General features: G+C 65.0%; 105 protein-coding genes, 6 tRNA genes, 1 other RNA gene and 1 riboswitch (1 of these 113 only partly in view). Of the genes, 39 read left to right on the forward strand and 73 right to left on the reverse strand.

The window, feature by feature from the left end; genetic code table 11:
• From CXR02_RS03775 to CXR02_RS03790, 4 genes are all read left to right on the forward strand, one after another.
• Window positions 1-44 carry the 3' end of an SPFH domain-containing protein gene (locus tag CXR02_RS03775; protein ID WP_104060789.1) on the forward strand. It extends 1018 nt beyond the left edge of the window, so 44 of the gene's 1062 nt are visible here — the last part of the coding sequence; its start codon lies beyond the left edge, outside the window; its stop codon occupies window positions 42-44.
• A 9-nt stretch (window positions 45-53) separates the two neighbouring features.
• Window positions 54-950: an NAD(+)/NADH kinase gene (locus tag CXR02_RS03780; protein ID WP_104060790.1), complete on the forward strand. Its 897-nt coding sequence runs from the start codon at window positions 54-56 to the stop codon at window positions 948-950.
• A 131-nt stretch (window positions 951-1081) separates the two neighbouring features.
• Window positions 1082-1939, forward strand: a complete 858-nt coding sequence (locus tag CXR02_RS03785; RefSeq protein WP_258060741.1) for an SDR family NAD(P)-dependent oxidoreductase — start codon at window positions 1082-1084, stop codon at window positions 1937-1939.
• Window positions 1912-2568, forward strand: a complete 657-nt coding sequence (locus CXR02_RS03790) for a GyrI-like domain-containing protein (protein ID WP_104060791.1) — start codon at window positions 1912-1914, stop codon at window positions 2566-2568. The genes CXR02_RS03785 and CXR02_RS03790 overlap by 28 nt, the downstream gene beginning before the upstream one ends.
• A gap of 32 nt (window positions 2569-2600) precedes the next feature.
• Here CXR02_RS03790 and CXR02_RS03795 read toward each other — a convergent pair whose 3' ends face one another.
• Window positions 2601-3419 carry a CPBP family intramembrane glutamic endopeptidase gene (locus tag CXR02_RS03795; protein WP_104060792.1) on the reverse strand — a complete coding sequence of 273 codons (819 nt, stop codon included), beginning with the start codon at window positions 3417-3419 and terminating at the stop codon, window positions 2601-2603.
• 205 nt (window positions 3420-3624) lie between these two features.
• On the opposite strand from CXR02_RS03795, the gene CXR02_RS03800 reads away from it, so the two are divergent.
• Entirely contained in the window at window positions 3625-4095 is a 471-nt protein-coding gene (locus tag CXR02_RS03800; RefSeq protein ID WP_104060793.1) for a DUF4383 domain-containing protein, read from the forward strand.
• A 147-nt stretch (window positions 4096-4242) separates the two neighbouring features.
• Window positions 4243-5772: an FAD-dependent oxidoreductase gene (locus CXR02_RS03805; RefSeq protein ID WP_104060794.1), complete on the forward strand. Its 1530-nt coding sequence runs from the start codon at window positions 4243-4245 to the stop codon at window positions 5770-5772.
• 7 nt (window positions 5773-5779) lie between these two features.
• On the opposite strand, the gene CXR02_RS03810 is transcribed toward CXR02_RS03805, so the two are convergent.
• Window positions 5780-6175 carry a hypothetical protein gene (locus CXR02_RS03810; RefSeq protein WP_258060743.1) on the reverse strand — a complete coding sequence of 132 codons (396 nt, stop codon included), beginning with the start codon at window positions 6173-6175 and terminating at the stop codon, window positions 5780-5782.
• 2 nt (window positions 6176-6177) lie between these two features.
• The gene (locus CXR02_RS03815) at window positions 6178-6561 is read right to left on the reverse strand and encodes a cupredoxin domain-containing protein (RefSeq protein ID WP_104060796.1); all 384 of its coding nucleotides are present in this window, start codon (window positions 6559-6561) and stop codon (window positions 6178-6180) included.
• Between the two features lie 116 nt (window positions 6562-6677).
• On the opposite strand from CXR02_RS03815, the gene CXR02_RS03820 reads away from it, so the two are divergent.
• Entirely contained in the window at window positions 6678-7241 is a 564-nt protein-coding gene (locus CXR02_RS03820; RefSeq protein ID WP_258060745.1) for a DUF1016 N-terminal domain-containing protein, read from the forward strand.
• On the opposite strand, the gene CXR02_RS03825 is transcribed toward CXR02_RS03820, so the two are convergent.
• The gene (locus CXR02_RS03825) at window positions 7228-7965 is read right to left on the reverse strand and encodes a VOC family protein (protein WP_104060798.1); all 738 of its coding nucleotides are present in this window, start codon (window positions 7963-7965) and stop codon (window positions 7228-7230) included. The two genes, CXR02_RS03820 and CXR02_RS03825, sit on opposite strands and share 14 nt — an antisense overlap.
• Window positions 7966-8156: 191 nt before the next feature.
• Here CXR02_RS03825 and CXR02_RS03830 point away from each other — a divergent pair, with 191 nt between their 5' ends.
• Complete coding sequence (locus tag CXR02_RS03830) at window positions 8157-9371, forward strand: aminotransferase class I/II-fold pyridoxal phosphate-dependent enzyme (RefSeq protein WP_104060799.1); 1215 nt, start codon at window positions 8157-8159, stop codon at window positions 9369-9371.
• A gap of 33 nt (window positions 9372-9404) precedes the next feature.
• Here the strand turns inward: CXR02_RS03830 and CXR02_RS03835 are convergent, their stop codons facing one another.
• Window positions 9405-9692: a hypothetical protein gene (locus tag CXR02_RS03835; protein ID WP_104060800.1), complete on the reverse strand. Its 288-nt coding sequence runs from the start codon at window positions 9690-9692 to the stop codon at window positions 9405-9407.
• 137 nt (window positions 9693-9829) lie between these two features.
• Between CXR02_RS03835 and CXR02_RS22060 the strand changes: the two genes are divergently transcribed.
• The 6 genes from CXR02_RS22060 to CXR02_RS03865 all read left to right on the forward strand — a co-directional run bounded on the left by CXR02_RS22060 (window position 9830) and on the right by CXR02_RS03865 (window position 16929).
• A complete protein-coding gene (locus CXR02_RS22060; protein ID WP_146072467.1) occupies window positions 9830-10024 on the forward strand; it encodes a hypothetical protein in 195 nt (64 codons plus the stop codon).
• A gap of 655 nt (window positions 10025-10679) precedes the next feature.
• Complete coding sequence (locus CXR02_RS03845; RefSeq protein WP_104060802.1) at window positions 10680-11690, forward strand: LacI family DNA-binding transcriptional regulator; 1011 nt, start codon at window positions 10680-10682, stop codon at window positions 11688-11690.
• Window positions 11687-12661 carry a sugar ABC transporter permease gene (locus CXR02_RS03850; protein WP_104060803.1) on the forward strand — a complete coding sequence of 325 codons (975 nt, stop codon included), beginning with the start codon at window positions 11687-11689 and terminating at the stop codon, window positions 12659-12661. Before CXR02_RS03845 ends, CXR02_RS03850 begins: the two co-directional genes overlap by 4 nt.
• A 7-nt stretch (window positions 12662-12668) precedes the next feature.
• Entirely contained in the window at window positions 12669-13628 is a 960-nt protein-coding gene (locus tag CXR02_RS03855; RefSeq protein ID WP_104060804.1) for a carbohydrate ABC transporter permease, read from the forward strand.
• A gap of 61 nt (window positions 13629-13689) precedes the next feature.
• On the forward strand, window positions 13690-15297 hold the full coding sequence (locus CXR02_RS03860) for an ABC transporter substrate-binding protein (RefSeq protein ID WP_104060885.1): 1608 nt from the start codon (window positions 13690-13692) through the stop codon (window positions 15295-15297).
• Between the two features lie 120 nt (window positions 15298-15417).
• On the forward strand, window positions 15418-16929 hold the full coding sequence (locus CXR02_RS03865) for a glycoside hydrolase family 32 protein (RefSeq protein ID WP_104060886.1): 1512 nt from the start codon (window positions 15418-15420) through the stop codon (window positions 16927-16929).
• Window positions 16930-17158: 229 nt separating this feature from the next.
• Here CXR02_RS03865 and nrdF read toward each other — a convergent pair whose 3' ends face one another.
• The 7 genes from nrdF to CXR02_RS03900 form a co-directional block, all read right to left on the reverse strand.
• Window positions 17159-18133, reverse strand: a complete 975-nt coding sequence (gene nrdF / locus CXR02_RS03870; RefSeq protein WP_024368367.1) for a class 1b ribonucleoside-diphosphate reductase subunit beta — start codon at window positions 18131-18133, stop codon at window positions 17159-17161.
• Between the two features lie 96 nt (window positions 18134-18229).
• A complete protein-coding gene (nrdE, locus tag CXR02_RS03875) occupies window positions 18230-20350 on the reverse strand; it encodes a class 1b ribonucleoside-diphosphate reductase subunit alpha (RefSeq protein WP_104060887.1) in 2121 nt (706 codons plus the stop codon).
• Between the two features lie 65 nt (window positions 20351-20415).
• Entirely contained in the window at window positions 20416-20889 is a 474-nt protein-coding gene (gene nrdI / locus CXR02_RS03880; RefSeq protein ID WP_181037114.1) for a class Ib ribonucleoside-diphosphate reductase assembly flavoprotein NrdI, read from the reverse strand.
• 56 nt (window positions 20890-20945) lie between these two features.
• Window positions 20946-21191: a glutaredoxin-like protein NrdH gene (gene nrdH / locus CXR02_RS03885; protein WP_013601222.1), complete on the reverse strand. Its 246-nt coding sequence runs from the start codon at window positions 21189-21191 to the stop codon at window positions 20946-20948.
• Window positions 21192-21544: 353 nt separating this feature from the next.
• Window positions 21545-22918 carry a class I SAM-dependent methyltransferase gene (locus tag CXR02_RS03890; protein ID WP_104060805.1) on the reverse strand — a complete coding sequence of 458 codons (1374 nt, stop codon included), beginning with the start codon at window positions 22916-22918 and terminating at the stop codon, window positions 21545-21547.
• The gene (locus CXR02_RS03895; RefSeq protein ID WP_104060806.1) at window positions 22915-23646 is read right to left on the reverse strand and encodes a DUF1365 domain-containing protein; all 732 of its coding nucleotides are present in this window, start codon (window positions 23644-23646) and stop codon (window positions 22915-22917) included. The genes CXR02_RS03890 and CXR02_RS03895 overlap by 4 nt, the downstream gene beginning before the upstream one ends.
• Window positions 23643-25022 carry an NAD(P)/FAD-dependent oxidoreductase gene (locus tag CXR02_RS03900; RefSeq protein ID WP_258060752.1) on the reverse strand — a complete coding sequence of 460 codons (1380 nt, stop codon included), beginning with the start codon at window positions 25020-25022 and terminating at the stop codon, window positions 23643-23645. Before CXR02_RS03900 ends, CXR02_RS03895 begins: the two co-directional genes overlap by 4 nt.
• Window positions 25023-25202: 180 nt before the next feature.
• Here CXR02_RS03900 and CXR02_RS03905 point away from each other — a divergent pair, with 180 nt between their 5' ends.
• Window positions 25203-26120, forward strand: a complete 918-nt coding sequence (locus CXR02_RS03905) for a LysR family transcriptional regulator (RefSeq protein WP_104060808.1) — start codon at window positions 25203-25205, stop codon at window positions 26118-26120.
• Between the two features lie 45 nt (window positions 26121-26165).
• On the forward strand, window positions 26166-26672 hold the full coding sequence (locus tag CXR02_RS03910; RefSeq protein ID WP_104060889.1) for a DUF2004 domain-containing protein: 507 nt from the start codon (window positions 26166-26168) through the stop codon (window positions 26670-26672).
• A 113-nt stretch (window positions 26673-26785) separates the two neighbouring features.
• Here CXR02_RS03910 and metE read toward each other — a convergent pair whose 3' ends face one another.
• From metE to CXR02_RS03950, 8 genes are all read right to left on the reverse strand, one after another.
• On the reverse strand, window positions 26786-29119 hold the full coding sequence (gene metE / locus CXR02_RS03915; RefSeq protein ID WP_104060809.1) for a 5-methyltetrahydropteroyltriglutamate--homocysteine S-methyltransferase: 2334 nt from the start codon (window positions 29117-29119) through the stop codon (window positions 26786-26788).
• Between the two features lie 56 nt (window positions 29120-29175).
• On the reverse strand, window positions 29176-30141 hold the full coding sequence (locus CXR02_RS03920; protein ID WP_104060810.1) for a methylenetetrahydrofolate reductase: 966 nt from the start codon (window positions 30139-30141) through the stop codon (window positions 29176-29178).
• A 376-nt stretch (window positions 30142-30517) separates the two neighbouring features.
• The gene (locus tag CXR02_RS03925; protein ID WP_258060753.1) at window positions 30518-31360 is read right to left on the reverse strand and encodes a hypothetical protein; all 843 of its coding nucleotides are present in this window, start codon (window positions 31358-31360) and stop codon (window positions 30518-30520) included.
• Window positions 31357-32382, reverse strand: coding sequence for a VWA domain-containing protein (locus CXR02_RS03930; protein ID WP_104060812.1), 1026 nt, complete (start codon window positions 32380-32382; stop codon window positions 31357-31359). The genes CXR02_RS03925 and CXR02_RS03930 overlap by 4 nt, the downstream gene beginning before the upstream one ends.
• Window positions 32379-33407, reverse strand: a complete 1029-nt coding sequence (locus CXR02_RS03935) for a VWA domain-containing protein (RefSeq protein ID WP_104060813.1) — start codon at window positions 33405-33407, stop codon at window positions 32379-32381. The genes CXR02_RS03930 and CXR02_RS03935 overlap by 4 nt, the downstream gene beginning before the upstream one ends.
• A complete protein-coding gene (locus tag CXR02_RS03940; RefSeq protein WP_104060814.1) occupies window positions 33398-33868 on the reverse strand; it encodes a hypothetical protein in 471 nt (156 codons plus the stop codon). Before CXR02_RS03940 ends, CXR02_RS03935 begins: the two co-directional genes overlap by 10 nt.
• Window positions 33858-34742, reverse strand: a complete 885-nt coding sequence (locus CXR02_RS03945; protein WP_104060815.1) for a DUF58 domain-containing protein — start codon at window positions 34740-34742, stop codon at window positions 33858-33860. Before CXR02_RS03945 ends, CXR02_RS03940 begins: the two co-directional genes overlap by 11 nt.
• A gap of 7 nt (window positions 34743-34749) precedes the next feature.
• On the reverse strand, window positions 34750-35757 hold the full coding sequence (locus CXR02_RS03950) for a MoxR family ATPase (RefSeq protein ID WP_104060816.1): 1008 nt from the start codon (window positions 35755-35757) through the stop codon (window positions 34750-34752).
• A 155-nt stretch (window positions 35758-35912) separates the two neighbouring features.
• Here CXR02_RS03950 and CXR02_RS03955 point away from each other — a divergent pair, with 155 nt between their 5' ends.
• On the forward strand, window positions 35913-36116 hold the full coding sequence (locus CXR02_RS03955; protein ID WP_056341538.1) for a hypothetical protein: 204 nt from the start codon (window positions 35913-35915) through the stop codon (window positions 36114-36116).
• Between the two features lie 31 nt (window positions 36117-36147).
• On the opposite strand, the gene CXR02_RS03960 is transcribed toward CXR02_RS03955, so the two are convergent.
• The 7 genes from CXR02_RS03960 to CXR02_RS03990 all read right to left on the reverse strand — a co-directional run bounded on the left by CXR02_RS03960 (window position 36148) and on the right by CXR02_RS03990 (window position 43435).
• Complete coding sequence (locus CXR02_RS03960; protein ID WP_104060817.1) at window positions 36148-37032, reverse strand: carbohydrate ABC transporter permease; 885 nt, start codon at window positions 37030-37032, stop codon at window positions 36148-36150.
• Entirely contained in the window at window positions 37029-37946 is a 918-nt protein-coding gene (locus CXR02_RS03965) for a carbohydrate ABC transporter permease (RefSeq protein WP_104060818.1), read from the reverse strand. The genes CXR02_RS03960 and CXR02_RS03965 overlap by 4 nt, the downstream gene beginning before the upstream one ends.
• A 3-nt stretch (window positions 37947-37949) precedes the next feature.
• Window positions 37950-39299 carry an extracellular solute-binding protein gene (locus CXR02_RS03970; protein ID WP_104060819.1) on the reverse strand — a complete coding sequence of 450 codons (1350 nt, stop codon included), beginning with the start codon at window positions 39297-39299 and terminating at the stop codon, window positions 37950-37952.
• Between the two features lie 120 nt (window positions 39300-39419).
• Complete coding sequence (locus CXR02_RS03975; protein WP_104060820.1) at window positions 39420-40622, reverse strand: ROK family transcriptional regulator; 1203 nt, start codon at window positions 40620-40622, stop codon at window positions 39420-39422.
• A gap of 183 nt (window positions 40623-40805) precedes the next feature.
• On the reverse strand, window positions 40806-41966 hold the full coding sequence (locus CXR02_RS03980; RefSeq protein WP_258060756.1) for a methyltransferase: 1161 nt from the start codon (window positions 41964-41966) through the stop codon (window positions 40806-40808).
• A gap of 17 nt (window positions 41967-41983) precedes the next feature.
• On the reverse strand, window positions 41984-43063 hold the full coding sequence (locus CXR02_RS03985) for an FAD-dependent oxidoreductase (protein WP_104060822.1): 1080 nt from the start codon (window positions 43061-43063) through the stop codon (window positions 41984-41986).
• A gap of 18 nt (window positions 43064-43081) precedes the next feature.
• Window positions 43082-43435 (reverse strand): zinc ribbon domain-containing protein YjdM, encoded by a 354-nt coding sequence (locus tag CXR02_RS03990; RefSeq protein ID WP_082575780.1) that lies wholly within the window; start codon window positions 43433-43435, stop codon window positions 43082-43084.
• 84 nt (window positions 43436-43519) lie between these two features.
• Between CXR02_RS03990 and CXR02_RS03995 the strand changes: the two genes are divergently transcribed.
• Window positions 43520-44839, forward strand: a complete 1320-nt coding sequence (locus CXR02_RS03995) for a cyclopropane-fatty-acyl-phospholipid synthase family protein (protein WP_104060823.1) — start codon at window positions 43520-43522, stop codon at window positions 44837-44839.
• Window positions 44840-44940: 101 nt separating this feature from the next.
• Here CXR02_RS03995 and CXR02_RS04000 read toward each other — a convergent pair.
• The 13 genes from CXR02_RS04000 to CXR02_RS04060 form a co-directional block, all read right to left on the reverse strand.
• A tRNA-Ala gene (locus tag CXR02_RS04000) sits at window positions 44941-45016 on the reverse strand.
• Window positions 45017-45159: 143 nt separating this feature from the next.
• Window positions 45160-45232 (reverse strand) — tRNA-Ala (locus tag CXR02_RS04005).
• Between the two features lie 100 nt (window positions 45233-45332).
• Window positions 45333-45734 carry a ribosome silencing factor gene (gene rsfS, locus CXR02_RS04010; protein WP_058932218.1) on the reverse strand — a complete coding sequence of 134 codons (402 nt, stop codon included), beginning with the start codon at window positions 45732-45734 and terminating at the stop codon, window positions 45333-45335.
• 47 nt (window positions 45735-45781) lie between these two features.
• Window positions 45782-47080, reverse strand: coding sequence for a hypothetical protein (locus tag CXR02_RS04015; protein WP_104060824.1), 1299 nt, complete (start codon window positions 47078-47080; stop codon window positions 45782-45784).
• A gap of 7 nt (window positions 47081-47087) precedes the next feature.
• Window positions 47088-47819, reverse strand: a complete 732-nt coding sequence (gene nadD / locus CXR02_RS04020; RefSeq protein WP_256468649.1) for a nicotinate-nucleotide adenylyltransferase — start codon at window positions 47817-47819, stop codon at window positions 47088-47090.
• Window positions 47758-47988 carry a hypothetical protein gene (locus CXR02_RS04025; RefSeq protein WP_056340536.1) on the reverse strand — a complete coding sequence of 77 codons (231 nt, stop codon included), beginning with the start codon at window positions 47986-47988 and terminating at the stop codon, window positions 47758-47760. The genes nadD and CXR02_RS04025 overlap by 62 nt, the downstream gene beginning before the upstream one ends.
• Before the next feature lie 75 nt (window positions 47989-48063).
• A complete protein-coding gene (locus tag CXR02_RS04030) occupies window positions 48064-49416 on the reverse strand; it encodes a glutamate-5-semialdehyde dehydrogenase (RefSeq protein ID WP_104060825.1) in 1353 nt (450 codons plus the stop codon).
• Between the two features lie 26 nt (window positions 49417-49442).
• Window positions 49443-50591, reverse strand: a complete 1149-nt coding sequence (gene proB / locus CXR02_RS04035) for a glutamate 5-kinase (RefSeq protein ID WP_104060826.1) — start codon at window positions 50589-50591, stop codon at window positions 49443-49445.
• 10 nt (window positions 50592-50601) lie between these two features.
• Window positions 50602-52191, reverse strand: coding sequence for a GTPase ObgE (gene obgE, locus CXR02_RS04040; RefSeq protein ID WP_104060827.1), 1590 nt, complete (start codon window positions 52189-52191; stop codon window positions 50602-50604).
• A 116-nt stretch (window positions 52192-52307) separates the two neighbouring features.
• The gene (gene rpmA, locus CXR02_RS04045; RefSeq protein WP_056340543.1) at window positions 52308-52571 is read right to left on the reverse strand and encodes a 50S ribosomal protein L27; all 264 of its coding nucleotides are present in this window, start codon (window positions 52569-52571) and stop codon (window positions 52308-52310) included.
• A gap of 61 nt (window positions 52572-52632) precedes the next feature.
• Window positions 52633-52941: a 50S ribosomal protein L21 gene (gene rplU / locus CXR02_RS04050; RefSeq protein WP_018773353.1), complete on the reverse strand. Its 309-nt coding sequence runs from the start codon at window positions 52939-52941 to the stop codon at window positions 52633-52635.
• Window positions 52942-53213: 272 nt separating this feature from the next.
• Window positions 53214-54812: a bifunctional hydroxymethylpyrimidine kinase/phosphomethylpyrimidine kinase gene (thiD, locus tag CXR02_RS04055; protein ID WP_181037115.1), complete on the reverse strand. Its 1599-nt coding sequence runs from the start codon at window positions 54810-54812 to the stop codon at window positions 53214-53216.
• Window positions 54795-54892: riboswitch (TPP riboswitch) on the reverse strand. It overlaps the preceding gene by 18 nt.
• Before the next feature lie 101 nt (window positions 54893-54993).
• Window positions 54994-58278 (reverse strand): Rne/Rng family ribonuclease, encoded by a 3285-nt coding sequence (locus tag CXR02_RS04060; RefSeq protein WP_104060829.1) that lies wholly within the window; start codon window positions 58276-58278, stop codon window positions 54994-54996.
• A 454-nt stretch (window positions 58279-58732) separates the two neighbouring features.
• On the opposite strand from CXR02_RS04060, the gene CXR02_RS04065 reads away from it, so the two are divergent.
• On the forward strand, window positions 58733-59407 hold the full coding sequence (locus CXR02_RS04065) for a vitamin K epoxide reductase family protein (protein WP_104060830.1): 675 nt from the start codon (window positions 58733-58735) through the stop codon (window positions 59405-59407).
• A 113-nt stretch (window positions 59408-59520) separates the two neighbouring features.
• Here the strand turns inward: CXR02_RS04065 and ndk are convergent, their stop codons facing one another.
• The 5 genes from ndk to CXR02_RS04090 form a co-directional block, all read right to left on the reverse strand.
• On the reverse strand, window positions 59521-59940 hold the full coding sequence (gene ndk / locus CXR02_RS04070; protein WP_104060831.1) for a nucleoside-diphosphate kinase: 420 nt from the start codon (window positions 59938-59940) through the stop codon (window positions 59521-59523).
• A 38-nt stretch (window positions 59941-59978) separates the two neighbouring features.
• Window positions 59979-60425, reverse strand: a complete 447-nt coding sequence (locus tag CXR02_RS04075; protein ID WP_104060832.1) for a DUF4233 domain-containing protein — start codon at window positions 60423-60425, stop codon at window positions 59979-59981.
• A gap of 2 nt (window positions 60426-60427) precedes the next feature.
• On the reverse strand, window positions 60428-61786 hold the full coding sequence (locus tag CXR02_RS04080) for a folylpolyglutamate synthase/dihydrofolate synthase family protein (protein ID WP_104060833.1): 1359 nt from the start codon (window positions 61784-61786) through the stop codon (window positions 60428-60430).
• A 3-nt stretch (window positions 61787-61789) separates the two neighbouring features.
• Complete coding sequence (gene ileS, locus CXR02_RS04085; RefSeq protein ID WP_104060834.1) at window positions 61790-65128, reverse strand: isoleucine--tRNA ligase; 3339 nt, start codon at window positions 65126-65128, stop codon at window positions 61790-61792.
• Between the two features lie 419 nt (window positions 65129-65547).
• Window positions 65548-66579, reverse strand: a complete 1032-nt coding sequence (locus CXR02_RS04090; protein WP_308470660.1) for a glycerophosphodiester phosphodiesterase family protein — start codon at window positions 66577-66579, stop codon at window positions 65548-65550.
• 215 nt (window positions 66580-66794) lie between these two features.
• Between CXR02_RS04090 and CXR02_RS04095 the strand changes: the two genes are divergently transcribed.
• Complete coding sequence (locus CXR02_RS04095; RefSeq protein ID WP_104060835.1) at window positions 66795-67805, forward strand: endonuclease/exonuclease/phosphatase family protein; 1011 nt, start codon at window positions 66795-66797, stop codon at window positions 67803-67805.
• Here the strand turns inward: CXR02_RS04095 and CXR02_RS04100 are convergent.
• Complete coding sequence (locus CXR02_RS04100; protein WP_104060836.1) at window positions 67802-68560, reverse strand: SDR family oxidoreductase; 759 nt, start codon at window positions 68558-68560, stop codon at window positions 67802-67804. The two genes, CXR02_RS04095 and CXR02_RS04100, sit on opposite strands and share 4 nt — an antisense overlap.
• 82 nt (window positions 68561-68642) lie before the next feature.
• On the opposite strand from CXR02_RS04100, the gene valS reads away from it, so the two are divergent.
• Entirely contained in the window at window positions 68643-71261 is a 2619-nt protein-coding gene (valS, locus tag CXR02_RS04105; protein WP_104060837.1) for a valine--tRNA ligase, read from the forward strand.
• A gap of 313 nt (window positions 71262-71574) precedes the next feature.
• On the opposite strand, the gene CXR02_RS04110 is transcribed toward valS, so the two are convergent.
• The 6 genes from CXR02_RS04110 to CXR02_RS04135 all read right to left on the reverse strand — a co-directional run bounded on the left by CXR02_RS04110 (window position 71575) and on the right by CXR02_RS04135 (window position 76816).
• On the reverse strand, window positions 71575-72189 hold the full coding sequence (locus CXR02_RS04110) for a DsbA family protein (RefSeq protein ID WP_104060838.1): 615 nt from the start codon (window positions 72187-72189) through the stop codon (window positions 71575-71577).
• A gap of 68 nt (window positions 72190-72257) precedes the next feature.
• Window positions 72258-73538: an ATP-dependent Clp protease ATP-binding subunit ClpX gene (gene clpX / locus CXR02_RS04115; RefSeq protein WP_104060839.1), complete on the reverse strand. Its 1281-nt coding sequence runs from the start codon at window positions 73536-73538 to the stop codon at window positions 72258-72260.
• 180 nt (window positions 73539-73718) lie between these two features.
• On the reverse strand, window positions 73719-74378 hold the full coding sequence (locus CXR02_RS04120; protein ID WP_104060840.1) for an ATP-dependent Clp protease proteolytic subunit: 660 nt from the start codon (window positions 74376-74378) through the stop codon (window positions 73719-73721).
• Between the two features lie 38 nt (window positions 74379-74416).
• Window positions 74417-75040: an ATP-dependent Clp protease proteolytic subunit gene (locus tag CXR02_RS04125; RefSeq protein ID WP_104060890.1), complete on the reverse strand. Its 624-nt coding sequence runs from the start codon at window positions 75038-75040 to the stop codon at window positions 74417-74419.
• Between the two features lie 224 nt (window positions 75041-75264).
• Complete coding sequence (gene tig / locus CXR02_RS04130; RefSeq protein WP_104060841.1) at window positions 75265-76656, reverse strand: trigger factor; 1392 nt, start codon at window positions 76654-76656, stop codon at window positions 75265-75267.
• 85 nt (window positions 76657-76741) lie between these two features.
• Window positions 76742-76816, reverse strand: a tRNA-Pro gene (locus tag CXR02_RS04135).
• 148 nt (window positions 76817-76964) lie between these two features.
• On the opposite strand from CXR02_RS04135, the gene CXR02_RS04140 reads away from it, so the two are divergent.
• Window positions 76965-77038: transfer RNA gene (locus CXR02_RS04140), tRNA-Gly, on the forward strand.
• 59 nt (window positions 77039-77097) lie between these two features.
• On the opposite strand, the gene CXR02_RS04145 is transcribed toward CXR02_RS04140, so the two are convergent.
• From CXR02_RS04145 to CXR02_RS04155, 3 genes are all read right to left on the reverse strand, one after another.
• On the reverse strand, window positions 77098-78018 hold the full coding sequence (locus CXR02_RS04145; protein WP_104060842.1) for an Fpg/Nei family DNA glycosylase: 921 nt from the start codon (window positions 78016-78018) through the stop codon (window positions 77098-77100).
• On the reverse strand, window positions 78018-78512 hold the full coding sequence (locus CXR02_RS04150) for a ribose-5-phosphate isomerase (RefSeq protein ID WP_104060843.1): 495 nt from the start codon (window positions 78510-78512) through the stop codon (window positions 78018-78020). Before CXR02_RS04150 ends, CXR02_RS04145 begins: the two co-directional genes overlap by 1 nt.
• Window positions 78513-78591: 79 nt before the next feature.
• Complete coding sequence (locus CXR02_RS04155) at window positions 78592-79608, reverse strand: hypothetical protein (RefSeq protein ID WP_104060844.1); 1017 nt, start codon at window positions 79606-79608, stop codon at window positions 78592-78594.
• A gap of 110 nt (window positions 79609-79718) precedes the next feature.
• Between CXR02_RS04155 and pepN the strand changes: the two genes are divergently transcribed.
• Complete coding sequence (gene pepN, locus CXR02_RS04160) at window positions 79719-82286, forward strand: aminopeptidase N (RefSeq protein ID WP_104060845.1); 2568 nt, start codon at window positions 79719-79721, stop codon at window positions 82284-82286.
• Window positions 82287-82295: 9 nt separating this feature from the next.
• A complete protein-coding gene (locus CXR02_RS04165; protein WP_104060846.1) occupies window positions 82296-82769 on the forward strand; it encodes an OsmC family protein in 474 nt (157 codons plus the stop codon).
• A gap of 103 nt (window positions 82770-82872) precedes the next feature.
• Here the strand turns inward: CXR02_RS04165 and CXR02_RS04170 are convergent, their stop codons facing one another.
• On the reverse strand, window positions 82873-83865 hold the full coding sequence (locus tag CXR02_RS04170) for an NAD-dependent epimerase/dehydratase family protein (protein WP_104060847.1): 993 nt from the start codon (window positions 83863-83865) through the stop codon (window positions 82873-82875).
• Window positions 83866-83987: 122 nt separating this feature from the next.
• Here CXR02_RS04170 and CXR02_RS04175 point away from each other — a divergent pair, with 122 nt between their 5' ends.
• A complete protein-coding gene (locus CXR02_RS04175; RefSeq protein WP_104060848.1) occupies window positions 83988-84695 on the forward strand; it encodes a mechanosensitive ion channel family protein in 708 nt (235 codons plus the stop codon).
• Window positions 84696-84699: 4 nt separating this feature from the next.
• Complete coding sequence (locus tag CXR02_RS04180; protein WP_104060849.1) at window positions 84700-85152, forward strand: globin; 453 nt, start codon at window positions 84700-84702, stop codon at window positions 85150-85152.
• A 52-nt stretch (window positions 85153-85204) separates the two neighbouring features.
• On the opposite strand, the gene CXR02_RS04185 is transcribed toward CXR02_RS04180, so the two are convergent.
• Complete coding sequence (locus CXR02_RS04185) at window positions 85205-85861, reverse strand: hypothetical protein (RefSeq protein WP_104060850.1); 657 nt, start codon at window positions 85859-85861, stop codon at window positions 85205-85207.
• 63 nt (window positions 85862-85924) lie between these two features.
• Here CXR02_RS04185 and CXR02_RS04190 point away from each other — a divergent pair, with 63 nt between their 5' ends.
• Window positions 85925-86863, forward strand: coding sequence for an acyl-CoA thioesterase II (locus tag CXR02_RS04190; RefSeq protein WP_104060851.1), 939 nt, complete (start codon window positions 85925-85927; stop codon window positions 86861-86863).
• Window positions 86864-86982: 119 nt separating this feature from the next.
• Here the strand turns inward: CXR02_RS04190 and ettA are convergent, their stop codons facing one another.
• The 3 genes from ettA to CXR02_RS04205 form a co-directional block, all read right to left on the reverse strand.
• Window positions 86983-88665, reverse strand: a complete 1683-nt coding sequence (ettA, locus tag CXR02_RS04195) for an energy-dependent translational throttle protein EttA (protein WP_056340620.1) — start codon at window positions 88663-88665, stop codon at window positions 86983-86985.
• Window positions 88666-88711: 46 nt separating this feature from the next.
• Window positions 88712-89269 carry a hypothetical protein gene (locus CXR02_RS22775; protein ID WP_258060759.1) on the reverse strand — a complete coding sequence of 186 codons (558 nt, stop codon included), beginning with the start codon at window positions 89267-89269 and terminating at the stop codon, window positions 88712-88714.
• Window positions 89270-89377: 108 nt separating this feature from the next.
• A complete protein-coding gene (locus CXR02_RS04205) occupies window positions 89378-89959 on the reverse strand; it encodes a single-stranded DNA-binding protein (RefSeq protein ID WP_181037116.1) in 582 nt (193 codons plus the stop codon).
• Between the two features lie 213 nt (window positions 89960-90172).
• Here CXR02_RS04205 and CXR02_RS04210 point away from each other — a divergent pair.
• Window positions 90173-90245: transfer RNA gene (locus CXR02_RS04210), tRNA-Arg, on the forward strand.
• A gap of 114 nt (window positions 90246-90359) precedes the next feature.
• Here the strand turns inward: CXR02_RS04210 and CXR02_RS04215 are convergent.
• From CXR02_RS04215 to CXR02_RS04225, 3 genes are read right to left on the reverse strand one after another with little or no spacing between them, the layout of a single operon-like run.
• Window positions 90360-91217, reverse strand: coding sequence for a sugar phosphate isomerase/epimerase (locus CXR02_RS04215; protein WP_104060853.1), 858 nt, complete (start codon window positions 91215-91217; stop codon window positions 90360-90362).
• Window positions 91214-92428: a dihydrodipicolinate synthase family protein gene (locus tag CXR02_RS04220; RefSeq protein WP_104060854.1), complete on the reverse strand. Its 1215-nt coding sequence runs from the start codon at window positions 92426-92428 to the stop codon at window positions 91214-91216. Before CXR02_RS04220 ends, CXR02_RS04215 begins: the two co-directional genes overlap by 4 nt.
• Window positions 92428-93597 carry a Gfo/Idh/MocA family protein gene (locus tag CXR02_RS04225; RefSeq protein ID WP_104060855.1) on the reverse strand — a complete coding sequence of 390 codons (1170 nt, stop codon included), beginning with the start codon at window positions 93595-93597 and terminating at the stop codon, window positions 92428-92430. Before CXR02_RS04225 ends, CXR02_RS04220 begins: the two co-directional genes overlap by 1 nt.
• 178 nt (window positions 93598-93775) lie before the next feature.
• Between CXR02_RS04225 and CXR02_RS04230 the strand changes: the two genes are divergently transcribed.
• Both CXR02_RS04230 and CXR02_RS04235 read left to right on the forward strand, forming a co-directional pair.
• Window positions 93776-94864 (forward strand): LacI family DNA-binding transcriptional regulator, encoded by a 1089-nt coding sequence (locus tag CXR02_RS04230; protein WP_104060856.1) that lies wholly within the window; start codon window positions 93776-93778, stop codon window positions 94862-94864.
• Between the two features lie 5 nt (window positions 94865-94869).
• Window positions 94870-95505 (forward strand): GNAT family N-acetyltransferase, encoded by a 636-nt coding sequence (locus CXR02_RS04235; RefSeq protein ID WP_104060857.1) that lies wholly within the window; start codon window positions 94870-94872, stop codon window positions 95503-95505.
• On the opposite strand, the gene map is transcribed toward CXR02_RS04235, so the two are convergent.
• Entirely contained in the window at window positions 95492-96259 is a 768-nt protein-coding gene (map, locus tag CXR02_RS04240; RefSeq protein WP_104060858.1) for a type I methionyl aminopeptidase, read from the reverse strand. The two genes, CXR02_RS04235 and map, sit on opposite strands and share 14 nt — an antisense overlap.
• A gap of 150 nt (window positions 96260-96409) precedes the next feature.
• On the opposite strand from map, the gene CXR02_RS04245 reads away from it, so the two are divergent.
• Window positions 96410-97186, forward strand: a complete 777-nt coding sequence (locus CXR02_RS04245) for a DNA alkylation repair protein (protein WP_104060859.1) — start codon at window positions 96410-96412, stop codon at window positions 97184-97186.
• 15 nt (window positions 97187-97201) lie between these two features.
• Here the strand turns inward: CXR02_RS04245 and mptB are convergent, their stop codons facing one another.
• The gene (gene mptB / locus CXR02_RS04250; RefSeq protein WP_181037117.1) at window positions 97202-98758 is read right to left on the reverse strand and encodes a polyprenol phosphomannose-dependent alpha 1,6 mannosyltransferase MptB; all 1557 of its coding nucleotides are present in this window, start codon (window positions 98756-98758) and stop codon (window positions 97202-97204) included.
• Between the two features lie 161 nt (window positions 98759-98919).
• On the opposite strand from mptB, the gene orn reads away from it, so the two are divergent.
• From orn to def, 3 genes are all read left to right on the forward strand, one after another.
• Complete coding sequence (orn, locus tag CXR02_RS04255) at window positions 98920-99552, forward strand: oligoribonuclease (RefSeq protein WP_104060860.1); 633 nt, start codon at window positions 98920-98922, stop codon at window positions 99550-99552.
• A 129-nt stretch (window positions 99553-99681) separates the two neighbouring features.
• Window positions 99682-99754 (forward strand) — tRNA-His (locus CXR02_RS04260).
• Between the two features lie 116 nt (window positions 99755-99870).
• The gene (gene def / locus CXR02_RS04265) at window positions 99871-100443 is read left to right on the forward strand and encodes a peptide deformylase (protein WP_056340647.1); all 573 of its coding nucleotides are present in this window, start codon (window positions 99871-99873) and stop codon (window positions 100441-100443) included.
• Between the two features lie 9 nt (window positions 100444-100452).
• Here the strand turns inward: def and CXR02_RS04270 are convergent, their stop codons facing one another.
• The 4 genes from CXR02_RS04270 to rnpB form a co-directional block, all read right to left on the reverse strand.
• On the reverse strand, window positions 100453-101250 hold the full coding sequence (locus CXR02_RS04270) for an HNH endonuclease family protein (RefSeq protein WP_104060861.1): 798 nt from the start codon (window positions 101248-101250) through the stop codon (window positions 100453-100455).
• A gap of 125 nt (window positions 101251-101375) precedes the next feature.
• Complete coding sequence (locus CXR02_RS04275) at window positions 101376-101579, reverse strand: hypothetical protein (RefSeq protein WP_104060862.1); 204 nt, start codon at window positions 101577-101579, stop codon at window positions 101376-101378.
• A gap of 77 nt (window positions 101580-101656) precedes the next feature.
• Window positions 101657-103135 carry a glyceraldehyde-3-phosphate dehydrogenase gene (locus tag CXR02_RS04280; protein ID WP_104060863.1) on the reverse strand — a complete coding sequence of 493 codons (1479 nt, stop codon included), beginning with the start codon at window positions 103133-103135 and terminating at the stop codon, window positions 101657-101659.
• A gap of 269 nt (window positions 103136-103404) precedes the next feature.
• Window positions 103405-103791: RNase P RNA component class A (rnpB, locus tag CXR02_RS04285), an RNA gene on the reverse strand.
• Between the two features lie 57 nt (window positions 103792-103848).
• Between rnpB and CXR02_RS04290 the strand changes: the two genes are divergently transcribed.
• Entirely contained in the window at window positions 103849-104613 is a 765-nt protein-coding gene (locus CXR02_RS04290; RefSeq protein ID WP_104060864.1) for a YaaA family protein, read from the forward strand.
• Between the two features lie 44 nt (window positions 104614-104657).
• On the opposite strand, the gene CXR02_RS04295 is transcribed toward CXR02_RS04290, so the two are convergent.
• Both CXR02_RS04295 and CXR02_RS04300 read right to left on the reverse strand, forming a co-directional pair.
• A complete protein-coding gene (locus tag CXR02_RS04295) occupies window positions 104658-105413 on the reverse strand; it encodes a zinc ribbon domain-containing protein (protein ID WP_104060865.1) in 756 nt (251 codons plus the stop codon).
• 123 nt (window positions 105414-105536) lie between these two features.
• Complete coding sequence (locus CXR02_RS04300; protein WP_104060866.1) at window positions 105537-106460, reverse strand: Nif3-like dinuclear metal center hexameric protein; 924 nt, start codon at window positions 106458-106460, stop codon at window positions 105537-105539.
• Window positions 106461-106559: 99 nt separating this feature from the next.
• Between CXR02_RS04300 and msrA the strand changes: the two genes are divergently transcribed.
• The 3 genes from msrA to epsC all read left to right on the forward strand — a co-directional run bounded on the left by msrA (window position 106560) and on the right by epsC (window position 108709).
• Window positions 106560-107084 (forward strand): peptide-methionine (S)-S-oxide reductase MsrA, encoded by a 525-nt coding sequence (gene msrA, locus CXR02_RS04305; RefSeq protein ID WP_104060867.1) that lies wholly within the window; start codon window positions 106560-106562, stop codon window positions 107082-107084.
• A 65-nt stretch (window positions 107085-107149) separates the two neighbouring features.
• On the forward strand, window positions 107150-108085 hold the full coding sequence (cysK, locus tag CXR02_RS04310; RefSeq protein WP_058932137.1) for a cysteine synthase A: 936 nt from the start codon (window positions 107150-107152) through the stop codon (window positions 108083-108085).
• A 39-nt stretch (window positions 108086-108124) separates the two neighbouring features.
• Window positions 108125-108709, forward strand: coding sequence for a serine O-acetyltransferase EpsC (epsC, locus tag CXR02_RS04315; protein WP_104060868.1), 585 nt, complete (start codon window positions 108125-108127; stop codon window positions 108707-108709).
• Between the two features lie 16 nt (window positions 108710-108725).
• Here epsC and CXR02_RS04320 read toward each other — a convergent pair whose 3' ends face one another.
• Together CXR02_RS04320 and gndA are read right to left on the reverse strand one after the other, a co-directional pair.
• Window positions 108726-109559 carry an oxidoreductase gene (locus CXR02_RS04320; protein WP_104060869.1) on the reverse strand — a complete coding sequence of 278 codons (834 nt, stop codon included), beginning with the start codon at window positions 109557-109559 and terminating at the stop codon, window positions 108726-108728.
• 124 nt (window positions 109560-109683) lie between these two features.
• Entirely contained in the window at window positions 109684-111120 is a 1437-nt protein-coding gene (gene gndA / locus CXR02_RS04325; RefSeq protein WP_104060870.1) for an NADP-dependent phosphogluconate dehydrogenase, read from the reverse strand.
• Window positions 111121-111292: 172 nt separating this feature from the next.
• Here gndA and CXR02_RS04330 point away from each other — a divergent pair, with 172 nt between their 5' ends.
• Window positions 111293-112021: a FadR/GntR family transcriptional regulator gene (locus CXR02_RS04330; RefSeq protein WP_104060871.1), complete on the forward strand. Its 729-nt coding sequence runs from the start codon at window positions 111293-111295 to the stop codon at window positions 112019-112021.
• Window positions 112022-112144 lie beyond the last annotated feature (123 nt).

Genomic DNA, 112144 nt, shown 5'->3' on the forward strand with positions numbered 1-112144 from the left:
CAGGCCGCATAGCTGCAGGCACCACCGGCAACGCCGGGAAGTAGGATCCCGGCATGGCAAATCCACGCCTTGTCATCGTCCACCGACGGACCGAGCTCCAGGAACTGCTGGACCGGCACGCCACGCGCGGCCAAGCCGAATTCTTCCTCCGCACGCGGGGACGCAACATCCAGGATGTCCAGGGGCGACATGACAGGATCACAGTCGCGCTGGAGACGGTCCGGGCCGCAGTCCCGGCCGAATGGCGTCACACCGAGGTGGAGCGCACGGACCTCAGCCGCTTCCTGCTCACAGCGGAGGACATCGTCGCCGTGGTGGGCCAGGACGGGCTGGTGGCCAACGCGGCCAAGTACCTCAACGGCCAGCCGGTCATTGGGGTCGATCCGGAGCCCGGAGCGAATCCCGGCGTCCTGGTCCGGCACACGCCCAACGGGGCAGCAAAGCTGCTCCGGGATGCTGCCCTGGCCGGGCCGGAACGGCTGAACAGCCAGGAGCTCGCCACTGTCACAGCACGCCTCGACGACGGGCAGGAACTCTCGGCGCTCAACGAAATCTTCATCGGGCATGCCTCGCACCAGTCGGCCCGTTACCAGCTCACCACCCCGGACGGCCGGACCGAACGGCAGTCCTCGTCCGGGCTGATCATCTCCACCGGCACCGGGGCCACGGGCTGGTGCGCTTCCATCGCCCTCGAGCGCGGAGGACGCGCCCTGCCGGCGCCAGCCGACCCCCAGCTCGCGTGGTTCGTCCGCGAGGCCTGGCCCTCCCCCATCACCGGAGCCTCCCTGACGGAGGGGGTGCTCGAGGCTGTCGAGACACTCCGGATCACCGTGGCATCCGACCAGCTGGTGGTGTTCGGCGACGGCATGGAATCAGACCGCCTGACGGCATCCTGGGGCCAGGAAATCACGGTGCGCTTGGGCGAAAGGCCGCTGCGGCTGGTGGTGTAAGCAAGTTGTCTGGTCAATCCGGTTCGCGTGTGTTGTGATTTTGACTAGTCGAGGAATAGCGCCGGAAATCCCCGGCTCCGCGGCGGCCTCATCGTTACGACAAGATAGCAACGCGTCAGGAGGCGGGGGCGATGGCATCCATGGACGGAACCGTGGCACTGGTGACAGGCGCGGCTGGCGGCTTGGGAGGCGCTGTCGCATCCGGCCTAGCACGAGAGGGTGCCCTGGTGGTCGTGGCGGGGCGCTCAACAACCCGGGCGAGCGAGGCGATGGCGGGCATCCGCCGGCTGGTTCCCGGCGCCAAACTTGAACCACTGCTCGGTGACCTCTCAGACCAGTCCTCGATCCATGCGGCGGCGGCTGAGTTCCTGTCCCGCCACGACCGGCTCGACGTGCTGGTCAACGCAGCGGGCGTGTTCCGCAAGGAGCGTCAGGTAACCCGCGATGGGCTCGAAGTGACCTTTGCCACCAATGTGATGGCCTACTTCCTGCTGACGAACCTGCTGCTGGACGCGCTCACGCACCACGCAGCCGCACCACCCAGCAATTCCCGTATCGTCAACATCGCGTCCCGGTATGGCAATGCAAGGCTGAACTTCGACGACCTCCAGACTGCAAGCGGCAAGTACAGCTACCTTCGCTCGACGCCGCCCACAATGCTGGCCAGGGTTCTGCTCACGCAGGAGTTCGCTGAGCGTCTGCGCGGCTCAGGCGTGGTCGCCAATGCCGCCCATCCGGGACTGGTCAAGAACACGACGCTGCTGCAGGACGTCGGGGGCCCATTCCGCTGGATCACGAACACGTTCGGAGCACCGGCAGAAAAGGCGGCGGATACACCGCTCTGGCTCGCCACCTCACGCGAAACAGCGGGAGTCTCAGGAAAGCTATGGGCCAAGCGCAAGGAGCTCCCGACACCCGGAATGGGATCGGACCCCGAAGCCCGGAAGCGCTTGTGGGACGCATGCGCGCGCCTGGCCGGGATGCCGTGAACGGTGGCAATGTGAAAGATGAAGACCTGCGGGCCAGGCTGAAGGAGTTGTACCTGCCACCCGTCACCGATTTCGTCCTGGTGGACGTGCCAGAAATGCGATTCGTTATGGTCGACGGGCGAGGCGGGCCAGACAGTCCTGCGTTCGCAGACGCCATCAAGTGGTTATATGCAGTCATCGACCCCATGAAGCCTTTCGCCAGAGAACAAATGGGCAAGCACTTCGTAGAACCACCGCTGGAAGGCCTTTGGTGGGCGGACGATATCCAGGACTTCATGCACGGAAACCGAGACAAGCTGAACTGGCGGATGATGATCGTCTTTGAACCGGGCTGGCTGACGGCGGCGATGTTTGAGGATGCCGTGGATAAGGCGAAAGCAAGCATGGGTGAGCCGCCGTCCAGCCTGCGGCTCGAAAGCCTTCACGAAGGCCTGTGCGCCCAGATCATGCACGTGGGGCCGAACAGCGGGGAGGTGCCGACCCTTGCCAGGCTGCACAGTAAGTTCCTGCCTGCCCATGACCTGGCTCCAAACGGGAACCACCATGAGATCTACCTGGACGACCCCAAGCGAGTGGCTCCGGGGAAGCTAAGGACTGTGCTGCGGCAGCCAGTACGTCCATCGGGATAGGCCAAGGTACGACCGCTCCACGCAAGCAGGCGTCAATACAAGAAGATCGGCAGCCAGTCGCGGTTGTGCGCGTGCACGAGTGCGAGGAACAGCACAAAGTCGAAGACTAAGTGCACCGTCACAACATAGGTGAACGACTTGGTCAGCTTGAAGGTGTATCCCTGCAGCAGCGCGAACGGGAAAGTTAGGAGCGGTCCCCAGGCCATGTAGCCGATCTCCCACAGAAAGGACGAGAAGACCACGGCCTGCAGGATGTTGGCGAGCCAGTCCGGGAAGTGCCGCCGGAGCAGCGTGAACGTGGTGCAGATGAAGAACAGTTCGTCCCAAATTCCAACCGCGTTGACGCCGAGAAAGAGGCGCCAGAAGATGGTGGGATCGGACGCGTCCGGCCAGTTCTGATACACCCCCGTGCGGATCAGGTAGACCGGCAGGATGAGGTAGCCGAGGGCCACAACAGCGATCAGGTACAGCTTTGCGCTCAACGGCCATTTGCGGCCCGTGTTCACCGGAAACTTGATGATCCTCTCGCGGTAGGCGAAACGGGACACCAGCCACGGCACCAGCACGGCCAACGCGAGGGCACCACCCATGAGCGTAATGTGCGGGATGCTCAAATCAGCGTTCAGCGGAACCAGGCTGATGATCACCATTCCCGCCGCAATCAGCGCGAGGTGCCGTAGGAATTCGCGGTCGATGACTGCGGCCGTGACGAGGCTCAACGCAAGCACGCCGTAGCCCATGAGGTCATTCTCGACACCGAATAGCAGCACTCCGGACACGGAGAGCAGGACCGCTGGCACCAGTTTCCAGGTGAGCGCGGTACGGGGTGGTTCGGTCAAGATCGAAGTCACCCTACCAGCATGTCAGCGACGGCGACGTCTGGGAAAGATGGCCGCTGCGGTCAACCCCTGGGCGAGGCCCCCAAAGCACTGTTACCCCTGCCCACTGGCAGTTTTCCGGAGTACGATGTGGGCGTCGGCAGGATTCCTGCGACTCCTTGCCGCAAGGCCGGCTCTCCATCTGAAGAGCCGGCAACCAGCGCGAAAGGGAGACAAAATGACTACCGCGTCACACCCTGCCCAACACCACATGATGGGGTTGACACTTCACAACACCGCCATCGGTATCGGTGCAGTTTTCCTGCTGGTTGGAGTCCTCGGGTTCATCCCGGGAATCACGACCAATTACGGCGCCATGACCTTCGCGGGACATGAGTCCGGGGCCATGCTTCTTGGCGTCTTCCAAGTGTCAGTGCTGCACAACATCGTGCATTTGCTGTTCGGTGTGGCCGGGATCGTTATGGCCCGGACAAACCCGATGGCCCGCTGGTTCCTGCTCGGCGGCGGCATCGTGTACCTGGTCCTGTGGATCTACGGCCTGGTCATCGACCTGAACGCGGCGGCCAACTTCGTCCCGTTCAACACCGCTGACAACTGGCTGCACCTGGTTCTGGGCCTCGGCATGATCGGCCTGGGCCTCTGGCTGGGCAGGGATGCCATGGAGAAGACGAAGGGAAGCACCTCATAACTCCACGGTTCGTGGGAAACCGACGACGGCGGCCGTCCCCCGGGGTGCACAATCCTCGGGACGGTCGCCGTCAGTCCCTCGGCGTCGGCTGCTGCTGACGCAGCCTTAACACAGCCGAGCAGTACCGGGTGATCCTGAGGTGACGCAGTGAATGACGCATCGAACAGTGGACGGCCGGAAGGTGAACCCCGCTCCCTCTGGGTCGCTACCGCCGGAACCACCGATTATCCGGTCCTACCGGGGGATCTGGAGGTGGACGTCGCGGTCATCGGGGCCGGCATCGCCGGGCTGACCGCAGCGTTGGCGCTCAAACGCACCGGCCGGACCGTCGCGGTCATTGAGACCGCCCGCGTCGGAACCGGCGTCACCGGCCACACCACCGGCAAGGTCACCTCCCTTCACCGCCTTGCCTACACGGAACTTGCGCGCCGACACGGCAACGACACCGCGCGTATCTACGGGGAGGCCAACCAGGCCGCAGTCGAACACGTCGCGCAACTCGTGGCCGCCGAAGCCATCGACTGTGACTTCCGCCGCGTCGCCAACTACACCTACGCCGAATCCGACGACGCGCTCAGCCTTGTGCGCGCCGAAGCCAGCCTTGCCGCCCGCCTCGGCCTGCCCGCCGCTTTCACCACCGACGTGCCGCTGCCCTTCCCGGTCGAGGGTGCGGTCCGATTCGACGGGCAGGCGCAAATCCATGCCGTGAAATACCTCCAGGGTCTCGCCCGCGCGGTCAACGGTGAGGGCAGCTTCGTCTATGAGCAGACCCGGGCGCAGCAGGTCCACGATGGTTCCCCGGCCGTCGTCGATACCGAACACGGCACCGTCCGGGCCCGCGGCATCATCGTCGCTACGAATGTGCCCTGGGGCGGCCAGGGCCTGTTCTACCTGCGGTCTCATCCGCACCGCTCCTACCTCGTCGCCGGCCGCGTGGACACGCCACCGCTGGACGCCACGTTCATCAGCGCCGACGAACCGATGCGATCCATTCTGACCACCAGCGTCAACGGCACAAGCTACGTGCTCACCGGCGGCGAGGGCCACCGCGTGTCCGAGCCCGGCGACACAGCCGCGCGTTACCGCAGACTCGCCACCTTCGCCCACGACCGCCTCGGTGTGGACAAAATCGCCTACCGATGGTCAACACAGGACGGCATCCCGCTCGACGGGCTGCCCTACGCCGGACTCATGTCCCCCACCGCCAAACACGTGTACGCGATCACCGGCCTGCGCAAATGGGGCCTAACCAACGGAACCGCGGCCGCGCTCATTCTCGTTGACACCCTCAGCGGCCGGGAGAACCCTTGGGCCTCGGTGTTCAACAGCAACCGGATTACGCTGGCAACCAGCGCGAGACGGTTCGTGCAGGAGAACACCAAGACCGTGGCAGCTGTCCTGGCCGGCAAACTCCGCAGCCGGCCCCGCCACTCGGACCTGTCGCCGGGAGAGGGGACAGTCATCACAGTCAACGGCGAGAGGACCGCCGTCTACAAAGACGCCGACGGGCAGGTCCACGCCGTCTCCGCCACCTGTACACACCTGGGCTGCACCGTCAGCTTCAACACCGCTGACGCCACCTGGGACTGCCCCTGCCACGGCTCTCGATTCTCCACCGACGGCACCGTCATCCAAGGACCCGCCGCCAAGAGCCTCCCACCCGCGCAGATGCCCTGATCCCCTGCTACTTGGCGGACCGGCGCTTGGGGGCGGTACGCACCAGGCCCACAGCGGCCAAGAGCGCTCCGGCTCCCTCAGCCACGGCGCTGAGGGACTTCTCAAAAAACCACACGGGCTCATACATGGCAGGGAAGGGTCCGAAGGCCGGGATATCCACATACCGGTACAACACCACGGCCACGAATGCGCTCAGGGCCACCACCAGGGCCAGGGCAAAGGAGGCTCTGCCGCCGCGGAACATAACCCACAGCGCCGCCAGCACCGCCGCCGCCGATTCGAGATAGAACAAGTTGCCTTGTCCGATTCCGCCAGGCGAGGCCGCCTGGTAACCGGGGGCCAGATATATATGTACCCCGGCATCGATGAACAATGCCAGTGCGGTCAGTACCCTCAGCGCCATGTTCATTTGATTATCAGCGTCCCGCGCATATTGGGGTGATAAGTGCAGAAGTAGGGGTAGGAGCCGGGTGCCGAGGGCGCCGTGAACGTGGCCGTCCCGCCGCTTCCGCGGACATCCACGTCAAATGCCTGGCCCTGGTCCGCGGTGACGGTATGGCCCGCTGAATCCATGTTGGTGACCGTGACAATTGTGCCCGGCGCAACGGTCAGCGGCGCGCCATACTCGAAGTCCTTGATGGTGATAACAGGCGCTCCAGGAGTGACCGCTCCCGTCGTCGCTGTCCCCGGCCCGGGGGACGCCGCGGGACTTCCGGTGCCGGAGCCGCAACCACCCAAAAGGAGCGCCGCCATCAGCAGCACCGTGGCCTTGGCCTGAATCGCTCTCACTGTGACCGTCCTCGACTCCGGAAAACCAGGGCCGGCCAGGCCCCGCCTGTCCCTATTATTGTGCGCGCATCAGACGGAAATGGCGCCTGCGGTTCGGTGAAAGGCGGCCGACGGCGGTGCGGCAGCAGGCGGCGCCTGGCGGCCGCCAGTGTGGCGGCTGCAGCCGTGGCTCACCGACATTACGACCTGGCCACCTGAACGACGCAGGTCAAGAAGGCTGGGGAACCCGAATCGTCGACCGGCTCTCAGCTGATCTCAAGCGGCAGTTTCCCGAAGCAATCGGATTCTCGCCGCGAAACCTGAAGTACATGCGGGCCTTCGCTGAAACATGGCCTCCCAAGGCAATTGTGCAAGCGCCGCTTGCACTATTGCCTTGGTACCACCACCTCGCGCTGATCCAAAAGCTCAACGACCCCGAAACACGGCTCTGGTACCCTGCTGCCGCCGTCGAGAATGGCTGGTCTCGCAACGTAATGGCACACCATATCGAGGCAAAACTCCACGAACGCTCCGGCAAGGAGATCACGAACTTCAAAGCGACATTGCCGCCGTCGGACTCGGATCTTGCCCAGCAATCATTCAAGGACCCATACGCCTTCGACTTCGTGTCCATGACAGGCAAGCGGAATGAGCGTGAGCGCCGGAATCACGATGCAAGGCTCTGCGTCAGCCCGGGGTGAGGACGCAGAACTCGTTGCCCTCCGGGTCGGCGAGGCACACCCATGACACATCGTCCTGGCCGACGTCGGCGTCGGTGGCGCCCAGAGCCCGCAGCCTGGCCACTTCTGCCGCTTGATCATCACCCGGGTACGGCATCACGTCGAGATGGACACGGTTCCACACCGTCTCCACTCCGGACGTGCGAAGTAGTTCCAGATACGGCCCGACGCCCTTGGCCGAACGCAGCCTCGCATGATCGTCGTTCACCTCGTGCACGGTCCAGTCCGTGGCCTCGCCCCAGAACCGGGCCAGGGCCCGCGGATCCGCGCAGTTGACCACCACCGTGGCGATCGGCCCGGTGTCCCGGTAGATCGGTCGCGGCTCCAGCACACAGAACACATTGCCCTCCGGGTCTGCCAGGACCGTCCACGGCACATCACCCTGGCCCACATCCGCGGGCGTCGCACCGAGCTCCACCAGGCGCGCCACCAGCTCCGCCTGATGGGCCAAGGACGTGGTGGCCAGATCGAGGTGCGCGCGGTACTTCACTGTCTCGGGGTCCGGGACGGTCACGACATCGACGCACACGGCGGTGGGGTCCGGCCATGCGAAGCCCACGGGTTCAACATTGGTCACTCCGGGTCCCTCGCTGGAAACACCCCAGCCGAGCGCCTCCGCCCAAAACCGGCCGAGCGCCGAGTCATCCCGAGCCTTGAAATTCACCTGAACAAGTCGCAGCGCCATAGCACCAGACCCTATACCCACGTAAATACCCGATACCGGAGGCACGCCCTGGTCCGGGTCATTATCGCGGAGTCTTTACTCCAATGCGTCGTCGAGCCAACAATGGCTCTTACTACGGCCTCCGCTGGCTTGGCAGGGCGCCGCCCATCCGACTGCCGCCCCACCGGGCTGCCCTACACAGGAGCGCTGACATGAACGATCCGACAGCCACATCCCAGACAACCTCGGCGGTATCTGATCGCGCTGCACGGCTGGCGTCGATCCCCTCCTTTCAGCGGGTTAACGCCTACATCCGGGAGTACAGTGCCCGCGGGCATGGGCAGGTGCCGGGCTGCGACTTCACCTTCGGCAATCCACACCAGATGCCGGCCGACCGCTATGTGAATACCCTGCGGGACGCTCTGGCTCCTCAGAATGATCAGTGGTTCGCCTACCAGACCAACGGCGAGGCCGGCCGGGCAGCGGCCGCTCAATCCCTTCACCGGCTGCTGGATGTGCCCTTCCGGACGGAGGATATTTACCTCACCACCGGTGGCTTCGCCGCCATCGCCCTTGCGCTGAAGACCGTCGCCGATCCCGGCGACGAGATCATTTACAGCCTGCCGCCCTGGTTCCTCTACGAGCCGCTGATCCTTGAAGCCGGGCTCGTACCGGTGAAGGTGAAAATCAACACAACCACGTTCGACCTGGACCTCGACGCGATCGAGGCCGCCATCACGGAACGCACCCGCGTAGTGATCGTCAACTCGCCTAACAATCCCACCGGGCGGATTTATCCCACCGAATTGCTGGTCCGGCTGGCCGAATTGATGGAGGCGGCCTCGGCGAGGATTGGACGGCGGATTTACCTCATCTCGGACGAAGCCTACAACCGGATCGTTTTCGACGGCTTGCGATTCCACAGCCCTCTGGAGTTCTACCCGCACACGCTCCTGGCCTACTCCTACGGCAAGACCCATCTCTCCCCAGGCGAGCGCGTCGGCTACCTGGCGTTGCCGCCCACCATGCCGCAGCGGGACGAGATGGAGCCGGCTATCACCGGCCTGCAGGTGGCGATGGGCTGGGTGTATCCGAACGCCCTGCTGCAGCACGCGCTTCCCGAACTGGAGAAGTTCACCATTGACGTCGGCCAGTTGCAGCGCCGCCGGGACCGTCTCGTCGATGTGCTCGGCGGCATGGGGTACCTCGTCCGGCGGCCGGAGGGCACGTTCTACCTGTATGTCACGTCCCCCATTTCGGACGACGAGGCGTTCGCCACCTCACTTGCCCGCCGGGATGTCTTCGTGTTGCCGGGCGTGCTGTTCGAGACGCCTGGCTTCTTCCGGATCTCCCTGACAGCCAACGAGGACATGATCGAACGCAGCTTGCCGGCATTCGAAGCGGCGATGAAGGAAAGCCGCCCGTGATTCACTCACAGTCGCCGCGCCGGGCGCAGGACGTCACCGGAGCCAAGCTGGGCGAGCTCGAGTCCCTTCTACGATGTTGCCGATGTCTGCCAGTGGCGATGTCCGGGCAACTTCGACTATGCCCCCGAGGACTGCCTGCATGGCTGACACGTGGCCGGCCGCAACCGCCACGTCAAGACTCTCGAAGAGTCGTTTATGCGTCTCGTGGCGCTCCTCGTAAGTCCGGTCCAGGTAGTACCGAAGGGTGTTCTCGGATGTCTTGATCCTTGCGACCCCGGTCTCCCGATATGTCTTGAGCTTCTCGCGTTTCTGATCAGTCATCCGTGGCCTCCGTGGTTGTATCGCGGTACCTAAACGTGAGTTGTTCAGTAGTCCCATCGAGGCTGTCGTGACGGCTGGCACGCTGATGATTTGTCCCACCGCCGTGACGAGGTAAAGGCGACAAGGAGCCGCATGGCGTGAAGCTTCCTGGTGGAGTCGAACGGCTCGGACTCGAGAACGTCAATCGCCTTCGTCGCCTGGGATACCAGATGGCTGAGGACCCCGTCCTGATCCCGCGCCCACTCCTGCACCCCGCGGTGGAGCTCGTCCTGCACATCGAGCGGCGCTATCGCGACGTCGACATTTCTTCGGTGCTCATCAGCCTGACTTAGTGCTTTGGTTCCATGGATCTTCACCGTGACACCGGCGCCGAGGAGACCCACACCCGCCCCTGCGACATTGAGCATGAGCCCGCCAAATTCCATGCCGCCACCGCCCGAAAACGTAGCTTCCGCCGCCGAAGAATGCCAGTATGGCCCGCTCCGCCGCGGCCCCGTTGAGGGTTTGATTCGGGTCCCGGTAGGTGGACGAAGCAAACGTGGGTGACTGCAGCGCGGATAAGTTGGACGCCAGCGGGTTCTTCATGGCTTACTGTGCCCCGGACGAAGGCGATACCGGTCCGCACGTCGCTTTACGACGATGCGACCGTAGTTAGGAGTCTGGGACTGAATGCGAGACCTAGTTTCGCAAGGACGCCGGGCACTGCCAGCACGCCCGAAGTACCCAATGACCTAGCTTCTCCCCTTACCAAGCCCACAGAGCCTCTTGTTGGCGCGACGTCGCCTTGCGGGAAACCCTGACCCCCGGAGGTTTTCAATGACGCACCCTAGCGGGTCTAAACGGAGGATTTATGTGGTTCGACTCGCCCTGTTGACCGCTGATGTGATGCGCGATACAGTTTACGAAGTTATACGAATAACCCACGAAAGCAACCGGCCCGAGGAGGTGCCCATCATGGCTGGATCACGGCCAAAGTCAGGACCGACAATGCACGACGTCGCTGCTGCTGCCGGCGTTTCACAGGCCACAGTGTCGCTGGTGCTGAATTCAGCCTCCGGATCGCGTTTCTCCGAGGATACACGCAAGCGCGTTCGGGACGCCGTGAACCGGCTCGGCTACCGTACTAACGCCCACGCTAAAGTCCTTCGCGAAGGTGTGGCCGGCATGATCGGGTTCATTGGCGATTCCGTGGCCACCACCCCTTTTGCGGGCGCCATCATCGAAGGCGCGCAGCAGCGGGCGTGGGAGGACGGACTCCTCCTGCTCTCGGTAAACACCGGTGGTGATAAGCAGCTCGAGGCCGCATCCTTGGACACCATGCTCTCCTATAAAGTCGCTGGCGTGGTCTACGCCGCCATGTATCACCGGCGGCTGGAAGTTCCGGAGGCCCTGGCGGGCGTCAGGTCCGTGGTGCTGAATTCGCAGGACCGGGCCGGGCTCGTCCCGAGCGTCGCCCCGGACGAGGTCAAAGGCGGGTACGCGGCCACGCGCCGACTGCTCGAGGCGGGCCACACCAGGGTGGGGATGATCAATATCGAAACCCTTGAAAGCGGCCTTCCTGCCGCCGTCGGCCGCTATGAGGGCTACTGTGCGGCACTTGAGGAAGCGGGGCTGGACGCTGATCCGTCGCTGGTCCGCTTCGGTCAAGGCGGTGAGGAGCATGGCTACAAGTACACGATGGAGCTTATGACCTCCAGCAACCCGCCCACCGCGATTTTCTGCGCGAACGACCGTGGCGCCTGGGGCGCCTACCAGGCCGTCTCGGACCTGCACCTCTCAATCCCCGGGGACGTGTCGATCGTGGGATTTGATAATCAGGCGACTCTGGCGCCGTTTCTTCGCCCGGGATTGACCACTTTTGAATTGCCGTTCGTCGCCATGGGCCGGCGCGCGGTTGACCTGATCCTCCAGGACGCGGAACCCGATGGCCGGGTCGAGCTCATGGACTGCCCTCTGATTGAACGGAATTCCGTGACTCACCCTAAGGAGATGCCATGAGCCGCACCATCCCTGCCCGACGCGGCCGTCCTGCTGCGGCGCCGTTGCCGCAACGAAGAATTTCTCTTTCGCTCCGCATGAAGAGGATTTCCCGTGCCTGGCAGTTATACGTATTACTAGCCCCCGCGATCGTCTACATCCTGGTCTTCAAGTACTGGCCGATGTACGGCGTGCAGATCGCGTTCAAGAACTACAACCCGGTGGACGGGTTCACGGACAGCCCCTGGGTGGGCCTGACGCACTTCATCAGGTTCGTGAACTCCTACCAGTTCGGCCAGGTGGTCGGTAACACCTTGTGGATTGCCGTCCTTGGCCTGTTGGTGGCCTTCCCGATTCCAATCATCCTGGCTTTGCTGGTCAACCAGCTCCAGAGCGAGAGATTCAAGAAGTTCACCCAGACCGTGTTGTATTCGCCCGCTTTCATCTCCACCGTGGTGGTGGTGGGCATCATGTTCGTGGTTCTGTCCCCGAGGTCTGGGCTGGTGAACAACGCCATCCAGCTGGGCGGCGGTGAGCCGATCTTCTTTATGGGTTCGGCGGAGTGGTTCCGCCCCATCTATGTCATCTCGGATGTCTGGCAGAACGCCGGATTCTCGATGATCGTGTACCTCGCGGCACTGGCCGCCATCGACCCGGCACTGCACGACGCGGCCAAGGTGGACGGCGCTTCCAAGCTCCAGCGCATCCGGCACATTGACCTCCCGGGCATCATGCCGGTGGTGACGATCCTGTTCATCCTGGCCATCGGCAACCTGCTCAACGTCGGCTTCGAGAAGGCACTGCTGATGCAGACGCCCCTGAATATCTCGACCTCGGAGATCATCCAGACCTACGTCTACCACGCGGGTCTGCAGCAGGCGCAGTTCAGCTACTCGGCCGCTATCGGCCTGTTCAACTCCCTCCTCAACCTGGCGCTGCTGCTCGTCTTCAACACGATTGCGCGCCGGGCCAACCAAGCGACCCTGTGGTGATGCCGAAATGTCTCTGACAACCAACCCCCGCACTACCGAGAACCGGAGCCGGCCCCTCAGCCAGGTCCGTCCCAAGCGAACCCTGCGCGACAAATACGGCGACCGTGCCTTTAACATTGGCGCCACCGCCGTCCTGCTGCTGTCCATCCTGGCCGTGGTGTACCCGCTGTACTTCATCGTCATCGCCTCCATCAGCGACCCGAACGCCGTGTACGAAGGCAAGGTCTGGCTCTTCCCCTCCGGAGTCACCACCGAAGGGTACGAACGGATCTTTGCCGACAGCCGGATCTGGAACGGTCTGGGCAACACGGTCATCTATACCGTGCTCGGCACCGCCGTCAGCGTCAGCACCATCCTGTGCGGCGCCTACGCACTGTCCCGCAAGGACATGCCCGGCCGGAAGATCCTGATGCTCCTGTTCGTGATCACCATGTTCTTCGACGGCGGACTCATCACCAAGTACCTCGTGGTCCGCGACCTGGGCATGCTGGACACCGTCTGGGCAGTGGTCCTGCCGGGAGCGGTTGGCGTGTGGAACCTGATCATCGCCAGGTCCTTCTTTGAACACACCATCCCCAACGAGCTGCGTGAAGCCGCGCAGATGGACGGGGCAACTGATTTCAAGTTCTTCTTCCAGATGGTGCTCCCGCTGTCCAAGCCGCTGATCATGCTCATGATCATGGTCCACGTCGTGGCTCAGTGGAACTCGTTCTTTGACGCCCTGATCTTCCTCAACGACGACTCCAAGTACCCGCTGCAGCTCGTCCTGCGCAACATCCTCATCCAGTCAGACGTCTCCTCCACCGGAACCACCGGCGGGGACATCGAATCCTATGCCGCCGCGCAACGGATAGCAGAGCTCACCAAGTACGCCATGATCGTCGTCTCGAGCCTGCCACTGATGATTGCCCTGCCATTCATGCAGAAGCACTTCACCAAGGGCGCCATGATCGGCGCCGTCAAATAGCTCCTCCCCGCACCTCAGTAACCTTCAGATGCATTACCCCCACCTCAGAATAGGAATGACCATGTCACTCAGCCGTAAATACGCCGCCCTCGGCGCCGTCCTGGCCGGAACATTGATGTTCACCGCCTGCTCCGGCGGCGGCTCAGGCACCACGGAGATCAAAGACGCCTCCGCGGACTTCGGCTTCCAGGAAACAGGCTTCCCCATCGTCAGCAAGCAACTCGACCTGACCTTCTCCGGCACCAAGGCCGCCCTGGCCCCGGACTACAACACCATGACCGTGGTCAAGGAATGGGAAAAAGCCACCAACATCCACATCAACTGGGAAAACCTGCCCGAAACGGTCTTCCAGGAAAAGAAGAACCTCATCCTGGCCAGCGGTGACCTGCCCGATGCTTTCTTCAACACCGGACTGACCGACGCCGAGATCGCCACCTACTCCGCCAGCGGCACCCTCATCCCGCTCGAAGGGCTCATCGAGAAGAACGCACCCAACCTCGCCAAGCTGCTCTCTGACCGGCAAGACATCAAGGCCGCCATCACTTCCTCGGACGGGCACATCTACTCCCTGCCATCGATCGAGGAACTCGGTCTGGTCCAGTTCCCCAACGAACTCGCCATCAACACGTCGTGGCTGAAAAAACTGAACATCCCGATGCCGAAGACCATCGATGAGTTCCACGATGCGCTGCTGGCCTTCAAGACCCAGGACGCCTCCGGGACCGGCAAAACAATACCGCTGAGCTTCATGCCCGGCTCCTGGTGCGGGGACATCGTTGACCTGATCGCCGCCCTCGGCGGAGTGCCGGACAACATGGACCACCGCATCGTCCAGGACGACAAAGTCATCTTCACCCCCACGCAGGACGGCTATAAAAAAGCCATTCAGACCCTGCATGAGTGGTACCAGGAAGGCCTGATCGATCCAGAGTCCTTCTCCCAGGATGATAAGGCGTACCTGGCCAAGGGCAAGGCGGCCACCGAAAACCTTGGCTCCTTCGTCTGGTGGGAAGTCCCCGAAATGGTCGGCGCGGACCGTGCCAACAACTACACCCTGGTCCCCGTGCTCGAAGGCGTGGACGGCAAACGGATCGCCAGCCAGTCCAACAACCAGGAAATCGCCCGCGGCGCCTTCGCCATCACCCGGACCAACAAATACCCGGCCGCGACCATGCGCTGGGCAGACAACCTCTATGACCCCATCCAGTCCGCCCAGGCCAACTGGGGGCCCATCGGTGAAACCCTTCAAAAGGACGCCAGCGGACTCCTGACCCAGATCCCAGCCCAGGCCGGGACGAGCGAAGGCGAACGCCGGCAGAAAGTCGCCCCGGGCGGCCCGAAGGCCAATACCGCCGATAACTTCACCACCGTCGTCGCTCCCGAACCACGCGCCGCCGAACGCCAGAAAACCGTCAACGAACTCTACAAGCCCTTCGCCGGCAACGACGGCTACCCACCGGTCGCCCTCTCCAACGAAGAACTGCAGCAGATCAGCACCATCCAGACCGACACCACCTCACTGGTCAAGCAGAACGTCGCCAAGTGGATCGTCTCCGGCGGCATCGAGCAGGAATGGGACGGCTACGTCTCCCAACTCAAGAACGTCGGCGTCGACAAAATGATCGAGGTCTACCAGCAGGCCTACGACCGCTACAAAAAGAACTCCTAGCTTCCAAAGCACGGGTGGGCCGGCGCTTCCGCATCGGCCCACCCGCCACCAGATCCACTTGCTGGTTTTTGGCCCAATTTTGCAAGAGTCCCAACCTGCAACGAAATGAGAATGACCTTCATGACTGCCGCGACCGCCACGACAGCCGACACTTTCCGCCCGGCCTTGCATTACTCAGCCCGGAACACCTGGCTCAATGACCCCAACGGCCTGATCCATCATGAAGGCGTCTACCACCTCTACTACCAGAGCAACCCGCTGGGCAACGTGTGGGGCAACATGTCCTGGGGCCACGCCACCTCGCCGGACCTGACCACCTGGACCGAACACCCCGTCGCCATCGCCTGCGACGAGGAGGAAGAAATCTTCTCCGGAAGCATCGTCTTCGACCGGGACAACACCAGCGGATTCGGCACCGACTCGGCTCCGCCCCTGGTCGCCGTCTACACCAGCGCCTTCAAACCCGGCTCCGAACACGCCGGCATCCAGGCCCAGTCCCTGGCCTACAGCCGCGACGGCGGCTACACCTGGACCAAACACGCCACCAACCCCGTCCTGAACCGCGGATCCGCCGAGTTCCGGGACCCCAAGGTCATGAAGTACGACGGCGGTGCCGGCAGCTACTGGGTCATGGTCGCCGTGGAAGCCACGGACTTCCAGGTGGTGCTGTACAAGTCCGAGGACCTGAAAAACTGGGAACTACTGAGCACCTTCGGCCCGGCCAATGCCACCGGAGGCGTCTGGGAATGCCCCGATCTCTTCCCCCTCCCCGTCGACGGGGACCCGGAGAACCTTCAGTGGGTCCTCACCGTAAACCTCAACCCCGGTGGCCCGAACAACGGCTCTGCCGGGCAGTACTTCATCGGCGACTTCGACGGGACCACGTTCACCTCGGCCACCACCGTGACCGAAGGCCTCCAGGACCCCGACCGGCTGGGCGAATACCAGTGGCTGGACTGGGGCCGGGACTACTACGCCGCAGTCTCCTTCACCGACGCCCCCGACAACCGCCGCCTTATGATCGCCTGGATGAACAACTGGGAATACGCCAACCAGATCCCCACCTCGCCCTGGCGCAGCCCCATGTCCCTGGTCCGCGAAGTATCCCTCCGCACTATTGACGGAAAAGCGCGGCTGATCCAAGAGGCCGCCGGAGATTTCGCCGCAGTGTCCAGTGCCGGACCGTCATTCAGCCTTGAACGGATGGAATTCTCCGACTGCACACGCGTGCTCGACGGGGCATCAGGCAGCGTCCAACGCATCGAGGTCACCTTTATCCCCTGGACCGTCGAAGAATTCGGGATCATCGTTCGTGGGAACGGCGCCCACGGAACCCGCGTCGGTATCCGGCCGGCACACGGTACCCTCCATGTCGACCGCCGGACATCAGGGAACACCAGCTTCCATGAATCCTTCCCGTCCATCGACACAGCCCCCATCAGCGCGATCGACGGTTCCTACCGGCTCACTATCTTCGTGGACCGCTGCTCCGTTGAAGTCTTCGCCCAGGAAGGCCAACTCACCATTACGGAACTGATCTTCCCGGCACCCACCAGCACTGACGTCGCCATCTACGCCCTCGGCGGCACAGTCACCGTAGACAGCCTGAACATCACCCACTACGCCGCCTGATAGGGAGTCTTCGTCGCAGCAGCATCTAGCACGCTCGGGCTTAGTTGCGAGTCTCGCAACTAAGCCCGAGCGGCAGTATCGCCAACTAGCCCGGCTGCGCCAAGTGCGTCGGCACCATCTCGCCTCCGATGTCACAGTCGGGAACAAAAGTCCAACTTAAAGGCAACAGCCCCGCACAAATATGTGTGCGGGGCTGTGGCGGGTTTGTTGGGTACGAACAAAGGAGGAACTAGAAGTCCCAGTCATCATCCTCGGTATTGACGGCCTTGCCGATGACATACGAAGAACCCGATCCGGAGAAGAAGTCGTGGTTCTCGTCGGCGTTCGGTGACAGTGCCGAGAGGATGGCCGGGTTCACGTCGGTGACGGAAGCCGGGAACATGGCCTCGTAGCCCAGGTTCATCAGTGCTTTGTTGGCGTTGTAGTGCAGGAACTTCTTGACGTCCTCGGCCAGGCCAACGGAGTCGTAGAGGTCGTGCGTGTACTGGACTTCGTTCTCGTAGAGCTCGAAGAGCAGCTCGAACGTGTAGTCCTTGATCTCCTGCTTGCGCTCCTCGGAGAGACCTTCCAGGCCCTTCTGGAACTTGTAGCCGATGTAGTAGCCGTGGACGGCTTCGTCGCGGATGATCAGGCGGATCAGGTCAGCCGTGTTCGTCAGCTTGGCCCGTGAGGACCAGTACATCGGCAGGTAGAAGCCCGAGTAGAACAGGAAGGACTCCAGCAGCGTGGAGGCCACCTTGCGCTTCAGCGGATCGTCGCCCTGGTAGTAGTCCATGACGATCTGGGCCTTCTTCTGAAGGTTCACGTTCTCAGTGGACCAGCGGAATGCCTCGTCGATCTCCTTGGTGGAGGCCAGCGTGGAGAAGATCGAGGAGTAGCTCTTGGCGTGCACGGACTCCATGAACGCAATGTTCGTGTAGACGGCTTCCTCGTGCGGGGTGATCGCGTCCGGAATCAAAGACACAGCGCCGACGGTGCCCTGGATGGTGTCCAGCAGGGTCAGGCCCGTGAACACGCGCATGGTGAGCTGCTGCTCGTCCGGGGTCAGCGTGGCCCACGACTGCACGTCATTCGAGAGCGGGATCTTCTCGGGCAGCCAGAAGTTGTTGACCAGACGGTTCCAGACGTCTACGTCCTTGTCGTCCTGGATGCGGTTCCAGTTGATCGCTTCGACGTGGCTAAGCAGCTTGACCTTCTCGGTCATGTCATCCCCTAAAAGTTGGGTTGTTCTTTGAAGTTAAGCGTACGACGGCGGGCGGGCGCCCGCCGTCGTACTGTCCAGATTTAGTTGAAGCTCCAACTACAGCATGCAAGAAACACAGTTGTCCACCTCAGTTCCCTCCAGCGCGAGCTGGCGGAGACGGATGTAGTAGATGGTCTTGATGCCCTTCTTCCAGGCGTAGATCTGGGCCCGGTTGATGTCGCGCGTGGTGGCGGTGTCCTTGAAGAACAGCGTCAGGGACAGGCCCTGGTCCACGTGCTGCGTCGCGGCGGCGTACGTGTCGATGACCTTCTCGTAGCCGAGCTCGTACGCGTCCTGGTAGTACTCCAGGTTGTCGTTCGTCAGGTACGGCGCCGGGTAGTACACGCGGCCCAGCTTGCCTTCCTTGCGGATCTCAATCTTAGACGCCACCGGGTGGATCGAGGAGGTGGAGTTGTTGATGTAGGAGATCGAGCCCGTCGGCGGGACAGCCTGCAGGTTCTGGTTGTAGATGCCGTGCTCCATAACGGAGGCCTTCAGCGCGCGCCAGTCTTCCTGGGTGGGGATGTGGATGTTCTTGAACAGCTCCGCGACCTTCTCGGTCTGCGGGACCCATTCCTGGTCCGTGTACTTGTCGAAGAACGCGCCCGACGCGTACTTGGACTTCTCGAAGCCGCCGAAGGTCTGCCCGGTCTGGATGGACAGCAGGTTGGAGGCGCGGACCGCGTGGTACACCACCGAGTAGAAGTAGATGTTGGTGAAGTCCAGGCCCTCTTCGGAACCGTAGTGGACCCGCTCACGGGCCAGGTAGCCGTGCAGGTTCATCTGGCCCAGGCCGATGGCGTGGGACTGGTCGTTGCCGCGGGCGATGGACGGCACCGAGGTGATGTTGGACATGTCCGAGACCGCCGAGAGGGACCGGATGGCCGTCTCGATGGTCAGGCCGAAGTCCGGGCTGTCCATGGCCTTGGCGATGTTCAGCGAACCCAGGTTGCAGGAGATGTCCTTGCCGGTCTGGTCGTAGGACAGGTCATCGTGGTACGTGGTGGGCTGCGAAACCTGGAGGATCTCCGAGCACAGGTTGGACATGATGATCTTGCCGTCGATCGGGTTTTCCCGGTTCACGGTGTCCTCGAACATGATGTACGGGTAACCGGATTCGAACTGGATCTCGGCGAGGGTCTGGAAGAACTCGCGCGCCTTGATCTTGGTCTTCTTGATCCGGGAATCGTCCACCATCTCGTAGTACTTCTCGGTGACCGAGACGTCGGAGAACGGCATGCCGTAGACGCGCTCGACGTCGTACGGGGAGAACAGGTACATGTCCTCGTCCTTCTTGGCCAGCTCGAACGTGATGTCCGGGATGACAACGCCCAGCGAGAGGGTTTTGATGCGGATCTTCTCATCCGCGTTCTCGCGCTTGGTGTCCAGGAAGCGGTAGATGTCCGGGTGGTGCGCGTGCAGGTACACCGCACCGGCACCCTGGCGGGCACCGAGCTGGTTGGCGTAGGAGAAGCTGTCCTCGAGGAGCTTCATCACGGGGATGACGCCGGAGGACTGGTTCTCGATCTGCTTGATCGGGGCGCCCACTTCGCGGATGTTGGTCAGCGCGAACGCCACACCGCCGCCGCGCTTGGACAGCTGCAGCGCCGAGTTGATGGACCGGCCGATCGACTCCATGTTGTCTTCGATGCGGAGCAGGAAGCAGGAGACCAGCTCGCCGCGCTGCTTCTTGCCGGCGTTCAGGAACGTGGGGGTGGCCGGCTGGAAGCGGCCCTCGATGATCTCGTCCACCATCTGCAGGGCGAGCTTTTCGTCGCCGCGGGCCAGGTGCAGGGCCACCATGCAGACGCGGTCCTCGTAGCGCTCCAGGAAGCGGTTGCCGTCGAACGTCTTCAGTGTGTAGGACGTGTAGAACTTGAACGCGCCCAGGAAGGTTTCGAAGCGGAACTTCTTTTTGTACGCGCGGTTGTAGAGCTCGCGGATGAAGTTCATCGTGTACTGGTCAAGGGTTTCGCGCTCGTAGTACTGGTTCTTCACCAGGTAGTCGAGCTTCTCTTCCAGGTCATGGAAAAAGACGGTGTTGTTGTTCACGTGCTGCAGGAAGTACTGGTGTGCAGCCTCGCGGTCGGCCTCGAACTGGATCTCTCCGTTGGGGCCGTACAGGTTCAGCATGGCGTTGAGCTCGTGATAACCCAGCCCCTTATAGGCGGCCGGCATCTCGGGCTTTTCGACGGCGGCACTCCGCTTTTCGGCAGCGGCGGTGCCCTGGCCTTCGGCCCTGGTTACTTCTGTGTCTGCGACAGTCGTGTCCAAAACGTGTCCAATCCATTGTGTACGCGGGCGACGTCTTCTGGCGTGCCCATTAGTTCAAATCTGTAAAGCCGGGGGACGTTGCACTTGGCGGCAATAATGTCCGCGGCCATGCAGTAGTTGTCCCCGAAGTTTGTGTTGCCTGCACCGATAACCCCGCGGATCAGTTGCCTGTTCTGCGGGTTGTTCAGAAAGCGGATCACCTGCTTGGGCACGGAGCCCTCTCCCCCGGTGCCCCCGTACGTCGGCACTACCAGGACGTAAGGCCGGGTGGCGAGAAGGGGTGCATCCTTTGCATGGAGCGGGATCCGTGCCAGCTCACATCCGAGCTTCGCGACAAAGCGGCTGGTGTTCTCGGAGGTGGAGGAAAAGTAGATGAGCTGGCTCTGTGTGGTGACAGGCGCCAACGGGGCCACCTGGGCCCTGGCTACTGCCAGTGCTGACACGGGAGTCACCTCATGTGTGCGGATTGAAAGTTGCCGGCTGGCGAAAGTGTAGGGCCTTAGGCCACGGAGGAAACGGCAGACAGTGCCAGTTCCTCGATCTTGTCCGGGCGGAAGCCTGACCAGTGGTCCTGGTCCGTGACTACAACAGGTGCCTGCATGTAGCCCAGCGCCTTCAGGCGCTCGAGAGCCTCGGCGTCCTGGGAGATGTCAACGCTCTGGTAAGTGATGCCCTTTTTGTCCAGCGCACGGTAGGTTGCGTTGCACTGTACACACGCAGGTTTGGTGTAAACCGTAACGGTCATTGTCCCTGTCCCCTTTATCGAAATCTTCGCTCGTCTTTGTCCTGCCCAAGCTGTACGTCGATACTACATGTAGTGCAGACGGCTCTTCGGAACCCCAAGATGATGTATTACAAGTATGTCATTTAATGCACTTTTAATCCACAGGCAAGCGCCCTCAAAATGTCCGGAATCCCGCCATTTTTGCGGACGAAATCCACACCCTGTGGAGTACTTAGCCACAATTAACGCCCAGCGTGTCGCACGCTGGACGGCGTGTCGCGCCTGGTAATCGGACCACTACATCCAGTGCCGGGCACGCAAAAGGGGCCCTGAAGAAACCTTCAGGACCCCTGCGACGTGATGAACCTTACCAGCTACAGCTGAGCCTCCCGGCGGTCCAGGACAATCTGCTGCACGTCCAGGTAGCCGGACTGGAAACCCGCCCGCGAGTAGCAGAGGTAGAACAGCCACATCCGTTGGAAAACGGCGTCGAACCCCAGCTCGCCCACCTCCTGCGAGCGCGCGATGAACTGCTCCTCCCAGAGGCGGAGGGTCGCGGCGTAGTGATCGCCCAAGCCCATCCGCTCCCGCACCCGCAGTGTGGTGTGCTGCTGGGTCACGCTTTCGATGGCCCGCACGGACGGCAGGAACCCGCCGGGGAAGATGTACTTGTGCACCCACGTGTACGCGTTGCGCGTGGCCAGCATACGGCCGTGCGGCATGGTGATGGCCTGGATGGCCACCTTCCCGCCCGGGGCCAGCACGCGGTCGATGGTCTGGAAGTAGATGGGCCAGTACTCATAGCCAACCGCCTCGATCATTTCCACGGACACAATGGAGTCGAACTCACCCTCCACCGCCCGGTAGTCCTGCAGCGCCACTGTCACCTGCTCTGCGTAGCCGGCGGCTGCAATCCGTTCCTGCGCCAGCGCCCGCTGCTCACTGGAGAGCGTCACGCTGTAGACAGTGGCACCCCGGGCTGCTGCCCGGAGGGCAAGTTCACCCCAGCCGGTGCCGATCTCCAGCAGCCGGGTGCCTGATCCGACGCCGGCCTTGTCCAGCAGCCTGTCGATCTTGGCCTGCTGTGCCTCCGCCAACGCGTCCCACGGGACCGAATCCAGTGCACCGTCGCTCAGCGGGAAGAGCGCTGAGGAGTAGCTCATGGTGGTGTCCAGGAAGTGGGAGAAGAGTTCGTTGGAGAGGTCGTAGTGCCGCGAGATGTTGCTGCGCGCGTTGTGCTCTTCATTGCGTTCCTGCCGCGGCGTCCGCGGCAGGTACAGGGTCCGCAGCTTCTGCAGCGGTGCGGGGATCAGCGTGTCCACGGACGCGGCGAAGACCTCCAGCACCCCGGCGAGGTCTGATGCTTCCCAGTCCCCCGCCATAAAGGACTCGCCGAGCCCGATCAGGCCGTTGTCTCCGATCCGCAGTTCGAACGCTGCCGGCCTGAGCATGGTCATCACCGGCGCGTCCGGGCCGCCGGTCCCCAGCAATGAACCGTCCGGGTAGGCAACGCGCAGGGGCAGCCGGCGTACGGCCGCCTTGAACAGCATGCCGGCGGCCTTGCCCGCCACCAGCGCTTTAGTGCCCGACGGCGCATGGGCAACACCGGGCCACACGTCCGGATCGATGGTGGCCGGCGACGCCGGTACCCCGGCAGCGGTCCGTTCCGTCACGGGGTGCCGTGCGGCTGACTTCGCGGCGGAGACCTCCGCAGTCGCGGCTGTTCCGTTCTCATCGGTCATGGTCATTGGACTGCCTCCTGTGAGGGGTGATGTGGTCTTTTGATGACTGGCAGGCGTCGTGCCCAGAGTTTGATGCCCTGAATCCGGATCAGCGCCGATACCAGCAGCGGCGCGGCCGGGACGGAAATTGCCGCTGCCAGGATGTTCCTGACGGTGGCTGGGCGCCGGTCCCCGTCCATGGTTGCGGCGAAGGGCCGTTGACCTTCCCGCTCCAGAACGATAGCGACGGACAGCCGTTGCTCCGGTGCGGGCAGCTTCATCCGGTACTGCCCGTCAACGTCGTTGAACGGAGACACGTAGAAGGCCTTGGGCACGCTGGCCCGGCCGAAAGGATCCGTTTCCAGGAGGTAGCAGTGGCGTTCGCCGTAGGTGTTGTGGACCTCGGCGATGACACAGTGCAGCTCCCCGGACATCCGATAGCACCAGAAGAGGGTGAGGGGGTTGAAGACGTGGCCGAAAACCCGGGCGCTGGTCAGCATCCGGATGGGGCCGCCGTCGGGCTCCATCCCCTGCGTCCGCAGGAACCGTTCCACGTTGCTGCGGATGGTGGCGTCGGGATCGCCCAGGTGGTCGGCGGCCCGGAAGACAGCCAGCGGCCGCATGAGCCGGGGCAGAACGGGGAGCCGGTCCACGTCCACAAACCAGCTGTAGCTCCGGTAGGTGAACGTATTCTTCAGCGGGCTCTGGCGCACGTGGGAAATGGACGTGCGGTAGATGGCTGCGGTTGAGCTCATGCGCCCTCCGAGGCAGAAAGCAGTTCAGGCTCGGTCGACACCCCGGGCGTATTCCAGGTGCGTCCCAGGCTCGCGGCGGCACGGACACCGGCCAGGGCGCCGTCCTCATGGAACCCCCAGCCCAGGTAGGCGCCGGCGTAGGCGATGCGGTCATCACTCAGGGCCGCAATGCGCTGCTGTGCCCGCAGTGATTCGGGGGTGTACTGGGGGTGCTCGTAGACCAAGTGTTCCAGCACCCGGCCCTCCGCGATGAGCTCGGACTCCCCCAGGCTCACCAGGTACGGCAGGCCATCGGCCGGCTCCAGGCGCTGCAGCCGGGTGAGGTCGTAGCTGACCAGGACCTTGTCCGGGCGGGCTTCGCAGTCCGGGAGACGGTAGTTCCAGGACGCCCTGGCATTGTCCGCGGCGGGCAGGACGGCCGGGTCCCGGTGGAAAACGGTGTGGTTCACGGAGTACGGCATCTGCCCCAGGGCTTCCTTTTCGGCCGGTGTGGCGTCCGCGAGGAAGCCCAGGACCTGGGCCGGGTGCGTGGCAATGACCACGGCCTCAAAATCCTCGACTCCGTGATCGGTGTCCACTTCCACGCCGAGGGCGTGGCGCCGGATAGCGGTGACCGGACTGCTAAGCCTGATGTCCGGGAGCGTGGCGGCCAACTTCTCCACGTACTGCCCCGAACCGCCGGTGACCGTCCGCCACTGCGGCGAACCCTTGATACCCAGCATGCCGTGGTGGCCCAAAAACGTGAAGAGGTATCGCGCCGGATAGGACAGTGCCGTGGTGGGATCGCATGACCAGACGGCGCTGACCACCGGCGTCATGAAATGGGAGATGAAGTACTTGCTGAAGCGTTCCTTTGCCAGAAAGTCACCGAGGGTCAGCTCCGCGCCGCCCGCACCAGGGCCGGCGTCGGACGCGGGAACCGACTCAATCAGAGCGCGGGCCCTGCGGTAGAAGCGCATGACCTCCAGCAGCATCAGCAGGTAGCGTCCGCGCAGCAGGCTGGACGGACGGGCGATGATCCCGCGGCCGCCCCCACGGGCCCCGGCGTACTCCAAGCCGCAGCCGTCACAGCGGACGGACATACTCATTTCGGAGTCCTGCGTCTCCACGCCCAGCTCGGCGAACAGCCGCAGCAGGGTGGGATAGGTCCGCTCGTTGTGGACGATAAAGCCGGTATCGATGCCGAGGGCGGAACCATCCGGCTGGGCGACGTTGTGGGTGTGGGCGTGGCCGCCCAACCTGCTGTCCGCCTCGAAAAGGGTAACGTTGTCGTGCCGGTTCAGGACATACGCGGCTGTCAGGCCAGCCACTCCGCTGCCCACGACGGCTATGCGCCGTCCCTGCGGCTTGAAGGTCGAGTTCCCTGCCAAAGACACTGTTCTGCTCCCCTGCTCGGACTACATGTGCGCTTGCTCGGTGCAAACTCTCTAGGGGCAGTTCGACGCCGTGTGGCCGGTGGATGACTGAGTTTGAAGTAATTCTTTGTGCCAGAATGAAGCGGGCCTTCCAGAACCGGCACAACGCGGAACCCAGGCGGCCCTGACCGAAGGACAGCGTTGGTAAATCCCGTTCATCTGAAGACTCTCCTCGAAGTTACCCGGCTGGGCTCGTTCGCGGCCGCAGCGGCGCGCCTGGGGTACACGGCGTCGGCAGTTTCGCAGCAGATGTCCGCCCTGGAACGCGAGACGGGCGTGGACCTGTTCCAGCGCTCGGCCCGCAGCGTGGTCCCCACGGAAGCGGCAATGGTGATGACCCGGCACGCCGCGAAGGTCCTGACGGACATCGAAGCCCTGATGGCGGCGGCCTCCAAGACACACAGCAGCACCAGCCAGGAGCTGCGGCTGGGAATCTTCCCCAGCCTGGCCACCTACGTCCTCCCGCGCATCCTGAAGAATCCGGCCTGGAAGGACCTGGGCATCGACCTCAAAGTGTCGGTGGCCGAGCCGGCCCAGACCATCCAGGGACTGCGCACCGGCGGAGAGCTCGATGTGGCGTTGGTCTTCCAGGTGGGCCAGTCGGGGCTCGCGTGGCCGCACACCATCAACCGGCAATGGATCGGCGACGACAACTTCCGCGTGGTGCTGCCCGCGGGCTGGGGGTTCCGCACCGACGCCAAGGTGGCGGCGGACCATCTGTCCGAGCTGCCCTGGATCATGCACCACCCCGGGAGCCCCGACGCCGTCGTGATCGAGCGGCTCTTTGCCAGCTGCAACCTGCATCCGCGCGTGGTAGCCCACAGCGACGACTTCCATGCCAGCCTCGAAATGGCGGCCGCCGGACTGGGCGCTGCGCTGGTGCCCGAGCTCGCCTTGCGGAACCGGCCGGCCGGCGTTGTAGTGCTGGACGTTCCCGAAATCCGGCTGGCCCGGAACGTGTTTGCCCTGCTCATCAACGAGAAGAAGACCGCCCGGGTGCAGCTGTTTGTGGACCTGCTCGCCGAGACGATGGCCGCTGCGGGGCCCTCAGGCAATTAGCCCGGAATGCTGGAAAGCGCGGCACTTGGGGTCTATGTTGAAGGTATGAACAGGGTAGCGAGCCAGCACTTTGGAGAAATCGAGCTCAACCACGGCAGGGATCACAACATCGCCGCCAAACATGAGCTGGGTGGCCAGGTACTGGAACTTGACCTGAACATCAACGCACACGACCACTTTGACGAAGCCGCCATGCACAAGGTGGACTACCGGCTGCGGTTCCTCCCCGAGCTGGTGGATGAGGTGCGGCAGATGATCGCCGACGAGCTGGAGCAGGAAGGCACCAGCCCCCAGGAATACCTCCACTTCCACTGCAGCGCCCTCAAGGACGAGCACCTGCAGAAAGTCTTCGGCGTGGAGGAACGCAGCCAGCTCACCAACGACGTCTTCCTCAAAGCCCTCAAACTCGGCCACGTGGGCATTTTCCCCGGCCAGCCCGAGCGCTACTTTGTCATGGACTTCACTCTGGGCTCACACTTTACGGACGAGGTCCTGGTGGTCGCCGCCGACGAAGACGGCGTTGTGGACGACGAAATCCTCTGGGAGTCCTGAACCCTTAACGCACGACGGCGGCCGGTCACCTTTCGGTGACCGGCCGCCCGTTCGCAATCCGGTGATCGAGCTTGTCGAGATCCAGGTTTCGACAAGCTCAACCACCGGTGTTGTTACTTCGCGGACTCCAGCAGGCCGGCGCGGACCGTCTTGGTGGCCTTGACCAGGTTGCGCAGGGACTCTTCGGTCTCGGCGTAGCCGCGGGTCTTGAGGCCGCAGTCCGGGTTGACCCAGAGCTGGCGTGACGGGACGTGCTTGACGGCGGTGGCCAGGAGCTCGGTGACCTCGGCTTCGCCCGGAACACGCGGGGAGTGGATGTCGTAGACGCCCGGGCCAACGCCGCGGCCGAAGCCGTGGGACTCGAGGTCGTGGACAACCTCCATGCGGGACCGTGCCGCTTCGATGGAGGTGACGTCGGCGTCGAGGCCGTCAATGGCGTCGATGATCACGCCGAACTCCGAGTAGCACAGGTGGGTGTGGATCTGTGTGGCGTCGGCCGCACCGGCGGTGGCCAGGCGGAAGGAATCCACTGACCACTTCAGGTAGGTGGCGTGGTCTGCCTTGCGCAGCGGCAGGAGTTCGCGCAGCGCGGGCTCGTCCACCTGGATGACCTTGATGCCTGCAGCCTCGAGGTCCGCGATTTCGTCGCGCAGGGCCAGGCCAACCTGGTTGGCGGTCTCGCCCAGGGGCTGGTCATCGCGGACGAACGACCAGGCCAGGATGGTGACCGGACCCGTGAGCATGCCCTTCATGGGCTTGCTGGTCAGCGACTGGGCGTACTCGGCCCAGGCCACCGTGATGGGGGCGCTGCGGGTTACGTCGCCCCAGAGGATGGACGGACGGGTGCAGCGTGAGCCGTAGGACTGGACCCAGCCGTGGACCGTGACGTCGAAACCTTCGAGGTTCTCGGCGAAGTACTGGACCATGTCGTTGCGCTCGGGCTCGCCGTGCACCAGGACGTCGTAGCCGAGCTCTTCCTGCAGCTCGACGACGCGCTTGATCTCGTCCTTCATGAGCTGCTCGTACTGCTCGTTGGTGAGGTCGCCCTTGTTGTTGCGGGCACGCGCCGAGCGGATCTCGGACGTCTGCGGGAAGGACCCGATGGTGGTGGTGGGCAGCGGCGGAAGGTGCAGGGCCTCTTCCTGGGCGGCTTCGCGGACCGTGTAGGCGGAGCGGCTGAAGTCCGCTGCGGTCAGGGCCTCGGTGCGGGCCCGGACGTCGTCACGGCGGACGCCTTCGGCGATGGCGCGGGCTGCGATGATGGCGGATGCCTCGTCGATGGCTGCCTTGGCGGAGGCCGGGTCGGCCAGGTACGACGCGAGCGTCTTGACCTCTACGGCCTTCTGGTCGGCGAACGCGAGCCAGCTGCGCAGCTCCTCGGAGAGCTGGCCTTCTTCGGTGACGTCGTGCGGGACGTGCTGGGTGGAGGTTGAGGTGCTGACGGCGATCCGGCCGGCGGCGGCCTTCAGTTCATCCAGCTTGGCGGCAGCGACGGCCAGGTCGTTGCGCCAGATGTTGTGGCCGTCAACGACGCCCGCAACCAGGGTCTTGTTGCCAAGGCCGGCCAGGGCCGCTGCGGACGGGACCGCACCCTTGAAGGCGTCGATGTGGAGGGCGTCGATGTTGGTGGCGGCAAGCGTGCCCAGCTGGCCGTCGAGGGCGCCGTACGGGGTGGAGACGAGGATCTGCGGGCGCTTGGTTGCACCGGAGAGGACTTCGTAGGCGCGGGCAACGGCTGCTTCGATTTCGGCGGCCGGGGTGTCCTGGTCAACCACCAGTGCGGGCTCGTCAAGCTGGATCCAGCTGGCGCCTGCGGCGGCGAGCTTCTCGAGCAACTGCACGTAGACCGGCAGGACGTCTTCGAGGCGGGACAGCGGGGCGAAGCCGGCGGGGGCTTCATCGGAAGCCTTGGAGAGCAGCAGGTAGGTGACCGGGCCGACGATGTACGGGCGGGTCTCGATGCCGTTGGCCAGGGCGAACTCGAATTCCTCAACGATGCGGTTGGAGGCGAGGGTGAACCCGGTCTCCGGGCCGATCTCCGGAACGAGGTAGTGGTAGTTCGTGTCGAACCACTTGGTCATTTCCAGCGGCTGCTGGTCCTTGTTGCCACGGGCCAGGGTGAAGTAGCCGTCGATGTCGAGCTGGCCTTCGGCGTTGAGGAGCTTGCCGAAGCGGGCCGGGACAGCGCCGAGGTGGGCGGTGGCGTCCAGGACCTGGTCGTAGTAGGAGAACGTGCCCGGAACAGCGGCGGCTTCGGTGAGGCCCAGTTCCTGCAGGCGCTTGGCGATGGTCAGCTGGATGCCCTTGGCGGCGGCGTCCAGTGCGGCGGCGTCGATCTTGCCGGCCCAGTAGGCTTCGATGGCCTTCTTGAGCTCGCGACGGCGGCCGATGCGCGGGTAGCCGAGGAGTGACGCGGCCGGGAACGGGGTGGTGTTCTGTTCAGTCATGGGAGATTCCTTGAGCGTTAGTGGAAACTGTGAATGGTCTGGCGGATGTTGGAAGGTCAGCTGGCGAGCTGGCGCCGGAGGGTGGCGCTGCGGCGGCCAGCTGAACGGGACTGGCGCGGAAGTGCCAGTTTGTCCAGCACCTCCAGCGCGCTCTGGTGTTCGTTGAAGGTGTAGATGTGGATGCCCGGCGCTCCGGCCTCGAGGGCCGCGTTGGCCAGGTCCACCGTGGCCCGGACACCGATCCGGAGGCGTTCGGAATCAGTGTCCGCGGCGGCGAGCCGGGCCAGGAGTTCCGGTGCCGGCTCAACGCCTGTCAGTTCGCCGAGCCGTGTGACCCGGCGCAGGCTGGTGAGCGGCATAACGCCCGGGATGATGGGGATGGTGACCCCGGCCCGGCGTGCGCGGCTGATGAGGTTCGCGTACTGCTCGGTATGGAAGAAGACCTGCGTGATGGCAAAGTCGGCGCCGGAGCGCTGCTTGGCGAGCAGCACCTCCACGTCGTGGGCTTCACTGGGTGATTCCGGGTGCCGGGTGGGGTACGCGGCGACGCCCACGGCGATCTTGCCCGCACACAGCAGGGCCGACCGCCGCTGTTCAACCCGCCGGATAAGTTCGATCAGGTCCTGCGCATACCGCAGTGACCCTGCGGCGAGCGGTGCACCGTCCTTGGGCTGGTCGCCCCGGAGGGCCAGGATGCCCCGGACACCGGTGTCCAGGAGGTCACCGATGATCTCCGCCAGTTCCTCCGGCGTGTTGCCCACGCAGGTGAGGTGGGCGAGGGGCCGGAGCGTGGTTTCCAGGAGGAGCCTGTTGATGAGTTCGACGGCGGTGTCCCGGTTCGAGCCACTGGCACCGTAAGTGACGGAGACATAGTCCGGCTCGGTGGTTTCCAGTTCCCGGATGGTGGTCCAGAGCGACTCGGCCGCGGCCGGCGAGCGGGGCGGGAAGAGCTCGTACGAGAGCGCCACGGGGGCAGTCTCGGTGAGGTTCGGATGCGTTTCAATAAGGCTTGGCGGTGACATTTGCGTCCTTGGCTTTGGGCCATTGCCGGCTACCGGTCAGCAAATGTGACGGTGAAGCCGGGAATGAATTTGAGTTTGGGAACACGGAAAACTCCACAGGGACGCAGCCGCGACTGTTACGCCTGTAATGAAGTTGTCCGTGAGCAAATGTCAGGCCCACATGGGGGCACCCACACCCTCCACAATCGGAGGATCGCTGACACGTTACCTCGGTAACTTGTATAGAACTCTAGGAGCCCGCGGGGCACCCTTCAAGTCCGCCGCCGAATTAAGACGCAGCTTTACGGCGTGTTTCGCATTGGTGCAGAATTTTCTTCGCCATATTGGTCAACGGATTCATCGGGCCATACTGCAGACGCGCCGCTGCCCTGGCCTGTTACCAGGGGCGGTCAACACCCGGCCCGGAGCCATCGTCCCGGAGGTACTCGTCCCGCTCCTGCCCGGAATTCCGCTCGCTTTGGGCTTCCTTGGCGCTGTCCCTGAGCTGCTCAAGCTGGCTCTGCTGGCCCGGATCCGCCGGAAGCGCGTCCTGCCCGGGCCCCTCCGGCGGTTGCGGGGTGGTGTTGTCCGCAGCCGCCGCATCGGCCTTTTGCTGCAGCCGCTCCGCCGCCTGTTTCAGTTGCTCCCCCGCGCCGGATTCGGCGCTGGCATCAGCGGCGGCATCCGCGGCGGAGGCAAAGCAGCCCTCCGGAGCACCCTCCACCACCGCAACGCCTTCGGCGAACAGCCGGGCCGCCGCCTTCGCGTCTTCTGTTTTGGCCTCGGCGTCACCGAGGCGTTCGATGGTGAGGGCCAGGTTGACCCGGACGACGCACTCGTCGGCCGGGCCCGCCAGGGACAGTGCTTCCTCGAAGCGTTGGCGGGCGGCAGCGAAGTCCCCGGCGAGGAACAGGCCGTCACCCTCGGCGAACGGCGCCTTGTGCGGTTCGATGAAATTGGCGGTCCTCAGCCCGCCCGCAGCATCCGCCACGCCGCCGGAGTCCCCGGCCGCGAAGGACCGGGCAGCAGTGTCGGCGAGGATGCCCACGCTGAGCATCTTCGCGGCCAGGCACAGGACCAGGAGTGCGGGCAGCGCAGACCACCATAACAGCCGACGGCGGCGCTCCCGCCGGTCCCGCGAGGTCACCGGCGGTGCCGGTATCTGCGGTGCCGGTTCCTGGGGTGCCGGTTTCTGGCGTGCCGGTTCCTGGGGTGCCGGCGTAGGCGTTGGCCGCATCATGTTCGAACTCCCGCTCCGGGCCGGAGCTGCCGCCATTGGCGGAACACCAGGAAGGCTTCGCGGAGAGCCAGCAGGAACGCTCCGGCGGCGAGGAGCCAGTACAGCTCGGTCCGGCCGGCGACGCCACCATTCGCCGTTGCCCGTTCAAAGTCCCCGGGATCGGCTGCCTGCATCATCGGCGCCACCGGGTCTCCCGCCGAACGGTGGACATAGGGCACCCCCAGCTGACCGGCAATCCCCTGCAGGCGGCGTTCGTCGATGACCGACAGAGCATCCTTGCCGGTTCCGGACGTCCGGTCCTGGATGTAGCCTGCGCCGGCGTCCTGCCCCGAACCCTGCCCCGTGTTTTCCTTCATCCGGCCGCCGGCGGCCGTGCCGTAGCCGAGCACCGCGCCGCCGTCCACCAGGCCGCCGTCGAGCCTGATCGCCGCCGGCGCCTTGGCGCTGGTCTGTTCCCCGTCGCCCAGGTAGTAGACCAGGCGCGGCCGTTCGGGATGACTGTCCCGCGCCGCGCGCAGCCGCTCCGCCAGCAAGGTTCCGGCAGCGGTGACGCTGCTGCCCTTCGAAAATGCCGTGACCTGCGGCTGCAGGACGGACACGCTGGTGTCCAGGGCGGTGGCGTCGGTAGTGAGGGGCATCCGGACAATGGCGTTGCTGTCGAACGTCAGGAGCGAAAAGCGGGCTCCGGCCAGTTCACCCGCGATGGCCATGATGTCCTGCCGCACCCCGTCCAGCCGGGGCGAGCCGTCGCCGTAGTCTTCGGCAGCGATGCTGCTGCTGGTGTCCACCACAAAGAAGACGTTGACATCCGCCGCCGCGGCCTGGGAGCTTCCGCCGGGAACACCCGGCCGGAGCGAAGCGGCCAGGAGCAGCAGCACCAGGGCGCTCCTGAACAGCCAGTCGCGGCGTGTACCGGCAAAGTGCACCCGCGACGCTTGGACGAGACGCCAGACCAGAAACAGCACGGTCGCGGCGATGAGCGGGGCCATAACCCACCAGGGCAGGATCGGTTGCAGTGTCATGGCCGGAGCCTCCACGATGCGCCCGCCAGTACCAGGCCGGACAGGAGTGCCAGCGTCAGGGCCAGATCGGGCCGGTCCGAGACCACGGCCCGGGGCGCACCCTTCATGGCGGTGGCTTCGGTTTCCTGCACGGATCGGACGATGTCCGCCACAGCCTCCGGGCTATCCAGTTGGTGGTACGCCCCGCCGCTGGCTTCGGCCGCTGTGCGCAGCCTGGCTCCGGGCTGGCCGGGGCCGGGTCCGTAGTCAAAGTCGCCGGGGTTCAGGGCGTAAACGCGCACAGCGCGCTCCTTGGCCAGGGCGGCCGCCTGTTCCAGGGTGAAGATGGGATCGCCGGACAGGTAGTTGTCCGTTGCCAGGATGATGGACCGCGAGCGCCGCTGACCGGCGTCAGGAGTGCCGGTCTCCGCTCTGCGGGCATCCGCGGCGCCGGTGTCCGGGAACCCGTTGACGCAGGATGCCAGGCCGTCGCCGATCAGTGACGATCCACGGCCGTTCCAGGTGCCGTCCAGGAACCCCGCGCTGCCGGGGCTTCCCTCGAACGCGTCTTGGGCCAGCTGGAGTTGTTCCTGGACATACCCGTAGTCGTCGGTGAGGGGGAAGACCTGGACGGCGCTGCTGTCGAACACGGTGAGGCCGATCCGTTCGCCGTCGAACTCCTTCGCGAGTTCGGCAAACATCTGCACCACAGCCGCGTCGGCGCTGCTCATGGAGCCCGACGTGTCCAGGCAAAGCATGATGTCCCGGTTGCGTTGCTCCTGCTGGATGGTGGTCAGTTCCACCGGACGCGCCGCCGCAGCCACCGCAGAGACCAACAGGGTTGCGGCCGCGAGAGCGGCTACGGCCAGCCACAGGCGGTGCCGGCGGAGGGCCGCCTGGTATTCGGGCAGCGCGGTGAGGCGGTCCGCATTGGCCACCGGCCGCCGTCGAGCGTTTGCGTGGCGGTCCGGGCGGAAGGCGCGCCATCCTGCCAGGGCCGCGATGACCAACGCCGGAGGGATCAGCCACCAGAACATCAGTTCCATTGCCGCACCGCCTGGCGGGCAGTCGCGGCCGATTGCGTGACCGGCGGCAGCGGTTCCAGGCCGAACTCGCCCGGGTAGATCTTGCGGACGGCCTCGGCCACTGGCGGCAGCGGGTGCCCGTGCAGCTCCGCAAGGGTCATCCTGGGGGCGTCAATGCCGGTGACGTCGCGGGCGAACCGGCGGACCAGCAGGCTAAGTTCCTGGTGCGACTCCCGTGCGGTCAGCAGCCCGGCGGCGGCGTCTGCCGTGACGGCGTCGATCCTTTGCAGGTAGGCCTCCTTGAGGCCCGCAAGGTCCGACGGCGGAGTGAACCGGGGCGCAGGCTCCGTCACCTTCGGTTTGCGCGTGCTCAGGAAAACGAACGCGTACCAGCCCAGGACCGCCGCCAGTAGGGCGAGTCCGGTCCACAGCCACGCCTGGCTGTACTGGAGGGGTCCGTAGATGCCCGGTTCAGCCTGCACGCCGGTGCCTTTCCAGGAGGGCGAAGAGTTCCGTCATGACCGCGCTGCTGCCGGTCACGTGGCCTTGGGTAATGCCGGCGCGGCGGAGCATGGCGTGCCGGGCCGCGTCCCGTTCCCCTGTTGCCTTGGCATAGGCCGCCGCGATTGCCGGGGATGCTGCCAGGTGTGCTGGCAGCATCGAGGAGTCTGCCACGCTGAAGGCGTCCTGGTCGGTGTTTCCTTCCCCGGCCAAGTCAGCGTCCCGGATGGTGAGCCAAAGGACCTCATGCTGGGCACGCAGCCGGCGGAGCAGCTGTTCGGTGTCGGGGCCGGCGGCATGTTCGTCGGACACCACAAACAGCAGGAACCTGCCCTTGACATTGCGGGCCACGTATTCCAGCTGGTCCTCGATCCTGCTGGGGCCAGAGTCCAGGGAGGTGGATGAGTCAACCTCGCGCAGGAGCCGTTCCAGGTGCGGCTCACCGGCTTTGGCCGGGATGGAGCGTGTCCCGTTGCGGTCGCCGCAGACCAAACCCACAACGTCGCCGTGCCGGTGCGCCAGATAGCCCACCACGCCGAGTGCCATCACGGCAATGTCCTTCTTGGTTTCGCCGTCGCGGGACTCGGCAGCCATGCCCCGTCCAGTATCGGCAATGAGCACGACGGTCTGGCGCCGCACGGCGACATACCGCTTGATGAGCGGCGATCCGAACCGGGCGGAAGCCTTCCAGTCGATGTCGCGGACATCGTCCCCGGGGATGTAGGCGCGCAGGTCATCAAAGTCGAGGCTGCGGCCGCGGAAGACGGAACCGTATTCGCCGTCGAGCATGCCGCGGGCTTTCCGGTGGGCGAAGATTGCCATCTTCGCCTTCACGCGCTGCAGGAGACTGGTCACTGCTGGCTCAGGGAGTCTGGACGGAGGCCACGACCGCGTCGATGATCGTCTCCACCGGCACCTGCTCGGCAACGGCGTCGAACCCCAGGATGAGGCGGTGCCGGAGCACACGGTGGGCGAGGGACTTCACGTCCTCCGGGATCACGTGGTCCCTGCCGTTGAGCAGTGCCACTGCCCGGGCGGCCTGGCTGAAGGCAATGCTGGCGCGCGGGCTGGCGCCGAATTCGATGAAGCCGGCGAGCCGCTGGTCGATGTACTGCCCGGCGTTCCGGGTGACGAACACCAGGCCCACGATGTAGTTGATGACGGCCGGGTCGATGTAGATCCGCTTCACCAGCTCCTGCACACTAATGACGGCGTCCAGCGAGGCGGCGGCCGCCGGCTTCTGTTCGGCGCTGAAGACTCCGGCGTCGATCCGCCGGATAATTTCCGTTTCCTCGGCCGGCGTGGGGTAGTCCAGCACGTCCTTGAGCATAAAGCGGTCCATCTGAGCCTCCGGCAGCTGGTACGTGCCTTCCTGTTCGATGGGGTTCTGCGTGGCCAGCACCATAAACGGGGACGGCAGCCGGTACTCCTCTCCCCCGATGGAGGTCTGCCGCTCCTGCATGGCCTCCAGCATGGCGCTTTGGGTCTTGGCGCTGGAGCGGTTGATCTCATCAAGCAGGACGATGTTGGCGTGCACCGGCCCCAGTTGCGTGATGAAGGTGCCCTTGGCGGCGTCGTAGATCTGCGTGCCCACGATGTCGCTGGGGAGCAGGTCCGGCGTGCACTGGATCCGGCGGAACTCTGCGCTGACTGCTTCGGCCACGGTCTGGGCGGCGGTGGTCTTCGCCAGGCCCGGAACGCTTTCCAGCAGGATGTGCCCGCCGGTCATCAGGCCCACCAGCAGGGATTCACGCAGCCGTGCCTGGCCCACTACCTTGGCATCGAAGCTGCGGGAAATGTTCGCCACCACCTGCTGTGCGCGGGCCAGTTCCGCCGGTTCGATTCGTGCGGGCGCACTGGTTTGAAGCATTGGATTTCCCCCTGATGGCTGGTGGTCTACGGATGTTGGCCCGGGTGTGCTGCCGCGCGGCTGCACTCCGTCCGCCATCCTATCCAAGACACCTCCCGGTCCGGCCGCAATGGGGACCCCTCCCCATCGCGGCTCTGCAGGTCTATTCTTTTGCCATGAGTGAGCTTCCAGCCAGTTACAAAGAGTTTCTCGCCGACAAGAGCGAGCGGTTCATCCTTGCCGTCAAGCCTGTCCTGCAGCAGTCCGCTGCCGACAAATCCCATGGTGTCCGGGTCACCTACAACGCGGGTCCCACCGGCCACCAGGCCCACCTCGATGACAGCATCCCCTTCGGCGTGGTGGTCGAGGACATCGACTGAGGTTCCGGCCGGCATCGCAAGCCGCGCATCACTAGCCCTTCACTGCACCCGAGAGCGCAAAGGAACTGCCCGCGCCCCTGGCCACAATGACGTACAGGGCCAGCACCGGGACTGAATACAGGATGGAGAAGGCGGCCAGCTGGCCGTACGCCACGGCGCCGTGCTGTCCGAAGAAGCTGAAGATCGACACCGCCGCTGGCTGCCGGGCTTCGGACAGGAGCAAGACGAACGGGACGAAGAAGTTCCCCCATGCCTGGATGAACACAAAAATGAACACCACGCCCAGCCCCTGCCGCATCAGGGGCAGGACGATGGTCCGCAGCGCCGTTAGTCCTGACGCACCGTCCACCCAGGCCGCTTCCTCCAACGACACCGGGACTGCGTCCATAAAGTTCTTAGTCATCCAGATGGCCATGGGCAACGTGGTGGTGGCCATAAAAAAGATCGTGGCGGGCATCGAATCCAGCAGTTGAAGCTGCACAAACAACCCGTACACCGGCACCATGATGGCCGTGATGGGAAGGCAGGTTCCAAACAGGACGGTGTACATAAACGGCTTGTTGAACCTGGACTGGTAGCGGGACAGCGGGTAGGCAGCCAGGACTGCTGCCACGAGGTTCACGGCCGCTGTGCCGGCGGACAGCACCAGGCTGTTCCAAAGTGGCTGGAACAGCAGCCCCGGTGTCATGATTGCGGCAAAGTTATCCAGGGAGACCCTGCCCGGGAGCCTTGCCTCGTGTCCGGCGGAGGCATCAAGGGACGCAAACACGAGCCAGAGCAGCGGCAGGACAAAGCAGGCGCCGATCAGGATCAGGGACACGTCTGCCGGTATCCGGGCACGCTGCCGGGCATGGGAAACCGCGCCCGTCCCGGACCGCAGCTGACCCCGCGCGGAGGTCCCCGCCGTCGTCGTCATGGTTTGCTCTCCCGCAGGAGCCGGACGTAGGCGGCACCGAACACCACGCCAATGAGGATCAGCACCGACGCCACCGCCGTGCCGTAGCCGATGTCGCCGAACTTGAAGGCCTCCAGGTAAGCCAGCACCGGCAGCGTGGTGCTGGCGTTGGCGGGACCGCCCGCTGTCATCACCCAGATGAGGGTGAACACCGCCAGCGTCTGCAGGGTGATGAGCATGAGGTTGGTGGCGATGCTGCCGCGGATGATGGGGATGGTGATGAAGGCCAGCCGCTGCCAGCCACCGGCACCGTCCATCAGCGCGGCCTCCGTGACCTCACTGGGGATGTCATTGAGCGCGGCGCGGTAGACGAGCATGGAGAACGCCGTGCCACGCCAGATGTTGGCAAGCAGGATGGCGACCATCGGGAACGAATACAGCCAGTCGGTCTGCCCGAGCCCCAGCCCGCCCAGCAGCTGGTTCAGGGTCCCGTCCCGGCTGAAATAGGCGTAGGCGGCGAAGGCGGCCACGATCTCGGGGAGCACCCACGCAGCCACCACCGCAGTACCGACGACGGCGGCCACCGTCCGGCGGGCCCGCCGCATCAGCACCGCGAGGGTGAGCCCGAGCAGGTTCTGGCCCAGGATGGCAGAGCCGCCCACGAACAGGACGGTCAGGCCAAGCGAGAGCGGCAACACCGGATCGGACAGGAGCCTGGCGTAGTTGTCGAACCCGATCCAACCGGGACTGCGGGCATTGCGGCCGGTCAGGGCTGCATTGGTGAATGACGCGTGGAAGGCCCAAAGCACGGGACCGGCCAAAAACACCAGCAGCAGAACCACTGCCGGGAGTACGGGGAGCAGCCGTGCCTGGCGCCGGAGTCCGGAGTGACGCCGCCGGTTGCCGGACCGGTCACTCCTGAGGGAAACCGCCACAGGCTACTGGGCGACGGTCTTGGCCTCACCCACGATGCCCTTCACCGCCGTGTCATAGTCGGCGGCCGCCTGCTCCGGGGATTTCGCACCGGTAATCACAGCCTCCGTGGCCTCCTGGACGGCCGCGGAGATCCGAGGGTAGTCGGCCGTGGCCGGCCGGTAGTGCGTGACGGCCACAAGCTCGGACACGTCCTTCACAAACGGGTTGGCCGCCTGGTAGCCGGCGTCGGCGGCGACGTCCTTCCGCACGGCGATCTGGGAGCTGGCGATGTTGAAGGCCAGGGAGTTCTTCCGGTTCAGGGCCGTGGCGAGGAACTCAAACGCGAGGTCGGGGTTTTTGGTCTCCGCCCCTACCGCCAGGGTCCAGCCGCCGGACATGCTGACGCCGCCGGGTGCCTGACCGGTCTGGGTGGGGAACGCCGTGACGCCCATGTCCTGCCCGTACTCGGCCCACTCGTAGCTGCCGCCCTTCTGCCAGAACGACGGCGAATAGGAGCCTTCCACGGTTGCGCCCATCTTGCCCTGCGGCAGCCATTCGCCGAAGACCTTCTTCCACACATTGGCGTCGAGGGCCTCCGCCGGGGAGACGGCCAGTTTTTCGTCGTAGAGGGTCTTGAGGAACCCCAACGAATCCGCGAACCCCGGGGAACCGACCACCCACTTCTTGGCGTCGGCATCGTATAGTTCGGACCCGGTTCCATAGAGCAGTTCGTAGAAGCTTTGCATCACGGTGCCTTCGCCGGAGGCCTTGCCGGCGTACATGTTGAACGGCACCACGGATGCGTCACTGGCCTTGATTTTCCGGGCGGTGTCCAGGATGTCCTGCCACGTGCGGGGCTCCCACGGGACGCTGACGCCAGCGGCGGTGAGCACCTTTTTGTTGTACCAGATAGCTCGCGTGTCGGTGCCCAGCGGGACCGCGTACGTGCCGCCGTCGTCCCCCAGGCCAGCGGCCTTGGCGCCAGCATCAAAGGTATCCCAGTCCTTCCACCCCTCAAGGTGGCTGTCCAGCTTCAGCAGGTACCCGGCGTCGACGTCGGAACGCACCTTGAAGGTGTCCTCATAGAAGACGTCCGGGGCGGTGGAGGGCGACCGGAGAGCGAGGGCAAGCTTGGTGCCGTAGTCGTCGTCGTTCGCCTGGATGGGCTCCAGGGCAACCGTGACGCCCTGGTTGGCGGCCTCAAACTCCTGCTTGGCCGACTGGAAGAGCGTGTCCAGGGCAGTGAAGGAATCGGTCTTTTGATAGACCACCTTCAGCGTTTTGGTCTCCGCTTCGGGGGCTGCAGGGGAACACGCCGTCAGCACAAAGCCCGCTGCAGCGATGAGTGAAGTGATTTTGAGGGCCCGGCGCATTGGTGCTCCATTCAGTCAATGGCTGCCGTCCCCTGTACCTGCGGGCCCCAGCCGCGGCGATATCCACATGCTAGACGGGGCTCCGGCCAGTGGCAAGGAGACCCCGGTCAGACGTCCGGTTCAGACTTCCAGGAGAAGCCGCTGCGCCCGGGGCGCCAGTGTATGCTCCAGGACCAGGCAGGCAGCTCCAACGGCGCCGACGTCCTCACCCACTCCCGTGCCGACAACCTCGATGGTGTGGATCAGGCGGGCCGCACTGTTGGCGTCCACCAGCGCCGGGATCTTCTCCAGGTAGCGGTCGGCGATCCGGCTCCAAAAGGGCCCGCCGAACACAACCCGCTCCACATCCAGCGTGTTGGTGACCACGGAGACGGCCCGGGCCACCAGCACGGCTGACTTGTCGATGATCGCCAGGGCCTTGGCGTCGCCGGCATCGGCAAGGTCGCACAGCTGGGAGAAGCTCTGCTGCACTTCGGCTCCGCTGGTGTGCTTTCCGGAGCCGTCCAGGATGCCGGCGGCAACGGCCTCCGCCACGAGCACCTGCGGGATGGCTGAGGACTTAACGCAGCCGCGCAGTCCGCAGTCGCAGACCGGGCCATCGGGGTCCACCACGATGTGGCCGATCTCGCCGGCGTTTCCTGACGTTCCACGGACCACCTCATCGTTGAGGACGATGCCGCAGCCGATACCGGTGCCCATGTACATAAAGATGAAACTGCCCGAGCCGCTGGGCCCGCCGGCCCATGTCTCGGCGACGGCGGCGCTGGTGACGTCCTTATCCACCAGGACGGAATAGCCGGTGGCTTTGGCCAGGGCGTCCCTAAGTTCCACGCGGTCCCAGCCCGGCAGCAGCGGCGGGTCCACCACGGTGCCGTTGTCCAGGTCGATGGGTCCCGGAGCGGCCAGGCCCAGGCCGGCGATCCGGCTGGTGTCCACGCCGGACTCGGCAACGAGCTGCTCGATCTCGGTGGCCATGGTGGATATAACGGCGGCAGGATTATTCCCGCCGGGTGTCCTAATCCGTGAATGCTGTACTACGGCGCCCACAAGATCGAGGACCACGAACGTGGTGACGGCGGGGTCCAGGTGGACGCCGATGGCATACATTCCGCCCGGGTTGAGGCGAAGCATGGTGCGCGGTTTGCCGGGGCCGCTGCCTTCTTTGCCCGCTTCGACGATCAGGTGCTGGTCCAGCAGGCGGCGGGAGATGTTGGAGATGGTCTGCGGCGAGAGGCCCACAATCTGGGCGAGCTCCACGCGGCTGAGCCCCCCGGATGACCGGCGGATGGCATCCAGGATGACCGTGAGGTTGAAGTCCCCCATGCGCGGAAGATTAGTCCCGCGCCGTGGCGCCGAGGACTGGCGAATTTCTGGCACGGTCTCCCCTAGGTTTTCGGCCGCGTATTCATGATGATGTCTGAATGGTACGTTACCTCCTGATCAACGCCCAGAGCCGGAGGTGGGGCCGCGCCGCGGCCGGGGCGCCACCTTGCCGTGCTGGCGCGCCTATCGCCGCCGGGTGCTGACCGCCACCGTGAACTTTGGATTGCCGCCCCTCACAGTGGTGGGACCCACCAGCCGCTCCAGCGCAGGGAGGTACTGCAGATGCCGGTTGAACACCGTCCACAGCTCACCGCCCGGCGCCAGGACCCTGGCCGCCGCCTCGAACAGTTTGATGCCCGCCCCGGCATGCACACTGGCGCCCAGGTGGAAGGGCGGATTCAGGAGGACCAGGTCGGCGCTTCCGGCCGGGAGCGTGCTCATGGCGTCATCCTGGAGGGCGGTAATCCGGTCTTCGAGGCCGTTGGCCTGCGCCGTGGCCCGGGCGGACGCGACGGCGGCGGCGGACCGGTCCGTGGCCGTGACCCTTGATGCCGGGTTCTGGCGGGCGTACATGGCGGCGAGGATGCCGGCGCCACAGCCCAGATCGATGGCGTGCCCGGCTTCAGGCATCTCCTGCAGGAAGGTCAGGAGGAACCTGGTCCCGATGTCCAGTTTCGCTCCAGCAAAGACGGCACCGTGCGCAGCAACGTCCAGGTCCAGCTCGGCAAGGCGTTCGACGGCGGGACTCCACTCGTGCGTCTCAGTTTGCCGGGCGCCGCTGGCCAGGATGATCCGGGACTTCTGCCGCGCCAGCTGCGGCTGGACCGTCTCGAAGTGGCGTTCCAGGACCGCGTTCATTCCCAGGGACATGTGTTTGGTCCGCCCGCCGGCGAGCAGCACCACGTCAGGGGCGGCATAACGCGCCACGGCGGCAGCGATTTCTTCAAGCTCCGCCAGCGTCCGCGGCAGTTGAAGCAGCACCAGCTCCGTGCCGGACAGCAGCTCCTCCCCCAGCGGCAATTGTTCGAACCCGGTGGCGTCAATGGCTCCGGGATCCGCCGCTGCGAGCCCCACAGCCGCAGCGTTGTTCCGCAGGGCGCGCTCCCCAGTGATGAGATCCTCATGCACACGGACCCGGCTGACCCCCAGCGTGCCAAGCGCACCGAGGGTGAGAGCACCGTAGCGGTCGCCGATCACGGCCAGCCGGGTACCCGGTTCCGTGCGCGCTGCGGCGGCTTCGAGCAGCAGCCGGTCCGTGGCGTCCCAAGCCTGGAGGTTCGGGGCTTCGACATCCGGGTGGCGCCGGAGCGTGCCGAAGATGTCCTCAAGAGTGATCTGTGCCACTGGTTCCTGCCGTCTGGTCATGTACTGGTTGTTGATGCGGTTGGTGCAAGCGCGGGCAGTTTGAGGATGGCGGTGACGGCCGCCCGGCCCGCCCTGTTGGCGCCGATGGTGGACGACGACGGACCGTACCCCACCAGATGGACCCGCGGCTCGATTGCCACCTGGGTCCCGTCCATGGCGATGCCGCCACCGGGTCCCCGAAGGTGCAGCGGCGCAAGGTGTTCGAGCTCGGCACGGAATCCGGTGGCCCACAGAATGACGTCGGCACGGAGCAGGCTCCCGTCGGCGAGCCGGACGCCGTCGGGCTCTATGGCGGTGAACATTGAGCGACGGTCCAGCGCACCCCGTTGTGCTGCCGCCCTCAGCGCCGGGGTCCAGATGAGGCCGGTCACGGCCACCACGCTTTTCGGCGGCAGACCCTGCCGCACGCGCGCCTCCACGAGTGCGACGGCGTTGTGGCCGGCCTGGGCGTCGAACGCGGCGTCACGCCAGTATGGTTCCCGGCGGGTGAACCAGCTGGTGCTGGTCACCTGCGAGACCTCGTCCAGCAGCCCGACGGCGGAAATTCCGCCTCCCACCACGATGACGTGCAGGCCGCGGAACTCCTCGGCGGAGACGTAATCGGCCACGTGCAGTTGCCGGCCCCAGAACGTGGCCCGGCCCGGGTAGATGGGCCAGAACGGCCGGGTCCACGTACCGGTTGCGTTGATGACTGCCTTCGCTGACCAGTCGCCGCTGTCGGTGCTGATCCGCAGGCGCCCTGCCGGTTCGGCGTCTTCCCTGGCGACCGAGGTGACCTTGACCGGGCGCAGGACCTCAATTCCGAGGTCCCGCTCGTAGCCGGCGAAGTACCGGCTCAGGAACTCCGAGCTGGGTTCCGTGGGATCCACGTCAGGCTTCGCGATGCCGGGAAGGTCACTGATGCCGTTGACCGTCGCCATGACCAGGCTTTTCCAGCGGTGGCGCCAGGCGCCGCCCGGGCCTTCTTCGGCGTCGAGGACCTTGTATTCAACCCCTCGGCGCTGCAGGTGGTAGGCGGCGGAGAGGCCCGCCTGGCCCGCGCCGATAACCACAACGTCGGTGCTTCCGTTGTCCATGCTCGTGGCCGGTTTCTGCTAGACCTTCTTCACCACGGAGGATTTGAGCTGCATCGGTCCCACACCGTCCACTTTGCAGTCGATGTCGTGGTCGCCCACACCGTCCATCAGCCGGATCCCGCGGACTTTGGTGCCTACCTTGATGACACCGGAGCTGCCCTTGATTTTCAGGTCCTTGATCACCGTGACCGTGTCGCCGTCGGCGAGGATGTTGCCCACTGCATCCTTGATGACCCTCGGCCCGGCCTCTGCCGTGGCCTCCGCCGCCTGGGCGGACCACTCGTGGCCGCATTCCGGGCAGACCAGGAGCGCACCCATCTCGTAGGTATAGGCGCTGGAGCATTCGGGGCACGGTGGCAACGTCTCATTCACTCCCCCATGATAATCGCGCCACTGCACTGACAGGTGCGCGCCGGCGTCGTACTGTTGGGCCTAGGCGGACGAAAGGCGAGGACCATGAAAACAGAAAAAGGGGCAGCGTCGCTGCTGGCGAACGCACTGGGCATCGTCCTGGGGACGACGGAGAGACCGCTGAGGGTGCGGGCGTGGGACGGGTCCGAGGCGGGGCCGCCCGAGGCCCCGGTCCTCGAATTCAGGTCACGCCGCGCCCTGCGCCGGATCCTGTGGTCGCCGGGTCAGCTCGGACTCAGCCGCGCCTACGTCGCCGGGGACATCGATGCCCCCGGCGACATCTTTGCAGCCTTCACGGCGCTCAGCTCGGTGGGCAAGTTTTCCGAGCCCGGCCCTTTCCGGCCCCTGACTCCGCGTGAACTGGCCACGCTGGTCAGCACGGCCGTCCGGCTGGGCGCGCTGGGCCCCAACCCTGCTCCGCCGCCGGAGGAGGCCAAAGTCACGCGGAAGGGCCGGCTCCACACCCGGAAGCGTGACGCCGCGGCCATCTCGCACCATTACGACGTCGGCAACGACTTTTACGCCCTCGTGCTGGGACCTTCAATGGTTTACTCGTGCGCTGTGTGGGCGGACGGACCCGGCGGCGGCCGCACCCCTGCCGAACGGGGCCTTCCGGCCGGACTGGATGACGCGCAGAAGGCCAAGCTGGATCTCGTCTGCCGGAAGCTTGGGCTGAAGCCCGGGATGAGGGTACTGGACGTGGGGTGCGGCTGGGGCAGCTTCGCGTTGCACGCGGCGCAGCATTACGGCGTCTCGGTGGTGGGCGTGACGCTCTCCACCGAACAGGCCGTGCTGGCGCGTAAACGTGCGGCCGACGCCGGCCTGACCGAAAACATCGACATCCGGGTCCAGGATTACCGGGATATCGCCGACGGGCCGTTCGACGCCATCAGCTCCATCGGCATGTCCGAACACGTGGGTCGGGAACAGACACCCCACTATGTCGACGTGCTGCACGGCTTGCTCCGTCCCGGCGGCCGGCTGCTCAACCACGCCATCTCCTGGAACGCCGGCCCCATCAAGCCCGACCCGGATTCGTTCATTCCGCGCTATGTCTTTCCGGACGGCGAGATGATCAGACTCGGCGAGATGGTCAGCGCACTGGAGACCGGCGGGTTCGAGGTGTTGGACGTGGAGGCCCTGCGCCAGCACTATGCTCTGACCCTGCGGGCGTGGGTGCGCAGGCTCGAAGAGAACTGGGACGAAGCCGTCCGGCTCACCAGCCTGGGCCGGGCGCGGGTGTGGCGGCTCTACATGGCATCAAGTGCCCTGGGCTTTGAAACCGGGATCACGGGCGTCAACCAGGTCCTGGTCCAACGTGCCGGCGGGGACGGGCCGCCGCTGCGCCGGAGTGATTGGATCTAAGCACTCATTACTGGGCGCACACTTCTCCGGGCTCCGTGTCTGGGAGACAAAAAATGAGCCACCCGACCGGGTGGCTCATTTTTTTGGACCTGCGTCCTGTTTGGTGGAGCTGAGGGGACTCGAACCCCTGACCCCCTGCATGCCATGCAGGTGCGCTACCAGCTGCGCCACAGCCCCAAACTTGTGCTCCTCCGCGGTTCAGACCGCCCGAAGCAACCTGATTAGCTTAATAGAAATCTGCGCGCTGCGCCAATCGGGAGGGGCACTTTCCGGCAATAAGAAAATCCGCCGGAATCTTTCGATTCCGGCGGATTATCCGGTGGAGCTGAGGGGACTCGAACCCCTGACCCCCTGCATGCCATGCAGGTGCGCTACCAGCTGCGCCACAGCCCCGGACCTTCGTTACTCCGCGGTCTCCCCGGAGCAACTCAAATATCTTAGACCAGCTTTTCCGAAAATTCCAAATCGGGCATATTCGGGCCGGCACGGCCTGCTATTCGGAGTCGGAGGCCGCCGTCGCCTTGGCTGAAGTGTCTTCGCCCAGCTGCAGGTCAACTACCGGGCAGTCCTTCCACAGGCGCTCCAGGGCGTAGAAAACGCGGTCCTCTTCATGCTGGACGTGGATGACGATGTCCGAGTAATCCAGCAGTACCCAGCGCCCGCCGGAGCGGCCTTCGCGGCGTACCGGACGGAGGTCCTGCTTGGAAAGTTCTTCTTCGATGCCGTCAACGATGGCGTTGACCTGGCGCTCGCTCGGCGCGGATGCGATGAGGAAGACGTCGGCCAGTGCCAGCCGTTCGCTGACATCGAGGGCCACAATGTCGTGGGCAATCTTGTCCGCGGCCGCCTTGGCGGCTTGGCGGGCAATGGCGATGGATGAATCTGTTGCAGTCATGGGACTCCTTGTAGTTTTCAAAAGCTTCGTAAAAGGGCGTTGCCCGGTCAGCTGGAGATGCCGCTGACGATGAGGATAACGCCGGAAATAAGGGCCACGATCCCAAAAGCCAGGACGAGGACCTGCATAAGCCTGAGCCGCTTCGCACGGGCCAGGCCGGCCGTTGCCGCATCCAGCGGCTCCAGCCCGTGGGCTGACCGTGCCGGGATGCGCGGCAGGTCATCGAACAGATCGTCCGGCTCCCCCACTGACGTAGAGGCCACGATGGGCTGGTCGGGGACGACGAGCTTCGGTGCCGCGGCGGCCCTGGCAGCAGCTTCCGCACGCGCGATCACCCGGGAACGGCCCGAAGCGGCCGCCTGCGCAGAACCCGCGGCCGGCTCTTTGGACGTAGTGGACGGCCGGCGGCCCTTGCCGCCAGGCCGGACCTTAGGTCCGGCCTGGGTCGCCAGCGGCACGTAGGAGGTCGCCGGGGGTTTCATCACAGGACGGTCGACGCCGGGTACCTGCACGAATTCCAGCGGCGTGACCATGGCCAGGTTATCGGCGGTTGCCGGGCCCGTCTGGGGAACGGATTGCGTGGCCGCGGCCTGCGGATTGGCAGCCTGCGTGGGTACTGATACTGGCTGTGCAGGGGCGGCCTGCTCGGCCAGTTTCCGCTTGGCCATCGCCCGGCGGTTAAGCACCGCCGCGCGTTCGGCCAAGGCGATCTGTTCCGCAAGGATGTCCGGATCCACTGCTTCGGGGTCCAGCGAGGCGATGTGTTCCATCTTGGCCAGCTGGTTCTTGGCCTGCTCGGCAATAAGCGTGCGGGCCGCGAGTGCCTGCTCCACGCTCATGCCAGCCGGAACACCTGTACCGTTCGCCGGCGCGGCGGGCCCGGACATATCGGCGGATACAGCAGTGTCGTGACCTGGCTTCGTTGGGGCTGGCTTCGTTTGGCCCGGCTGTGCTTGGCCTGGCTTAGGTTGGCTCGCCGCAGGTTGGCTTGGCAGGGGCTGCCCCATCGGAGCGGGAATGATGGGATTGGCCGAGGTGACGGCCTGTTCCTTCAGTTGCTGGAGTCGCAACTGCCTGCGCGTGGGAGGGCCTCCTGCGGAAAGCTGGCCCTCTTTCTCCTCGAGTTCCTTGATGGCACGCAGCGCCGCGCGGTCGCGGGCCCGGATCTGCGAGGACCGCTGCGCTTGGGTCTGCTCGGGGACGGAATCCACCGGGGCGTCAGCCGCGCGCCGTTGTTTTGAGGCAGGCGAAACCTGGCCCGGGCCGTTGGACCCGGGAGCCGTGTTCTCATCTCTGGCCTGCCGCAGTTCGCGGCGGCTGCGGACGGGGGGCTTTTCCTGACTCATTGAGGACTCATTCAGTACTGGCTGGCTCGTCTGTTTCGGTAGTTCGGACGTCCTCGGGATCTGATCCCTCGGCGTACAGACCATATTTGGCGATGTATTGGACCACTCCGTCCGGCACGAGGTACCAGACGGGGTTGTTCCCGGCTACACGGACACGGCAGTCCGTGGACGAGATGGCCATGGCCGGCACCTCGAGGAGGCTGACGTCCTTGCGGCCCATGCCGTCAAGCACATGTCCCGGCCGTGTCACACCGACAAAATGGGCCAGTGACCACAGCTCGTCGATGTCCTTCCAGGACAGAATCTGCGCCAGTGCATCCGCACCGGTGATGAAGAACAGATCCGCGTCCGGACGTTGGGTCCGGAGATCCCGCAAGGTATCAATGGTATACGTGCGACCGGGCCGGTCAATATCCACCCTGCTGACGGTGAAGCGAGGGTTCGATGCCGTGGCGATCACCGTCATGAGGTAGCGGTGCTCAGGCTCGCTGACCTGCTTGTGCGACTTTTGCCACGGCTGCCCGGTAGGGACAAAGACCACTTCATCCAGGCCGAACTTGGCGGCCACTTCGCTGGCTGCAACAAGGTGGCCGTGGTGGATGGGATCAAACGTCCCGCCCATCACGCCCAGCCGCAGCCGCCTTTGCGCACCGTCACGGTGCAGAACACGGGAAATTTCAGTGGCCTTGGCCGTGGTCGTGCTTGTTGGGGTGCTGGCGGTGCGGATCGGCGTGCTCATCCGTTACGGTGTGCCGGTTGCCCAGGTTCGAGTAGGAGAGCGTAACGAACATCATCACCAGCAGGATGGCGAAAATGGATACGCCGAACACCCACGGCTCAGCCCAGATCGGAGCGGGTGCGTGTTCTCCGCCTTCGGCAACGGTCATGGCGATCTGCTGGAGCAGCATTTTCTCCCCTAAGGTTCAAGGATGTGGCAGCGGATTGTCCCGCCGTTCCGGACTTCTGTCTATATTACCGCGTTGCTACCCGCGGACCTGGCCCTCGCCCTGCACGATCCACTTAGTGGTGGTGAGCTCTGTCAGTCCCATCGGGCCGCGGGCGTGCAGCTTCTGCGTGGAGATGCCAACCTCGGCACCGAGGCCCAGCTCGCCGCCGTCGGTAAACCGCGTGGACGCGTTGACGATGACCGCGGCAGAGTCAACCTCGGCGATGAACCGCTCCGCGTTGGCCAGGTCGTTAGTGAGGATAGCTTCGGTGTGGCCCGTGGACCAGGTCCGGATGTGCTTGACGGCGTCATCCAGGCTGTCCACCATTGCTACGGCGAGGTCCAGGTCCATGTACTCGGTTCCCCAGTCCTCATCCGTTGCCGGAACGGACTCAACAGATGAAGGCAGCGCCGCACGGATGCGCTCGTCGGCGTGGAGGGTGACCCCGGCGCCGCGCAGCGCGGCGGCGACGGCGGGCAGCACGGTGGACCGCGAATGGACCAGCAGCGTCTCCACGGTGTTGCAGACACTGGGCCGCTGGGTCTTGGCGTTCAGCAGGATCTCCACCGCCATGTCCTCGTTGGCGGATTCGTCGATGAAGATATGCACGTTGCCCTCGCCGGTCTCGATGACCGGCACGGCGGCGTTCAGCACCACGGACTGGATCAGGTCCCGGCCGCCGCGCGGAATCAGGACATCAACGCGGCCGCGCGCACGCATCAGCGCATTCGCACCTTCACGGCCGTATTGGTCCACTGTCTGCACGGCATCGGCCGGCAGCCCGACGGAGTCCAGGGCTTCGCGGAGGATCTGGACCAGTGCTTCGTTGGTGGAGGCGGCAGCAGTGCCGCCGCGGAGGATGACGGCGTTGCCGCTCTTGAGGCCAAGACCGGCTATGTCTACCGTGACGTTGGGACGGGCCTCGTAAATGGCGGCAACCACTCCCATGGGCACGTTGATCTGGCGCAGGCGCAGCCCATTGGGGAGGGTCTGGCCACGGACCACGTTTCCGACCGGATCGGGCAGGCTGGCCAGGTTTTCAAGGGACGCCACGAGCCCGTCGATCCGGCTTTCGGTCAAGGTGAGGCGGTCCAACAGGGCCGCCGACGTGCCGTTGGCTTTGCCAGCCGCAACATCCTTGGCGTTGGCCGCCAGGATGAAGTCCTTCCGCGTCAGCAATGCGGCACCGATGGCCCGGAGGCCACTGTCCTTCCGGGCGCGGGTGGCCCCGGCCATCTGGCGGGCTGCCTGCCGTGAGCGGTCAGCGATGGCGTGGACGGCCGCCTCAACCTCCGCCGGAGTGTGGGTCCTCCCCTGTTCCGGCCCGGGAGGAACCACGGTTGAATCGTCGGACGTGCCAGTGGCTTGGGAAATCAGTGCCTCAGTCATCCTTCAAGTCTAGGCGAGCGGACCGCTCAGACCAGAACCAGGTCGTCGATATGGACAACCTCACGGTCAAATCCGCGGCCCAGGGACTCGCCCAGTTCCACTGTGGAGCGGCCCAGCATCTGGGGAAGCTCGTCGGAAGAGTAATTAACCAAACCGCGCGCGATGACGGTACCGTCGCCGGCCACCATCTCGACGGCGTCGCCGGCTTCGAAAGTGCCGTCCACCGATGAAATTCCGGCAGGGAGCAGCGAGTAGCGATTGTCCCGCACGGCGTGCACGGCGCCGTCGTCAAGGAAGAGCCTGCCCTGAACGTGCGCCAGGTGGGCCAGCCACATCATCCGCACGGACTTCCGGCCGCTGTTGACAGTGAACCAGGTCCCCACGTCCTCACCGGCCAGGGCGGCTGCGGCGTTGGCTGTGGACGTGACCAGCGCCGGGATGCCGGAATCGGCGGCCATGATGGCAGCCTCGACTTTAGTCTGCATGCCGCCGGTGCCTACGCCTGCCTTGCCCGGCTTCCCGATGGTCACTGCCTCAAGATCTCCGGGGCCGTCCACCTGGGAAATGCGCTTGGCGCCCTTGGCGGGCGGGCCGTCGTATATCGAGTCGACGTCGGACAGCAGGATCAGGGCGTCAGCACGGACCAGATGGGCCACGAGCGCTGAGAGCCTGTCGTTGTCGCCGAAACGGATCTTGTGCGTGGCGACCGTGTCGTTTTCATTGACCACCGGCACAACGCCGAGGTTGAGGAGGCGGTTCAGTGCACGGAACGCGTTCGCGTGGTGGCTGCGACGCATGAGGTCATCTGCGGTCAGCAGCACCTGGCTGACCGTGACGCCGTGGGCGCCGAATGCATGCGTGTAGCGCGCCATGAGCAGGCCCTGGCCCACGCTGGCGGCGGCCTGCTGGGTCGCGAGGTCACGCGGACGCTTCACCAGGCCGAGGGGCGCGAGCCCTGCGGAAATGGCTCCCGAAGAAACCAGGATAATTTCCGTGCCGGCGTTATGTTTGGCGGCCAGGACATCTGAGAGGGCGGTCAGGGACTCTTCCGAGATGCCGCCCTTGATGCTGGTCAGCGACGACGACCCTACTTTGACAACAATCCGGCGGGCCCGGGCGAGCACACTGCGGTCGTCTTTGGGTTCCTCGATGATTACTGCGGACTTTTCGGTCATTTCAGCGGCCTCACTCGTCATCTTCAACGCCCAGCCCACTCTCGGTGACAGGCTTGGCAGCGCGGCGCCCGCTGACCGATTCGGTCCAGATCCCGGCCTTGCGCTCGGCCTCGAGCTCGGCGCGGGCGGCAGCCTTGGCATCCTTGCGTTCCTGCTGCTCGTCACGCTTCTGGCCACGTGTGGGACGGTCGCCGACGTCCGCGAAACGGATATCCGTGCCACGCGGTGATGCGAGCATTTCGGCTCCGGCGCTCATGGTGGGCTCCCAGTCGAAGACAACGCCGTCATCTTCGCCAATCACGACTGCGTCGCCCGGCTTGGCGCCCTGCTTGAACAGTTCGTTTTCGACGCCGAGCTTGGCCAGGCGGTCAGCTAGGTAGCCGATGGCTTCCTCGTTGGTGAAGTCGGTCTGCTTGACCCAGCGGACAGGCTTGTCGCCCAGGACGCGGAAGAGCGGCTCGAGGTTCTTTTCCTCGCGGCGGATCTTGAAGCCGGCTTCGTTGACGGCGCGGGGCCGCAGGATGGGCGGCTGGACCTTGGGCGGGGCGGCCGCGAGGGCGGCACGGGCGGCCTGCACGATTTCCGCCATGGCGAAGCCCAGCTGGCGGAGACCCTCGTGGCTGGTGGCCGAGATCTCGAAGACCCGGTAGCCGCGTGATTCGAGTTCCGGGCGGACAAATTCAGCCATGTCCTTGCCGTCCGGAAGGTCCACCTTGTTCAAGGCGACCAGACGCGGACGGTGGTTCAGCGGAACCACTTCGCCGTCGGCACCCGCGAAGCTCATGTCTACGGAGTACTTTTCCAGCTCGGCCTCGATGATGGCCAGGTCTGCCAACGGGTCACGGTCCGATTCCAGCGTGCCGCAGTCCAGTACATGCACCAGGGCGGCGCAACGCTCCACGTGGCGCAGGAAGTGGTGGCCAAGGCCCTTACCTTCGCTGGCGCCCTCGATAAGGCCCGGAACGTCTGCAATGGTGAAGCGGACGTCGCCGGACTGGACAACACCCAGGTTCGGGATCAGCGTGGTGAAGGGGTAGTCGGCGATCTTGGGCCGCGCAGCGGACATGGCCGCGATCAGGCTGGATTTGCCGGCAGAGGGGAAACCCACCAGCGCGATATCCGCGATGGACTTCAGTTCCAGCACAATGTCACGGGCGTCACCCTCGATGCCCAGCAGGGCGAAGCCCGGGGCACGGCGCTTCTGCGAGGACAGCGAAGCGTTACCCAGGCCGCCCTGGCCGCCGGCGGCCGCCACGTATTCTGCTCCTTCGCCGACCAGGTCCGCCAGGACGGTGCCGTCCTTGGATTTGACCACGGTGCCGTCGGGCACGGGCAGGATGAGGGTCTCGCCATTCTTGCCGCCGCGCCAGTCGCCCATCCCGGACCCGCCGTTGGTGGCGTGGCGGTGCGGGGAGTGGTGGTAGTCGAGCAAGGTAGTGGTCTGGTGGTCAACGCGCAGGATGACGTTGCCGCCGTCGCCGCCGTTACCGCCGTCGGGTCCGCCCAGTGGGATGAACTTCTCCCGGTGGACGGAGACACAGCCGTGGCCGCCGGTACCGCCGGATACGTGCAGTACTACCCGGTCTACAAAGCTCGCCACGTGGATCTCCTCAGTGCTGTTTCCTGGACGCCCAAGGGCGCCAAGACGATTGTAATGCGGTTAAAAGAATAGTGGAGCGGACCAAATGGCCCGCTCCACCGTTTCAGAACTATTTGTTACTCTGCAGCTGCAGCAGCAACGATGTTGACTACGCGGCGACCGCGGCGGGTGCCGAACTGGACGGCTCCCGGGGCCAGTGCGAACAGTGTGTCGTCGCCGCCACGTCCAACGCCGGCGCCCGGGTGGAAGTGGGTGCCACGCTGGCGAACGATGATCTCGCCTGCGGAAACTACCTGGCCGCCGAAGCGCTTGACGCCGAGGTACTGGGCGTTGGAGTCACGACCGTTGCGAGTGGAACTCGCGCCTTTTTTATGTGCCATTTGAAATGCCTGCCTTTAAATTCTGGGGAATCTGCTGAAGAACCTGAACAGTAACGAAGAGTTACTTGATACCCGTGATCTTGACCTTGGTCAATTCCTGACGGTGACCCTGGCGCTTCTTGTAACCGGTCTTGTTCTTGAACTTCTGGATGACGATCTTCGGACCACGGAGGTCTTCGAGGATCTCAGCCGTAACCGTTACCTTGGCCAGGTCCGCAGCAGCAGAGGTGACTTTGTCACCGTCTACCAGGAGCAGTGCGGGCAACTCAAAGGTGCTGCCGGCTCCACCGGGGACGCGGTTCAGGGTAACGAAGTCTCCAACGGAAACCTTCTCTTGGCGGCCGCCTGCGCGGACAATCGCGTACACCACTTGGGAACTCACTTCTCTCGACGTTTATTACTAAATTTGCGTGCTGAACCCTGTTCCATAATTGGCTGGGTTCTCGCTGTGCCTCAACGCCGTGGGGTCGTAACCCAAGTGTTGGCGTAAGCACCGAAGATCTAGAATACGCTAATTTTGCCTTCGGCCGCAAATGAGGCTGGTTACGGCAGGTTGTCTGTGATAGGACCCACAAGCAGGTACTGCACTGACAATCCAAAACCGTGCCTGACTATCGTACAGGCCACACGGGCCGCAGTCTGTCAGGAATGAATTCGCGGCGCGTCGAAGAATTCCACCTCGAACCGGCACGACTGCCTGAAAGCCACCAGCATCGCCGCCCGTTCATCCGCGGAAGCACTCCGGCCGGCGTCGTCAGCCAAGGCGATGGCGTCACGCGTGGCCTGGGCGAAATCCTCGTCAGCATAGGCCCGCAGCCAGTCGGCATAAGGATGTGCTGCCGGTGCACCCGCAGCCAGGAACTCCGCGTGGAGAGTCTGCCCCACTTCGGCATACAGCCAGAAGCACGGCAGTACCGCCGCCACGAGGACCGAGTAGCTGCCGGAGGCAGAGGCCGCCAGCAGGTGGTCCACGTAGGACTTGGTGACAGGTCCGAGGACGGAGTCCACTGTCCTGGTGCTTAGCCACGTGCGGTGCAGTTCGGACTCGACCTCAAGGCATTGCTGGGCCGACTTCGCCCAGAATAGCTGGGCGGCTTCCGTGGGCGCCAGCGCGCTGGCCCGGGCAAGGACCCGCGAATAGCCGTTGAGGTAGATGGCGTCCTGGGCGAGGTAATAGGCGAACTGTTCCTCAGCCAATGTGCCGGCCGCCAGGTCGCGGATGAAATCCAGCCCGTAGATGGCTGCAAGATCCGGCTCCGACGCCCGCCGCAGCGTCTCTGCGAATTCGCCGGCTGCCGGAACCTGTTGCATGTGGTGGAAGTGGTTGATGGGGCCGTTGCCCGCGCCCACCTCAAGTTGGTCAGCGGCCTGCAGCGCGCCCACCAGCCAGGGCTTCACTTTCCGCAATGAGGCTTCCCAATCCCCCAGCCGGGCCTGGGCCGTGGCCATGGCCGATGACAGCGAGCAGCCGGTGCCGTGGCTGTTGCGCGTGGGGATCCTGTCCCCGCTCACTTCCACCACCTCCCGGGCGAGCAGCCCGGCAGCGTTGACCAGGGCATCCGGGCACGCACCGCCGTCGAGATGGCCGCCCTTGACCAGGACGGTGGCGCCGGTCGCTGCGGACAACCGCTGCCCCTGCCCGAGCGCGTCGTGCCATTCCCTCGCCTGCGGCTCCCCCAACAGGATGGCCAGTTCCGCCAGGTTGGGGGTGATCAGGTCCGCGAGCGGGAGCATCTCCCGCAGGGCCGCCTCGGCAGACTCCTGCAGCAGCCGGTCGCCGCTCGTGGCCACCATCACCGGATCAAGAACGACGACGGCGGGACGCACCTTTTCCAGCCAGTCGCGGACCACTCCTATCACCGCAGCGTCGCCCAGCATGCCGATCTTGACCGCGTCGATGGTGATGTCATCGCTGATGGCATCAAGCTGCTGGCCAAGGAAGGACGCCGGCGGGACGTGAACCGCCTGGACCCCCTGGGTGTTTTGGACCGTCAGCGCGGTGATGGCCGCCATCCCGTAGCCGCCAAGGGCCGCAATGCTTTTGAGGTCGGCCTGGACGCCCGCGCCCCCTGAAGGGTCCGATCCGGCAATGGACAGCACCCGCGGAACGTCACGCAGCACCCGGACCGCAGAAGAGCGGCCTGGTGCGGGCTGGACCTCAGCCCGGGTTGCTGGGGTTTCCGGCAGGGCCGCCGCGGGCGTTGCAGGAGGAAGGACAGAAGTTGAAGCCAAAGGAGACATCCCTTCGCCGGTGCTAACCGGACAGGTTCAACGGGTGTGGATCTCAGCCGGCTCTCTGCGCGGCACCCCGTGTCAGTCACCAGCCTAGCGTTCCTCGCGACTTAACGCCGGACGCCCGGACGCAGCCTGTGATTCACAGGCACGTCCGGGCGCCGTTGTATTGGCTTGCCCTACTGTTTGGTCAGAGCTCCGAGGCCGGAACTCCTACGCCCAGGATGATGGGCGCGTTGGCGGCAACCGGTTTGTCGGCCACAGGAGCCTTGACGGGTTCCGGGGCCTTGGCGGCGTGGGTGTGTCCGGCGGCAGCCGCGGGAGCGGCTTCGTGATGCTCTACGGACGTGGCGTTGGCTGCGCCCTGGGCACGGCTGGCACTCCGGTTCCGCCGGGGACGGCGGGCGCGGGGCTCCTCGGTGTGGTCGGAGTAATCCCTCTCCGCCGCGGCTGGCTGCTGCTGGCGGGCAGGTTCGGCCGCCCGGCTTTCAGTTGCATGAACTGCCGGCGGCGTGCTTTCCGCTACAGGAGCCGGCTCACCAAGGTGGGCGAAGGCCTCCGCGAGGCGGTCAAGTGTCAGGGCAGGTGCGTGCGGCTGGTCATCGTGGTGCGCAACGAACGGAAGCACCACCTGCTCGCCGCCGAATGTCAGCACTGCGGCCGGGCGGCCGTTGGAGTCCGTTTCGGACTGCCCAACCGGAGCCGGCACCGGAGCCGCAGGCTGCCGGCCCGCGGCAGCTGATGCGTGCGCCACCTCGTCGTCATGCAGATGCGCAGCGTGGGCTGCGGCCGCAATGTTCGCAAGCGCTGCCCGCGTGGCCTCCGCCTTCGCATGGCGCTCGGCATCGCTGGCTTCCGGGTGGACCGTGTGGATCTGCACCGGAGCTGCCGGTGCTGTTTCCAGCGGCTGGCCACCCCGTCCGCGGCGGCGCTTCCGGTCAGTGCGGCCACCCGGCTGGCTGTCCGGGCGCTGGCTGTCAGTCCGCACGCTGTCAGTGCGCTGGGCTTCCGGGCGGCTGTCTACCCGCTGCACGTGGTGCTCCGCGGCTACCGTGTTGGCGCGGCGGTGTTCCACGGGGTCGTCGTGGGTGACAATTCCGCGGCCTGCACAGGTTTCACACTGCTCGCCGAAGACTTCCAGGAGCCCGGTGCCCATGCGCTTGCGCGTCATCTGCACGAGGCCCAGCGAGGTCACTTCGGCCACCTGGTGCTTGGTCCGGTCGCGGCCCAGGCATTCCACCATGCGGCGCAGGACAAGGTCGCGGTTGGATTCGAGGACCATATCGATGAAGTCGATGACGATGATGCCGCCGATGTCGCGGAGCCGGAGCTGCCGGACCACTTCTTCAGCTGCCTCGAGGTTGTTCTTGGTGACGGTTTCCTCGAGGTTGCCGCCGCTGCCGGTGAACTTGCCGGTATTGACGTCCACCACGGTCATGGCTTCGGTGCGGTCAATGACCAGCGAGCCGCCCGAAGGCAGGAAGACCTTGCGTTCCAGGGCCTTGTGGATCTGCTCATCGATCCGCCACGCAGCGAAGATGTCCTGGTCCTTGGTCCACTTTTCCAGGCGGCCCACGAGGTCCGGGGCCACGTAGGTGACGTAGGCCTCGATGGTGTCCCAGGCCTCTTCACCGGAGACGATCAGCTTGGAGAAGTCCTCGTTGAAGACATCACGGACCACCTTGATGGTGAGGTCAGGTTCGCCGTAGAGCAGCTCCGGCGCGAGAATCTTGGTGGACGTGGACTGGCTTTCGATGCCCTCCCACTGCGCGCGCAGCCGGTTGATGTCGTGCGTGAGCTCCTCTTCCGAGGCGCCTTCGGCAGCGGTGCGGACGATGACGCCGGCGTGCTCCGGGAGGCGGTCCTTGAGGATGCGCTTGAGGCGGTTTCGCTCGACGTCGGGCAGTTTGCGGGAGATGCCGGTCATGGAGCCGCCGGGCACATAGACCAGGTAGCGGCCGGGCAGCGAGATCTGGCTGGTCAGCCGTGCACCCTTGTGGCCCACGGGATCCTTGGTGACCTGGACCAGGACGGTGTCGCCGGACTTGAGCGCGTTTTCGATCCGGCGCTGCTTGCCTTCGAGGTTAACTGCCTCCCAGTTCACTTCACCGGCATACAGGACGGCGTTGCGGCCGCGTCCGATGTCAACAAACGCCGCTTCCATGGACGGCAGGACGTTCTGCACCTTGCCGAGGTAAACGTTGCCGATCAGGGAGTCCTGCTGGGTCTTGGAAACAAAGTGCTCGGCCAGGACGCCGTCTTCGAGGACGCCGATCTGGATTCTGTCGTCGCGCTGGCGGACGATCATCTGCCGGTCAACTGATTCGCGGCGGGCCAGGAACTCGGCCTCGGTGATGACCGTGCGGCGGCGGCCCGTGTCGCGGGATTCGCGGCGGCGCTGCTTCTTGGCTTCGAGGCGCGTGGAACCCTTGACAGACGTGACGCGGTTGTTGACCGGCGCTTCGGTCGCGGCGCGCGGCGCGCGGACACGGGTCACCGTGTTGGGCGGGTCGTCGCCTTCTCCTCCGGTCAGTTCCAGATCCTGGTCGCCACGGCGACGGCGGCGACGACGACGGGACGTCACGCCTTCATCGGCCTGCCCGGCGGACTCCTCTTCGGTTTCTTCGGCTGCGCCTTCGTCGCCTTCGTTATCACCGTCAGCATCGCTTTCGCCTGTGCGGCTGCGGCCACGGCGGCCACGGCTGCGGCGCCTGCGGCGGCCGTTGGCGTCGTCCGCTTCGCCGTCTTCGGCGTCGTCCTCTTCCGGCTCTTCAACCGCGGCAGCAACCGGCGCGGGGCGGACCACGGTGCTGAGGTCGGGGGCCTGGAAAAGCACCGATGTGGTGGACGCCGGCTCAAGGAAGAGTGAACTGAACGGGCTGGCAGTCTCAGCAGCAGCCGGCTCGTCAAGCGGCGCGGCGGCAGCGTTGACCGGGGCAGCGTTGACGGGGGCAACGGCGGCTGCTGCGGGCGCGGCGGCGGCCGCAGCGGCGGCTTCCTCTGCTTCCGGGGCCGGCGTTGCTGCAGTTTCAGGGGCTGCCTGCTCTGGAACTGCCTGTTCCACGGCCGCGGGTGCGACGTCGGGGGCCGAGGTTTTGCGCGTGGCCACGCGGCGGCGGCGGACAGGCTTGGTCTCCGCTGCAGCCTCGGGGGCTGCGGCTGCAGCCTCGGGTTCGACGGCGGGCTCTACGACGGTCTCGGTAACAACGGCGGCAGGTGACTCCAGAACCTCAGCAGCGAAGGCCGGCAACGGTTCGGCGGTCTCGACCTTCTTACGTGCGCGGGTGCGGCGGACCGGCGCCTTAGGCTCCGGTGCGGCGTCCGTCGCAGGCTCAGCCTCGGCTGACTCCTTTACCGGTGCGGAGTCTGCGGCCTTCGGCACTGCCTTTCGGCGTGTCCGGGTGGCCTTCTTGGGCGCTTCCGTGGCCTCGGCGACGGCTTCATCATTAATGGCTGGTGTTTGTTCGTTTTCCATATGTGGCAACACTCCTGCCCCTGACGTACCGCCACATCCGGCACCCATTGGGGCACATATTGTCAAAACCCGCGGGCGTTGACAGAAGTCAAGTGGATACTCCCAGGTTCGCACCGGCAGAGGGGTGCGGCAGCCCGTGGGAGCCGTCGGCTGTGTCCTGAAACCCGTTGTTCTACACGCCACAACCAGGTGCCGACCAATGGAATTGCGGGAAGCCGGATCAGAGAATCCGAAGCCTGCCCTGCTCATCATTGGCGGTCTTGAAACAAGCCACCGGACCGGAGTCCGAATGTGGGTCGGCCTCCAGCCATGTTCATTCTCTCACACCCGGGCTGAAAGGCGGCGGAACCACGGGCAACGGATCGGTACCTGACGGCGCTGACTGAATGCTGCTTCCAGCCACCGGCGTTACAATCGGGGCAAGGAGCACCCGAAGCAAAGGACGCCACACACCATGCCCAGCATTTCCTCCCACGGCACCGACACGCCGGCTGCCTCCCCTGCGGCGGAGCCGTTTCCCGCCACGCCCGGGACTGTGCCGCCGATGGCACGCAACCGGCCCCTCGGCTGGCTGATGGTAGTCACCGGCGCCATCGGCTGGCTTGCCTCGGGGGCGCTGGTCCTGGAAAAGCTCGCTGTCCTCGAGGATCCGAATCACGTAACGGCCTGCGACGTTAATCCGTGGATCTCCTGCGGCCAGGTTATGCAGACGTGGCAGAGCTCGGCGTTCGGGTTCCCCAACATGTTCATTGGCATCGTCGCGTTCGCCGTCATCATCACCGTGGGCATGGCCCTGCTCTCCGGCGCCACGTTCGCACGCTGGTACTGGGCAGGACTCCAGGCCGGCGTCACGCTCGGCTTCGCGTTTGTGGTGTGGCTCTGGTCCCAGGCCCTCTACGACATCCACATCCTGTGCCCGTTCTGCATGATTGTCTGGGCCGCGATGATCCCGCTCTTCGTCTGGGTAACCATCCGAAACGTCGTCCACGGCATCATCCCCGTCCCGTCAGGTGCAGCACGCGTGCTGGGCGAATCAGGTTGGATCATCACGGCGTTGCTGTACGTGGCAGTCATCGCCAGCATCTTCTTCGCGTTCATCCAGGTGTTTGCCGGAACCTCAGGCTTCTAACGCGGACCCCGCACAAACGCACAAAAGGCGCCAACGGACAAGCGCGAACGGACACTTGAGGCCCCGGTTTCCCGGGGCCTCAAGTGTCCGTTCGCGCAGTTCGCGGGTGGACGTTAGTCCTGGAACCAGATCTTGATTTCGCGCTCGGCCGAGTCCACGGAGTCGGAGCCGTGGACCAGGTTCTGCTGGACCTTCAGGCCCCAGTCGCGGCCGAAGTCGCCACGGATGGTCCCGGGAGCCGCAGTGGTGGGATCCGTAGTGCCGGCCAGGGACCGGAAGCCTTCAATGACGCGGTGGCCTTCGAAGATCGCGGCCACCACCGGTCCGCTGAGCATGAATTCAACGAGGGGCTCGTAGAACGGCTTGCCCACGTGTTCTTCGTAGTGCTGCTCCAGCAGGTCCCGGCTGGCGTCAACCTTCTTCAGTTCGGCGAGGGTGTAGCCTTTGGCCTCGATGCGGCCCAGAATGGCGCCGCTGAGGTTGCGGGCAACGCCGTCGGGCTTGATCAGTACCAGGGTGCGCTCAATGGTCATAGCTGCTCCAATGCGTAATGGGTGGTTTCGGGACAATTCTACGAGGCTTCCGGGGTGTCCCCGTGCGACGCGTTCCACTCGGCCTGGTCGCGTTCGCGCTTTGCGGCTTCGGAATCGATCCGGATGCCGGTGCGGATTCCATACCACCAGGCCAGGCCGAACAGCCCGCCAACAAGGAACATCATGGGCTCAACGATGCCCGTCAGGATCAGCACAATCTGTAGGATCCAGCCCAGTCCCACGCCCCAGGGCTTGGACAGCACCGCGCAGGCCAAGATTATCACTACGCTCAGTGCGATGCCGATGCCCAGGATCAGCGCTGGCGGAAACTCGCCGCGCCTAAGTCCAAAGACGGCCAGCGTTGCGAAAAAGACCACAAACGCTTCAAGCAGCAGGACGGTGGAGGCAAACATCACCTTGGTGGACCGGCGCTTCTTGGGCATTCCCGGGCGCCACTCGCGCTGCGCTTTGGTGAGCTTCGCCACTGCTAGGCCTCCGTCTTTCCGAGCAGGATCCGGGCTTCCGCCACCAGGGTGATGGACCCCGTCACCAGCACGCCGCCGGAGAGGTCGTCGCTGGCTTCGGCGCGTTCCACGGCCCATTCGAGGGCGTCGTCGAGCTTCTCAGCAATGTGGATGTTGTCTTCGCCGAAGCCCATTTCCACCGCCAGTTCAGCCAGTTCGGCCGCGGGTACCGCCCGCGGCGAGTTGGACTGGGTGAAGCAGTATTCCTGGGCGATCTCGCCCAGGGATTCCTTGAGCTGGCGCAGTATCTCTTCGGCGTCCTTCTCCTTCAGGACTCCCACTACCGGCACCAGCCGGGTGAAGCTGAAGGCCTCCTGGATGGCCTCGGCCGAGACCCTGATGCCGTCCGGGTTGTGGGCCGCGTCAACAATGATGGTGGGCGCCGTCCGGACAACCTCAAGGCGGCCCGGGGAGGTGACGGATGCGAAGGCCTCCTGGAGCACCTCGGCGTCAAGTTCCTTCTCGCCGCCGAAGAAGGCCTCGAGGGCTGCCACCGCCACGGCTGCGTTCTGGGCCTGGTGCGCGCCGTGGAGCGGCAGCAGCAGTTCCGCGTACCGGCCGGCGATGCCCTGGATGCTCACCACCTGGCCGCCCACGGCAACCGTCCGGGATTCGACGCCGAACTCCACGCCTTCAAACCGGAACGGGACTGCCACCTCCTTGGCTTTCTCGAGCAGCACCTGCGCAGCATCAACAGGCTGCGAGGCACTGATGAGGTAACCGCCGGGCTTGATGATGCCGGCCTTCTCGTAGGCAATGTCCTCGGTGGTATCGCCCAGCAGGTCGGTGTGGTCCAGTGAGATGGGGGTAACCACCGAAACCAGGCCGTCGCCCACGTTGGTGGCATCGGTGATGCCGCCCAGGCCCACTTCGATCACGGCCACGTTGACGGGCTGGTCCGCGAAGATCGCGAAGCCCAGAATGGTCAGGCATTCGAAGTACGTGAGCCGGGGCTCCCCCGCCGCGGTGAGTTCGTCGTCGACGATCTGCAGGTACGGGCGGATCTCGTCCCAGATCCGGACGAACGTTTCGTCAGAGACGGGGTGGCCGTCGATGCTGATCCGCTCGGTGACCTTGGACAGGTGCGGGCTGGTGTAACGGCCGGTGCTCAGGCCGTGCGCGCGCAGACCGGCCTCAATCATCCGGGCGGTGGAGGTCTTGCCGTTGGTGCCGGTCACATGGATGATCGGGAACGCCTTGTTGGGCTCCCCCAGCACATCCATCGCCCGGAACAGCGGCGCAAGACGCGGCTCCATCTTGTTTTCCGGTGCACGCCCCAGCAGCTCGGCGTAGACACTTTCCACGGAGAATTCGTCAGTCATGGCTCAGGCCTCTGCTTTTTCGACGGTGATGCGTGGTTCGCCTGACTCGGCCGGAACTGTGGACAGCTCCAGCGTCAGGGTTTCGGTCTTGACCAGCTCGGCGTTCGCCAGCAGTGCCTCCAGCACCGCGGGAGCGGCCGTGACGGTGGTCCGGATCCGGTCGCTCACATTCAGTGCGGCGTCCTTGCGTGCCTGCTGGATGGCGCGGACCATGTCGCGTGCAGTCCCTTCGGCCTCAAGTTCCGGCGTGACCTCGGTGTTGAGAACCACAAAGCCGCCGCCCGGCAGGACAGCTACTGAAGCCGATCCGCCGTCGGATTCTGCCACCACAGTCTCCAGCGTGTACTCCTGGGATTCCAGCTCCAAGCCTCCGGCGATGACCACTCCGGCGTCCGAAACCGACCAGTCGCCGGACTTGGCGCCCTTGATGGCCTGCTGGACGTTCTTGCCCAGGCGCGGTCCCGCGGCGCGTGCGTTGACCACGAGCTTCTGCTCGATGCCGAACTCCTCCGGGGAGGCGCTCTCGGCGTCCAGCAGGCGCACAGAGCGCAGGTTCAGTTCATCGGCGACGACGGCGGCGAAGCCTCCCAGCGCATCCGCGCCGGGTGCCACAACGGTCAGTTCCTGCAGCGGCAGCCTCACGCGGAGGTTGGCGGCCTTCCGCAGCGAGGATCCGGTGGAGCAGATCTGCTGCACGCGGTCCATCGCTTCCACTAGCGACGCGTCGGCCGGGAACAAGTCCGCGTCCGGCCAGTCGGCCAGGTGCACGGAGCGTCCGCCGGTGAGGCCGCGCCAGATCTCCTCGGAGACCAGCGGCAGCAGCGACGCGGCGACGCGGGACACGGTCTCCAGCGCGGTGTACAGCGCGTCGAACGCGTCAGCGCTCTCGTCAAAGAAGCGCTGGCGGCTGCGGCGGACGTACCAGTTCGTGAGCATGTCCAGGTAGCTGCGCAGTTCATCGCACGCACCGGAGATATCGTAGCTGTCCAGCTGGGCGGTCATGTTGCGGACCAGGTCACCGGTGTTCGCCAGCAGGTACTGGTCCAGGGTGTCGGCGTACCCGTCGTAGCGGAGCTTCGCGTCGTAACCCTTCGCTTGCCCTCCAACTACGTTGGAAGCGTTCGTGTACAGCGTGAAGAAGCTGTACACGTTCCACAGGGGCAGGATGACCTGGCGGACGCCGTCGCGGATTCCCTGTTCGGTGACCACCAGGTTGCCGCCGCGCAGGATGGGGCTGGACATCAGGAACCAGCGCATGGCGTCGGAGCCGTCACGGTCCAGGACCTCGGAGACATCCGGGTAGTTGCGCAGGCTCTTGGACATCTTCTGCCCGTCCGAGCCCAGCACAATGCCGTGGCTGATGACGTTCCGGAACGCCGGACGGTCAAACAGCGCCGTGGATAGGATGTGCAGCATGTAGAACCAGCCACGGGTCTGGCCGATGTACTCCACGATGAAGTCCGCGGGGTTGTGCGTGTCGAACCAGGCTTCGTTCTGGAACGGGTAATGCACCTGGCCGTAGGGCATGGAACCGGAGTCGAACCAGACGTCCAGGACGTCCTCGACGCGGCGCATCACCGACTGGCCCTCTTCGGGGGTCCGGGGATCGTCCGGGTTGGGTCGGGTCAGTTCATCGATGAACGGGCGGTGCAGGTCAACCTCGCCGGCCTTGTTCAGCGGCAGGCGGCCGAAATCGGTTTCGATCTCGGCCAGGGAGCCGTAGACGTCGGTGCGCGGGAATTCCGGGTCGCTGGACTGCCACACCGGGATGGGGCTGCCCCAGTAGCGGTTGCGGCTGATGGACCAGTCGCGGGCGTTGGCGAGCCACTTTCCGAACTGGCCGTCCTTGACGTTGCCGGGGATCCAGTTGATGTCCTGGTTCAGTTCGGACATGCGGTCCTTGAACTTGGTGACTTCCACGTACCAGGAGGACACCGCGCGGTAGATCAGGGGGTTGCGGCAGCGCCAGCAGTGCGGGTAGCTGTGCTCGTAGCTGGCCTGGCGGACCAGCCGGCCCTGGGCGCGCAGCACCTGGGTGATGGGCTTGTTGGCCTCGAACACCTGAAGCCCGGCGATATCGTGCAGGTCGCCGTGGCTGAACAGCGGCAGGAACTTGGCACCTTCGTCCACGGACAGGACCACCGGGATGCCGGCCTCTTCACAGACCTTCTGATCGTCTTCACCGTAGGCGGGCGCCTGGTGGACGATGCCGGTGCCGTCAGTTGTTGTGACGTAGTCGGCCACGAGGAAGCGCCAGGCGTTCTGCGTCCCGTACTTTTCGTCGTCGCTGAAGTCGTTCCACAGCGGCTGGTAGGCCAGGCCCTCAAGGTCGGCGCCGGTGTGGGTTGACGTCACGGCAGCCTCGGCGGAGTCCGCATCCTCATAGCCCAGGTCCTTGGCGTACGCGGCCAGCAGGTCCGCGGCCAGGAGGAAACTGCCGGTGACGGGCGCGTCCGGCGAAGCGGCCTTGACGCCGTTGGGTCCGGCGGGGAGCACGGCGTAGGTGATGGAAGGCCCGACGGCGAGCGCCAGGTTGGTGGGCAGCGTCCACGGCGTGGTGGTCCAGGCGAGCGCCTGGACGCCGGCGAGCTGCTTCGACAGCGCCGATTCCCCTGCCGTGATCGGGAACGTCACCGTGACAGTCTGGTCCTGGCGGTTCTTGTAGACGTCGTCGTCCATGCGGAGCTCATGGTTGGATAGCGGCGTCTCGTCCTTCCAGCAATACGGCAGCACACGGTAGCCGTTGTACGTCAGGCCTTTTTCGTGCAGCTGCTTGAACGCCCACAGGACCGATTCCATGTATTCGACGTTGAGCGTCTTGTAATCGTTGTCGAAGTCCACCCAGCGGGCCTGGCGGGTGACGTAGCTCTTCCACTCATCGGCGTACTTCATCACGGAGGCACGGCAGGCGTCGTTGAACTTATCGATGCCCATGGCCTCGATCTGGGTCTTGTCCGTCATGCCCAGCTGCTTCATGGCTTCCAGTTCAGCCGGCAGTCCGTGGGTGTCCCAGCCGAAGCGGCGTTCAACGCGGCGGCCGCGCTGCGTCTGGTAGCGGCCCACGAGGTCCTTGGCGTACCCGGTCAGGAGGTGGCCGTAGTGCGGCAGGCCGTTGGCGAAGGGAGGACCGTCGTAGAAGACGAATTCGTTGCTGCCGGGCTGCCCGCCGGGGGCGTCCGCGCTTCGCTGGTCGATGCTGGCCTGGAAAGTGCCGTCCTGGTCCCAGTACTTCAGGATGCGCTCTTCGATCTCCGGGAACTTCACGGAGGCGGAGACACCGGCGGCAGCGCCGCTCGAAACTGCAGCCGAGGGGGAAGCTGAGGCTTTGGGGTAATACGTCATTCTCGACATCCTGTGTTGAGCTGGTGAACCACTCAGCCGTTGCTGGATGGTTCCGTTCAGGATGCGAGGACGGCTCGTGTGCTGTCCTGGGACTGCACGCTTACCGCGGTACCACCTCACTTACCGGCACTCCACCATGCTCCGAGGGAAGCTTGTTGGTGCGCCGGCCGCTCATTACTGCTGTGACGGGCTTACCCGTCCGGTTCTACCGGCCCTGGCGCGTACTGATCCTAGCGCCGGGGCGTTCTTCCGGAAGCTCACCGGTGATGGCCGGGTCAAAGCTGATACGACGATGTTACCGGAGAAGTCACTGCGTTTCACTGCACGCTGCCTTGAAAGCACAGCGCGGTCCGCCGTGCAGCGAAACGCAGTGACGGCGGCTGGGCGCCCGGGCCGGTACTAGAAGCCGCGGGGCAGTTTCATGCCGGCAGCAGCCATAACATCGCGGAGCCGGTCCGGGTAGTCGGTGATGATCCCGTCAACGCGGTGTCGATCAGCGCCCGCATGGTGGGCTGGTCATCGACGGTCCACGGGATGACCTGCATCCCGGCAGCGTGCGCACGTTCCACCATGTCCGCGGTGACGTAGGGGACGTAGCCCGGATCGGTCACTTTGCCGTTCTGCGGGGTGCCGTGCACGGGAGAGACGGCGTCGAAGCCGAGGGAGGACGCTGCAGCGATGAGGTCGCCGCCAAAGTCGTCGGCGTCAATCCCGCCAAGCCACGGCGAGCTGCCCGGCTGCCCGGCCTGGAGGAAGTCCTTGTTGGTCAGGGCCACGGTGCGGATCTGCGGGTCGCGCTGCTGGACGAGGCGCAGGGAGCCCCAGTCGAAGCTCTGGATGGAGACGCGGCTCTGCATCTGGGCGGCGTTGATTTCCCGGAGTACGACGTCGATGAACTGCTCGCGCGGGGCGGTTTCCGCCGGAGCGCCGGCTTCAACCTTCGTTTCAATGTTGAACTTCACCTGGCTGGCGCGGTGGGCGTCGGCGAGCTCAAAAACCTCGGCCAGAGTCGGCATCTTGGCGCCGGGAGACGCCGTCTGGCCCGGGAACTGCGGCTGGGTGAGCGTACCGCAGTCCAGGCTTCGGACCTGTTCGAAGGTCAAGTCCTTGACGTACTTGCCCACATAGGGGAACTGCGGATCGTTCGGCGTGACCGGCGCGGTATCGAGGCACTTCTTGTTGCTGATCTTGCGGTCGTGCGTGATGACTTCGCGGCCGTCCTTGGTGATCTGGAGGTCAAGTTCCAGGGTGGACACGCCGGTCTCGAGGCCCTTGGCGAAAGACGCCAGGGTGGATTCGACGGTCAGGCCGAGTCCGCCGCGGTGGGCCTGCAGATCAAAATGGTTGTCCGTGCCGTTGGGGTTCGTGTCAGCGGCTTGGGCCTGGACCGAAGTCGTGAGGAGCAGGGCTGCGCTGAGTACGGCAGCGCCAAGCTTCATCGGGGTGCGCATAGGAAGGAATCTCCACTCTGGTGGTGTGCAGTTTGCGCCTGCTACAGTGCCGTCCTGCGGCCAACGCCAGGCCACAGCGGGCCGGCCGGAGTGAGACTGGACGGTAAAACGTTGGGCTTCATCGCAAAGCCGATCCAATCAACGGGCGACGCCAGGGCGGCGACTCTTTAGACTCGTGCCATGACAGTCTCCCGGGCGATTTGTTCCGGTCCCTGATGGGCCATCGTGCACACCACGGCTGGCTGTGGTCTGCTGGCCTGGTTGCGGCACCTGTTGTGGTGGTGTCCTGGTTCCGCGCCGTCCCGGCGCCGTGGCCGCCGCTTGTGGTACAGGTAGTGGCTTTTACGCCGTGGCTGGCATTCCTCGCCGCGGCCGCGGTGTTGCTGGCACTGCCCAGCCGGCGTGCCTGGGCTATCCTGCCAGCGGCAATCCTGCTGACCGCACAGCTTATCTGGCTGTTCCCGCCGGAAGTGTTCCTGGCCCGGCAGGGAGGGTACCCCCAGGTCCGGGGGCCGGATGCTCCAGCCGCGGCGAAGCTGACAGTCATGAACCTCAATGCCCGGCTCGGAGGTGCTGATAGCGCCGCCATCGTCCGGCTGGTCCGGGACCACCATGTTGACCTGCTGACCGTCCAGGAGCACAGCCTGGAGTTGGAGAAGCGGCTGGCGCGGGCGGACCTGGGCAGCGTGCTTCCCCACCGCGTGTCCCATCCCCGGAATGGAGCGGCCGGCAGCGCCGTCTACTCGTCTTTCCGGCTCAAGGAGGTGGGAATGGTCCCTGACACTGCGTTCAGCATGCCGGTTGTCCGGCTTGAGACCAGTGACCCGGGCGCCGGCGCCGGCCTGACGGTCATCAATGTGCACACGCACGCGCCCGTGGACATTGCCGTTCATCAATGGCGAAGTGACCTTACAGCTGTGGCCCGGGCAGGCAGCGGAGCCGGTCCTACGCTTCTGGCGGGCGATTTCAACGCGACATATGACCACTGGGAATTCCGCGCGATGCTGGAGGGGGCCGGCGGCGGCCGGAAACTGGTGGATGTTGCAACCGCGTTGGGCAGCCGGCTCATCCCCACCTGGCCGATGCGGGATTACAGCCTTCCCGGCGTGACTCTGGACCATTTGGTGACCAGCCCGGACGTTTCAAGTTCGGGCTACTCGGTCCACCCGGTCAAAGGTACCGACCACGCTGCAGTGATCGCCACCCTGGAGATCCAGCTTCCCTAACGCTTGCGGATCAGCTTGTGGGTGGCCGCCTGCGCAACGGGCCGGATCACGATCTGGTCCAGGTTGACATGGTGCGGCGCGCTGACGGCGTAGCGCACCACGTCGGCGACGTCGGCTGCGGTCAGAGGCTTCTCCACGCCCTCGTAAACCTTCTCCGCGGCGCTCTGGTCACCAAAGCGGTTGAGCGCGAACTCTTCGGTGCGGACAAGGCCCGGGGCTACCTCGATGACGCGGATGTTGTGCTCCGCCTCTTCCAGCCGGAGGGCCCCGGTCAGTGCGTGCTGGGCAAACTTGGCGGCGTTGTAGCCGCCGCCGCCCTCGTAGGCCACCAGTCCGGCGGTCGACGTCAGGTTCAGGACAGTTCCTTCGCCGGTGGCACGGAGCATCGGCAGGAACGCCCGGGTGAGCTTCACGGTGCCGAGGACGTTGACCCGGAACATCCATTCCCAGTCGTCGGTGTTGGCCTCGCCCACCAGGTCAGCGCCCCGGGCCCCGCCGGCGATGTTGATGAGCGTCCCCACGCCGCCGGCTTCGGTGACGCGGGCAAGGAGCCTGGCGACGTCGTCGTCCTCGGTGATGTCAGCGGGAATTCCGACGGCGCCTGTTTCAGCTTCCAGCGCGGCCAGCCGTTCGGCGCGGCGTGCCACAGCGAATACCGTCCAGCCTTCCGCGCGCAATGCCCGCACGGTTGCCTCGCCGATGCCGGTGCTGGCGCCGGTTACTACAGCTGCCTTGTTCAGTGAATCTTCAGTCATGGCACCACCCTAACGGGCCCGCCCGTAGGCATGCATGGAGCGATGTCGCCGGATGAAGTCCCGGCCATGAAACAATTGCCAGATGGCTGAAGACACTCAGGGTACAGACACGCCCTCCACCGCCCCTATCAACGTTCCGGACAAGCCCGCCCTTGAGGGGCTCGAAGCTGCCCTCACGCAGCGCTGGCTTGCCGAAGGGACCTACAAGTTCAACCCGGACACCACCCGGGAGCAGGTCTACTCGATCGACACTCCCCCACCCACGGCGTCCGGCTCCCTGCACGTGGGGCACATGTTCTCCTTCACGCAGACGGACGTGCTGGCCCGCTACCAGCGCATGATCGGCAAGAACGTGTTCTATCCGATGGGTTGGGATGACAACGGCCTGCCCACCGAGCGCCGCGTCCAGAACTACTACGGCGTGCGCTGCGATCCGGCCATCCCGTACGACGCCGGCTACCGCGCTCCGGCCGAGCCCGCCAAGAACCAGCGCGATTTCGACGTCGTCTCGCGCCGGAACTTCATCGAGCTGTGTGAAGAACTTGCCGTGGAGGATGAGAAGGTCTTCGAAAGCCTGTTCCAGCAGCTCGGTCTTTCCGTGGACTGGCAGCTGACGTACCGGACCATCGATGACGCCTCGCGCGAAGTCTCCCAGCGCGCCTTCCTGGCCAACCTGGCAGCCGGCGACGCGTACATGGCCGAAGCGCCAACCCTCTGGGACATCACCTTCCGCACGGCCGTGGCCCAGGCGGAACTCGAAGACCGCGAAGTTGCCGGCGCTTACTACCGCTACCCGTTCTTCACCGAAGACGGCGAAAAGATCTATGTCGAGACCACCCGTCCCGAACTGCTGGCAGCCTGCGCCGCCCTCGTTGCAAACCCCGACGACGAGCGGTACCAGCCGCTGTTCGGCAAGATGGTCACGTCCCCGGTCTTCGGTGTTGAGGTTGAGGTCAAGGCCCACCCGCTGGCCAAGGCGGACAAGGGCTCCGGCATCGCCATGGTGTGCACGTTCGGTGACCTCACCGACGTCACCTGGTGGCGGGAACTCCAGCTGCCCACCCGTGCCATCGTTGGCCGGGACGGCCGCATCGTCGGCGAAACCCCGGACTGGATCACCACCGATGCAGGGCGCACCGCCTACGAAGCCATTGCCGGCAAGACCGTCTTCAGCGCCAAGGAAACAGTGGTGGAGCTCCTGGCCGCCGAAGATCTGATCGACGGCGAACCGAAGAAGATCATGCACCCGGTGAACTTCTACGAAAAGGGCGACAAGCCCCTCGAGGTTGTCACCTCACGCCAGTGGTACTACCGCAACGGCGGCCGCGACGAAGAGCGCCGCGCCCGCCTGATCGCGCGCGGCCACGAGATCGACTTCCACCCGGCCTTTATGCGGTCCCGCTTCGAGAACTGGATCTCCGGGCTGAACGGCGACTGGCTCGTGTCCCGCCAGCGCTTCTTCGGTGTGCCCATTCCCGTCTGGTACCCGCTGGACGCCGAGGGCAACCCGCAGTACGACGCCCCGATCGTGCCCCTGGACGGGCAGCTGCCGGTCGACCCCGCGGCCGATGCCGCACCCGGTTACGACGAAGCCCAGCGCGGCGTTCCCGGTGGCTTCGCCGGCGACGCCGACATCCTGGATACGTGGGCCACGTCTTCCCTGACGCCGCAGATTGTGGGCGGCTGGAGCCGGGACGAGGACCTCTTCGCCAAGGTCTTCCCGTTTGACCTGCGCCCCCAGGGCCACGACATCATCCGCACCTGGCTGTTCTCCTCGGTTGTCCAGGCGGATGCGCTGCAGCACGCCGCGCCGTGGAAGCATGCCGCCATCTCCGGCTGGATCCTGGACCCGGACCGGAAGAAGATGTCCAAGTCCAAGGGCAACGTAGTGGTTCCCACCGATGTGCTGGACGAATTCGGCTCCGACGCCGTCCGCTACTGGGCCACCTCCGCCAAGCTCGGCGCGGATACGGCGTACGAGATCGCGCAGATGAAGATCGGCCGCCGCCTTGCCATCAAGCTGCTGAACGCATCAAAGTTCGTCCTGAACCTGGGGGCGACGGAGAATTCCGTGGTCTCCACCGATCTCTCGGTGCTGACCAACCCGTTGGACCGCGCGGTGCTGGCCCAGCTGGCCGATGTGGTGCGCCAGTCCACCAAGGCGTTCGAGAACTACGATTACGCCCGGGCCCTGCAGATCACCGAGAGCTTCTTCTGGCAGTTCACGGACGATTACGTGGAGCTCATCAAGGACCGCGCCTACGGTGCGGCCGGCGACGCTGAGCAGGCCTCCGTGCTGGCAGCTCTCGCCACCAGCCTGGACACGATGCTGCGCCTGTTCGCCCCGTTCCTGCCGTTCGCCACCGAAGAGGTCTGGGGCTGGTGGCGCAACGGCTCCGTACACCGTGCACAGTGGCCCACCGCAGTGGACGTGGACGGCGACACCACCCTGCTTGCCACCGTTGGCACGGCCCTGAGCGGTGTCCGCAAGGCAAAGTCCGAGGCCAAGGTCAAGCAGCGCACCGAGGTCCTCTCCGCCACCATCACGGCGTCGGAATCCCTGACCACGCAGCTGAAGGCCGGACTGGGCGACCTGAAGGCAGCCTCGAACGCCCGCGAACTGACCCTCGTGGCAGGCGACGGCGAACTGACCGTCAGCGATGTCGTGCTGGCCGCTCCGGAGGATCAGCCCAAGGCCTGACCTGTTTTTGGGCGAAGGGGAAGCCCCATCAGCGTTTTGCCGTTGGTGGGGCTTCGACTTTTCGGCCATCCTGGTGACGTCTTTGATGGTCTGGCAGGATCCTTGGATCTTCAGGTCTTCCTACCTCGTCACTGGTAGCTTGTATCTGACTTTGCCGATGGCTGCGTCGGATACATATCACTGAATCTTTGGTTCCTGCGTCCCGCTTCTTTCGAAGTGGGTAAGAACCATTGTTGTCCCGACGGTTTGAATGCGCAAGAGCCCCGGACGAACTACATCAGAGTAGTTTGTCCGGGGCTCTTTGCTGTCTGCGTCAGTTGAATTCGGGACGTTCGCTGCGGCTGCGCTTAATCTCGAAGAAGTGCGGGTACGAGGCGAGTGTGACGGTGGCATCCCACAGCCGGCCAGCCTGCTCGCCGCGCGGGATGCGGGTCAGCACGGGGCCGAAGAAAGCAGTTCCGTTGAAGGCGACAACCGGCGTGCCGACGTCCTGGCCCACCAGCGAGATGCCCTCCTCATGGCTGGCCCTCAGCTGGGTGTCATAGGCGTCCGTGGCGGCAACGTCTGCCAGGCCGGCCGGGAGTCCGCACTCCGCCAATGCCTTGCTGATGACAACGCCGAAGTCCTTCTCCCCGCCAAGGTGGATCAGTGTGCCCATGGCGTCGTAGAGCGGCTTCACCACGTGGTCGCCGTGCTGCTCCTGGGCCGCGATGATGACCCGGACCGGGCCCCAGGCCTTGTCCATGAGCTCCAGGTAGCCGGCGTCGAGTTCGCGCCCCTCGTTGAGGACGGCCAGGCTCATCACATGCCATACGGTCTCGATATCGCGGACGGCCTCAACCTCGCCGATCCAGCGTGAGGTGATCCAGGCGAACGGGCACAGCGGATCAAACCAGAAGTCGGCCTGGTTGATGGTTGTTTCAGTCATGCGGGAGTCCTCTGGTTCCTGGGCGTGCGGGGTGGAAGGCGGAAGTGTCAGGCGGGGTGGCAGATGTGTCAGGCGGACTTGCGTCGCTTGGTCACGTGCGGAACGAGGGTGGGCTCGGCCTTGCTGAGGACAACGTCGGCGGTGATGACCACGCTGGCCACGTCTTCGCGGCTGGGGAGGTCAAACATGACCGGGAGCAGTACTTCCTCCATGATGGCGCGGAGGCCTCGGGCACCGGTGCCACGCTCCAGGGCCTGATCGGCGATGGCGTTGAGGGCGTCGTCATCGAAGACGAGTTCCACGCCGTCGATCTGGAACATCTTCTGGTACTGCTTGACCAGCGCGTTCTTCGGCGTGGAGAGGATCTGGATGAGGGCGTCGCGGTCCAGGCTGGAGACCGTGGTGATCACGGGAAGGCGGCCGATGAATTCCGGGATCAGACCGAACTTCAGGAGGTCCTCGGGCATAACTTCACCGTAGGAGTCCACCTTGTTGCTGGCATCGTTGAGTGGGGCGCCGAAACCAATGCCTTTGCGTCCGGAACGCGAACCGATGATCTCTTCCAGCCCGGCAAAGGCGCCCGCCACGATAAACAGCACGTTGGTGGTGTCGATCTGGATGAATTCCTGGTGGGGGTGCTTGCGTCCGCCCTGGGGCGGGACGGAGGCTACGGTTCCTTCGAGGATCTTCAGGAGGGCCTGCTGCACGCCCTCACCGGAGACGTCCCGGGTGATGGAGGGATTCTCGCTCTTGCGCGAAATCTTGTCGATTTCGTCAATGTAGATGATGCCCTGTTCGGCCTTTTTGACGTCGTAATCCGCTGACTGGATGAGCTTCAGGAGGATGTTCTCCACGTCCTCACCCACATAGCCGGCTTCGGTGAGTGCCGTGGCGTCGGCAACAGCAAACGGAACATTCAACCGCCGCGCCAGTGTCTGGGCCAGGTAGGTTTTGCCGCAGCCGGTGGGGCCGATCAGGAGGATGTTGGACTTGGCGATTTCGACGTCGTCGTGGTGGCCGCCCTCGGCGAGGCTGCCGCTCTTGGGGGCGTGGCCAGCCTGGATCCGCTTGTAGTGGTTGTAGACGGCGACCGCGAGGGAACGCTTGGCAGGTTCCTGGCCGATGACGTATTCCTGCAGGAAGTCGAAGATCTCGCGGGGCTTGGGCAGCTCGAAGCTTCCCAGATCGGCGACTTCCGCGAGCTCTTCCTCAATGATCTCGTTGCAGAGCTCAATGCATTCGTCGCAGATGTAGACACCGGGCCCGGCAATGAGCTTGCGTACCTGCTTCTGGCTCTTTCCGCAGAAAGAACACTTCAGCAGATCCGTGCTCTCGCCAATCCGAGCCATATGTGAACCCCTTAAGTATCTTGCTGCCAGGCAGCTGTGCACCGTTGCTGGAATCGTGGCAGGCCTAGGAGGACCGGCCGTGACATCTTCCACTCTAGGTCACAATTGCGTCCAAGGGTGGAAAGCGAAGGCCGGTGCGGCCCAAATAACTGGGACCGCACCGGCCGCCAAAGAGCCGTACTACCTGGTAATTGCCTGCGGCTTCATCTTGCGGGAATCAAGGACTTGGTCAATGAGGCCGTAATCCAAGGCCTCCGCCGCGGTCAGGATCTTGTCACGCTCGATGTCGTTGTTGACCTGCTCCGACGTGCGGCCCGAGTGGTGCGCCAGCGTGTCCTCAAGCCAGGCGCGCATCCGCATGACTTCAGCGGCCTGGATCTCAAGGTCCGATGCCTGTCCGCCCTGGCCGCCGGAGAGTGCCGGCTGGTGGATCAGGACGCGGGCGTTGGGCAGGGCCAGCCGCTTGCCCGGTGTGCCGGCTGCGAGGATCACGGCGGCAGCACTAGCGGCCTGGCCGAGGCAGACGGTCTGGATCTCCGGCCGGATGTACGTCATGGTGTCGTAGATCGCGGTCATGGCGGTGAAGGAACCGCCCGGGGAGTTGATGTACAGCGTGATGTCGCGGTCCGGGTCCGTGGACTCAAGCACCAGCAGCTGGGCCATGACGTCGTCAGCGGAGGCGTCGTCGATCTGGACACCGAGGAAGATGATGCGATCCTCGAACAGCTTGGTGTAGGGGTCCTGGCGCTTGAAGCCGTAAGGTGTGCGCTCTTCGAACTGGGGAAGTACGTAGCGGCTGGTCGGAAGGTTACCGGCAGTCGATCCGAAGTTGTAGTTCATTTTTGTTGCTCCTGATCTGAGTGTTCGAAAGTGCCGGGTTACTTCTCGGACGCCGACTCGCCGGAGGTGCCGCTAGCGGTTCCGCCACCGCCGGAGACGGAACCTGCGTGGGCCGCGATCTTGTCGAAGAAGCCGTATTCGAGGGCTTCCGTGGCAGTGAACCACTTGTCGCGGTCGTTGTCCTTGAGGATGGTTTCCACGCTTTGGCCGGTCTGGTCTGCAGTCAGTTCAGCCATGACCTTCTTCATGTGCAGGATGAGCTCGGCCTGGATCTTGATGTCCGAGGCGGTGCCGCCGATGCCGCCGGAGGGCTGGTGCATCAGGACGCGGGCGTTGGGCGTGGCGTAGCGCTTGCCCTTGGTGCCGGAAGAGAGCAGGAACTGGCCCATGGAGGCTGCCAGGCCGGTTGCGACGGTGACGACGTCGTTCGTGATGAACTGCATGGTGTCATAGATGGCCATGCCCGCGGTCACGGAGCCACCGGGAGAGTTGATGTAGAGGTAGATGTCCTTTTCCGGGTTCTCGGCGGACAGGAGCAGCAACTGCGAGCAGATGGCGTTGGCGTTGTCGTCACGCACCTCGGAGCCCAGCCAGATGATCCGCTCTTTCAGGAGGCGGTTGTAGATGTAGTTGTCCTGGCTGGCCGGATCGACAGTCGCCATCCGGGCCGCTTCTGCGTGCTGTGACATGTTTACTTACCTCTCGCTGGTGACGGTGACATCACTGAACTTCACTACTTGGACACTAACCGGTTTGGTGGCCGATTTGTTCGCGGGAATCGCGCTGTTCGCTGACGGCGCACGATCCCTGCGACTGCCCGTTAACCGAGGCAGCCCCCGGACCAATAGGTCCGGGGGCTGCCTTCAGTCGCACTGGCAGGGGTGTGCTAGAACTTCACGGCTGCCGGGTCGTCACTCGGGGTGGCCTCGGTCTCGGCGTTGGTGTCTTCAGCAGCCTCAGCCTCAACGGCGGGAGCCTCTTCTTCGCCGCCGGGGCGGACGAAGTCGCTGAGGTCAACGGTCTTGCCGTCGGTGTCGGTCACGGTGGCCTGGCCCAGGACAACAGCCAAGGCCTTCCGGCGGCGGACCTCGGAAACCATCATGGGAACCTGGCCGCTCTGATCGATGATCTGGGCGAACTGGTTCGGGTCCATGCCGTACTGGCTGGCGGCGCTGACGATGTAGTCGATCAGCTCAGCCTGGCTGACGTTGACTTCTTCCTTTTCGGCAATGGCGTCAAGGATGACTTCGTTCTGGAAGGCGCGGGCGGTGTTGGCCTTGACCTCTTCGCGGTGCTCCTCGGTGTCGTGTTCGCCTTCACCGTGGCCGTTGCCCTCCTTGAAGTGCGCGTCGACCTGCTCGTCAACCACGGAGTCCGGAACCGGAACCGCAATGAGCTCAACGAGCTTGTCCAGGACCTTGTCGCGGGCCTCTACGCCCTGCTCAACAACCTTGGAGTCGGCGGCCTGCTTGGCCAGGTCCTCGCGGAGTTCGGCAAGCGTGTCGAACTCGGAGGCCAGCTGGGCGAAGTCGTCGTCGGCCTCGGGAAGCTCGCGCTCCTTGACGGCCTTGACAACAACCTTCACCTGGGCGGACTCGCCGGCGTGGTCACCGCCCACCAGGGTGGTTTCGAAGATGGCGTCCTCGTCAACGCTGAGGCCTGTCACGGCCTCGTCCAGGCCCTCGAGCATGGTTTCCGTGCCCACCTGGTAGGACAGGCCGGACGCGGAATCAACGTCGGCGCCGTCAATTGTGGCGGTGATGTCGATGGTCAGGAAGTCGCCATCGGCGGCCGGGCGGTCCACGGACTTCAGCGTGCCGAAGCGGCCGCGCAGTTCGTCCAGGGCCTTGTCAACGTCTTCGTCGGAGGATTCCGCTGCGGCTACCTCGACCTCGATGCCGGCGTAGTCCGGGAGTTCGATCTCCGGACGGATATCGACCTCGGCGTGGAACTTCAGTTCCCCGTCCGTGGAGGTGGGGTCCGGAACTTCGGTGATCTCAACCTCGGGACGGCTCAGGGGGCGGATGCCGGATTCCTGGACTGCAGCCTGGTACCAGCCGTTGAGGCCTTCGTTGATGGCCGTCTCCAGGACGTAGCCGCGGCCAACGCGCTGGTCGATCAGCTTGGACGGGACCTTGCCCTTACGGAAGCCAGGGACCTGGATCTGCGAAGCAACAGTCTTGTATGCCTCGTCGATGCTGGGCTTCAATTCCTCAAAAGGGACCTCAACATTGAGCTTGACCCGCGTGGGGGTGAGGTTCTCGACAGCGCTCTTCACGGTCTAAGTACTCCTGGGTTTGTGGGATGGGTTTCTGCAAACGCATTTTTCTGCCCGGGCCGCTTGCACGGCCCGAGCCGCAGAGTCGGGGTGACAGGATTTGAACCTGCGACTTCCTGCTCCCAAAGCAGGTGCTCTAGCCAAGCTGAGCTACACCCCGTAAGTGCACAGACAAGTCTACGGTCATCCGGGCGTTCTTTGCACATTTGACACGTGGGGCATGAATTAGGTTTAGTTGTATCCGGCTTCAACAGCCAGCCCGAAGAAACGCAGAGCAGACTGATGCAACAGCTGAGCTGTATTTTTCCGGGGACGTAGCTTAGTGGTAAAGCCTCAGTCTTCCAAACTGATGATGCGGGTTCGATTCCCGTCGTCCCCTCCACATAAGCAGGGCCCCTCAGCTGAGGGGCCCTGCTTTTTTGTTTGGCCGGCTTGGGTTGGCTACTGCTGGCAGCCGGGGCACCAGTAGAGCTTGCGGCCCACCATTTCGGTGATGGCCACCGGCACGGCGCAGACCCGGCAGGGCTGGCCTTCGCGCTTGTACACAAAGTGGGCGTCGCCGCCCGCGGGCAGGAGCGACCCTGGTTCCCGGGTACCCGGCTCCCAATAAACCGGCGGTGTGGTGATGATCCGCCCGTCACGGACGCCGTCGGTCATTACTGCGGCTGTGTCGTCCCACAACAGACCGGCGGCGCCGCTAGAGAGTCCGGTACCCGGCAGCCACGGATCCAGCCGCTGCCGGAACAGCACTTCGGCCCGGTAGACATTCCCGACGCCGGCAATCACCTTCTGGTCCATCAGCAGCGCTGCGATAGACGTCTTGCGGGACAAAAGGCCCGTCACAAAGCGGGTCCTGTCCGCGGGATGGTTGTGCAGCGGATCCGGCCCCAGCCGGGCCAGGACCGCCCGGGCTTCTGCCTCGGTGATGGCCGCGCAAGTGGTGGCACCGCGGAGGTCCGCCCAGCCATGCCTGCTGACCAGCCGGACGCGCACGGCGCCGCGGGGCTCGGGAGGTCCCGCGTACTCAACCATCCCGGCGTCGTGGGTAATTTCGGGGTCCTCGAAAACCTCGCGCTCCCCGATCTTCCGCGGGGCGCCGATGCTGGAGGCCCCGCGGAAGGTCGCGTCGCCGCCGAAGTCCCAGGCCCCGTAGAGCCCCAGGTGGACGTGCAGCACCACGGCGTGGTCAAAGTGCAGGAAGAGGTGCTTGCCCTGGGCGCGGGAATCCGTCAGGACCTGGCCGTCCAGCAGGGCTGCGCCGGCAACGAACCGGCCCTGCGGGCTGCTGACGGACAGCGGCTCCCCGGTAAAAACGTCCGCGAACTGTTGCGCCAGGCGGCGGACGGAATGCCCTTCGGGCACTACTCGATGACCTCGCCGGTGGTTTCGTAAGCCGCGATCTTGCCGATGCGGCGGACGTGCCTTTCGTCGTTGCTGAAGGGCTCAGCCAGGAACGCCTCGATCAGTTCGGTTGCTTCCTCGACGGTGTGCTGGCGGCCGCCCACGGCCACCACGTTGGCGTCGTTGTGTTCGCGTGCCAAAGTCGCGGTGGAGAGGTTCCAGGCGAGGGCTGCGCGGACCCCCTTGACCTTGTTGGCGGCGATCTGCTCACCGTTGCCCGAGCCGCCCAGGACGATACCCAGGGCGTGGATTCCTGCCTGCTGGTCAGCGACGACGGCGAGCGCTGCGTTGATGCAGAAGGACGGGTAGTCATCCAAGGCGTCGTATTCCTTGGGTCCGTGGTCCACCACGTCGTAGCCCTTGGCCGTGAGGTGGCTGACCAGATGGGCGCTGAGTTCCATGCCTGCGTGGTCGGTGGCGATGTGTACCCGCGGGAAGGCAGGGGAAGAAGTCACAGCAGTATCCGTTCGTTTCGGCGCCGGGGGGCCAGCAGTGCTGGTTCAGGCCAGGGTCAGATCATCAGGGACAAGGTTACTAGGACTCAGAGTCCGGCGCGCGTTCGCCGGAAGTGCCCCCGTGCGCCCTGGCAGCCACCCGGGTCAGGACTTCCGCCAGCCGGGCCGCGGATGCCGGGCTGCCGCCGCTGACCGCAAGGTTGCGCCCATTTGTTTGATGAACGACGACGGCGGGGCCGCTGCTGACCAGCATCGCGGCGGTGCCGCTGTGGTTGCGGTAGCCCCACCCGCCGTAGTCGGCGGCACGGACGTCCGCGGCACTTGCGGTGGAGATCGCGGCCGCCGGCACATCCATGACTGGCAGCACTCCGGCCACCAGGACACGCAGGCCGCGGCGATCGGCCTTGACGCGGGCGCAGAGGAAAGCAGCGGCCACCACAGCGAGAGCAGCCACCAGGGCCCCGAGCCATGGCAGCGCCACAGCGATGAGCGCGGCCGGGAACAGGCTGGCCACCGCGATCATCACAAAGACCGAGCTGCGGGCGTGCACCCACATCCGGAACGTGTCCCCCGCAAGCTCCGGGTCAAGCTCGCGGGCGAGGGTCCGCTCCAAGGCCCGGTCATCGTCAAGCGACCACTGCCGGTCGGCCTTGAACACGAGGCCCATGATGACACCCAGCGACAACGCCGCCCCGCTGCCCAATGCGAGGACCGTGAGATCCACCCGGGACTCCCGAGCGTCCGCGAGGCCGGCCTGCCCCACCAGCCCGGCCGCCAGGACACTGGTGATGAACAGGCTCAGGAACAGTCCCGTCCCCATCATGATCCGGCGCATCACAGCGGGCCGGGACAGCGGTGCCGCCTGGAACATCACCAGCCAGCCTGAGGCGATGATAAGCAGCGCGCCGCCGCCCGCATAGGCGCCGAACGGGGCAAAGGAGGCGCCGCCGTCGGCCGTCCAGCTGATGGCTACGGGGTCCGGAAGATCGGGACGCAGCAAAAAGGCGCAGAACACAAAAGCCGCCGCCAGGACCATGGGAAAGCCGACGGCGAAGCGCAGTGCCTTGGTATCCACCGAATCCCGGAACTTTCCCATGCATTAACGCTACTCCCGCCGGACGCCGTGACAGAATGACTTCACTGTGCCGGTGCAGGCCACCGCCCGCCGGCAACCGCAACCCCTTCTGGAGGCCCCACTTGCCAGGTATGAACCTGACTCGCACCGAAGCCCGCGAGCGTGCCGCACTCATCAACGTTGATTCCTACGATGTCATCCTCGACCTGACCAGGGGCCAGAAGGTCTTCGGGACCACCACCACCGTGAAGTTCACGGCAGTGCCGGGTTCCACCACTTTCATCGACGCCGTAACGCATGCCGTGCACAGCATCTCGCTCAATGGGCACGCCCTGGACCCTGCGGCAGTGTCCGACGGTATCCGGATCCAGTTGCCGGACCTGGCCGCGGCCAACGAGCTCACGGTGGTAGCCGACGCGCCGTACATGAACACCGGCGAAGGCCTGCACCGCTTTGTGGATCCGGTGGACCACGAGGTGTACCTGTACACGCAGTTCGAGGTTCCCGATTCGCGCCGGATGTTCGCGGTGTTTGAGCAGCCCGACCTCAAGGGCACCTTCAGGTTCACGGTCACGGCGCCGTCGCACTGGGATGTCATCTCCAACTCCCCCACCCCCGGCCCGGTGGAAGCCACACCAGGGGACGACGGCGGCGCGCGGTCCGTCTGGAGGTTCGCCCCCACACCCAGGCTGTCCTCCTACGTCACGGCCCTGATCGCCGGCCCGTACCAGTCGGTCCGCAGCGAAGTGGCCAGTTCCGACGGCCGCGTGATCCCGCTGGGAGTTTTTGCCCGGAAGTCCCTGATGCAATATCTCGACGCGGACAACATCTTTGACCTGACCCGCCAGGGCTTCGAATTCTTCGAGGCGCAGTTCGGCTTCCCGTACCCGTTCGAGAAGTACGACCAGCTCTTTGTCCCCGAGTTCAACGCGGGCGCCATGGAGAATGCCGGCGCGGTGACCATCCTGGAAGGCTACGTTTTCCGGAGCAAGGTGACCGGGGCCCAGATCGAGCGCCGGGCCATCACCGTGCTGCACGAACTCGCCCACATGTGGTTCGGCGACCTGGTGACCATGCGCTGGTGGAACGACCTCTGGCTCAATGAATCCTTCGCCGAATACATGTCCCACCTCGCGGCCGTGGAAAACACGTCCTTCACGAGCGCGTGGACAACTTTCGCCTCGGTGGAGAAGTCCTGGGCCTACCGCCAGGACCAGCTGCCCACCACTCACCCGATTTTCGCCGACATCAACGATCTGCAGGACGTGGAGGTCAACTTCGACGGCATCACCTACGCCAAGGGCGCCTCGGTCCTGCGCCAGCTGGTGGCCTGGGTGGGGCCGGAGCAGTTTATGGCCGGGGTCCGGGAGTATTTCGCGAAGCACGCCTGGCAGAATACCGAGCTGAGCGACCTCATGGTGGAGCTGGAGAAGGCCAGTGGCCGCGACCTGGACCAGTGGGGCCGCCTCTGGCTGGAGACTGCCGGCGTCAATACGCTCAAGCCGGAGCTCTCCGTGGACGGCTCCGGGACGCTGACATCCTTCACCATCGTGCAGTCCGCCGTCGAGGAGTGGCCCACCATCCGTCCGCACCGGCTCGCCGTCGGGTTCTACAACCTGAACAGCGCGGGCAAGCTGGAGCGCGTGCACCGCGAGGAGCTCGACGTCGACGGCGAGCGCACCGAGGTGCCGGAGCTGGCAGGCCTGACGCAGCCTGACCTGATCCTGGTCAACGACGACGACCTCGCCTACGCCAAGGTCCGGCTGGACGAGAAGTCCCTCGCCACGGCAACGGCGCACCTGAAGGACTTCAGCGAGAGCCTGCCGCGCACTCTGGTGTGGAACTCCGCCTGGGACGCTGCCCGCGACGGCGAGTCCCCGGCGCGCCGGTATGTGGAGCTGATCCTGGCCAACGTGGCCGCGGAATCGGATTCTTCGGTGATCCTGGTCCAGCTGCGCCAGCTGGCCACGACGCTGAACTTCTATGTGGCCGAGGAGCACCGCGAGGCCACAACGGTCACCGCCGTGGACACACTCTGGGACCTGGCCAGCGCAGCGCCCGGCGGGTCCGACGCCCAGCTGCAGTTCGTGAAGTCGTTTGCCCTGTTGGCCGGCAGCCCGGGCCAGCTGGACGCCGTCGCCGGACTGCTGGACGGCACGGCCACCCTGGAGGGGCTGGCCGTGGACCAGGACCTCCGCTGGGAGCTGCTGGCGTCCCTGGTGGCCGGTGGCCGGCGGGGCCAGGCACAGATCGACGCCGAACTGGAACGCGACAACACCGCGAGCGGACAGAACGCCGCGGCGCTGGCCACGGCCGCCATCCCCACCGCCGAAGCCAAGGCCGCCGCCTGGGACTCGGTCGTGGTCACGGGAGAACTCTCCAATGCGCTCCAGGGTTCAGCCGTCACAGGCTTTATGCGGGTGCTGGACCGTTCGCTGCTGGAGCCGTATGCGGAAAAGTACTTCGAGGCTGTTTCCGGGATCGTGGCAAACCGCACGCACGCACTCGCCCAGCAGATCGTCGTCGGGCTTTATCCGGCACTGCTGACCACGCAGGCAACGGTGGACCGGACGGATGCTTTCCTCGCCGGTCTTCCGGCCGACAGCAGCGCCCTGCGCCGCATGATGCTGGAAAACCGGGACGGCGTGGCCCGCGCGTTGCGGGCACGCGCGGGCGACGTGCTGCCGGGCGAAGCCTAGGCCGGCGCCGTGGGCTTGGGCGAGCACCACTATTCCCTGACGGTGCAGTGGACCGGCAACCTGGGCGACGGCACGTCGTCGTACCGGGGCTACTCACGGGACCACGACATCCGGATCCCAGGGCTGCCGGTCCTGCCCGGTTCCGCCGATCCGACGTTCCATGGGGACCGTGACCGGTACAACCCGGAGCAGCTGCTCCTGGCTGCGCTGGCGCAGTGCCACATGCTGTCGTTCCTGCATGTGGCGGTGAAGCACGGGGTGGTGGTGACCGACTATCAGGACGACGCCACCGGTGTGATGCGGCTGAACCGCGATGGCAGCGGACAGTTCGAGTCCGTCACGCTGAACCCGCGGGTGACCGTGGCGGACGCGGCCCATGTGGATCTGGCGGAACAGCTGCACCGCGAAGCCAACGCGGTCTGTTTCATCGCCCGGAGCGTCAACTTCCCCGTGCATCATTCGCCCGTGACTGTGGTGGCCTGAGACCTCCCAACTGGGTAGCAGCACATGTCGTTATGAGCGCTCATAACGACATGTGCTGCTACCTACATGGGTGCGGCGCTACCCCGTCCGCGCCCGGCCGGACTCAGCGGCTTCGAACAAGCTCCTCTGCCAGCCGGGCTTCGGTGGTGGGCGTGAGCCCTGACTTGCGGGGGCGGTCCAGGCCGCGGCGGCGTTCGTCCTCCAGTGTGGCCGCCAGCGTTTCCTGCCAGGGTCTTATCGCCAGCCCGGCGGCCTTGGCGGTGTGGTTGTTGCGGCTGCAGAACCCCTCGTGGCCGGGCGGCAGCCACAGCGGGAGGGAATCCGGTCCGGCCCAATAGTCGATCCCGGACTCCAGGAGCCAATCCTCGGGAGCCTTGAGGACCTCGCCTTGGTACCCGGCCGCTGTTTTGGCTGCCTCGATGTACTGGCCGAAGGGCACCTGGTCCCCCACTGCGTTCAGCGGCCCGGTCACCCCGCGCTGCGCAGCATCGAGGACCCAGGCCGCGAGGTCCCGGACATCAATGACCTGTGTAGCGTGGCCGGCGATGGCCGGGACCACGGCCGGGCCGTTGTCCCTTGCGAACCTTGCGGGCCAGTAGCCATACCGGTCCGTTCCGTCGCCGGGGCCGCTGATCAGGCCGGCGCGGCAGAGGTGCGCCCTGGCGCCCACGGCTTCCAGGGTTGCCTGTTCAATCGCTGACTTGGATTCCCCATAGTTCTCCGGGGTGGAGTCCGTGCCGGCTGGCAGCGGTGTCAGCAGGTCAGCGTCCTCAGCCGCTCCCGGCGTCGAAGGGTCCGCATAGACGGAGCAGCTGGACACAAACGTCCAGTGGGCAGCCCGGTGGGCCAGGGCGGCCAGCGCCCCCGTGGCCAGGACAGGATCGCGGGCCACGTCAATGACCGCATCCCACTCCCCTGCCACCTGTGCGTAGCTGTTCGCGCCGAGTGAACGGTCCGCTTTTACCCACCGGACGCCGTCTGGCGGTTCCGTCGCGGATCCGCGGGCCAGGCACGTGACTGTGTGACCTGCGGAAACGGCCTGCCGGGCGATTTCAGATGAGAGAAAGGCGGTTCCGCCCAATATGAGGATGCGCATGGGGCCACGCTACGGCGCTAGGGTTGAAAGAGAATAGAGCCTTATGCCGCGGGCGAACCTGTGCATGGGCCGACGTCATCCCCCGGCCGCCGCCGGTGACCCCTCCAAGGAGTTTTACCTCTATGTTCAGCACGATGTCGATTACACCACCGCCCCTCACCTCGCAGCCCGACGGCGTCAGCATCACGGGCATCGCGGTCAGCCTTGGCGTCGGAATCGCCGTGTGGCTGGTGGCTACGTTCGTGATTTCACGGATCACCAAGCGCGTGGCTGCGGGAACCAATTTCTTCAAGAAACCGCATTTCAAGTGGGTCGCCCCGGCGCTGCGGGCACTGGACCATGATCGCCGCGTGCAGCGGGCGGAGACCATCGGTTCCCTGCTCAACAGCATCGTGGGCGTGCTGGTGGCCGTGATCACCATCATGTACGTGCTGCAGAACCTGGACATCAACATCGCACCGCTGCTGACCAGCGTCGGCATCTTGGGTATCGCCATCGGTTTTGGCGCCCAGCAGCTGATCCGGGACTTCCTCGCCGGGATCTTCATCACCATCGAGGACCAGTACGGGATCGGCGACGTCATCGAAACCAGCGAAGTAGTGGGTGTGGTCGAGTCCATGGGGCTGCGCATCACCCGGGTCCGCTCGGAGGACGGCGCCATCTGGTACCTCCGCAACGGCGAGATCCTTCGCGTCGGCAACCGTTCCCAGGGCAACTACGTGCCGGTGCCGGACTTGCCGGTCGAGGACTCGCCGGTGGCCGGGCAGGACACTGCCCTGAGTGCGCCCGCCACCGAGGCGAAAAAGACCGAGCAAAAGGCCGGAGAATAGAGACATGACCATTCCCGCCGAGCCGCAGCAGCCACGCCAGCTCATGCAGAACGATCCCTTCAGCCAGCCCGGCTACACGGAGAACTTCTACGATGCCGTGGGCGGACACGAGACGTTCGTCAAGCTGATCGATGTCTTTTACGACGGCGTGGCCACGGACCCGCTGTTGCGCCCGATGTACCCGGAGGAGGACCTCGAACCGGCCAAACGGCGGTTCCTGATGTTCCTGGAGCAGTACTGGGGCGGCCCCACCACGTACGGAGAGGAACGCGGCCACCCTCGCCTGCGGATGCGCCACATACCGTTCCGGGTCACGCCGGAGGCCAAGGACCGTTGGCTGTTCCACATGCGGACCGCTGTCGATGCCCTGGAACTGCCACCCTTGTACGAGGGAACGCTCTGGGACTACATGGAACGCGCCGCGCTGTCCATGGTGAACAGCCCGTCGGAGGCCTGACGCGGCCTTCGGGCTTAGCGTATGGGCGCGTACGACGGCGGCTGGCCGGGTTTTAGAGGCCGCTGCCGGTGCGTGCCAGGACGTGGCCGCGTGGACCACTGAGACGGAACCAACGGCCCGCCCGGTACAGCTTCTGGTCCGCGTCTGCGAGGAATCCCAGGGTGAGGGCCGCGAAGGCGGCTCCTGCGGGAAGTCCGGAGTCATCAAGGGCCCGGCCCCACACAGCGGCGCGTGCGTTGTTGACGATCAGCGCCCCCGGCTGGGCGGGCATGATGCCCGCCACTTCGGTGATGCCGGCTTCGGCCGCGCGCCGGAGTTCGGCATCCGACAACGCACCCACCAGCTCCCAGCCGGTGCGCGGTGCGCCGACGCCTGTCCACGATTCGGTAACGGTGGACGGCGGAACCGGCAGCTCGACGTCGTCCTCCCCTGCCCTGGCAAGCCGGTCAAGGACGGCTGAGAGCGGCACCGTCACGTCAATCGCGGAAGGTTCCGCCAGCGCCATGGTGCGCAGGCCCAGGATGGTGGGGGTGGATTCGCCTAGCAGGCGGGGCCGCAGAATGCACACGTAGGCCGCGAGAACGGAACCTGCGGCCTGAAGCCGGATGGCGCCGTCGTCGACCGTCTTGGCACGGGTGGTGAATGTTCGCAGATCGGCGAGATCACGTGGATCGGCGAACCGGAAGGACTTCGTAAGTAGGTCAGACACATTAAGAACACTACCGGCTGAAGCTTGGTTGAGCAGCGGCAGGGCGACGTCTAGAGTCGAACCATGACTGACGCGTACATCGGCCTTGACGAAGAGGCCGCCATCGATGACCCCATGGATACCCTGATCGGACTGCTCGATCTGGGCAGCCTGGACGGCGCCCGGACGGATGAAGACATTTTTCTCGGGCCCTCCCAGAGGCAGCCACGGCACCGTGTCTTCGGCGGCCAGGTGCTGGCCCAGTCAATGATGGCCGGCATGAGGACCGTGGAGCCGGACCGTGTGGCCCACTCGATGCACGGCTACTTCCTCCGGGCCGGCGACGCCAACAAGCCCATCACTTTCGGGGTGGAGCGGCTGCGCGACGGCCGCTCGTTTTCGGCCCGCCGTGTCCACGCATACCAGGACGGGGTCCCGATCCTGTCAATGATCGCCTCGTTCCAGCACGAGGACGACGGCCTGGACCACCAGTCCACCATGCCGGCAGGCATACCGGATCCGGAGTCGCTGCCCAGCACGGCCGATCTACTCGCCCGCTATGACCACCCCATGGCCCGCCATATGTCGTCCGAACGGCCCTTCGACGTGCGGCACATCGACCCCGCCCTGTACGTCTCGGCCCCCGAGGAGAAAGTGGCCACGAACGCCGTGTGGATGAAGACCATTGGTGCGCTGCCCGATGACCCCAATCTGCACCGGGCGGCACTGGCCTACGCCAGCGACTACACACTGCTGGAACCCATCCTGCGCAAGCACGGCCTTTCCTGGATGACTCCGGGCATGAGCGTGGCCAGCCTGGACCACGCCATGTGGTGGCACCGTCCCGTCAGGGTTGATGACTGGCTGCTGTATGTGCAGGAATCGCCGAGCGCCCAGGGCGCACGCGGGCTGGCCACGGGCAAGATCTTCGACCGCAGCGGCGTGCACGTAGCCACGGTGGCGCAGGAGGGCATGCTGCGGGTGCCCGAAGCACTGCAGAGCAGGAACACTGCGCAGGTCTGAGTCGTCGGTCCCTCAGCAAGGCATCCACTGATGCAGAAAACCCCGCCCGGAAATATTTCCGAGCGGGGTTTTCCTGTGCTGACCGGGTTGCCTGCTGACTGGCTGCCGGCGGGCGACTGTTAGTCGCGGGTGAGGCGGCGGTGCGTCACGCGGTGCGGCTTGGCCGCATCGGGTCCGAGCCGCTCTACCTTGTTCTCCTCGTAGGATTCGAAGTTGCCCTCAAACCAGTACCACTTGGCGGGGTTTTCCTCGTCGCCTTCGTAGGCCAGGATGTGCGTGGCCACACGGTCCAGGAACCAGCGGTCGTGCGATACCACCACGGCACAGCCGGGGAACTCAAGCAGCGCGTTTTCAAGGCTGCTGAGGGTCTCGACGTCGAGGTCGTTAGTGGGTTCGTCAAGGAGCAGCAGGTTACCGCCCTGCTTGAGGGTCAGCGCAAGGTTGAGGCGGTTGCGCTCACCACCGGAGAGCACCCCGGCCTTCTTCTGCTGGTCCGGGCCCTTGAAGCCGAAAGCGGCAACGTAGGCGCGGGATGGCATTTCGACCTGGCCGACCTGGATGTAATCCAGGCCGTCGGAAACAACTTCCCACAGGGTTTTTGTCGGGTCGATGCCGCCGCGGCTCTGGTCCGCGTAGGAGATCTTGACCGAATCGCCGATCTTCAGCTCGCCGCCGTCGAGCGGCTCCAGGCCGATGATGGTTTTGAACAGTGTGGACTTGCCCACGCCGTTGGGGCCGATGACGCCGACGATGCCGTTGCGGGGAAGCGTGAAGGACAGGCCGTCGATCAGGGTGCGGTCGTCGAAGCCCTTCTGCAGGTTCCTGGCTTCCAGGACCAGCCCGCCCAGGCGCGGGCCCGGCGGGATCTGGATCTCTTCGAAGTCAAGCTTGCGGGTGCGGTCGGCCTCGGCTGCCATCTCCTCGTAGCGGGCCAGACGGGCCTTGGACTTGGTCTGGCGGCCCTTGGCGTTGGAGCGTACCCACTCGAGTTCCTCGGTGAGGCGCTTGGCCTGCTTGGCGTCCTTTTTGCCCTGGACTTCCAGGCGGGCACGTTTCTTCTCCAGGTACGTGGAGTAGTTGCCTTCGTAGGGGTACAGGTGGCCGCGGTCAACCTCTGCGATCCATTCCGCGACGTGGTCAAGGAAGTACCGGTCGTGGGTGACGGCCAGGACTGCGCCGGCGTAGCTGGAAAGGTGCTGTTCCAGCCACAGCACGCTCTCGGCGTCCAGGTGGTTGGTGGGCTCGTCCAGGAGCAGGAGGTCGGGCTTCTGCAGCAGGAGCTTGCATAGGGCCACGCGGCGGCGCTCACCGCCGGAGAGCAGTGTCACGTCGGCGTCCGCGGGCGGGCAGCGGAGGGCGTCCATGGCCTGCTCGAGCTGGGAGTCGAGATCCCAGGCCTCAGCAGCGTCAATGGCTTCCTGCAGCTGACCCATTTCTTCAAGAAGGACGTCGAAGTCAGCGTCGGGGCTGGCCATTTCCTCGGAGATCTCGTTGAAGCGCTGGATCTTGCCGTAGATCTCGCCAACGCCTTCCTGGACGTTGCCCAGGACAGTCTTTTCCTCGTTCAGTGGCGGTTCCTGCAACAGGATCCCCACGGTGTAGCCGGGGCTGAGCCGGGCCTCACCGTTGGAGGGGATGTCCAGTCCGGCCATGATCTTCAGGATGGTGGACTTACCGGCACCGTTCGGGCCAACAACACCGATTTTGGCGCCCGGGAAGAACGACATGCTTACGTTGTCAAGAATGAGTTTTTCGCCAACTGCCTTGCGGGCATTGGTCATTGTGTAGATAAATTCCGCCATGGTTCCAAATCTAGTGGGTTGGCGGCCTTAACTCACATTCGAGGCGTCAGGCAGCCGCTCCCACGAAACACCTGCCGCTGGCCAGGACCGGCAGAACGATAACGGTGACCTTGCCGTCGCGGACCTGTCCCACCACGCAGTCGGTGCCCTGCAACACAGCGGCCTCAATGGCATCAGCCTCCAGCCCGGTAGGCGTCCGGCTCGCCGACACTTCAACGGCCGCAGGGGGAATCCCGGCGCCGGTCAGGGCATCGGTCACCTGGGCTGTGGCTGGCTTTGGTGTCCCGGCCGCCAGCCTGCCCAGCGCATCCGTTACTGTCTGTTTCATGACCGCGGTGGCCGGATACTCCGCCGGGGGCGTGGCGGCCGGCTGGGTGGAGCCCGTGGTTGCCATCCCCGAGGAGGTTGCCACTTCGCCGGGCGTGGCAGCGCCCGTGCCGGTCGCCGTTGGGGAGCCGCCGGTGCAGGCCGCAAGCGCAAGAACCATCAGGAGGCTTCCGGCGAGCGCCGCGGGCGCCCGACCCGCAGCTGGCCCAAACCGACGGGAACGGGTGGCCCGGCTGGTGATGGGGGTTGCCTGCCGGGTGTCCGTCGCGCGATTCATGCCGCCATTCTGCCACGCGGCCAAGCCTGGGACGGAACGGTGCCGGCGCGGGCGGACTGCCGGCCCCGGGCCCGCCAGCGTCCCGTGCGGTATCCAGCGCCAGCACTTTCAGGCGGTGGCTCCGGCGAGCTCGCCTGTTTCAGCGTCCACCGGAATGCGGTTGCCGTCTGCATCCTCGTGGAAGACTCCCAACGCTGCAGCGTCATCGTCCGTGTGCTCCCCTTCTTCCGGGTCTCCGCCGTCGTCGTCAGGATCAGCGGGGCCGACGCCGCCGCCTTCCGCTGACGCCTCCTGCCCTGCCGCGCCGTTGTCTGAGACGAGGTGCAGTCCGGTATCGCTGGTACGGATGTAGTTGGCCGAACCACGCTTGAGGTCGTGACCCACGGAATCCGCATCGATTTCGGCCGAATGGTAGACCCGGCCGTCTTTCTCCCAGCTGCGCAGCTTGAGCCGGCCAACGACGATGACGCACTGGCCTTTTTTGATGCTGCAGGCCATGTTCCCGGCAAGCTGACGGTAGCCCTGGACGTTGAACCAGTTGGTGTGGCTGTCCACCCAGGTACTGGTGGCACGGTCAAAACGCCGCGCCGTTGAACCGAGGCGGAACGAGGCGGTGCCAACGCCGCCCGGAGTTGTGGAGGTCTTGATATCCGTGGCAACGAAGCCCCGGAATGTTTGGTAGTCAGTCATCATCTTGTCCTGTCTCGAAAGGTAGCGCCTTAGCGGCAGAACCAGCTTCGCGCGGACAGCACCGGGTCGCGAGAGACAAGTTCGCGTATGTGCACAACCCTTCCCGAAACTGCCTTGTTGAGGAGAAGTACCGGCAGCGCGCCCAGGTGACGCTGCCGCACGCGGGGCCATGTAAACTTTTGATGCGCCGGATCTCTGGTCGTGGCGCCACGTGCCCCAGTAGCTCAGGGGATAGAGCAGCGGCCTTCTAATCCGCCGGTCGGGGGTTCGATTCCCTCCTGGGGCACAAGTTGTTGAGCCAGCACCTCCGTTACGGATGCGCCGGTCAGCGAAGAACACCCCCGGTCTTCAGACCGGGGGTGTTCTTCGCTGTGTGAGTGTTGCGAACCTGCGGTGTGAATCAGGCGTAAGGCAGGACGAGTTCCGCGTAGCGGGCCTTGACGGTTTCCATGACAGCGTCTCCGTCGGCGTCCCAGATCTCCTGGTTGAAGATTTCAACTTCTATGTCCCCGGTGTACCCGGCGTCCCTGACCCAGGTGCTGATGGTGGCGAAGTCTATGACGCCGTCGCCCATAAAGCCCCGGGACAGCAGCGGATCGGCCGCTATGGGCATGTTGAAGTCACACACCTGGTAGGAGGCGATGCGCCCTTCCCTGCCGGCGCGTTCGATCTGCGCCTTCAGCTCCGGGTCCCACCAGACGTGAAACGTGTCGACGGCGACGCCCACGGCCTGCGCATCAAACGGGGTTGCAAGATCCAGGGCCTGGCCCAGGGTCGAAATGACGGCGCGGTCCGCTGCGTACATCGGGTGCAGCGGTTCCAGCACCAGCCGGATGCCCTGCTCCGAGGCGAACGGGACAAGATCGGCAAGGCGGTCGGCAACGCGCTGGCGCGCGGCCACCACATCCTTCTCCCCCGGAGCCAGCCCGCCGACCACCAGGAAGAGTTCCCTGGTGTCCAGCGCAGCGGCTTCGAGGACGGCCGCGCGGTTGTCCGCCAGGGCGGCGGCCTGGCCATCGGCGTCGGGCGCTGTCAGGAAGCCGCCGCGGCACAGGGAGGAGACCCGGAGGCCGGCGTCCTTGATCAGCTTCGCGGCCTTGTCCAGCCCCGCTTCTTCAACCCGGTCGCGCCACGGGGCGATCGCGGGGATTCCGGCGCGGACACAGCCATCAACCACTTCGGCAAGCGTCAGCTTCTTGGTAGTGGCGCTGTTCAGGGAAAGCCGTGAAAAAGGGGACGGTGCTGAATTAGATGTCATACTCCCACTCCGTTGATGCGCAGGTAGTCGGACATCCGGAAGGCGGCGAGCGCCGGGTCCTTCAGCAGCCCTGCCTGGTCGGCCAGCTCGAACGTTTTGGCCAGGTGCACCACGGAGCGGCCGGAGTGCAGGCCGCCCACCATCTGGAAGCCGGGCTGCCTGCCGTTGAGCCAGGACATAAAGGCGATCCCGGTCTTGTAGTAGAACGTGGGGGCACTGAAGATGTGCTTGCCGAGCTCGCGGGTGGAGTCCAGGATGGCGCGCGCTTCCTCAGCCTTGCCGGCGTCGTACTTCTGCAGCGCAACCGATGCGGCAGGGTAGATCGCAGCGAAGATGCCCAGCAGCGCGTCCGAGTGGTGGCTGCCGTCGCCGTCGATCAGTTCCGGGTAGTTGAAGTCGTCGCCGGTGTAGAGGCGGACGCCTTCCGGAAGGGCAGCGCGCAGGGCAACCTCATGCGAAGCATCCAGTAGGGACACCTTCACGCCGTCCACTTTGTCCGCGTGTCCGCGGATCAGGGACAGGAACGTCTCGGTCGCGGCAGCGACGTCGTCCGAACCCCAGTATCCGGCCAGCGCGGGATCGAACATGGTCCCGAGCCAGTGCAGGATGACGGGCTGGTCCACTTCCTGCAGCAGCGTCGAGTAGACGTCCAGGTAGTCGTCCGGACCGTTGGCCACGCGGGCCAGCGCCCGGGACGCCATCAGGATGATCTTGGGTCCGGCTTCACTGACGACGCTGATCTGCTCGCGGTACGCGTCCAGGACGGCTGCAAGACCTACGTTGCCCGTTGGAAGTGTGGCGAGGTCCAGCTGGTCGGTGCCGGCACCGCAGGAGACGAGGTCGCGCACAGTCTTGCCGGCCGTAGCGGGGCCACCGGCAGCGACCACCGAAGCGGCTTCCACACCGGTGCGCTTGATGAGCTGCTGGGTTGCGGCCCAGTCCAGGCCCATACCGCGCTGGGCGGTGTCCATGGCGTCGGCGACACCAAGCCCGTAGGACCAGAGTTCGTGCCGGTACGCCAGGGTGGCGTCCCAGTCGAGGCTGGCCGGGGCACCTGGCGTGTTGTCCGCCAGGACCTCGGGAATGACGTGGGCGGCGGCGTAGGCACGCCGCGACGTGAGCGGGGCGGTGGGGCGGGCCCACGACACGCCGCCCTGGAGGCGGTACTCGCGGGTGCCGCCGTCGTGGGTGGGAAGAATCAGGGAAGTCATCAGAGCGTGATCTCCGGGATGTCGATGGTGCGGCGTTCGTCGTTGGACTGCAGGCCAAGCTCGGCGAGCTGGACGCCGCGGGCAGCGGACAGCAGGCCGAAGCGGTGCTCGCGGCCGGCTACGACATCGCGCAGGAACTCTTCCCACTGCTGCTTGAAGCCGTTATCCAGGTCGGCGTTGGCAGGGACTTCCTGCCACTGGCTGCGGAAGGATTCCGTGACGGGCAGGTCCGGGTTCCAGACGGGCTTGGGGGTGTGCGCACGCTGCTGGGCCACGCACTTGTTGAGTCCGGCAACGGCCGAACCGTGCGTGCCGTCGATCTGGAATTCCACAAGCTCGTCGCGGTAGACGCGGACAGCCCAGGAGGAGTTGATCTGGCCGATGACCGGCTCGCCCGCCGGCGTTTCGAGTTCGAAGATGCCGTAGGAGGCGTCGTCGGCCGTGGCCTTGTACTCCTTGCCTGCCTCGTCCCAGCGGGCCGGGATGTGGGTGGACGTCTTGGCGTTGACGCTCTTGACCTTGCCGATGATGCCTTCGAGGACGTAGTTCCAGTGGCAGAACATGTCCGTGGTCATGCCGCCGCCGTCTTCCTTGCGGTAGTTCCAGGACGGTCGTTGCGCTGCCTGGACGTCGCCTTCGAAGACCCAGTAGCCGAATTCGCCGCGGATGGAGAGGATCCGGCCGAAGAAGCCTTCGTCCACCAGGCGGCGGAGCTTGACCAGGCCGGGGAGGTACAGCTTGTCGTGCACAACACCGGCGGTGACGCCGGCTTCCTTGCCGATCCGGGCCAGCTCGATGGCTTCTTCGAGCGATTCGGCTGTGGGCTTCTCCGTGAAGATGTGCTTGCCTGCCAGCATGGCCTTCTTCAGGGTGGCGGCACGGAGGCTGGTCATGGACGCATCAAAGATGATGTCCACCGAAGGATCGTTGATCACGGAATCCAGGTCCGTGGTCCATTCGGCCACCTTGTGGAGCTCGGCGAGCTCGCGGATCTTGGCTTCATTGCGGCCCACCAGGATCGGCTCCACCTGGACCTTGGTGCCGTCCTCCAGGGTAAAGCCCCCAGCGTCGCGGATGGGAAGGATGGAACGCAGCAGGTGCTGGCGGTAACCCATCCGGCCGGTGATGCCATTCATGGCGATACGGATCGTCTTTGTTTCGAAGCCCATGTGTCCTCCACGGTGAGTGAGCAGTGTTACTCAAACTGAACTGGGAAAGCGCATTCCCACTGCATCCATCATGCACCGTGCCCCTTCTGGTTGGCAAGCGCTTTCCCAAAGTATCCTCAAACTGCCATACTGAAAGCTGCGCTAACGGCGCTGAAAGTCTGTACGAACGGGAGAAGTTGTGGCTGCAAGTACCCTCACCGAGGTGGCCCGGCTGGCGGGCGTTTCGCCGGCCACCGCCTCCCGCGTGCTGAACGGCTCCGCCCGGATACCCGGCAAGGATATTGCGGACCGGGTGCGCCAGGCCGCCGAATCCCTCGGCTACATTCCCAACGCCCAGGCGCAGGGGCTGGCCAAGTCCAGCTCGGGGCTGATCGGGCTGATTGTGCATGACATTGCCGATCCGTACTTCGCAGCCATTGCCCGCGGCGTCCAGGATGCCGCGAGGGAACAGCACAAGATGGTGCTGCTGGCCACCACCGAGGGCGCTCCGGACAGTGAGAAGGAGGCCGTGGCTGCCTTCGCCGCACGCCGCGCAGATTCCATCGTGATCGCAGGATCACGGACCTCCCGCACCGAGGACCTGGAAGGCAACACCGAACTCGCTGCGGAACTGGACCGATACTGCCGCAACGGCGGCCACGTGGGCGTGATCGGCCACGGGATTGTGGGGGCCGCGACAGCGGACGGCTACCACGTGGTGAGTGTGCCCAATGAGGAGCTGGCCGCGCAGCTCGCAACTGAGCTGGCCGCGTCGCGGGAAGAAGACTTCGTGATCGTCGGCGGCCCGGAAGGGCTGTTCACCTCCGACGACCGGATCCGTGGGTTCCAGCGCGGCCTCGCCAGCGCCGGCCTGCCTGCCGCGGACGTCATCCGCACGGACTTCACCCGTGCGGGCGGCTTCGAGGCCGGCCTCGCCCTGGCTGCACGGATCACAGCGTCCCAACCCGGGACCGCGACAAAACGTCTCTGCATCTTTGCCGTCAACGATGTTATGGCCATCGGGGCCGCCGCCGCGCTGCGCTCCCAGGGACTGCGGATCCCGCGCGACGCCGCCGTTGCCGGTTTCGACGATATTGAGACTCTGCGCGATTTCCGGCCGGCCCTCTCCACGGTGCACCTTCCCCTGGAGGAGATCGGACGGCAGGCCGCCGGCAGCGCAGCCGGCCCGTCCGCCGACGATGCCGGATCGCCCCCGATAACCGGCCAGGTCATACTCCGGCGCAGCACCGAAGTGGCACACCCGAGCAGCGCCGAGTCGGTGGCCTGACCAGCATGACTGACGGGCCCGTCCCCGGCCTGACGACGGCCGCGGCGCAGTGGAACGGCGTCGAGCGCTTGTTCAGCCGCCCCGGCGAACCATCCCGCTGCTGGTGCCGCTTCTTTGCCCTCACCGGTCCGGAGTACTCCGCGCTGGGGCCGGCCGCCCGGAAGGCACAGTTGAAGGAAAAGTTCGACGGCGGCTCCCCCGCCCCCGGCGTCCTCGCCTTCGTCGACGGTCAGCCCGTGGGCTGGTGCGCCGTGGAGCCACGGACCTGTTATCCCCGAGTGCTTCGCTCCCGCGTGCTTCGGCAAGCGAAGGAAGCAGGGCCGCCCGATTCCGAAACAGCACCACCGGATGCGTCCGGCGGGGTGTGGTCAGTGACCTGCTTTGTGGTCGCCGCCGGCCACCGCCGGAGCGGTGTGGCAGCCGCGCTGCTGCGCGCCGCCGTCGAGCATGCCCGGCTCAATGGTGCCGACGTTGTGGAAGGCTACCCGGTGGACCGCGAGCAGCGGCCCAAAGCGGGACCCGCAGACCTTTACCACGGCACGCTGAACCTCTTCCTGCGCGCCGGGTTCACCGTGGTCAGCAGCGCCGTCCCAGGGCGGGCCGTGGTGCGCCTGAGCCTCACCGGACCTAAGGGAGCGTAAGGATCAGGGGGCCATCGGCAGTGATGGCCACTGTGTGTTCGCTGTGGGCAGCCCGGCGGCCGTTGGCGGAACGCAGCGTCCATCCGTCGTCGTCCTGGTAGTAGTCGTCCTTGCGGCCCAGGATCAGCATGGGCTCGATGGCGATGACCAGCCCCTCGGTGAGCTTGATCCCCCGTCCCGGCCTGCCGTCGTTGGGCACCGGCGGTTCGGCGTGCATGGTGCGGCCGATCCCGTGGCCGCCGTGGTCAGCCAGCAGACCATAGCCCGCCCGCCGCGCGGCGCCGCCGATCGCGTAGGCAAGATCGCCCATCTTGTTGCCGATCCGGGCTGCCTCGATCCCACGGGCCAAGGCGGCATCCGTGGCATCAATGAGGGTCTGGTCCACAGGATCGGTTGTTCCCACAATGAAACTGACGGCCGCATCGCCGCACCAGCCTTCCAGGAATGCCCCGCAATCCACGCTGAGCAGGTCACCGTCCTGGAGTTTGTAACCGTCGGGGATTCCGTGGACCACGGCGTCGTTCACACTTGTGCAGATCACGCCGGGAAACGGAACTGCGGCCCAGCGCGGGTGGTAGTCCAGGAAGGCCGGTGTGGCTCCCGCCGTGGCAATCGTCTCGGCGGCCAGCGCATCGAGGTCACGCAGGGTGACACCCACTCCGGCGGCCTCACGCACCGCCGCCAGCGTATTGGCCACCACCCGCCCGGCTTCGCGCATGAGGACAATCTGCTCGGGAGTCTTGATCATGGACATACAGGGAACCTCCGACGTCGGGTGGCACGTTTCAGGGGAACGTGCAGTTTGTCTGGTCCCACTGTAGAGCCGTCCCGCTGAGGATGGACCCGCCGACATCCACGCCGCCGGCACCTCGCTAAAGTTGCACCATGGACCGAATGTCGCCGAATGTCGCCGAATGACGAATCGCTGGACACGGAGGCAACGGTCACGGAAGCTCCGGCCACGGAGACTCCGAACCGCGAGTTGCTGGATGCCGTGCGCGCGGCGCTGCGGGAGCGGACGGACCCGGTGCGGGCCACTGGCGCGCAAGCGTATATGAAGTCCACTCTGCCGTCACTGGGCGTCAGAGTCCCGGAAGTCAGGCGGCTGACGCTGGCCGCTGCTTCCGTCCATCCCGTTACGTCGGCGGGCCAGTTGCGGGCAACGGTGCTGGAACTCTGGCGCGGCTCCACAGTACGCGAGGAACGCTATGCGGCCATTGACCTGACAAGCCTCCGGTTGGTGGCCCGTGACCAACTGATGCTCCCTGTCTATGAGGAGATCATCCGCACCGGCGCGTGGTGGGATTTCGTGGATGGGGTGTCGCATCGTATCGGCGGGCTTCTTCAGGCCCACCGGCCCATGATGACCGAACTCCTGCTGGCCTGGAGTACAGACCAGGACTTCTGGATCAGGCGGTCGGCCATCACCTCGCAGTTGAAGGCCAAGGCCAGCACGGATCAGGACCTGCTGCGGGCTGTCATTGAGCCGAACCTGGCGGACCCGGAGTTTTTCATCCGGAAGGCCATTGGCTGGGCGCTTCGTGAATACGCCAAAACGGACCCGGAGTGGGTACACGGTTTCGTGTTGGAAAAGGGCACGCGGTTGAGTCCGCTGTCCCGGAAGGAAGCCTTGCGGCACCTGGAACAGGGCACGACGGCGGGAATCACCGGCGCCGGATAACCGCGCCTGCGGAGACTAGATAACGGGCCGTTCAGTCACCGGTTCGGCCGACTTCCGGAAGAGCCTTTTGGTGTCTGGATCCATGAAGATCAGGTACATGGCAAAAAGCAGGCCGGTAATCGCCGCCGCGAAGCGGGCCAGGACCAGGGCAAGTCCCAGGTCCTCGGTCTGGAGGTAGGGAAATACCTCCAGCTGGTCAGAAATGGCGTAGATCATGAAGAACGACACGATGAAATACAGGGCCTTGACCTGCCAGTCATTGCGGATGCCTGTCACCGCGAACAGCGGGATGAGCCACACCACGTACCAGGCCTGGATCATCGGCGCCAGCACCACGATGGCCGCAAAGCCCAAGGTGAGGCGGCGGATCAGCCGTTCATGCTCACCCCTGAAGATCTGGAAGGCGACGATGCCTACGGCAAGTAGTTTGCCGGCGTCGAACACCCAGTCGGCGAGCGTCCACCCGTCAAGGCCGAAGGCGTTCGAAACGGAAGCGACCACCAGCCCCACCAAGCCCACCGGCGCGTACCAAATGAAGAGGCTGCCAGGGGCGGACAGCCCATTGATCCAGCCGAAGCCGAACCCGTTGACGAGGCTCAGGCCGTACAGAATGGCCAGGCTCAGGCCTCCGGTCAGTCCCCAGAACAGGAATTTCCGCGGCCAGCCGGCGTTCTTGCCTGCCCAGATTAGGCCGATGAACGGCAGGAAAACGATGGTGATGGGCTTGACGGCGATGGAAAGGGTGACGAGGACTATGCCCAGCACCACGCGCCTGGTGGCCGCGTAGTACAGCCCGGCAAGGGCCAACCCGATCATGAGGGCATCGTTGTGGACGCTGGCGATGAAGTTGGTGAGGAACAGGGGGTTGGCCGCGGTGAGCCACAAAGCGCGGTGCGGATTGACGCCGTGAAGCTCGGCCAGCTTGGGCACGTAGATGACACAGAGGACCACACCAAACAGCGCCACGAGCCTGAAAAGCATCACGCTGGCCTCGGGCTGGACGTTGGTGGACCAGACCACAAACTGCTCGATCCACAGAAACAGCTGGCCGTACGGCACGGGAGCTTCAGTCCACTGTTTGTCGGCGCCTAGCTGGAAATAGTTGGACAGCGCCGAGATGCCGTTCTCGTAGGGGTTGAACCCCTCCACCATCAGCCTGCCCTGACCAATGTAGGCATATACGTCGCGGCTGAAGAGCGGGACGGTGAACATCAACGGCAGGCCCCATGCTGCGATGGCCTGCAGAGTTGCCTTTCGTGCCGCCGGCCCCCACACGCGGACCCGCTGGCCGAGCCTCAGCCAGGAGCGGACCAGGAGCATGCCGCCTACCGCAACCAGCACGATGGCCAGGGCAACGCCGATGGCCTCCGTCCGCATCCAGATAAAGATCGGTACGCGGCGGAGTTCGGATACGGGGGCCAGCCAGCCGACGCCGAGGGATCCGAACACCATAAGGACCGAGCCGACAAGACCGGCAAGGATGGGGGACCTGGCGTTATCCACTTCTGCCGCAGCGGGCTCCGGGATCACGCTGGCGGCCATCTCCCCCGTTGCAGGCACAGGCGCCGTCATCTCAGGATCGTCCAATCTCTTTACACTCGGCGCTTAAGTCCCGCGGGCGGCTGTGGCCGCCCGGGCCGCGCAGACACTGCACAGCGGCAAAATCCTCGCCCCATGTACCCGAAATCCTAGCATCGGACGGTTGCGCCGGAGCTAAACGGTAGGCTGGTCCGGTGCCTATATCTAACGAACGCATCGTCTGGATCGACTGCGAAATGACCGGCCTGGACATCAAGAACGACGCCCTGATCGAGGTGGCGGCGCTGGTGACGGACTCAGAGCTCAACATTCTCGGCGACGGTGTGGACGTGGTGATCAAGCCTGAGGGTGCTGCCCTCGCCCAGATGAACGACTTCGTGAGGGACATGCACACCCGGTCCGGGCTGCTGAAGGAACTGCCGCACGGCAAGACCATGGCCGAGGCCGAAGCCGCCGTGATGGAATACATCGAAAAGTGGGTGCCGGACCCGCGCAAGGCACCGCTGGGCGGCAACTCCGTTGGAACAGACCGCGTCTTCCTCTCCCGTGACATGCCGGCCGTTGTGGAGCACCTGCATTACCGCGTGATCGACGTGAGCACCATTAAGGAACTCTCCCGCCGCTGGTTCGCCCGTGCCTACTTCCAGTCCCCCGCCAAGAAGGGCGGCCACCGCGCCCTGGGTGACATCCAGGATTCCATCGACGAGCTCCGCTACTACCGCGAGGCGGTTTTTGTTCCCGCTCCCGGGCCTGACAGCGCCACGGCCCGCGAAGTCGCCCAGCGCATCACTGCCTCGCCGGGCACAGCAGGTATTCCGAAAGAGTAATCTGCGCCACGTTTGGCGGAAATTTTCGCAAAAACCCCAAAAGTGGCGCAAGCACCGTCAAACAGCAGGTAAGCTATTTGAGTTGCCTTTCCAGAGCACCGGACCACCGGGAAATCTGTGGGGCACATGGTGGGCTTAGCTCAGTTGGCAGAGCGCCTGGTTGTGGTCCAGGAGGTCGCGGGTTCAACCCCCGTAGCTCACCCTCATAGGGCGGCAGTAAAAGCCGTCCATTTGGAGGCCGTACCGGATATCCGGTACGGCCTCCATTTTTTTGCATAACCGCCGGCGCCACGCCGCACGCACGAAGGGCCGCCTGACATGACAGTTCTGCCAATCACCGTCTGGGGTGAACCGGTGCTCCACCGCCGCGCCGCCGAGGTGGAGGTTTTCGACGACGAACTGCGCACCCTGATCGCGGACATGTTTGAAACCAACGACGCCGCCAACGGCGTGGGCCTGGCGGCGCCGCAGGTCGGTGTGGGCAAAAGAATTTTCGTGTATAAGTACGCCAATGACGACGGCGCTCCGCCCATCGGAGTCCTGGTAAACCCGGTACTGACCCTGTCCAAGATCTCTGGCGCGCTGCCGGACCCCGAGGAAGAGGAAGAGGGCTGCCTCTCCTTCCCCGGCGGCGCATACCCGCTCAAGCGTGCGGAGTGGGCGCGGGTGGAAGGATTTGACGGCCATGGGCAGCCGGTGGAGTTCGAAGCGACCGGATGGTTCGCACGGGTCATCCAGCACGAATACGACCACCTCGACGGAAAGCTCTACGTCAACCGGCTGATTGACCGCTATGCACGGAAGGCCATGAAACTGGCCAAGAAGAGCGGCTGGGGTGTGCCCGGCCTGACCTGGATGCCCGGCGTGGATCCGGACCCGTTCGGCCACTGAGCCGAAGCATTACCTCGCGGTAATGGTTGGCTGGTCCGGGCAGGAGTCCAGGACGCGCTTCATCGCATCCTTCTCCGGCTGCGTGACCCACAGTCCATAGGACGCCTTCACCGAGATCTGGCGGGCCACGTAATGGCAGCGGATGTTCTTGTTCTTCGGCAGCCAGGTGGCGGCGTCGCTTGCGCTCTTCTGCTGATTTGCAGGACCGTCCGCGGCGATGAGGTTTATCGGATCGTTGGCCAGGCTCTGGCGCTGCCCCGGGGTCAGCCCCTGTGCGCCTTTCTGCCACGAGTCTGCCAGCGCTACCACGTGATCGACCTGGACCGCCTTGCTGCTTTCCGGGCCACGGCGGAAGTCCACCATTTCCCCCGTGTAGGGCTCGTGGAAAGCGCCCGACGCGACCCGGCATTTGGACCCCTCCGTGAAGCCCACAGCGGTGAGGTCCCTGCGGAGGATGTCATTGCGGGTGTCGCAGCCGTTCCGGTCCACGTCCAGCCAGGCCTGCCCGAAGGCCTCCCGCTGGTAATTGTCTTTGGGAGCCCGTCCCTTGACGGAAAGCCGCTCGAGGGCGGTCAGGGCACTCATCTGCGGTACAGCGTGCACCGGGATCACGGGCTTCATCCAGGTCCCGTCGAAAACAGGCGCCTCGCGGGGCCCGGCGATTGCCGGTTCTGCCGCAGCGAACTGGCCCGCGGTGAAAAACCACCCCGCAGAGCCAACTGCAGACACGGCCAGCAGGGCCAGCAGAGCCCAGGCCTGCCTCGAACGGCGGCGGGCACGGCGGTAGGCACGCCAGCTGACGGTCATGGGCAACCGGCTCTTCCGGAAATGTAATGCACCAGAAGAGCCTAGGCCACCCCACTGACACCCCTCCGGTTATCCACAATGGGGAGGACGAGTGGCCCGGGTCATCCGCCTACTGCTATGGCCGGCTACTGCTCCCGGACTACACGGCGCAGGTCTTCTTCGGCAACCTGAAGGAGCCCTTCGAGCTGGCGCACACGGTCGTCGCCGACGTCGCCTGTAGCCCGGGACGCGCGGGCCTGCTCCAGGAGCCTGATGGCTTCTTTGTGGTTGGCCTTGGCGACATCGAGGGCGTGTTCAAGGGTGGTCTCGTGGAGAGTTTCGTTATCCATGCCACCAGTGTGGTCCCGATTCCCGGCTGATTCCAGCGAACCAGCCGGGAATGTCCGGCAGCCAGCCCGCAAACGGCTTAGACGGCGATTGCGGCCAGGGCCGCAGCGGCTTCCTTGGCGGGGAACGCCGGCGGGTTGACGCCGGCCATCTCTTCCATAACCCGGACTACCTGGCAGCTGTAGCCGAACTCGTTGTCGTACCAGACGTAAAGAATCAGGTTCTTGTCGTTGGAGATCGTGGCAAGGCCGTCAACGATGCCGGCACGGCGCGAGCCGACGAAGTCCGTAGAAACAACCTCGGGCGAATCGATGTAGTCAATCTGCTTGCGGAGGTCCGAATGCAGGGACATCTGACGCAGATAATCATTCACCTCATCCTTGGTGGTGCCGTTTTCCAGGCTGAGGTTCAGGATGGCCAGCGAGACGTCCGGGGTGGGGACGCGAATGGAGCTGCCGGTGAGCTTGCCCTGAAGTTCGGGCAGTGCCTTCGCCACGGCAGTGGCCGCTCCGGTTTCGGTGATGACCATGTTCAGCGCGGCGGAGCGGCCGCGGCGGTCGCCCTTGTGGAAGTTGTCGATCAGGTTCTGGTCGTTGGTGAAGGAGTGAACGGTCTCCACGTGGCCGTGGATCACGCCGAACTTGTCGTTGATAGCCTTCAGGACCGGGGTGATGGCGTTGGTGGTGCAGGACGCCGCGGACACGATCTGGTCCGTGTCCTCGATGGTGCCGTGGTTAATGCCGTGCACGATGTTCTTCAGATTGCCCTTGCCCGGGGCAGTAAGGAGAACGCGGGCAACGCCCTTGCTCTGCAGGTGCTGGGACAGGCCCTCAGCGTCGCGCCAGCGGCCCGTGTTGTCCACCACCAGGGCGTCGTGGATGCCGTACGCGGTGTAGTCGATCGTGGCGGGGTTGTCCGAGTAGATGACCTGGACCTGGACGCCGTTCGCGGTAATGGTGTTGGCGTCCTCGTCCACGCGGATGGTTCCCTCGAAGGAGCCGTGGACCGAGTCGCGGCGCAGAAGGCTGGCGCGCTTGGTGAGGTCCTTGTCCGAGCCGCGGCGCACCACAATGGCTCGCAGGCGCAGGCCGTGGCCGCCGCCGGCCTTCTCGATGAGAAGGCGCGCCAGCAGGCGGCCGATCCGGCCAAAGCCGTAGAGCACAACGTCGGTGCTGGTGCGGTCATCGCCACCACGCTTGCCAACTACCTCGGCAAGCTCGGCGCGGAGGAACTCTTCCAGGGTGGCACCGTCGCCTTCTGCCTTGAACTTTTCCGCGAGGCGGGCGACGTCGATGGCCGCCGCACCCAGCTCCAGCTGAGCCAGGATGTTCAGCAGCGGTGCGGTCTCTTCGAGCAGGAGCTCGGTGTTGCTCATGCGGCGGGCGAAACGGTGCGCCTTGAGGATGTTCATGGTGGACTTGTTGATCAGGCTGCGGCCGTGAATGCTGGTCACCACGTTGTTCTCGCGGTACAGCCGGCCAATCACCGGAATCATGGCCTCGGCGAGAGCCTCCCGGCCCATCCACGTATCAAGACAAGAATCTGACGTCTGGCTCACAGAACTACCTTCCTCGGTTCAGCCGCATACGTCGTCGTACGCGGTTGGCGGCCACCTGATGTTGTCCAGGGGCTCTGGCACCGGCAGGATGCGGTCCATCCCGGGTGCCGTGGAGAAGCGTAAAGAAAAGCCACCGGCTGCGAACGCAGACCCGGCGGCAGAACTTCTACGTTCGCTCTCTATTCTAGGCTGGAGCGACACCGCGGACCGCCGCAACCGGCGTGAAATCACTCACATGCGGGGCCGCGTCGGTGCCCGGCGGGTGGTGTTGGATGGGTTGACCGATACGCCGGGTTCTGTGCTCCCGTGCCATTACCAGCGCGGGAGTAGCGGCCATCCATCTACGGACGCCGTTGCCGACGCCCTCCAGCGGCCTACCCGGACACTCGGGCGGGCAGCCCTCAAACGTGTCCTGTCTGGCCTTGCTCCGGGTGGGGTTTACCTAGCCTTCCCGGTCACCCGGGAAGCTGGTGGTCTCTTACACCACCGTTTCACCCTTACCTGCTGAGCTTCCGTTGCCGGAAGACGCAGGCGGTCTGTTCTCTGTGGCACTGGCCTGCGGGTTACCCCGAGTGGGCGTTACCCACCACCCTGCCCTGCGGAGCCCGGACGTTCCTCGAGCCACTTGCGTGACGCGCGGCCGCCTGGTCAACCCATCCGCAGACCAGTCTACCGCCGGTAGAGGGCACCGCCGTCGCCGGTAGGATCGTACGGTGCTGATTCTGCTTCCCCCCTCCGAAGGCAAGACCCCCGCAGTCCGCGGGTCCGCCGTCGACTGGCCGTCACTGAGCTTTCCGGAACTCAACACCTACCGGGCCAAAGTCCTGGAGGCGCTGGGGACGGTGAGTGCGCATGAGGATGCCCTCGCGCTGCTGGGCGTCGGCGCATCGCTGCAGGACGACGTCGAACGCAACACCCGGCTCCACGCCGAACCGGCGGCCCCTGCGCACCAGATCTATTCGGGCGTTCTGTACGACGCCCTCGGCTACAAAACGCTGACCCCGGCGCAGCGCCGGAAGGCCGATGGTTCGGTGCTCGTGATCTCGGCCCTATGGGGTGCCATCCGCTTCGCCGACCGTGTGCCCGCCTACCGGCTGTCGATGGGAACGGCACTGCCCGACGTCGGCCGGCTCGCCTCGTTCTGGAAGCCGCAGCTTTCGGAAGCCCTCGCGGAGTCGGTGTCCGGGCATCTGCTCGTGGACTGCCGCTCCAGCACGTATGCCGTGGCATGGGCACCGCCGCCGGCTCAGACGGTGGCCGTCAACGTGTTCACCGAGGTCAACGGGGTGCGCAAGGTGGTCAGCCACTTCGCGAAACACACGCGCGGCGAGCTGGCACGGCACCTGCTGGCCCGCCGCGGAAACGCCCCGCAGACCCCGGTACAGCTGCTGAAGGCCGCGCGCGAGAAATGGGACGCGGAGTTGGTTGACGGTTCAGCGCGGAAGCCGCACGCCCTGAACATCATCCTGCCCAACTAGCTCGCAGTTAACGTCGCCATTCGCGATTTTCACGACGTCAAGTGCTAGTTACTTGGGGCGGGGGTATTCCACTCGGCGGAGCGCACCAGGATGGCACCCGAATCCGGGCAGAACACAATGTCGTCTTCGGCGGCGGCCTTGATTTCTGCGAGGTCTCCGGGGCTCAGCTTCATGCCGGAGGCTTCCGAGGTTCCGTGGAACAACCGGGCGGCGCCCACTCCACGCTTAGCGAGCGTCTTTTCGTAAATTGCCAGCATCCCGGCGTCGAGTCCTGCAGCGAATTCGGCACGCTTGCCGCGGACAACAGCGGCTTCGGCGGCCACCTCGGCCAGGGCCTCATCGAGTTCGGCGCGGATGCCGCCGAACGAGCCCTGGACGTTGTCCACGATGAGCTGCTGGGCAGCCTGCCGTTCGCGCAAGGAATCCAGGCGTTCCAGGACTTCCAGCTCCACGTCCTCAAGGTCGGAGCGGCGTTTGTTGAGGGAGGCGATGTCCTTCTGCAGCGCCACGAGGTCCTTGGACAGCCCCGTGCCGCTGTTGAGCCGGGCTTCGTCGCGTGCAATGCGGGAGGCGACCTGTTCGACGTCGGCCTCGGCACGCTTAAGCTCGGCTTCGGCGTCATGGACGGCCATCTTGGCGGAGCCGAGTTCACCGTTGGCGACGGACAATGCTGATTGCAGGTCCTCGATCCGGGGATCGGTGTCCAGGGCCCGACGGCGGTTGGAGAGGGACTTGAGCTTTGCGTCCAGCCCCTGCAGTTCGAGCAACTTCAACTGTTCCGCCGGTGCTGCCTTGGCCACTATTTACCTCCGCTAAATCCAATCCGGCCGAAGCCGGGCACCGTATCGGCGCTGTATAGACTCTAGCGCCTAGCGTGCTCCCCAGGCTCGCCCGGGTCACCCGGGGACCCCCGCACGCCAGGCTTAGCCCGGAGTCAGAATGAAGTCCCACGGATCGCTGTTGGTGGTGCTTACCTGGATCTCGACGTCATGGCCCTGATCGGCGAGCACATTCCCCAGTGCCGACGCAGCGGCGGGCAGCCAGAGCCATTCGCTGGCGAAGTGCGAAACGTCAATCAGGTACGGCCGGCCGTTCACTGCCGCTTCCCGGGCTTCGGACGCCGGATGGTGCCGGAGGTCGGCGGTGACGTAGACGTCGGCGTTGTTGGCCCGCACCTCGTTGAACAGGGAATCCCCCGCCCCGCCGCAAACCGCAATGCGCCGCACCAGCCCATCCTTGTCCCCGGACACGCGGACTCCCCCGGCCACCGACGGCAGGATGCCGAACACCCTGGCCGCGAAGTCGCCCAGGCTCATCACGTCCGCCAGATCACCCACGCGTCCGATGCCTTCCTCGGGCAGGCCGTTCGCGGCAACCGTCAGCGGGACAACGCCCTCCAGTCCCAGCGCATCAGCCAGGACGTCGGAAACGCCCCCGACGGCGGAATCACCGTTCGTGTGGACGGTCAGGAGTGCGGTGCCGGACTCGATGAGACGGTGGATGGCCTGCCCTTTGGCAGTAGTGGCGGCCACCGACGTGACGCCTTTGAGGAGCAAGGGGTGGTGCGTGATCAGGAGCTCGGCACCCCATTCCACCGCTTCCTCGATCACCGTAAGCGTGGGATCAACGGCGAACATCACCCGAGTCACGGGCGCTGAGGGGTGGCCGGCCACGAGCCCTACCTCGTCCCAGTTTTCGGCGAGTGACTCGGGCCAGAGTTCCTCTACCGCCAGCAGCACCTGGCCCAGCGTGGGAGCAGCCGGACCAGCCGCCGCAGCGTCCTCCCCAGTAAGGGTGCCGTCGTCGTGCTTGCCCGCATCTGTAACGCCGGTGTCTGCAGATTCCATAGTCTCAGTTTTACCCCATCCGGCCGTTTGCCCGGCATCATTCAAAGTCTCGTAGGGTGGTCAGGGAATCATCCGGCGCGCTCAACCATTGAAGAGGTCATGAAAACTTTTGTTCTTGGCGGGGGCTGCTTCTGGTGCCTTGATGCTGTCTACCAGAAAACCAAGGGGGTCTCCTCGGTGATTTCCGGCTACACGGGCGGCCATGACCCCCGGCCGGACTACTACTCCGTCTGCGGCGGGACCACCGGCCACGCTGAGGTTGTGGCGGTCACTTTCGACGAGTCCATCATCCCGGCCGAGGTCATCCTGGACATGTTCTTCGCGCTGCACGATCCCACCACGCTCAACCGCCAGGGCTACGACGTGGGCACGCAGTACCGCTCGTCCATGTTCTATGAGACCACCGAGGAGAAGATTCTCTTCGAGGAAGCCATCGAACGGAACCAGGCTCTGTGGTCGCACCCGATTGTGACCGAGGTCAGCCGGCTGCCACGGTTCCATGTGGCGGAGGACGTCCACCAGGACTATTACGCCAAGTATCCCGAGCAGGGCTACTGCCAGGTGATCATCAATCCGAAGCTCGCGAAGGCCAGGAAATATTACTCTGCATGGCTTAATGCTTAGCAGCGGCCACTCAGCCATCGTTAGGCTGACCTCAGCATTCACTCTTGAGAGATAGGCATATCTACATGGCACGGATCTATGACGATGTAACGCAGTTGGTCGGCGGCACTCCGCTGGTCCGCCTGAACCGGCTCACCGAGGGCCTGGGCGCCACTGTGGCCGTCAAGCTGGAGTTCTACAACCCAGCCAACAGCGTCAAGGACCGCATCGGCGTGGCCATCGTTGACGCCGCCGAGAAGTCCGGCGCCCTTAAGCCCGGCGGCACCATCGTTGAAGGCACCTCCGGCAACACCGGCATCGCCCTGGCCATGGTGGGTGCTGCCCGCGGCTACAAGGTCATCCTGACCATGCCCGAGACCATGTCCACCGAGCGCCGCGTTATGCTGCGGGCGTTCGGTGCCGAGATTGTGCTGACCCCGGGTTCCGAGGGCATGCGCGGCGCCGTGGAAAAGGCCCAGGAAATCGTGGCCAACACGGAGAACTCCATCTGGGCCCAGCAGTTCGCCAACGAGGCCAACCCTGAGATCCACCGCACCACCACCGCCGAGGAAATCTGGTCCGACACCGACGGCAAGGTGGACATCTTCGTCGCCGGAATCGGCACCGGCGGAACCGTCACCGGCGTCGGCCAGGTCCTGAAGGAACGCAATCCTGACGTCCAGATTGTGGCCATCGAGCCGAAGGACTCCGCCATCCTGAACGGCGGCGCTCCCGGGCCGCACAAGATCCAGGGCATCGGTGCGAACTTCATCCCGGAAATCCTGGACACCAACGTCTACGACGAAGTACTGGACGCCACCCTGGAGGATTCCGTCCGCGTCGCCCGTGAACTCGGCGTCAAGGAAGGCATCCTCGGCGGCATCTCCTCCGGCGCCATCGTCTGGGGTGCCCTGGAACTGGCCAAGCGTCCGGAGAATGCCGGCAAGCTGATCGTGGCGGTTGTCTGCGACTTCGGTGAGCGTTACATCTCCACCGTGCTCTATGACGACATCCGAGGCTGATCAGCCCGTTGTCGCCCCGTTTCCTGTAGAAAGAACTTTGTGGGCTTTTTCGCAAGACTGAAGGAAGACCTCGATGCCGCCCGGTCACACGACCCGGCGGCTCGAGGTTCTTTTGAGAATTTTTTCGCCTATTCGGGGCTGCACGCCATCTGGATCCACCGGCTGACGCACCGCATGTGGCAGAACCCGGGGCTGCGGTTCCCGGCTCGGCTGGTGTCGCAGCTGGGCCGCTTCCTGACCGGAATCGAGATCCATCCCGGCGCCACGATCGGCCGACGCTTCTTTATCGACCACGGCATGGGTGTGGTCATCGGCGAGACCGCCGAAATCGGCGAAGACGTGATGATCTACCACGGTGTCACGTTGGGCGGCCGCTCCCTGGCCAAGGTCAAGCGCCACCCCACCATTGAGGACCGGGTCACCATCGGTGCCGGAGCCAAGATCCTGGGACCCATCACCATCGGCCGGGACAGCGCCGTGGGCGCCAACGCCGTGGTGGTCAAGGACGCGCCGCCGGAATCGATTGTCACCGGCGTGCCCGCCAAGTGGCGCCACCGCGATGCCCAGCGCGAAACCAAACCCGCAGTGGATCCGGCCGAGTACGACATCGAATACCGGATCTGACCCGTTACTGCAGCCTCTACCCCGCAACGCGCTTCAGGACTGCCATGACCACCGCGTCATAGAACCGGTCCGGCAGGACGCGCCGCAGGCCCAGAATGGCTGCCGCTCCCCTGCCCACCGGGTACCGGGTCCGGGGACGCGCAGCCGTGGCCGCGTGCAGTACAGCCGCAGCAATCACGGCCGGCTGCGTTGACGTCTCAGGCCTGTCCGTGGACGCCAGGACATTCGCCATATGCGTTGCCTGGGCAGCGTACGGCCCCTCGCCGCTGCTGGCCAGCAGCCCGTCAGCGGAAATCCGGCCCCATTCGCTGAGCGTGCTTGCCGGTTCAATGATGGCTACGTCGATGCCGTGCGGCTTGAGTTCCAGCCGCAGCGCATCGCTCATGCCCTCCACGGCGAACTTCGTGGCGTGGTACCAGGCACCGAGGGGCTCGTAGAATTTTCCGCCGATGGACGAGATGTTGATGATCCTGCCCCGGCCCGCACTCCGCATGGCCGGCAGGACCAGCTGCGTCATCCTGGCAAGGCCAAAGACATTCACCTCAAATTGGCGCCGGCCTTCGGCCAGGTCCACCAGTTCCAGCGCCCCGTAGGACCCGTAGCCGGCGTTGTTGACCAGAACGTCAATCCGCCCGCGTTCTTCCAGGACACGGCCGACGGCGGCACGCATCGAGTCATCGTCCGTCACGTCCAGTGCCAGGACTTGGACGCCAAGCGCTTTCAGCGGCTCCATCCTGTCCACGCGGCGGGCGCCGGCGTAGACGATGAAGCCATGGCTGCTGAGCTTCTTCGCCGCCTCGAAGCCGATACCCGTGGAGGCTCCCGTAACAAATGCGACTGGCTTGGGCATTCTGACTCCTTGGATGGACGGACACCGCGGCTGCTGCCGGAAACGCCAACGGCCGGCAGCTCCCAGAATATCCGGGAAGTGCCGGCCGCAGGGTTTGCAGCTTGATGCAATCAGAGCATGGGGATTAGTGCGTGTCCACTGCTTCGATTTCGGACTTGTCCTCGCCCCACAGGGTGTGGAACGTGCCCTCAGCGTCGACGCGACCGTAGGTGTGCGCGCCGAAGAGGTCACGCTGGCCCTGGATCACTGCGGCCGGCAGGCGCTTGCGGCGCAGGCCGTCGTAGTAGGCCAGTGAAGAGGAGAAGACCGGCACGGGGATGCCGAGCTGGACGGCGGTGGAGACCACGCGGCGCCATGCCGGCAGGACCTCGGCGATGGCCTTGGTGAACGCCGGGGCGAACAGCAGGTTGGCCGGCTTGTCTTCGGCGGCGTAGGCGTTGGTGATTTCCTTGAGCAGCTCTGCACGGATGATGCAGCCGCCGCGCCACAACGAAGCGATCTCGTCCAGCTTGAGGTCCCAGCCGTATTCCTTGGCTGCTGAGGTCAGCATGTCCAGGCCCTGGGCGTAGGAAACCAGCTTGGACGCGTACAGCGCCTGGCGGACGTCCTCAACAAAGGTGTCCGGAACATCGACGGCGATTTCCTCACCGGCGAGCAGTTCCTGGGCGATCTTGCGCTGCTCGGACTGCGATGACAGGGCGCGGGCGAAGACCGACTCGGCGATGCCCGACGTCGGGGAACCAAGCTCCAGCGCCGAAATGACCGTCCAGCGTCCGGTGCCCTTCTGGCCTGCGGCATCCACCACAACATCGACAAACGGCTTGCCGGTGCGGGTGTCAACGTGGCCCAGGACCTCGGCGGAGATTTCGATCAGGAAGGAGGCGAGTTCGCCCTTGTTCCACTCTTCGAAGATCTTGGCCTGGTCAGCGGGTTCGATGCCGGCGCCGGAGCGGAGGAGGTCGAATGCTTCGCCGATGACCTGCATGTCGGCGTATTCGATGCCGTTGTGGACCATCTTGACGAAGTGGCCGGCCCCGTCGGTGCCGATCCAGGCGCAGCAGGGCTTGCCGTCGACGTGCGCGGAGATCTTTTCGAGCAGCGGGCCGAGGGCGTCATAGGACTCCTTGGAACCACCGGGCATGATGGACGGGCCGTTCAGGGCACCTTCCTCACCGCCGGAGACGCCAATGCCGACGAAGTGCAGGTCCTTCTTCGCCAGCGCGGCTTCGCGACGGCGGGTGTCCTCGTAGTGGGAGTTTCCGGCGTCGATGATGATGTCGCCGGCCTCCAGCAGGGGTTCAAGCTGCTCGATGACGGAGTCAACCGGCTTGCCGGCCTTGACCATGATCAGGACGCGGCGGGGCTTCTCCAGCGAGTCAACAAGTTCCTGCAGCGTTTCGGTGCGGACGAAGTCGCCGTCCGTGCCGTGCTTTTCGAGCAGCGCGTCAGTCTTTTCGACGGACCTGTTGTGCAAGGCAACGGTGAAGCCGTTGCGGGCCAGGTTGCGGGCCAGGTTGGCGCCCATCACCGCAAGGCCGGTGACACCGATGTGTGCAGACATCAAAACTCCAATTTCGTTGTGCAATGGATGTGCAGATGGCTCCGCGTTCGCTGCGAAGCACGCTGTCACGAACCGATGGATCCTAATAAAGCATATATATTCAATCGGCGTGAGGGAAGCGGTGCCCACTTTGTGGAACGGGCCCAGTCAATCCCAGTTTAGGCTTGAGTCCATGTCGACCAGCCTGCACCACCGTGCCATCGAGAACCTAGGCACCCGGATCATCACGGGCGAGCTGCCCACCGGACACATCATGCTGGCCGAGCATCTTGAGGAAGAACTGCAGGTTTCGCGTTCCGTGGTCCGCGAGGCTGTGCGGGTCCTTCAGTCCCTGGGCCTCGTGGAAACCACCAAGCGGGTGGGGATCCGCGTGCTGCCGCCGAGCCGCTGGAACCCCTTCGATTCCCAGGTCATCCGCTGGCGGCTGTCCAGCGACGCCCGCGGCGCCCAGCTGCGGTCACTGATCGAACTGCGCTCCGCCGTCGAGCCCGCCGCGGCCGAGCTGGCCGCGAACAACGCACCGGCGCAGCTCCGGCGTGAGCTGGTGGACATTGCCCATGCCCTGCGCGACGCCGGTCACTCCGGGGACGCGCAGAAGTTCCTGGAGCTGGACATCGCCTTTCACTCGGTCCTGCTATCCGGATCGGGGAACGAAATGTTCGCCAACCTGATGGGGCAGGTGGCGGAGACCCTGACGGGGCGCACGGTCCACGGACTAATGCCGGACCACCCCCACGAGGGGGCGCTGCAGTGGCACATCGATCTCGCCGAAGCGGTTGCCGCCGGGGACGCCGCCACGGCCCGGGCCGCTTCTGAACAGATCATGCGCCGCACGACCTCCCGGCTGTCCGGAACGTGGACGGACCAGCCCCGGGTGTTCCTTCCCGTCCGCCGGAGCTGACCGCGCCCAGAACCAGCCAGAACCAGCGCGTCCTTATCGTGCTATTCCGGTTGGAAGTTGAGGAGTACTTTTCCTGATGCGGCGGAGTTCCTGGCGGTTTCGAAGGCTTCCAGGCCTTGGCTG

Origin of the sequence: Arthrobacter sp. 4R501 (genome assembly GCF_002929755.1) — a bacterium.
In the GTDB taxonomy this organism is placed as follows: Bacteria; Actinomycetota; Actinomycetes; order Actinomycetales; family Micrococcaceae; genus Arthrobacter.

Bases quoted from the DNA above. Each gene is read 5' to 3' on its own strand.
- CXR02_RS04110 (WP_104060838.1), bottom strand. From the start codon at position 72,189: ATGACTGAAACAACCATCAACCAGGCCGACTTCTGGTTTGATCCGCTG.
- CXR02_RS04215 (WP_104060853.1), bottom strand. From the start codon at position 91,217: ATGACATCTAATTCAGCACCGTCCCCTTTTTCACGGCTTTCCCTGAAC.
- CXR02_RS03865 (WP_104060886.1), top strand. From the start codon at position 15,418: ATGACTGCCGCGACCGCCACGACAGCCGACACTTTCCGCCCGGCCTTG.
- cysK (WP_058932137.1), top strand. From the start codon at position 107,150: ATGGCACGGATCTATGACGATGTAACGCAGTTGGTCGGCGGCACTCCG.
- CXR02_RS03930 (WP_104060812.1), bottom strand. From the start codon at position 32,382: ATGACACTGCAACCGATCCTGCCCTGGTGGGTTATGGCCCCGCTCATC.
- CXR02_RS03830 (WP_104060799.1), top strand. From the start codon at position 8,157: ATGAACGATCCGACAGCCACATCCCAGACAACCTCGGCGGTATCTGAT.
- CXR02_RS03970 (WP_104060819.1), bottom strand. From the start codon at position 39,299: ATGCGCCGGGCCCTCAAAATCACTTCACTCATCGCTGCAGCGGGCTTT.
- CXR02_RS03960 (WP_104060817.1), bottom strand. From the start codon at position 37,032: ATGACGACGACGGCGGGGACCTCCGCGCGGGGTCAGCTGCGGTCCGGG.
- CXR02_RS04300 (WP_104060866.1), bottom strand. From the start codon at position 106,460: ATGGAATCTGCAGACACCGGCGTTACAGATGCGGGCAAGCACGACGAC.
- CXR02_RS03855 (WP_104060804.1), top strand. From the start codon at position 12,669: ATGTCTCTGACAACCAACCCCCGCACTACCGAGAACCGGAGCCGGCCC.
- CXR02_RS03985 (WP_104060822.1), bottom strand. From the start codon at position 43,063: ATGGACAACGGAAGCACCGACGTTGTGGTTATCGGCGCGGGCCAGGCG.
- CXR02_RS03895 (WP_104060806.1), bottom strand. From the start codon at position 23,646: ATGAGCTCAACCGCAGCCATCTACCGCACGTCCATTTCCCACGTGCGC.
- CXR02_RS03975 (WP_104060820.1), bottom strand. From the start codon at position 40,622: ATGGGGGACTTCAACCTCACGGTCATCCTGGATGCCATCCGCCGGTCA.
- CXR02_RS03910 (WP_104060889.1), top strand. From the start codon at position 26,166: ATGAACAGGGTAGCGAGCCAGCACTTTGGAGAAATCGAGCTCAACCAC.
- CXR02_RS03935 (WP_104060813.1), bottom strand. From the start codon at position 33,407: ATGGAACTGATGTTCTGGTGGCTGATCCCTCCGGCGTTGGTCATCGCG.
- CXR02_RS03790 (WP_104060791.1), top strand. From the start codon at position 1,912: ATGCGCGCGCCTGGCCGGGATGCCGTGAACGGTGGCAATGTGAAAGAT.
- clpX (WP_104060839.1), bottom strand. From the start codon at position 73,538: ATGGCTCGGATTGGCGAGAGCACGGATCTGCTGAAGTGTTCTTTCTGC.
- CXR02_RS04120 (WP_104060840.1), bottom strand. From the start codon at position 74,378: ATGAACTACAACTTCGGATCGACTGCCGGTAACCTTCCGACCAGCCGC.
- CXR02_RS03810 (WP_258060743.1), bottom strand. From the start codon at position 6,175: ATGGCGCTGAGGGTACTGACCGCACTGGCATTGTTCATCGATGCCGGG.
- CXR02_RS03890 (WP_104060805.1), bottom strand. From the start codon at position 22,918: ATGACCATGACCGATGAGAACGGAACAGCCGCGACTGCGGAGGTCTCC.
- CXR02_RS04095 (WP_104060835.1), top strand. From the start codon at position 66,795: ATGGGCCATCGTGCACACCACGGCTGGCTGTGGTCTGCTGGCCTGGTT.
- CXR02_RS04155 (WP_104060844.1), bottom strand. From the start codon at position 79,608: ATGGGAAAGTTCCGGGATTCGGTGGATACCAAGGCACTGCGCTTCGCC.
- CXR02_RS03955 (WP_056341538.1), top strand. From the start codon at position 35,913: ATGAGTGAGCTTCCAGCCAGTTACAAAGAGTTTCTCGCCGACAAGAGC.
- pepN (WP_104060845.1), top strand. From the start codon at position 79,719: ATGAACCTGACTCGCACCGAAGCCCGCGAGCGTGCCGCACTCATCAAC.
- CXR02_RS04175 (WP_104060848.1), top strand. From the start codon at position 83,988: ATGTTCAGCACGATGTCGATTACACCACCGCCCCTCACCTCGCAGCCC.
- CXR02_RS04090 (WP_308470660.1), bottom strand. From the start codon at position 66,579: ATGCGCACCCCGATGAAGCTTGGCGCTGCCGTACTCAGCGCAGCCCTG.
- CXR02_RS03860 (WP_104060885.1), top strand. From the start codon at position 13,690: ATGTCACTCAGCCGTAAATACGCCGCCCTCGGCGCCGTCCTGGCCGGA.
- CXR02_RS03780 (WP_104060790.1), top strand. From the start codon at position 54: ATGGCAAATCCACGCCTTGTCATCGTCCACCGACGGACCGAGCTCCAG.
- proB (WP_104060826.1), bottom strand. From the start codon at position 50,591: ATGACCGAAAAGTCCGCAGTAATCATCGAGGAACCCAAAGACGACCGC.
- nrdF (WP_024368367.1), bottom strand. From the start codon at position 18,133: ATGACCGAGAAGGTCAAGCTGCTTAGCCACGTCGAAGCGATCAACTGG.
- CXR02_RS04015 (WP_104060824.1), bottom strand. From the start codon at position 47,080: ATGAGTCAGGAAAAGCCCCCCGTCCGCAGCCGCCGCGAACTGCGGCAG.
- CXR02_RS04080 (WP_104060833.1), bottom strand. From the start codon at position 61,786: ATGACTGACGAATTCTCCGTGGAAAGTGTCTACGCCGAGCTGCTGGGG.
- CXR02_RS03800 (WP_104060793.1), top strand. From the start codon at position 3,625: ATGACTACCGCGTCACACCCTGCCCAACACCACATGATGGGGTTGACA.
- CXR02_RS04275 (WP_104060862.1), bottom strand. From the start codon at position 101,579: ATGGATAACGAAACTCTCCACGAGACCACCCTTGAACACGCCCTCGAT.
- CXR02_RS04205 (WP_181037116.1), bottom strand. From the start codon at position 89,959: ATGACTGACTACCAAACATTCCGGGGCTTCGTTGCCACGGATATCAAG.
- nrdH (WP_013601222.1), bottom strand. From the start codon at position 21,191: ATGACCGTTACGGTTTACACCAAACCTGCGTGTGTACAGTGCAACGCA.
- rsfS (WP_058932218.1), bottom strand. From the start codon at position 45,734: ATGACTGCAACAGATTCATCCATCGCCATTGCCCGCCAAGCCGCCAAG.
- CXR02_RS03920 (WP_104060810.1), bottom strand. From the start codon at position 30,141: ATGTCACCGCCAAGCCTTATTGAAACGCATCCGAACCTCACCGAGACT.
- mptB (WP_181037117.1), bottom strand. From the start codon at position 98,758: ATGACGGCGCCTGTGCCTGCAACGGGGGAGATGGCCGCCAGCGTGATC.
- ileS (WP_104060834.1), bottom strand. From the start codon at position 65,128: ATGACGTATTACCCCAAAGCCTCAGCTTCCCCCTCGGCTGCAGTTTCG.
- msrA (WP_104060867.1), top strand. From the start codon at position 106,560: ATGAAAACTTTTGTTCTTGGCGGGGGCTGCTTCTGGTGCCTTGATGCT.
- rpmA (WP_056340543.1), bottom strand. From the start codon at position 52,571: ATGGCACATAAAAAAGGCGCGAGTTCCACTCGCAACGGTCGTGACTCC.
- CXR02_RS04235 (WP_104060857.1), top strand. From the start codon at position 94,870: ATGACTGACGGGCCCGTCCCCGGCCTGACGACGGCCGCGGCGCAGTGG.
- CXR02_RS04065 (WP_104060830.1), top strand. From the start codon at position 58,733: ATGCCCAGCATTTCCTCCCACGGCACCGACACGCCGGCTGCCTCCCCT.
- CXR02_RS04025 (WP_056340536.1), bottom strand. From the start codon at position 47,988: ATGCTGCTCCAGCAGATCGCCATGACCGTTGCCGAAGGCGGAGAACAC.
- nadD (WP_256468649.1), bottom strand. From the start codon at position 47,819: ATGAGCACGCCGATCCGCACCGCCAGCACCCCAACAAGCACGACCACG.
- CXR02_RS04100 (WP_104060836.1), bottom strand. From the start codon at position 68,560: ATGACTGAAGATTCACTGAACAAGGCAGCTGTAGTAACCGGCGCCAGC.
- CXR02_RS03785 (WP_258060741.1), top strand. From the start codon at position 1,082: ATGGCATCCATGGACGGAACCGTGGCACTGGTGACAGGCGCGGCTGGC.
- CXR02_RS22775 (WP_258060759.1), bottom strand. From the start codon at position 89,269: ATGAATCGCGCGACGGACACCCGGCAGGCAACCCCCATCACCAGCCGG.
- CXR02_RS04220 (WP_104060854.1), bottom strand. From the start codon at position 92,428: ATGACTTCCCTGATTCTTCCCACCCACGACGGCGGCACCCGCGAGTAC.
- CXR02_RS04030 (WP_104060825.1), bottom strand. From the start codon at position 49,416: ATGACTGAGGCACTGATTTCCCAAGCCACTGGCACGTCCGACGATTCA.
- ettA (WP_056340620.1), bottom strand. From the start codon at position 88,665: ATGGCGGAATTTATCTACACAATGACCAATGCCCGCAAGGCAGTTGGC.
- def (WP_056340647.1), top strand. From the start codon at position 99,871: ATGACAGTTCTGCCAATCACCGTCTGGGGTGAACCGGTGCTCCACCGC.
- gndA (WP_104060870.1), bottom strand. From the start codon at position 111,120: ATGTCTGCACACATCGGTGTCACCGGCCTTGCGGTGATGGGCGCCAAC.
- nrdE (WP_104060887.1), bottom strand. From the start codon at position 20,350: ATGCCGGCCGCCTATAAGGGGCTGGGTTATCACGAGCTCAACGCCATG.
- CXR02_RS04270 (WP_104060861.1), bottom strand. From the start codon at position 101,250: ATGACCGTCAGCTGGCGTGCCTACCGCCGTGCCCGCCGCCGTTCGAGG.
- map (WP_104060858.1), bottom strand. From the start codon at position 96,259: ATGTCCATGATCAAGACTCCCGAGCAGATTGTCCTCATGCGCGAAGCC.
- CXR02_RS03825 (WP_104060798.1), bottom strand. From the start codon at position 7,965: ATGGCGCTGCGACTTGTTCAGGTGAATTTCAAGGCTCGGGATGACTCG.
- CXR02_RS04245 (WP_104060859.1), top strand. From the start codon at position 96,410: ATGTCGCCGAATGACGAATCGCTGGACACGGAGGCAACGGTCACGGAA.
- CXR02_RS03845 (WP_104060802.1), top strand. From the start codon at position 10,680: ATGCACGACGTCGCTGCTGCTGCCGGCGTTTCACAGGCCACAGTGTCG.
- CXR02_RS04330 (WP_104060871.1), top strand. From the start codon at position 111,293: ATGTCGACCAGCCTGCACCACCGTGCCATCGAGAACCTAGGCACCCGG.
- CXR02_RS03835 (WP_104060800.1), bottom strand. From the start codon at position 9,692: ATGACTGATCAGAAACGCGAGAAGCTCAAGACATATCGGGAGACCGGG.
- valS (WP_104060837.1), top strand. From the start codon at position 68,643: ATGGCTGAAGACACTCAGGGTACAGACACGCCCTCCACCGCCCCTATC.
- CXR02_RS03850 (WP_104060803.1), top strand. From the start codon at position 11,687: ATGAGCCGCACCATCCCTGCCCGACGCGGCCGTCCTGCTGCGGCGCCG.
- metE (WP_104060809.1), bottom strand. From the start codon at position 29,119: ATGACTGAACAGAACACCACCCCGTTCCCGGCCGCGTCACTCCTCGGC.
- thiD (WP_181037115.1), bottom strand. From the start codon at position 54,812: ATGTCTCCTTTGGCTTCAACTTCTGTCCTTCCTCCTGCAACGCCCGCG.
- CXR02_RS04125 (WP_104060890.1), bottom strand. From the start codon at position 75,040: ATGGCGACTGTCGATCCGGCCAGCCAGGACAACTACATCTACAACCGC.
- CXR02_RS03950 (WP_104060816.1), bottom strand. From the start codon at position 35,757: ATGCTTCAAACCAGTGCGCCCGCACGAATCGAACCGGCGGAACTGGCC.
- CXR02_RS03995 (WP_104060823.1), top strand. From the start codon at position 43,520: ATGAAAACAGAAAAAGGGGCAGCGTCGCTGCTGGCGAACGCACTGGGC.
- ndk (WP_104060831.1), bottom strand. From the start codon at position 59,940: ATGACCATTGAGCGCACCCTGGTACTGATCAAGCCCGACGGCGTTGCC.
- CXR02_RS04320 (WP_104060869.1), bottom strand. From the start codon at position 109,559: ATGCCCAAGCCAGTCGCATTTGTTACGGGAGCCTCCACGGGTATCGGC.
- CXR02_RS04060 (WP_104060829.1), bottom strand. From the start codon at position 58,278: ATGGAAAACGAACAAACACCAGCCATTAATGATGAAGCCGTCGCCGAG.
- CXR02_RS04170 (WP_104060847.1), bottom strand. From the start codon at position 83,865: ATGCGCATCCTCATATTGGGCGGAACCGCCTTTCTCTCATCTGAAATC.
- CXR02_RS04225 (WP_104060855.1), bottom strand. From the start codon at position 93,597: ATGGGCTTCGAAACAAAGACGATCCGTATCGCCATGAATGGCATCACC.
- CXR02_RS03925 (WP_258060753.1), bottom strand. From the start codon at position 31,360: ATGATGCGGCCAACGCCTACGCCGGCACCCCAGGAACCGGCACGCCAG.
- CXR02_RS04180 (WP_104060849.1), top strand. From the start codon at position 84,700: ATGACCATTCCCGCCGAGCCGCAGCAGCCACGCCAGCTCATGCAGAAC.
- CXR02_RS04190 (WP_104060851.1), top strand. From the start codon at position 85,925: ATGACTGACGCGTACATCGGCCTTGACGAAGAGGCCGCCATCGATGAC.